The organism is Methanobacterium alkalithermotolerans, from assembly GCF_018141185.1.
GTDB lineage: Archaea > Methanobacteriota > Methanobacteria > Methanobacteriales > Methanobacteriaceae > Methanobacterium_F > Methanobacterium_F alkalithermotolerans.
The window spans coordinates 634385-749727 of the sequence record NZ_CP058560.1; the positions used below are offsets into that span (position 1 = coordinate 634385).

The 115343-nt window shown below is 36.0% G+C and carries 113 protein-coding genes, 6 tRNA genes and 1 pseudogene (1 of these 120 cut by a window edge); 50 read left to right on the forward strand and 70 right to left on the reverse strand.

Annotation, left to right across the window (positions count from 1 at the left end; translation table 11 throughout):
* The first annotated feature begins 216 nt into the window (after positions 1-216).
* Both HYG87_RS02945 and HYG87_RS02950 read left to right on the forward strand, forming a co-directional pair.
* Positions 217-1617: a Mur ligase family protein gene (locus tag HYG87_RS02945; RefSeq protein WP_211533751.1), complete on the forward strand. Its 1401-nt coding sequence runs from the start codon at positions 217-219 to the stop codon at positions 1615-1617.
* Between the two features lie 39 nt (positions 1618-1656).
* Positions 1657-2382 (forward strand): type 1 glutamine amidotransferase, encoded by a 726-nt coding sequence (locus HYG87_RS02950; RefSeq protein WP_211533752.1) that lies wholly within the window; start codon positions 1657-1659, stop codon positions 2380-2382.
* 56 nt (positions 2383-2438) lie between these two features.
* Here HYG87_RS02950 and HYG87_RS02955 read toward each other — a convergent pair whose 3' ends face one another.
* From HYG87_RS02955 to HYG87_RS02985, 7 genes are all read right to left on the reverse strand, one after another.
* The gene (locus tag HYG87_RS02955; RefSeq protein WP_256438708.1) at positions 2439-2792 is read right to left on the reverse strand and encodes a DUF356 domain-containing protein; all 354 of its coding nucleotides are present in this window, start codon (positions 2790-2792) and stop codon (positions 2439-2441) included.
* A gap of 15 nt (positions 2793-2807) precedes the next feature.
* Positions 2808-4013 carry a hypothetical protein gene (locus HYG87_RS02960; protein ID WP_211534190.1) on the reverse strand — a complete coding sequence of 402 codons (1206 nt, stop codon included), beginning with the start codon at positions 4011-4013 and terminating at the stop codon, positions 2808-2810.
* A 47-nt stretch (positions 4014-4060) separates the two neighbouring features.
* Complete coding sequence (locus tag HYG87_RS02965; RefSeq protein ID WP_211533753.1) at positions 4061-4495, reverse strand: hypothetical protein; 435 nt, start codon at positions 4493-4495, stop codon at positions 4061-4063.
* A 365-nt stretch (positions 4496-4860) separates the two neighbouring features.
* The gene (locus HYG87_RS02970) at positions 4861-6063 is read right to left on the reverse strand and encodes a transposase family protein (protein ID WP_211532611.1); all 1203 of its coding nucleotides are present in this window, start codon (positions 6061-6063) and stop codon (positions 4861-4863) included.
* Between the two features lie 197 nt (positions 6064-6260).
* Entirely contained in the window at positions 6261-7712 is a 1452-nt protein-coding gene (locus HYG87_RS02975; protein ID WP_211533754.1) for a Mur ligase family protein, read from the reverse strand.
* Positions 7713-7750: 38 nt separating this feature from the next.
* Positions 7751-8734, reverse strand: coding sequence for a glycosyltransferase family 4 protein (locus HYG87_RS02980; RefSeq protein WP_249164879.1), 984 nt, complete (start codon positions 8732-8734; stop codon positions 7751-7753).
* Positions 8735-8840: 106 nt separating this feature from the next.
* Positions 8841-10010, reverse strand: coding sequence for an ATP-grasp domain-containing protein (locus HYG87_RS02985; RefSeq protein WP_211533756.1), 1170 nt, complete (start codon positions 10008-10010; stop codon positions 8841-8843).
* A 616-nt stretch (positions 10011-10626) separates the two neighbouring features.
* On the opposite strand from HYG87_RS02985, the gene HYG87_RS02990 reads away from it, so the two are divergent.
* Positions 10627-11334: a hypothetical protein gene (locus HYG87_RS02990; RefSeq protein WP_211533757.1), complete on the forward strand. Its 708-nt coding sequence runs from the start codon at positions 10627-10629 to the stop codon at positions 11332-11334.
* Between the two features lie 75 nt (positions 11335-11409).
* On the opposite strand, the gene hycI is transcribed toward HYG87_RS02990, so the two are convergent.
* The 3 genes from hycI to nikR are packed head-to-tail and all read right to left on the reverse strand — an operon-like array spanning position 11410 to position 13073.
* The gene (gene hycI, locus HYG87_RS02995) at positions 11410-11850 is read right to left on the reverse strand and encodes a hydrogenase maturation peptidase HycI (protein WP_256438697.1); all 441 of its coding nucleotides are present in this window, start codon (positions 11848-11850) and stop codon (positions 11410-11412) included.
* 13 nt (positions 11851-11863) lie between these two features.
* Positions 11864-12640, reverse strand: a complete 777-nt coding sequence (locus HYG87_RS03000; protein WP_211533758.1) for a methyltransferase domain-containing protein — start codon at positions 12638-12640, stop codon at positions 11864-11866.
* 13 nt (positions 12641-12653) lie between these two features.
* A complete protein-coding gene (gene nikR, locus HYG87_RS03005) occupies positions 12654-13073 on the reverse strand; it encodes a nickel-responsive transcriptional regulator NikR (RefSeq protein ID WP_211533759.1) in 420 nt (139 codons plus the stop codon).
* Between the two features lie 313 nt (positions 13074-13386).
* Between nikR and HYG87_RS03010 the strand changes: the two genes are divergently transcribed.
* Together HYG87_RS03010 and HYG87_RS03015 are read left to right on the forward strand one after the other, a co-directional pair.
* Positions 13387-13788: a CBS domain-containing protein gene (locus tag HYG87_RS03010; protein WP_211533760.1), complete on the forward strand. Its 402-nt coding sequence runs from the start codon at positions 13387-13389 to the stop codon at positions 13786-13788.
* 105 nt (positions 13789-13893) lie between these two features.
* Positions 13894-14367, forward strand: a complete 474-nt coding sequence (locus HYG87_RS03015) for a hypothetical protein (protein WP_211533761.1) — start codon at positions 13894-13896, stop codon at positions 14365-14367.
* Between the two features lie 26 nt (positions 14368-14393).
* Here the strand turns inward: HYG87_RS03015 and pheS are convergent, their stop codons facing one another.
* The 6 genes from pheS to HYG87_RS03045 form a co-directional block, all read right to left on the reverse strand.
* Positions 14394-15944: a phenylalanine--tRNA ligase subunit alpha gene (gene pheS / locus HYG87_RS03020; protein WP_211533762.1), complete on the reverse strand. Its 1551-nt coding sequence runs from the start codon at positions 15942-15944 to the stop codon at positions 14394-14396.
* Between the two features lie 30 nt (positions 15945-15974).
* Positions 15975-16898 carry a triphosphoribosyl-dephospho-CoA synthase gene (locus HYG87_RS03025; protein WP_211533763.1) on the reverse strand — a complete coding sequence of 308 codons (924 nt, stop codon included), beginning with the start codon at positions 16896-16898 and terminating at the stop codon, positions 15975-15977.
* Positions 16899-16908: 10 nt separating this feature from the next.
* The gene (gene hemB / locus HYG87_RS03030; protein ID WP_211533764.1) at positions 16909-17880 is read right to left on the reverse strand and encodes a porphobilinogen synthase; all 972 of its coding nucleotides are present in this window, start codon (positions 17878-17880) and stop codon (positions 16909-16911) included.
* A 166-nt stretch (positions 17881-18046) separates the two neighbouring features.
* Positions 18047-18904, reverse strand: a complete 858-nt coding sequence (locus tag HYG87_RS03035) for a 4Fe-4S binding protein (RefSeq protein WP_249164881.1) — start codon at positions 18902-18904, stop codon at positions 18047-18049.
* 101 nt (positions 18905-19005) lie between these two features.
* Positions 19006-19722, reverse strand: a complete 717-nt coding sequence (locus HYG87_RS03040) for an endonuclease III domain-containing protein (RefSeq protein ID WP_394357449.1) — start codon at positions 19720-19722, stop codon at positions 19006-19008.
* 20 nt (positions 19723-19742) lie between these two features.
* Positions 19743-20948, reverse strand: coding sequence for a cation:proton antiporter (locus HYG87_RS03045; RefSeq protein WP_211533766.1), 1206 nt, complete (start codon positions 20946-20948; stop codon positions 19743-19745).
* Between the two features lie 142 nt (positions 20949-21090).
* Between HYG87_RS03045 and aroC the strand changes: the two genes are divergently transcribed.
* The 5 genes and pseudogenes from aroC to HYG87_RS03075 all read left to right on the forward strand — a co-directional run bounded on the left by aroC (position 21091) and on the right by HYG87_RS03075 (position 24613).
* Entirely contained in the window at positions 21091-22191 is a 1101-nt protein-coding gene (gene aroC, locus HYG87_RS03050; RefSeq protein WP_211533767.1) for a chorismate synthase, read from the forward strand.
* Positions 22192-22444: 253 nt separating this feature from the next.
* Positions 22445-23040: pseudogene (locus HYG87_RS03060) on the forward strand (DUF1538 domain-containing protein).
* Positions 23040-23753: a DUF1538 domain-containing protein gene (locus HYG87_RS03065; RefSeq protein WP_211533770.1), complete on the forward strand. Its 714-nt coding sequence runs from the start codon at positions 23040-23042 to the stop codon at positions 23751-23753. Before HYG87_RS03060 ends, HYG87_RS03065 begins: the two are co-directional and overlap by 1 nt.
* Before the next feature lie 24 nt (positions 23754-23777).
* Positions 23778-24107 (forward strand): P-II family nitrogen regulator, encoded by a 330-nt coding sequence (locus tag HYG87_RS03070; RefSeq protein ID WP_211533771.1) that lies wholly within the window; start codon positions 23778-23780, stop codon positions 24105-24107.
* Between the two features lie 35 nt (positions 24108-24142).
* Positions 24143-24613, forward strand: a complete 471-nt coding sequence (locus tag HYG87_RS03075; RefSeq protein WP_211533772.1) for a hypothetical protein — start codon at positions 24143-24145, stop codon at positions 24611-24613.
* Between the two features lie 5 nt (positions 24614-24618).
* Here the strand turns inward: HYG87_RS03075 and HYG87_RS03080 are convergent, their stop codons facing one another.
* Positions 24619-24822: a YwbE family protein gene (locus HYG87_RS03080; protein ID WP_211533773.1), complete on the reverse strand. Its 204-nt coding sequence runs from the start codon at positions 24820-24822 to the stop codon at positions 24619-24621.
* 198 nt (positions 24823-25020) lie between these two features.
* Between HYG87_RS03080 and HYG87_RS03085 the strand changes: the two genes are divergently transcribed.
* Complete coding sequence (locus HYG87_RS03085; RefSeq protein WP_211533774.1) at positions 25021-25827, forward strand: metallophosphoesterase; 807 nt, start codon at positions 25021-25023, stop codon at positions 25825-25827.
* A 6-nt stretch (positions 25828-25833) separates the two neighbouring features.
* On the opposite strand, the gene HYG87_RS03090 is transcribed toward HYG87_RS03085, so the two are convergent.
* The 3 genes from HYG87_RS03090 to HYG87_RS03100 form a co-directional block, all read right to left on the reverse strand.
* A tRNA-Thr gene (locus tag HYG87_RS03090) sits at positions 25834-25906 on the reverse strand.
* 9 nt (positions 25907-25915) lie between these two features.
* A complete protein-coding gene (locus tag HYG87_RS03095) occupies positions 25916-26692 on the reverse strand; it encodes an MBL fold metallo-hydrolase (RefSeq protein WP_211533775.1) in 777 nt (258 codons plus the stop codon).
* Positions 26693-26766: 74 nt separating this feature from the next.
* Positions 26767-27693 (reverse strand): DUF2121 family protein, encoded by a 927-nt coding sequence (locus HYG87_RS03100; RefSeq protein ID WP_211533776.1) that lies wholly within the window; start codon positions 27691-27693, stop codon positions 26767-26769.
* A 380-nt stretch (positions 27694-28073) separates the two neighbouring features.
* Between HYG87_RS03100 and HYG87_RS03105 the strand changes: the two genes are divergently transcribed.
* From HYG87_RS03105 to HYG87_RS03130, 6 genes are all read left to right on the forward strand, one after another.
* Positions 28074-30185 (forward strand): thioredoxin domain-containing protein, encoded by a 2112-nt coding sequence (locus tag HYG87_RS03105; protein ID WP_211533777.1) that lies wholly within the window; start codon positions 28074-28076, stop codon positions 30183-30185.
* Between the two features lie 42 nt (positions 30186-30227).
* Positions 30228-32375, forward strand: a complete 2148-nt coding sequence (locus HYG87_RS03110; RefSeq protein ID WP_211533778.1) for a heavy metal translocating P-type ATPase — start codon at positions 30228-30230, stop codon at positions 32373-32375.
* 215 nt (positions 32376-32590) lie between these two features.
* Entirely contained in the window at positions 32591-33175 is a 585-nt protein-coding gene (rbr, locus tag HYG87_RS03115; protein WP_211533779.1) for a rubrerythrin, read from the forward strand.
* Between the two features lie 25 nt (positions 33176-33200).
* Positions 33201-33584, forward strand: a complete 384-nt coding sequence (locus HYG87_RS03120; RefSeq protein WP_211533780.1) for a desulfoferrodoxin — start codon at positions 33201-33203, stop codon at positions 33582-33584.
* A 287-nt stretch (positions 33585-33871) separates the two neighbouring features.
* Entirely contained in the window at positions 33872-34366 is a 495-nt protein-coding gene (locus tag HYG87_RS03125; RefSeq protein WP_211533781.1) for a hypothetical protein, read from the forward strand.
* Between the two features lie 79 nt (positions 34367-34445).
* Entirely contained in the window at positions 34446-36632 is a 2187-nt protein-coding gene (locus tag HYG87_RS03130; RefSeq protein ID WP_211533782.1) for a DHH family phosphoesterase, read from the forward strand.
* A gap of 116 nt (positions 36633-36748) precedes the next feature.
* Here HYG87_RS03130 and HYG87_RS03135 read toward each other — a convergent pair whose 3' ends face one another.
* The 4 genes from HYG87_RS03135 to HYG87_RS03150 form a co-directional block, all read right to left on the reverse strand.
* Positions 36749-37384 carry an endonuclease III domain-containing protein gene (locus HYG87_RS03135; protein ID WP_211534193.1) on the reverse strand — a complete coding sequence of 212 codons (636 nt, stop codon included), beginning with the start codon at positions 37382-37384 and terminating at the stop codon, positions 36749-36751.
* A 78-nt stretch (positions 37385-37462) separates the two neighbouring features.
* On the reverse strand, positions 37463-37921 hold the full coding sequence (locus HYG87_RS03140; protein WP_211533783.1) for a GTP-binding protein: 459 nt from the start codon (positions 37919-37921) through the stop codon (positions 37463-37465).
* Positions 37922-38111: 190 nt separating this feature from the next.
* Positions 38112-39386: a 3-phosphoshikimate 1-carboxyvinyltransferase gene (gene aroA / locus HYG87_RS03145; protein WP_211533784.1), complete on the reverse strand. Its 1275-nt coding sequence runs from the start codon at positions 39384-39386 to the stop codon at positions 38112-38114.
* Positions 39387-39476: 90 nt separating this feature from the next.
* Positions 39477-42131 (reverse strand): valine--tRNA ligase, encoded by a 2655-nt coding sequence (locus HYG87_RS03150; RefSeq protein WP_211533785.1) that lies wholly within the window; start codon positions 42129-42131, stop codon positions 39477-39479.
* A gap of 382 nt (positions 42132-42513) precedes the next feature.
* Here HYG87_RS03150 and HYG87_RS03155 point away from each other — a divergent pair, with 382 nt between their 5' ends.
* Positions 42514-42873: a hypothetical protein gene (locus HYG87_RS03155; RefSeq protein ID WP_320055114.1), complete on the forward strand. Its 360-nt coding sequence runs from the start codon at positions 42514-42516 to the stop codon at positions 42871-42873.
* A 30-nt stretch (positions 42874-42903) separates the two neighbouring features.
* Positions 42904-44559: a phenylalanine--tRNA ligase subunit beta gene (pheT, locus tag HYG87_RS03160; RefSeq protein WP_211533786.1), complete on the forward strand. Its 1656-nt coding sequence runs from the start codon at positions 42904-42906 to the stop codon at positions 44557-44559.
* A 91-nt stretch (positions 44560-44650) separates the two neighbouring features.
* Here the strand turns inward: pheT and HYG87_RS03165 are convergent, their stop codons facing one another.
* Positions 44651-45061 carry a secondary thiamine-phosphate synthase enzyme YjbQ gene (locus tag HYG87_RS03165; protein WP_211533787.1) on the reverse strand — a complete coding sequence of 137 codons (411 nt, stop codon included), beginning with the start codon at positions 45059-45061 and terminating at the stop codon, positions 44651-44653.
* 262 nt (positions 45062-45323) lie between these two features.
* Here HYG87_RS03165 and HYG87_RS03170 point away from each other — a divergent pair, with 262 nt between their 5' ends.
* From HYG87_RS03170 to HYG87_RS03180, 3 genes are read left to right on the forward strand one after another with little or no spacing between them, the layout of a single operon-like run.
* Entirely contained in the window at positions 45324-45533 is a 210-nt protein-coding gene (locus HYG87_RS03170) for a hypothetical protein (RefSeq protein ID WP_211533788.1), read from the forward strand.
* Positions 45534-45578: 45 nt separating this feature from the next.
* Positions 45579-46181 (forward strand): DUF998 domain-containing protein, encoded by a 603-nt coding sequence (locus tag HYG87_RS03175; protein WP_211533789.1) that lies wholly within the window; start codon positions 45579-45581, stop codon positions 46179-46181.
* A gap of 2 nt (positions 46182-46183) precedes the next feature.
* Positions 46184-46738 (forward strand): methyltransferase family protein, encoded by a 555-nt coding sequence (locus HYG87_RS03180; protein WP_211533790.1) that lies wholly within the window; start codon positions 46184-46186, stop codon positions 46736-46738.
* A gap of 35 nt (positions 46739-46773) precedes the next feature.
* Here HYG87_RS03180 and HYG87_RS03185 read toward each other — a convergent pair whose 3' ends face one another.
* The gene (locus HYG87_RS03185; RefSeq protein ID WP_211533791.1) at positions 46774-47916 is read right to left on the reverse strand and encodes a DUF362 domain-containing protein; all 1143 of its coding nucleotides are present in this window, start codon (positions 47914-47916) and stop codon (positions 46774-46776) included.
* A gap of 196 nt (positions 47917-48112) precedes the next feature.
* Between HYG87_RS03185 and HYG87_RS03190 the strand changes: the two genes are divergently transcribed.
* Complete coding sequence (locus HYG87_RS03190) at positions 48113-48829, forward strand: head GIN domain-containing protein (protein ID WP_211533792.1); 717 nt, start codon at positions 48113-48115, stop codon at positions 48827-48829.
* 166 nt (positions 48830-48995) lie between these two features.
* Here HYG87_RS03190 and mch read toward each other — a convergent pair whose 3' ends face one another.
* The 7 genes from mch to HYG87_RS03225 form a co-directional block, all read right to left on the reverse strand.
* On the reverse strand, positions 48996-49958 hold the full coding sequence (gene mch / locus HYG87_RS03195) for a methenyltetrahydromethanopterin cyclohydrolase (RefSeq protein WP_211533793.1): 963 nt from the start codon (positions 49956-49958) through the stop codon (positions 48996-48998).
* Between the two features lie 50 nt (positions 49959-50008).
* On the reverse strand, positions 50009-50689 hold the full coding sequence (locus tag HYG87_RS03200; RefSeq protein ID WP_211533794.1) for a thymidylate synthase: 681 nt from the start codon (positions 50687-50689) through the stop codon (positions 50009-50011).
* Positions 50677-51636, reverse strand: coding sequence for a methionine synthase (locus HYG87_RS03205; RefSeq protein ID WP_211533795.1), 960 nt, complete (start codon positions 51634-51636; stop codon positions 50677-50679). The genes HYG87_RS03200 and HYG87_RS03205 overlap by 13 nt, the downstream gene beginning before the upstream one ends.
* Before the next feature lie 268 nt (positions 51637-51904).
* Complete coding sequence (locus HYG87_RS03210; protein WP_211533796.1) at positions 51905-52210, reverse strand: DUF1894 domain-containing protein; 306 nt, start codon at positions 52208-52210, stop codon at positions 51905-51907.
* A complete protein-coding gene (locus HYG87_RS03215; protein WP_211533797.1) occupies positions 52210-52671 on the reverse strand; it encodes a DUF1890 domain-containing protein in 462 nt (153 codons plus the stop codon). Before HYG87_RS03215 ends, HYG87_RS03210 begins: the two co-directional genes overlap by 1 nt.
* Positions 52672-52739: 68 nt before the next feature.
* The gene (locus HYG87_RS03220) at positions 52740-53816 is read right to left on the reverse strand and encodes a hypothetical protein (protein ID WP_211533798.1); all 1077 of its coding nucleotides are present in this window, start codon (positions 53814-53816) and stop codon (positions 52740-52742) included.
* 203 nt (positions 53817-54019) lie between these two features.
* Positions 54020-54526 (reverse strand): GNAT family N-acetyltransferase, encoded by a 507-nt coding sequence (locus HYG87_RS03225; RefSeq protein ID WP_211533799.1) that lies wholly within the window; start codon positions 54524-54526, stop codon positions 54020-54022.
* A gap of 113 nt (positions 54527-54639) precedes the next feature.
* Between HYG87_RS03225 and HYG87_RS03230 the strand changes: the two genes are divergently transcribed.
* Positions 54640-54712 (forward strand) — tRNA-Ala (locus HYG87_RS03230).
* A gap of 212 nt (positions 54713-54924) precedes the next feature.
* On the opposite strand, the gene HYG87_RS03235 is transcribed toward HYG87_RS03230, so the two are convergent.
* From HYG87_RS03235 to hypA, 3 genes are read right to left on the reverse strand one after another with little or no spacing between them, the layout of a single operon-like run.
* On the reverse strand, positions 54925-55995 hold the full coding sequence (locus tag HYG87_RS03235) for a DUF354 domain-containing protein (protein WP_211533800.1): 1071 nt from the start codon (positions 55993-55995) through the stop codon (positions 54925-54927).
* Positions 55996-56046: 51 nt separating this feature from the next.
* Positions 56047-56700 carry a hydrogenase nickel incorporation protein HypB gene (hypB, locus tag HYG87_RS03240; protein ID WP_211533801.1) on the reverse strand — a complete coding sequence of 218 codons (654 nt, stop codon included), beginning with the start codon at positions 56698-56700 and terminating at the stop codon, positions 56047-56049.
* Complete coding sequence (gene hypA, locus HYG87_RS03245; RefSeq protein WP_211533802.1) at positions 56684-57073, reverse strand: hydrogenase maturation nickel metallochaperone HypA; 390 nt, start codon at positions 57071-57073, stop codon at positions 56684-56686. The genes hypB and hypA overlap by 17 nt, the downstream gene beginning before the upstream one ends.
* Positions 57074-57331: 258 nt before the next feature.
* Here hypA and HYG87_RS03250 point away from each other — a divergent pair, with 258 nt between their 5' ends.
* Positions 57332-58189, forward strand: coding sequence for a ribose-phosphate diphosphokinase (locus HYG87_RS03250; protein WP_211533803.1), 858 nt, complete (start codon positions 57332-57334; stop codon positions 58187-58189).
* A gap of 150 nt (positions 58190-58339) precedes the next feature.
* On the opposite strand, the gene lonB is transcribed toward HYG87_RS03250, so the two are convergent.
* Both lonB and HYG87_RS03260 read right to left on the reverse strand, forming a co-directional pair.
* Positions 58340-60238, reverse strand: coding sequence for an ATP-dependent protease LonB (gene lonB / locus HYG87_RS03255; RefSeq protein ID WP_211533804.1), 1899 nt, complete (start codon positions 60236-60238; stop codon positions 58340-58342).
* A gap of 398 nt (positions 60239-60636) precedes the next feature.
* Positions 60637-61833 (reverse strand): PAS domain-containing protein, encoded by a 1197-nt coding sequence (locus HYG87_RS03260; protein ID WP_211533805.1) that lies wholly within the window; start codon positions 61831-61833, stop codon positions 60637-60639.
* Positions 61834-62037: 204 nt separating this feature from the next.
* On the opposite strand from HYG87_RS03260, the gene cobQ reads away from it, so the two are divergent.
* Complete coding sequence (cobQ, locus tag HYG87_RS03265; protein WP_211533806.1) at positions 62038-63576, forward strand: cobyric acid synthase CobQ; 1539 nt, start codon at positions 62038-62040, stop codon at positions 63574-63576.
* Between the two features lie 90 nt (positions 63577-63666).
* On the opposite strand, the gene HYG87_RS03270 is transcribed toward cobQ, so the two are convergent.
* Positions 63667-65040 carry a DASS family sodium-coupled anion symporter gene (locus HYG87_RS03270; protein WP_211533807.1) on the reverse strand — a complete coding sequence of 458 codons (1374 nt, stop codon included), beginning with the start codon at positions 65038-65040 and terminating at the stop codon, positions 63667-63669.
* 236 nt (positions 65041-65276) lie between these two features.
* Between HYG87_RS03270 and HYG87_RS03275 the strand changes: the two genes are divergently transcribed.
* The 4 genes from HYG87_RS03275 to HYG87_RS03290 all read left to right on the forward strand — a co-directional run bounded on the left by HYG87_RS03275 (position 65277) and on the right by HYG87_RS03290 (position 67929).
* Positions 65277-65350: transfer RNA gene (locus HYG87_RS03275), tRNA-Gly, on the forward strand.
* Between the two features lie 2 nt (positions 65351-65352).
* Positions 65353-65426, forward strand: a tRNA-Gly gene (locus HYG87_RS03280).
* A gap of 299 nt (positions 65427-65725) precedes the next feature.
* On the forward strand, positions 65726-66766 hold the full coding sequence (locus tag HYG87_RS03285; RefSeq protein WP_211533808.1) for a hydroxymethylglutaryl-CoA synthase: 1041 nt from the start codon (positions 65726-65728) through the stop codon (positions 66764-66766).
* An 11-nt stretch (positions 66767-66777) separates the two neighbouring features.
* A complete protein-coding gene (locus HYG87_RS03290; protein WP_211533809.1) occupies positions 66778-67929 on the forward strand; it encodes a thiolase domain-containing protein in 1152 nt (383 codons plus the stop codon).
* A gap of 120 nt (positions 67930-68049) precedes the next feature.
* Here HYG87_RS03290 and HYG87_RS03295 read toward each other — a convergent pair whose 3' ends face one another.
* From HYG87_RS03295 to thsA, 4 genes are all read right to left on the reverse strand, one after another.
* Positions 68050-68817 (reverse strand): hypothetical protein, encoded by a 768-nt coding sequence (locus HYG87_RS03295; RefSeq protein WP_211533810.1) that lies wholly within the window; start codon positions 68815-68817, stop codon positions 68050-68052.
* Between the two features lie 39 nt (positions 68818-68856).
* Positions 68857-69213 carry a rhodanese-like domain-containing protein gene (locus tag HYG87_RS03300; RefSeq protein WP_211533811.1) on the reverse strand — a complete coding sequence of 119 codons (357 nt, stop codon included), beginning with the start codon at positions 69211-69213 and terminating at the stop codon, positions 68857-68859.
* Between the two features lie 95 nt (positions 69214-69308).
* Positions 69309-71123, reverse strand: coding sequence for a pseudomurein-binding repeat-containing protein (locus tag HYG87_RS10975; protein WP_249164882.1), 1815 nt, complete (start codon positions 71121-71123; stop codon positions 69309-69311).
* Positions 71124-71551: 428 nt separating this feature from the next.
* On the reverse strand, positions 71552-73186 hold the full coding sequence (gene thsA, locus HYG87_RS03310; RefSeq protein ID WP_211533812.1) for a thermosome subunit alpha: 1635 nt from the start codon (positions 73184-73186) through the stop codon (positions 71552-71554).
* Positions 73187-73440: 254 nt separating this feature from the next.
* On the opposite strand from thsA, the gene HYG87_RS03315 reads away from it, so the two are divergent.
* Positions 73441-74046, forward strand: a complete 606-nt coding sequence (locus tag HYG87_RS03315) for a cyclase family protein (RefSeq protein ID WP_211533813.1) — start codon at positions 73441-73443, stop codon at positions 74044-74046.
* A 31-nt stretch (positions 74047-74077) separates the two neighbouring features.
* Here HYG87_RS03315 and HYG87_RS03320 read toward each other — a convergent pair whose 3' ends face one another.
* From HYG87_RS03320 to HYG87_RS03360, 9 genes are all read right to left on the reverse strand, one after another.
* Positions 74078-74599, reverse strand: coding sequence for a hypothetical protein (locus HYG87_RS03320; RefSeq protein WP_211533814.1), 522 nt, complete (start codon positions 74597-74599; stop codon positions 74078-74080).
* An 18-nt stretch (positions 74600-74617) separates the two neighbouring features.
* Positions 74618-75187, reverse strand: coding sequence for a phosphatase PAP2 family protein (locus tag HYG87_RS03325; RefSeq protein ID WP_249164883.1), 570 nt, complete (start codon positions 75185-75187; stop codon positions 74618-74620).
* 21 nt (positions 75188-75208) lie between these two features.
* On the reverse strand, positions 75209-76252 hold the full coding sequence (asd, locus tag HYG87_RS03330) for an aspartate-semialdehyde dehydrogenase (RefSeq protein ID WP_211533815.1): 1044 nt from the start codon (positions 76250-76252) through the stop codon (positions 75209-75211).
* Between the two features lie 62 nt (positions 76253-76314).
* A complete protein-coding gene (gene dapB, locus HYG87_RS03335) occupies positions 76315-77139 on the reverse strand; it encodes a 4-hydroxy-tetrahydrodipicolinate reductase (protein WP_211533816.1) in 825 nt (274 codons plus the stop codon).
* 98 nt (positions 77140-77237) lie between these two features.
* Positions 77238-78131 (reverse strand): 4-hydroxy-tetrahydrodipicolinate synthase, encoded by an 894-nt coding sequence (dapA, locus tag HYG87_RS03340; protein ID WP_211533817.1) that lies wholly within the window; start codon positions 78129-78131, stop codon positions 77238-77240.
* Complete coding sequence (locus tag HYG87_RS03345; protein WP_211534197.1) at positions 78128-79348, reverse strand: aspartate kinase; 1221 nt, start codon at positions 79346-79348, stop codon at positions 78128-78130. Before HYG87_RS03345 ends, dapA begins: the two co-directional genes overlap by 4 nt.
* A 104-nt stretch (positions 79349-79452) precedes the next feature.
* Positions 79453-79647: a 30S ribosomal protein S17e gene (locus HYG87_RS03350; protein ID WP_211533818.1), complete on the reverse strand. Its 195-nt coding sequence runs from the start codon at positions 79645-79647 to the stop codon at positions 79453-79455.
* Complete coding sequence (locus HYG87_RS03355) at positions 79634-79945, reverse strand: chorismate mutase (RefSeq protein WP_211533819.1); 312 nt, start codon at positions 79943-79945, stop codon at positions 79634-79636. The genes HYG87_RS03350 and HYG87_RS03355 overlap by 14 nt, the downstream gene beginning before the upstream one ends.
* Entirely contained in the window at positions 79945-80802 is an 858-nt protein-coding gene (locus HYG87_RS03360; protein ID WP_211533820.1) for a shikimate kinase, read from the reverse strand. The genes HYG87_RS03355 and HYG87_RS03360 overlap by 1 nt, the downstream gene beginning before the upstream one ends.
* A gap of 306 nt (positions 80803-81108) precedes the next feature.
* Here HYG87_RS03360 and sppA point away from each other — a divergent pair, with 306 nt between their 5' ends.
* The 7 genes from sppA (at position 81109) to HYG87_RS03395 (ending at position 88101) form a co-directional block, all read left to right on the forward strand.
* A complete protein-coding gene (gene sppA / locus HYG87_RS03365; RefSeq protein ID WP_211533821.1) occupies positions 81109-82020 on the forward strand; it encodes a signal peptide peptidase SppA in 912 nt (303 codons plus the stop codon).
* Between the two features lie 285 nt (positions 82021-82305).
* Positions 82306-82566: an MJ0307 family thioredoxin gene (locus HYG87_RS03370; RefSeq protein WP_211533822.1), complete on the forward strand. Its 261-nt coding sequence runs from the start codon at positions 82306-82308 to the stop codon at positions 82564-82566.
* A gap of 32 nt (positions 82567-82598) precedes the next feature.
* Entirely contained in the window at positions 82599-83672 is a 1074-nt protein-coding gene (gene cbiD, locus HYG87_RS03375; protein ID WP_211533823.1) for a cobalt-precorrin-5B (C(1))-methyltransferase CbiD, read from the forward strand.
* A gap of 27 nt (positions 83673-83699) precedes the next feature.
* Positions 83700-84767, forward strand: a complete 1068-nt coding sequence (locus tag HYG87_RS03380; protein WP_211533824.1) for a glycosyltransferase family 4 protein — start codon at positions 83700-83702, stop codon at positions 84765-84767.
* A gap of 111 nt (positions 84768-84878) precedes the next feature.
* Positions 84879-85358 carry a cyclic pyranopterin monophosphate synthase MoaC gene (gene moaC, locus HYG87_RS03385; protein ID WP_211533825.1) on the forward strand — a complete coding sequence of 160 codons (480 nt, stop codon included), beginning with the start codon at positions 84879-84881 and terminating at the stop codon, positions 85356-85358.
* An 82-nt stretch (positions 85359-85440) separates the two neighbouring features.
* On the forward strand, positions 85441-87519 hold the full coding sequence (locus tag HYG87_RS03390; RefSeq protein WP_211534198.1) for a DEAD/DEAH box helicase: 2079 nt from the start codon (positions 85441-85443) through the stop codon (positions 87517-87519).
* Between the two features lie 30 nt (positions 87520-87549).
* Positions 87550-88101 (forward strand): DUF2115 domain-containing protein, encoded by a 552-nt coding sequence (locus HYG87_RS03395; RefSeq protein ID WP_211533826.1) that lies wholly within the window; start codon positions 87550-87552, stop codon positions 88099-88101.
* Between the two features lie 48 nt (positions 88102-88149).
* Here HYG87_RS03395 and HYG87_RS03400 read toward each other — a convergent pair whose 3' ends face one another.
* Positions 88150-88992, reverse strand: a complete 843-nt coding sequence (locus HYG87_RS03400) for a UbiA family prenyltransferase (RefSeq protein ID WP_211533827.1) — start codon at positions 88990-88992, stop codon at positions 88150-88152.
* A gap of 166 nt (positions 88993-89158) precedes the next feature.
* Entirely contained in the window at positions 89159-89755 is a 597-nt protein-coding gene (locus HYG87_RS03405; protein WP_249164885.1) for a DUF998 domain-containing protein, read from the reverse strand.
* Between the two features lie 208 nt (positions 89756-89963).
* Between HYG87_RS03405 and HYG87_RS03410 the strand changes: the two genes are divergently transcribed.
* Complete coding sequence (locus HYG87_RS03410; protein ID WP_211533828.1) at positions 89964-90398, forward strand: type II toxin-antitoxin system RelE family toxin; 435 nt, start codon at positions 89964-89966, stop codon at positions 90396-90398.
* 223 nt (positions 90399-90621) lie between these two features.
* Here the strand turns inward: HYG87_RS03410 and HYG87_RS03415 are convergent, their stop codons facing one another.
* From HYG87_RS03415 to HYG87_RS03425, 3 genes are all read right to left on the reverse strand, one after another.
* Entirely contained in the window at positions 90622-91131 is a 510-nt protein-coding gene (locus tag HYG87_RS03415; protein ID WP_211533829.1) for a DUF308 domain-containing protein, read from the reverse strand.
* Between the two features lie 417 nt (positions 91132-91548).
* Positions 91549-91851, reverse strand: coding sequence for a DUF2098 domain-containing protein (locus tag HYG87_RS03420; protein ID WP_211533830.1), 303 nt, complete (start codon positions 91849-91851; stop codon positions 91549-91551).
* Between the two features lie 12 nt (positions 91852-91863).
* Entirely contained in the window at positions 91864-92148 is a 285-nt protein-coding gene (locus tag HYG87_RS03425) for a PRC-barrel domain-containing protein (protein WP_211533831.1), read from the reverse strand.
* 191 nt (positions 92149-92339) lie between these two features.
* Between HYG87_RS03425 and HYG87_RS03430 the strand changes: the two genes are divergently transcribed.
* The 4 genes from HYG87_RS03430 to HYG87_RS03445 all read left to right on the forward strand — a co-directional run bounded on the left by HYG87_RS03430 (position 92340) and on the right by HYG87_RS03445 (position 96192).
* Positions 92340-93383 carry a site-2 protease family protein gene (locus HYG87_RS03430; protein ID WP_211533832.1) on the forward strand — a complete coding sequence of 348 codons (1044 nt, stop codon included), beginning with the start codon at positions 92340-92342 and terminating at the stop codon, positions 93381-93383.
* 41 nt (positions 93384-93424) lie between these two features.
* The gene (locus HYG87_RS03435) at positions 93425-95068 is read left to right on the forward strand and encodes a tRNA uridine(34) 5-carboxymethylaminomethyl modification radical SAM/GNAT enzyme Elp3 (RefSeq protein ID WP_211533833.1); all 1644 of its coding nucleotides are present in this window, start codon (positions 93425-93427) and stop codon (positions 95066-95068) included.
* A gap of 64 nt (positions 95069-95132) precedes the next feature.
* Positions 95133-95825, forward strand: a complete 693-nt coding sequence (deoC, locus tag HYG87_RS03440; RefSeq protein ID WP_211533834.1) for a deoxyribose-phosphate aldolase — start codon at positions 95133-95135, stop codon at positions 95823-95825.
* Positions 95826-95838: 13 nt separating this feature from the next.
* Entirely contained in the window at positions 95839-96192 is a 354-nt protein-coding gene (locus HYG87_RS03445; RefSeq protein WP_211533835.1) for a cyclophilin-like fold protein, read from the forward strand.
* A gap of 74 nt (positions 96193-96266) precedes the next feature.
* Here the strand turns inward: HYG87_RS03445 and cofH are convergent, their stop codons facing one another.
* Positions 96267-97388 carry a 5-amino-6-(D-ribitylamino)uracil--L-tyrosine 4-hydroxyphenyl transferase CofH gene (gene cofH / locus HYG87_RS03450; RefSeq protein ID WP_211533836.1) on the reverse strand — a complete coding sequence of 374 codons (1122 nt, stop codon included), beginning with the start codon at positions 97386-97388 and terminating at the stop codon, positions 96267-96269.
* Positions 97389-97541: 153 nt separating this feature from the next.
* Between cofH and hmtA1 the strand changes: the two genes are divergently transcribed.
* The 4 genes from hmtA1 (at position 97542) to HYG87_RS03470 (ending at position 99101) form a co-directional block, all read left to right on the forward strand.
* The gene (hmtA1, locus tag HYG87_RS03455; protein WP_211533837.1) at positions 97542-97745 is read left to right on the forward strand and encodes a histone HmtA1; all 204 of its coding nucleotides are present in this window, start codon (positions 97542-97544) and stop codon (positions 97743-97745) included.
* Between the two features lie 262 nt (positions 97746-98007).
* Positions 98008-98499, forward strand: coding sequence for a rubrerythrin family protein (locus HYG87_RS03460; protein ID WP_211533838.1), 492 nt, complete (start codon positions 98008-98010; stop codon positions 98497-98499).
* 455 nt (positions 98500-98954) lie between these two features.
* Positions 98955-99026, forward strand: a tRNA-Val gene (locus HYG87_RS03465).
* Between the two features lie 2 nt (positions 99027-99028).
* Positions 99029-99101 (forward strand) — tRNA-Phe (locus HYG87_RS03470).
* A 144-nt stretch (positions 99102-99245) separates the two neighbouring features.
* Here HYG87_RS03470 and HYG87_RS03475 read toward each other — a convergent pair.
* The 6 genes from HYG87_RS03475 to tes form a co-directional block, all read right to left on the reverse strand.
* A complete protein-coding gene (locus tag HYG87_RS03475) occupies positions 99246-100523 on the reverse strand; it encodes a tRNA (N(6)-L-threonylcarbamoyladenosine(37)-C(2))-methylthiotransferase (protein ID WP_211533839.1) in 1278 nt (425 codons plus the stop codon).
* A 205-nt stretch (positions 100524-100728) separates the two neighbouring features.
* The gene (locus HYG87_RS03480; RefSeq protein ID WP_211533840.1) at positions 100729-101388 is read right to left on the reverse strand and encodes a protein-L-isoaspartate(D-aspartate) O-methyltransferase; all 660 of its coding nucleotides are present in this window, start codon (positions 101386-101388) and stop codon (positions 100729-100731) included.
* Positions 101389-101418: 30 nt separating this feature from the next.
* Positions 101419-102051, reverse strand: a complete 633-nt coding sequence (locus HYG87_RS03485) for an HVO_0476 family zinc finger protein (protein ID WP_211533841.1) — start codon at positions 102049-102051, stop codon at positions 101419-101421.
* 95 nt (positions 102052-102146) lie between these two features.
* The gene (gene hacB / locus HYG87_RS03490) at positions 102147-102632 is read right to left on the reverse strand and encodes a homoaconitase small subunit (protein WP_211534200.1); all 486 of its coding nucleotides are present in this window, start codon (positions 102630-102632) and stop codon (positions 102147-102149) included.
* A gap of 241 nt (positions 102633-102873) precedes the next feature.
* Positions 102874-103863 carry a beta-ribofuranosylaminobenzene 5'-phosphate synthase gene (locus HYG87_RS03495; protein ID WP_211533842.1) on the reverse strand — a complete coding sequence of 330 codons (990 nt, stop codon included), beginning with the start codon at positions 103861-103863 and terminating at the stop codon, positions 102874-102876.
* 18 nt (positions 103864-103881) lie between these two features.
* Complete coding sequence (gene tes / locus HYG87_RS03500; RefSeq protein WP_211533843.1) at positions 103882-105360, reverse strand: tetraether lipid synthase Tes; 1479 nt, start codon at positions 105358-105360, stop codon at positions 103882-103884.
* Between the two features lie 112 nt (positions 105361-105472).
* On the opposite strand from tes, the gene HYG87_RS03505 reads away from it, so the two are divergent.
* Positions 105473-105991: a CDP-2,3-bis-(O-geranylgeranyl)-sn-glycerol synthase gene (locus HYG87_RS03505; RefSeq protein WP_211533844.1), complete on the forward strand. Its 519-nt coding sequence runs from the start codon at positions 105473-105475 to the stop codon at positions 105989-105991.
* Positions 105992-106121: 130 nt separating this feature from the next.
* On the opposite strand, the gene HYG87_RS03510 is transcribed toward HYG87_RS03505, so the two are convergent.
* The 6 genes from HYG87_RS03510 to truA form a co-directional block, all read right to left on the reverse strand.
* Positions 106122-107162 carry a hydantoinase/oxoprolinase family protein gene (locus HYG87_RS03510; protein ID WP_211533845.1) on the reverse strand — a complete coding sequence of 347 codons (1041 nt, stop codon included), beginning with the start codon at positions 107160-107162 and terminating at the stop codon, positions 106122-106124.
* A 135-nt stretch (positions 107163-107297) separates the two neighbouring features.
* Positions 107298-108332 carry an ATP-grasp domain-containing protein gene (locus HYG87_RS03515; protein WP_211533846.1) on the reverse strand — a complete coding sequence of 345 codons (1035 nt, stop codon included), beginning with the start codon at positions 108330-108332 and terminating at the stop codon, positions 107298-107300.
* Complete coding sequence (locus HYG87_RS03520) at positions 108329-109630, reverse strand: nucleotide sugar dehydrogenase (RefSeq protein WP_211533847.1); 1302 nt, start codon at positions 109628-109630, stop codon at positions 108329-108331. Before HYG87_RS03520 ends, HYG87_RS03515 begins: the two co-directional genes overlap by 4 nt.
* A gap of 193 nt (positions 109631-109823) precedes the next feature.
* Positions 109824-111128, reverse strand: a complete 1305-nt coding sequence (gene wecB, locus HYG87_RS03525; RefSeq protein ID WP_211533848.1) for a non-hydrolyzing UDP-N-acetylglucosamine 2-epimerase — start codon at positions 111126-111128, stop codon at positions 109824-109826.
* 58 nt (positions 111129-111186) lie between these two features.
* A complete protein-coding gene (locus tag HYG87_RS03530) occupies positions 111187-112734 on the reverse strand; it encodes a DUF460 domain-containing protein (RefSeq protein ID WP_211533849.1) in 1548 nt (515 codons plus the stop codon).
* Between the two features lie 220 nt (positions 112735-112954).
* On the reverse strand, positions 112955-113773 hold the full coding sequence (truA, locus tag HYG87_RS03535) for a tRNA pseudouridine(38-40) synthase TruA (RefSeq protein WP_211533850.1): 819 nt from the start codon (positions 113771-113773) through the stop codon (positions 112955-112957).
* 194 nt (positions 113774-113967) lie between these two features.
* Between truA and HYG87_RS03540 the strand changes: the two genes are divergently transcribed.
* Positions 113968-114930 carry a DMT family transporter gene (locus tag HYG87_RS03540; RefSeq protein WP_211533851.1) on the forward strand — a complete coding sequence of 321 codons (963 nt, stop codon included), beginning with the start codon at positions 113968-113970 and terminating at the stop codon, positions 114928-114930.
* Between the two features lie 136 nt (positions 114931-115066).
* Positions 115067-115343, forward strand: partial view of a 1-(5-phosphoribosyl)-5-[(5-phosphoribosylamino)methylideneamino]imidazole-4-carboxamide isomerase gene (hisA, locus tag HYG87_RS03545; protein WP_211533852.1) — the start only. Its footprint extends 458 nt past the window's final position; only the first 277 of its 735 coding nucleotides appear in the window; it begins with the start codon at positions 115067-115069; its stop codon lies off the right edge, out of view.

The window sequence follows — 115343 nt, forward strand, 5'->3', positions numbered from 1 at the left end:
ATAAGAGCCTTATCTATTAAATATCCCTTAAAAAATAAGCAAAGTATAAATTTATTCCCTTAGTCAAAGTTTATGGGATTTTTAAGGGGTTAAAAATATTATTCTGACTTAAAGCATTGCTTTACTCTTGATTATAAACTTATATAAGTTAAAATTATAGAATGAGATTATTAAATTTCCTTAAAAAAAAGGCCCCTGGCTTTTTAGAAATTTGAGGTGGGGATTAAAATAAAAAAACTTAAATTTAAATTATCAATTTTTACTGGAAAATCCATATCATTCATACTTAAAATATTTTTAAAAAGCAGTGCCGGTGCCCTGCCAGGTAAAGTAGCCATGTCTATCTATCCTGATATATTAAAAGAAGTGGACCAGCGTTGTAAGAGAAAGGTACTTATAACTGGAACCAATGGCAAAACCACCACCAACAATCTTTTAGTCCATATAGTTAAAGGGAAATATACCCGGACTTTGTCCAATTTAAGAGGGGCTAATATGCCTCAGGGATTGGTAAGTGCTTTTATAAATGATTTAGAAGAAGTTTATGATTGGGGAATTTTTGAAGTAGATGAGGGTTCATTTAAAAGAGTAGTAAGAGATCTTAAACCTGATTATGTGGTTATCACCAACTTCTTCCGGGATCAGTTAGACCGTTATGGAGAAATAGAAAAAGCATTTCAGGATATTTATGAATCTCTGGAGCCTCTGGACACTACCCTAATACTTAATGCAGATGATCCACTTGTTTCTAACTTTAAAAAATTAGGAAAGAAAAATATATTTTATGGGGTCTTAGAAAACCAGTTTTGTGATAGTAATCAAAATGTGGTTGAAACCAATTTCTGCCCGGGATGTAATGAACATTTAGATTATTCTTATTTTAATTACGGGCAGTTAGGTGGCTATAGTTGTGCCCGTTGTGGCTTTGAAAATCCAGAAAGAAAATATGAAATCACAGATATACAATATCAGGGTGAAAATTACAGATTTGTCTTAAATACTGACCAAAATTTGAAAGATTTTGAATTCAAATATGGTGGTATTTACAATGCTTATAACTGCTGTGCAGCTACCTCTGCAGCTCTGGAAATGGGTATGGATCTGGATACGGTTACCAGGCGAATTGAGAGTTTTGAGTATAAGTTGGGAAGGATGGAAAATTTTGTAATTAATGAGAAAAATGTTAAAGTGGTGCTGGTAAAGAATCCTATTAGTTTAGGAGAAGTATTAAAGATTTTGGCCATGGATGATTCTAAAAAAAGTTTGTTAATGATATTAAATGATAATCCTGCCGATGGTGCGGATGTATCCTGGATATGGGATGCAGAAATAGAAAATGTGCACCAGGCCAAAAATCTAAAAAATATACATTTTACCGGTCGAAGACCCTATGATATGGCATTGCGGTTTAAGTATGCAGGAATATCCACCGAAAACTTCCATATTCATGAAAATATGGACCTGGCTCTGGATGAAATCCTGTATGAAGATGTGGAAACTATTTACATATTGCCTACTTATACTGCCTTATTCCATTTAAGAGAACTTCTTAATGCTCGAATTGAAGGTAAAGGTAGGACTATATCCTATTTTAGAGAGTTTTTAAAGAAAATTTGAAATTACCAAATCTTAAATAAAATTTATTGAGAGGATAATATGGAAATTAACATATTTCAGATGTACCCCGACCTTTTAAATCTATATGGAGATTTAGGTAATGTTACCTGTCTTAAAAAAAGATGTGAATGGTTAGGTATCCAGGCCAATATAGTGAATTTCAGTATAAACCAGGAAGTATCCCTTCAGGAGGGAGATATTTTCTTCATAGGAGGTGGATCTGACCGTGGTCAGAGTTTGATTTATTCCCACCTCCAAAAATATAAAAAGCAACTGGAAGAATTAATAGATGAGAATAAAGTTTTTCTGGCCATTTGTGGCGGATATCAGCTTTTAGGAAATAAATATATTGATGCTGAAGGAAATGAAATGCCTGGTCTGGAAATATTTGATTACGAAACTAAAAGTGAAGAAGGTCGTTTAATTGGTAATATAATCACCGAAAATACCCTGGGATTGAAACCAGATACACTGGTTGGATTTGAAAATCATGGGGGCCGGACTTATCATGACCTGCAGCCTCTGGGAAAAGTCATATCTGGATATGGAAACAATGGAAAAGATGAAAAAGAGGGAATGGTGTATAAAAACTGTATTGGAACCTACTTACACGGGCCACTGTTACCTAAAAATCCACATCTGGCAGACTACCTCATATTGAAGGCACTGGAAAGAAAATATGAAATAAAGTCATTAGATAAGCTTGATGATAAAATCGAATATTCAGCCCATGAAAAGGTTATAAAACTCTATTCACCAAGATGATTCACAGTAAATTTCACGAGGAAAAATATTAGTCCCAAAAAAAGATTTTTTAATTTTTAATTCTTTTTGTGAGAATAGTATCCTTTAAAATCAGGTGCATTATGCATCTTTAATTTTAAAGTTTCATATTCTTCGTATTCATCACTTACCACCACTACATGAGCCGGGGGGTGGATGCTTTTTATTTTCATTATACTCAAAGTGGTATCCTGTTCCAACCTGGCCATTACTGCTACCTGAGAACGGTTCCTCAACCTGGTTTTTAATATGCTTTCCACCATTTTATCTGCATAATTATGATCCAGTATCTTAGGTTTTCCCTGGACTTTCAACCCGGCATGGCGTTCGATATCTGCCAGTGCATTTAGCAATTTTTGATTAGCATCCGCCCTTATTATGATTAAAGAAATTTTAAATACCCCCGGTTATCTCTTTTTAAAGGAGGTCAAAAGCGTGCTTCTAAAGAGTACCAGCAATACCAGTACAAACCCAATAGCAGTTTGAACATTGCCCACCACATCCAGTACATTAGCACCTACCGGAAGTTCCCATGGTGGTGAAGTTCTACCACCAGGTAGGGGATTATAATAAATACCCACCGCTCTGGAAGATTCAACTGCATTGATATCTTTAGGTTCCACGTAATTTACTCCTACAATGTATCCACTTTTAATAGCCCGATTTAAAGATTCGGCAATGGCATTGGCATTGTATCCATTTCTTTTAACCGAGGCCCTTACAATTTCTTTGGTGGTCTCACTAACACCCACCTCATCACTACCATATACTGATACATAAACACTGTCCTGAGTTACGGTAATAGCATTGGCCAGGGCATCATAAGCATAAATGGTCTCCAGGGGAGTGCCATCTACCGGGCAGAGGGTATAACTTTCTGCAGTAGGATAGCCTGCACTCCATCCACATACAGGACATACCTTGGTATAGGGCTCATTCATAGGATAACCTGTTTGATTAAGGTCTGCGGGAGTGAACATGTCCCCGGTGGTAAGTCCGGAGTTTAAATTCACCGCACCACCCCCATATTTTTCTCCAGCATCCTTGGATACCTCTTCAAATACTTTACCCATTATGGTTGTGGCTGAATAGCCATCTCGTATCATTTTTCCAATATTAACCGCGGTTTCTCGCCTGACCCTTTCTGCAGTTCCATATTGGGGATTGCCAGCTGTGTTTCTTAAGTGAATTATGGCCCCTCTTTGACCAGGAGCTAAAGAAGCCACCCCTCCTGATTGGGGAGTAACTCTAATGGTTCCATCATCTTCTACTAACACCAGATAGGCCGTAAAGGTTCCACCTACTGCCGCCCCAATTTTAGGGCCACCAGTCATGACCCTTATTCCTGGAAAGCCGCTTGCTGCTGCAGCTGCCTCAGAAGCAGTGGCACCATTATCTAAACGACTAATAGTTTCCACAATAGCACCTAAACGATTAATAGCATCCCCTTCCCCACCAGAGAGAACCACAAATTGTTTTTCTTTGGACATGAGAAAAGTGGATTGGAACATGTTTTGTGCAAAGGACATACTGCCCCCAGCAGCCCCATTAGGATCTTTACCAGTGGGGTCAGTGATTATAATAACGTTCATGGTGGCCGAAACAGTATTCATGGCCAGGAGTAAAACCAGAAAGAAAACTACAATTCTAAAATTTTTTTTCAAGGTCTAATCCCCCTAACATCCACTGTGGAAAAGTCTTCTATAACATTAACAGTGACAATTCCTGTTTTAACATCAACTTTTACATCAGCAGCCACAATTGGTGTAACCCGGGTTCCCGGAATAGTACTGAGAGTAACAAATTCTTCAGCCATACTTATGGCCTCATTCAAAGGGAGTTCCCTTCTAGATGTAACCAGTACATCACCCTTAATATAACTTCCCGTCCTGAAGCCAGCTCCGGCCATATTGCTCCTGATAGTTTCCAGTGGAACAATATCACTTCCCTTTATAATTATTCCAGATATGGGAACCCCGTCTGCTTCTTCAGTAGATGATGCAAACGCCATATAGGTCATTAATCTACCAGAAACAATTAGCATAAATGCCAGTAATAATATAATTAGAGTGTCTCTTCTAATTTTAAGGAACATTCATTTTCACCTAATCATTGATATGTGTATGGAAATTTAATTATTTTAAGTTATAAACTTGATTATTATTTTAATCTGATATTAATTTATAAATTAATTTGTTTTTTTAGTTAATTATAAAAAGTTAATAAACAAGCCCTAAAAAAATAAATTGACCAAATTTAAAAACTTCTTCAGGTAATCTACTTTAGTATTGTTGATTAATAATATAAAAAACTATTTTTATTGGGTTCCATCATTGACAGGGCCCAGGGGATATTATAAAGAATAATGATAAATAAATATAACAGGAATTAGCAGACTATATTTTTATTAAACTATAAAAATCTTTCGCAAATATGGGTTTGTAAAGTTTGTGGGTGTTGTTATTTTTTTATGTGCTTTTTTGTCCAATTTTTCATTTTGTAGTGTAGATAAGTGAGTATTCCTTTTTTGGTTTTGTATTTCTTTTTTATTTGTTCTGGTTCTGTTTGTCTGTAGTAATTTTCCACAGTATTAGATGTTCGTGGTATTTTATTGTTTTCCATGAACGTGGTGAGTCTTTTATAGTCTGGAATGATTTTTTGTTTAATAAAACGCTGTAATAAACGTGGAATTCTATTGAAATCGTTTAATAGTTTTTCTAGTCTTTTTTGACTGGTTTTTGAGTTGTATGTGCGGAATATGTTTTTGATATCGGTGAAATATAGGCATAAACTGATTTTTTCACGTTCTGTGACTTTTTTACTGCGTAATTTTTTGTATAATTTGTCACCAATCATTTTAAACAAGTGAAATACGCATAATTGGTGTTTAACACCAATATAATCCATTATATTTTTATAAAGTGGCATATGGTCGGTGGTGACTGATATTAATGGTTGATTAATAGTTGATTCTTCTATAAACTGTGTAATGGCTTGTGGTGTTCTTTTAGGGACTATTTGTTCGGCTATTGGAATGTTGCGTATTTGATCGTATAATGTTAATCTGTACATTCTATGGCCATTAATTCGTAAAAATTGCTCATCATAAGTGTAATATCCTGAATAAAAGCGTTCAGTGTTTTTGATCATGTTTTTATTGTTTATGGTAAGCCAATTTCTGATGGTTTGGTGTGATGGTGAATTTTCCAGGAAGTTCTGCAGATCTTTCTGAGTTTTTCGAAGCGAACGGTAACCTGTCTCCAAAAAACATTCTAATTTATCTTTAAATAAGTTAATATATCGTTTATAAGGTTTTATAATCGATTTAATGTTTGTGGTGAATTTTCGCCCACAAGTTTTACACAGATATCTTCTTAAATAAACATTTAAAGGTTCTTTATCGTCAATTAACAGTTTTCTTTGACGATATTCTTGTTTAATAACATTTTTTGAACCACAATATGGGCAAAGTAGGTTAATATATTCGAAATGATTATTTTCATGGAGATAAAGTTTCTGATTAATATTTTGAGTGTTTTTAACCGGTTTTAATCTATCATTGAGAATTGTTTCAAAATCATTTTTTCCTGTGAAAAAATCGGAAAGTTTAAGTTGTATGGAGTCAATATTACAATTGAGAGTAGTTAATATTTGATTTCGCATGATAATATATCTACTCTCACTTAATACTTATATTTAACCTCTTTAATTTTGAATTATGGGGTCAGAGGATCTAGAAAATAAGATTTTAAAATTTTTTTCCGCAAACCCTCAACACCCATAAACTTTACAGTCTCGCAAATATAATATTTTAGCTAATGTACCTTATTTAATTTAATAATTAACGATTTTTCAAGAAATCATAATAATTTATCCAAAATTTCTGAAGCAGGATCCATTCCCTGCGCTCCCATAAGCAGAATAGTGTCATCTTTATGGGCAGCCCTTAAAATTTCATTTAATGATTCTTCCAGATTCTCAAAGAACTTAAAATTTAAATCATGATCATTCAGGGTCTGGAAAAAGATTTCTTTTTCTTCATACTCCACCTGATTGAGGTGATCTACCACATCATTACTGCTGGTGAGATAGATTTCAAATTCCATCTCCTGTTTTTTATTATTTTTTAGAAGAGATATGGTCTCGGCTAAAGCCCGGGCATTGATTAAATTGATATCCTTACCTCTGGAACCTCTAATAGCACACAGCACCCATAAATTTCCTGAGGTGATTTCCACTGCACTTTTAATGGTGGCTTTAATTCCATCAGGATTATGGGCAAAGTCATCTATGATGATGGGAGATGAATTTAGAATAGAGAATCTTCGTTTAAGCGGTTTATAAGTATAAAGTCCTTTTTTTATAATTTCTAAAGGAATATTTAATGAAATACAAGTAGAAATGGCTGCTAAGGTATTTTGAATAAAGTGGGGGCTGGTAAAAGGCAACCGGGATTTTTCCAGTAGGAGTTCACCCCTATAAAAAATGCCAGAATCCTGAAATTCAAGTTCAGAACCTTCCCCAAAAAAAAAGGATTCAACAGAAAAGTTTAAAAGCTGCTGCATTCTAACCACCATCTCATCTTCGTGATTTAAAACAGCAACCCCTTTATCCAGAGCCTTTATACCCCCAGATATTTCTTCAAACGCTTCATCCAGAGAATTTACCAGGCCGATATGGTCCAGGGCAACATTGGTAATAACCACTACCTGGGGATTTATAGCCCGGGTCATAAGTAGGGCATGATCTTTCATAACTTTGTCAAACCACCCCTGAACTTCAGAAACCTCGATAACCAGATACTCAATTTTTGCACCCTGATGCTCCTGGTAAAAATTTGAGATATTCTTAGCCACCATGGGATCAATTAAGGTGTTGAATTCAGATTTAGAATCAGTATTGGTGAATACACTATATCCTCCTTCTTTTAAGATATGATAAATGAGATGGGTGGTGGTTGATTTTCCATTGGTTCCCGTAATTGCCACCTTCTTAGAGTCCGGGGCAAATTTCTCAATAGTCCATTTTAAAGCAAAGGCATTGGCCAGTTCTATCTTATCCACTATTATTAGATTTAAACCCCGTTTCAGGGCCGTTTCCCGGGCCTTACCCCGGGAGTTTTGGGTAATGAAACAACCCACTTTTTTTTGTGCAGCTATTTTAATTCCATTTTCATCCACCCAGTGCCTTATAACAATATCACCCTCTTTAGCATCACTTAGAAGATTAAAAACTCCTTTTAAGATCTTATTATCTCCAATGAGTTCTCCTTTAATCTCACGTGCCAGATAATAGGTTTCAAGATGGTTCATTTTCTTCCCTTTTAAATGTTATTAAAAAAGTTTGAGATTCAAGAATACAGGGTAAATGTAAGGGCTATTAAACATACTATGGCAGTAATAGACCAGTATAAGATTACAATTTTGGTTTCAGAGAATCCCCGATAATGTAAAGTATGGTGTAATGGTTCTACAGGTAATTTAATAATCTTCAAGCGGTGCAGAAGACTTATCACTACAGAAAGTATAGGTACAAATAGAGAAACCACTGCAAATGGGATAATGTCTCCTAACATAGCTGCCACAGCAAACCCACCACCTAGAGCAAAAGCACCGGTGTCACCCATAAATATAGAAGCCGGTGCGCGGTTATATACCAAAAACCCGAAGCAAAGTCCAGACAAAACAAAGAAAGTTAATGCTACGTCGGCCTTGCCTGTGATTAAGGCAAAAATGGCGCATGAGAAAGAGGAGATTCCCACAATACCTGCAGCCAAACCATCCATTCCATCAATAAGATTTACAGCATTGATTGCACCGACTATACCCAGTACTGCTACTGGAATTACCAGTAAACCAAGATTTATACCAAATATAGTGAAACTAACTGCACCAGAAGCTATTAAAAATATTCCAATTAAGATTTGGGAGAATATTTTTTCACTTTCCTTTATTTCACTTTTAATGGGAATTTCACGAATCAGTTCAAGCTTACTCTGATTTAGGAGATTTTGAACCTCTTTTTTTGCCTGGGGAGTTGCTACTCTTACTTCATCCCCTGGTTTTAGTATTAATCTTCCTAATTTAACTGGTTCATTAACTTTGTTTTTAACCACTTTCTGAAATTCTTTTACTTTAAGGCCAATAAGGTCATCGAAAAGTCCCACAATTCCGGAGACTACCATTAAAATCACAGTTAAAACCAGGATGGGAATTTCATGATAAACATTCAAAACAAATAGAGCACTTAACAGGATAGCTAGTCCACCCATTATGGGGGTTCCTTTCTTATGGCTGTGTTCCGAGATGATAGGCTTGTCTGTGATATCCGCCATCTTCATCACCCGCCGAATGAAGGGTGTGAAAAAAGCAGTTAGTAAAAAAGCGAGTATGAAGGGTATTAAAGTTGTAATTAATCCATTATAATTAATCAAATAATCACTACTCCATTATTTTGAGTTTTTTTGCAATTTTAATTGCTTCATTATTATTTTTAGCCTTTATAGTTATCCTTTGGGCTTTTTCATGCCCATGAACTACCCAGGGCCTTTCCTTTGAAAATAGATCAATCACAGGATGGTTTTTTTGATCTTTTTTAAAAATTTCATTTAATTCTACTTTGCGATGAGGAGGTATAATCATTTCCAGGGCGGCATTGCTTTCCATGTCGGCTTCAACATTTTTGACACTCCACTCACCCAGGGCCATATTTACCAGTTGATGTAAGGGATTAATAGAAGTGGCAGTTAAGGTAAGATAACGGGTGCCGCTGGGGCGAGTATTCACTTCCAGAGCATTTAATTCTCCTTTTAATGGATCAAATATGAAATCAACATCTATGGTTCCACTTGCTCCTAACTTATGCACTATATCCTGGGCCAGCATTCTTACTTGTTCATTATCCTGATTTTCAAGTTGGGCTGGTGCTCTCCTCATTTTAGTTAAAGGATGTTTACCTTCCATGGTAGTTTCTCCTTTATCTACCGGTGTAAGGGCTATGTACTTACCATTCCAGCTTAAAACTTCTATGGATATTTCAGTACCTTTAATAAATCGCTCCACCATTGCACTTTGATATTCCTTAAAGTAGTTATCAACATCCTTCTGGGAAAGAGCTATCTTAATGCCCAAACCGCCCTGGCCAGTGGCTTGTTTTAAAACTGCAGGATATTCCAGTTTAGAGGATATCCCTGTTTGAACATTATTATTTTGATAATACTGTTTCTGAGATATTTCTCTATATTCTGGAGTTTTTATGTTATGTTCTGCTAAAAATTTCTTTGTTTTTAATTTATTGATGGCAATTTCAGTGGCTGATAATCCTGATGCAATTACTGGTAAATTATATTCTTTTTCCAGTTTATCTTTCAACTGTGCCACTTCCAGGAGGGGAGTGTCAATCCCAATAAGAGGTACAACCGCGTCAACATCTTCTTTAATTGCAATTTCCAGAGGATAATCCATTCCTCGAGGAACCAGAAAATATTTATCGGCTAAATTTAAGTTAGGTGAATCCGGACTTGATTCTGATAAAATAGTTTCTATCCCTTTTTCATGGGCATAAAATGCCACTTCGTCAAATAATCTCGCACCAATAAACAATATCTTCATTATATCCTCGGCTAGTATCTTATAAAATGGGTTATCCAAAAATCTATATCACTTTGAAATTATATCTTTCAATAATTAAATTTTATCAAACTAAAATCATACATAAACAATCTGTTACTTAAATTAGAATATGATATCTGATTAAATTAAGTATTAATAGAATAAAAATAATCACAATTCTCTATTTTAATCCCTAGAATTATAGCTATTAATTACTGTGTTTTATTTTTATTAGTAATTAATATAGTTTATAAATCTATTTTTATTAGTAATTAATATAGTTTATAAATCTTCTTTAAAAAAAGTTCCCTGCTTAAATTCAGCGATATCGATATCTCTTGTTGCTAACTTTCTTTTATATTCGTTCTATCCGAAACAAATAATAACTAGTTGAAAATATATTTTATTATGAAAATAGTTTAATAATTTATTTCAGAAGTCATAATATTCTTTTAATCCTTTTAAACTTTATTCTTTAAATATAGAAATAAATAAACGGCAAATTAAAAAAGTGAATTAAATTCTAATAAAATTTTAATATACTAGATGGAAATAAATCCTAAACCCCACCCCTTGCGTGGTAGATTTGGAACTTATCATCCATGAGGATTTTTTTATGAAAGGAAAAATTATACTACTGGTTATAATACTAATATTTGGTTCTTATGTTGCCGTAGCACAGTCTATGAGTGATTTTGAGCCTGCTGGAAGAGCAGCATTTGTAAAACTTAAAAACCCAGACATGTACAAAGGCAATCCCCATTCAAAATTTGTGGCCAGCTACACTGAAAAAAAAGGATCCAATACTGCGCTGGTGGTACATGTTGCAGGGCATACCACAGGTTATCCCAATTATCATGAAGATGATGTTTACATACTTGAACTGGGAGTTATAGATAAAAAAAGAGGATATCAGCCAGATATGGACTGGGGAGATGTTATAGATGGATTTATATTCGGTGTATCTGATGAAAGATATAATTATGTGTCTGATGGAATAGTCTTCGAACATCTGGATGATGCATTAGCATATTTAGATAAGAAAGCTAAAGAAAATGGACAGAATGGTAAAAAAATCCTCTTTTATCATGGTTCAGTACGTAGTGGAAGTCCTATTATAAATCAGGGATGTGGTTTTGCACTTTACTATCTAATCTTGATACATGAATATGGTAGGCTGCCTGCTTATTATCATGTTATTACTGGAGCCATATTCCCTTATTTGAATAGTCCTTATGCTAATTATGAATTATCCCATATTTCAGAATTGCAGTACTATTACAATAACAATCAGCTAAATTACCTGGATAACCAATTTGATTAGTATTTCATCTTATTACTTAATTTTTTTGCTAAAAGATTACTTTCTAAAATGATTTCGATTGAATATCCCCAACAATCAATTCACCAAATAGTTAGATTTAAAAAAATTAATTATATTATCTATACTTTTTTTAACTTCTTTAGATATTTTAGAACCAATTTCCATCTTACCTGGTTGTAGACCCAGTATAACAACTTCCACGTCCATATCAGATTGCATATATTTTATTAAAAAGGAAAGGGGCATGGCATGGGTTGATATATTGTAGTTGGCAATTTCTTCTGTTTTAATGATTCGAATATGTCCAGGCAACTCTCCCATATCCACCGCATCAATTATAAGTATATGGCTGGGTTTTTCTTTTCTGATGGCCCCGGTGAAGTTTTCTGGTACAGCTCCTCCATCTATTACCACCGTAGAGGGACTATCACCAATTAGGGGAGATAGTTTTTGGGCAATACAAGGCCCCAGCCCATCATCACCCCTTAATTCATTTCCCATAGTTAAAATTATCAATTTATTGCTGCTTTTAAGAAATGTTTTTAATTTTTGTTTGAATGCTATCTAAACCACCCCCCATGGTGTAAGCGAGATTTACAGTAACTTTATCTCCTTTATTTGCATATAATTCATCCAGTGGTATAAAAAGCGGAGGATTCAACATGGGAGTAGGACCGCATATTAAATCTTCACTAAGTAAGGTGAAAGTGGTGAGTTTTAGTGCATTTATTTTTCCTGATTTTTTAAGATGAAAAACAATATCCTCCTCCACTTCTTCAATAATTTTCTCCTTAAAAAGTAGGGAATCATAAATTACCATAGAACCCAGCACCCTGTAATTGATTTTAGCTTGATCTTCATAAACCAGTCCAGGGTTTTCCATGCTGACTAGTTCCGCGCCATTTAAGACTCCGGCAGGGATAACAACACCACCAGAATTAAGGTATTTTAAGGCATGATTCAATACCGGGACCTGTTCTTCGTCAATTAAAGCAGTATCAAGCATTTCACATATAATTACATCCGCTTTGCAGGTGAAATTAAAACCATTGACATCAGAATTTATAACTTCAATGTTTTTCCAGCCCTTTAAGTTTTCTGCAGCATATGCTGCAGACCGGGTATGGATCTCTATAGAATAAATAAAATCAGAATAAGGGGCTGCGAAGCAGGACATTATCCCACTTCCTGACCCTAAATCAAAAACTACACCCCTGGATTTGGTTTTTATTGCTTCATAAAAAGCAGATAACCTCTCCTGATCTTTCAGGAGATTATAATGATAGGGTGTAGCCCAGAATTTCATGAATAAATTTTTATTAATCGTGGTCTATATGCTCTCCAGTAGCAGTACTGGTTAGTCTTACATGTTCGACCCCTTTTAGTCTCATCATTTTTTCGGTGAGGTTGCGTATTTTATCCACATCTTCCCGGACCACAATTACTTCCAGGCAGTATTTATCCGTCATGTGTACATGCATCACCGAATTGATGGCTTCTCGATAGTCATGCTGAATATCAGCCAGGTCTTCCATTACACCGGTGTAGTGGTGATCAAATATTACTGCAATCACACCAATCCTTTCACCTTCCATTTCATTCATCCATTGATAACGGACAATGTAATCTTTAAGTGCATCGCGTATTCCTTTAGATCGGGATTGATATCCTCTATCTTTTAAAACTTCATCAAATTCATGCAACAATTTTTTAGGTAAGGACATGCTTATTCTCATCATAATGTTCCCCCGTGGGTTATTATATTAATACTAATACATCATATTTATACTTTTTTACCAGAGCAATATTGTCTGCCATGAACAACCAAATAATATAAATTATCAAATTATGGCACACTAATAAAATTATGATAGGAATGAAGTAATAAATATTGTGGTAAAAATATATCAATGCAAAAAGTACAACCTTTATCATAAAAAGTTCATAACCCTATATAAAATTTGCCTTAACTACAAAGAAGGATTAAATTAAATTATAATATAAAAATATAAAGGTACTGGATTCTAAATTAATTAAATACGAGGGAATAATATGAAGGTTAAAGAAGCCATGAATCACGAAGTTATAACTATAAGTCCTTATACCCTGCCTTTAGAGGCTTTTGAAAAAATGTACAAGCACGGGGTAAGAAGGTTATTTGTTCTAGATGAAAATGACCAGGCCCTGGGAGTGGTATCATACACTGATTTAATTGGAGTATTAGGAACCATTAAACCAGGCCCCCAGGAAACAGAAGAAATAACCATAGCCGAAATCATGGTAGAAGATGTTATTACCATTTCTGCTAACGATGGTATCGAGGATGCAGCCAACTTAATGTTAAGAGCAGACATATCTGGTTTGCTGGTAATGGAAGATAATAAGCCAGTGGGTGTTATAACTAAAACAGATATTTGCAGAATGGTAGCTGCTGAATTATTGATACCCTCCTGAATATAATAAATATTTATTTTTTTTTGGGTTCTAGGACTTCTACTGCCTAAGGTAAATATTTTTTTTAGAATAATTTGAATTAATAAAATAATATTCAGGCAAACCATGATTACCATTACCAAGAAAGAAAAAAGTGTGTTTAACCAACTTAAATATCTTCAGATGGACTATTCTGGTGGCCTCTCAGTAAACATACTGAAGATGGATCTTGATTTATCTGAACACGAAATAAAAGAGATTTTAGATAATCTAGAAAAAAAAGGTCTGGTTTCAAGAGTAGATAAGGGGAAAATTAAGGCCAATTATCTGGATGATGAAATAGAAGTGGTTAATACTCAAAAAGATGTTAAAACCGCTGAATTGAATCAATTAGAACTGGAAGCTTTGGAAATAATAAGGAAATTAGCTAACTCCCAGGGAATTATTTCCAGATATATTTTAGAGGGTAATCTGTTATATGGTCCTTTGAAGGTAAGTAATTTCAGGATGTATCATATAATCATTTCCTTAGAAAATAAAAATATCTTAAGAAAATTAAAAAAAGATGATGGAGAATATTACCAGGTAACTATTAAATAAAATCAGATAAATCCCATAATATTGGATTAATCAAGATTTATACCTTTTTTAAGGGGTAATTTTCTTAGCCAACCTATATCACTTTTATAAAGCATCCTTATATCTTTTATTCCTAATTCTATCATGGCTAATCTTTCTATACCCAGTCCAAAAGCCGCTACAGGTGTTGTTACACCTAATGGTTCTAGAACCTCCGGACGGAACATTCCCGCACCTCCCAGTTCTATCCAGCTTTCTTTTTCTTCCAGATAAATTTCACACTCAGTAGAAAGATAGGTATAGGGGAAGTAGGCCGGGCGGAATCTCACTTCAAAGCCCAGTTTTTTATAAAATTCTTTTAATATGCCCAGTAAATTTCTGAAGTTAACTTCATCTGCAGCCACAATCCCTTCTACCTGATTAAACTCAGGTAAATGCTTGTAAGTAATGGTTTCCCTTCTGAAAACCCGACCTATAGAAAACATCTTTAAAGGAGGAGGGTTTTCTTTTAAAAATCTTGCCGAAACACAGGTGGTATGGGTACGCAGCACTGATTGACGGGCCACATCTTTATCCCAATTGTAACACCAGCCTTCAGATCCAGTCTGGGCACCATCTTCATGAACCTTTTTCACCTTATCTACCAGCTCCTCACCTGGCAGCCAGGAAGTAGATGGATTTTTAATATAAAAAGTGTCCTGCATTTCCCGGGCAGCATGGTCTTGAGGCTGGAAAAGGCAATCAAAATTCCAGAAAGCTGATTCTAAAATTGGCCCCCGGGATTCAGTAAAACCCATATTCAAAAATATATTCCTTATCTCATCCATTATCCGTCTTAAAGGATGCATTTTACCAGGGTGAAACTCAGGGTACTCCGCCTGTACATCATAACCCCGGTAAGTAAGGTTTTTCCATTTCCTCGTTTTTAAATGGTGATGAGTAAGCTGGGTGGCCTCTTCCTGAATTATTATGCCTTCATCTAATAGTTCCTGACCTTTTTTAGTTATAGAAATAGTATGATTGGTGATTTTATCAAAATTAATTAAGCCTTTGCGACTTTTTAGAAGTTTAAGACCATTTTGTAATTCTTCCTCCAGGTTAATAGATGATATTTCGCCCTGTTCTAAAATCATATGGAGAAGTTTTTCATCTATTTGAGGAGTTTTATGTGATTCCTCACCCAATATGGTGATTTTTACCATGCCCTGATCTATTTTAGCCCATTTTTTCCTTACTAACCAGCCCACTCCTATTTTTACATCCTTGGGATTTAATCCGGTCTCCTGTCCTATATCCTTCATAGGGATATTTTTCTGTAAATATAAAATTTCCAGTAGTTTTCTCTCAGGCAGACCATCCCGGGCGAATGCCTCTCCATCAGGAGATAAACTTAAGATTTCTTCCATATCCTTTTGAACTTTAACCAGTCCTTTGGAAGCCAGGGACCCGGCTGCACTCATAACCGATTTAATATCCAGGTTCTGGGATTGGACTATATCCTCTGGTGTAATTGATTGCCTGGATTTTTCCAGGGCTTTTAGAACTTTTTTTTCGTAAATATGTAATTCATTGATAATCCTAGTATTTTCTTTACTCAATAGAGTCACTTCCCATAATAAAGTGTTTTGTTAATCTTTAGTCCAGATTTTATAATCATAATTTTCTAATAATGCCACCATTATAGATGAAGCTGTTAAATCCGCGGTGGTACCGGGATTGTATCTATTCTGGAATAATTTCTCATCAAAAATTTCCAGTTCCTGAGCGCCCTCTCTGGTTAATATTCCTCCCTTATCTAATATATTCTTAGCCTCACAGGAAACCTCCCGGGATATATCCTTTCCATATTTACGGGAGATAAGGGTATCTGGAAAACGGGACAAAATAGTTAAAAAGGTCTGTACCGTAGCAGAGTTGGTATTATGATACTTTTTTATTTTTTTAAAAACTTTAAATCCATGTTCAAAGGTAACCGGCATTCTGGTGGTTAGTTCCCTGGCCAGTAAATCCCATCGGGCAGAAATCTCCAGTATCTGGAACATGTTAATATTTTTATCCAACAGTTCTTCATGGGAATCTTCCTGATTAACATCCAGATCATCTCTTTTACCCATTCCCCCTGCATCAGCCAGCTGAATAGCTTTATATAAATTTACAGCATCTTGAGAAGTGGTGTTAATAAGTAAAAGGTCGATATTCTCTCTTAGTTGGAAAAAACTATCACTCATGGCAGCTGCAGCAGAAATAGGAGTAAGTAGCATTACAATGCCCAGATTGGTATTATTCAAAACCCATTTATTTGTTTCCTGAACGGCTTCAAAAATTAATTTTCCCAGTCCCAGGGATGATAGATCCGAGCTGGAGCTGAGTTTTTCACCTTTTTTTGCTGCTTTTCTAATGGTATCCCCAATAACCACTCCGCTTATCAAGAAATCCTCAAATACCATATCATGAAAATCACGATTACGGTGAACATTTCCAGGCTTTGGATGACCACTTACTTCTAAAACCGATGCTATCTGGGCCGCTTTGACAATATAATCCCGATCCATTATTAAACCTCTATTCTAATATTTCCAAAAATTCAGGGGCAAAATGAGATATAATCAAATCGGCCCCGGCACGTTTAATAGAAAGTAAGGCCTCATATATTGATTCTTCTGTGAGATATCCTGCTTCTATTCCTGCTTTGAGCATTGAATATTCCCCACTTACATTGTAAGCAGCAGTGGGTACTTTGAATTCATCTTTAATCATTTTGATAATGTCCAGGTATGCCAGTGCCGGTTTAATCATTAATATATCCGCACCTTCCATTAAATCCAGTTCCGCCTCTCTTAGGGCTTCTAGTGTGTTGGAAGGATTCATCTGATAGGTTTTTCTATCCCCAAAACAAGGACCAGAGCATACTGCGTCCCTAAATGGAGCATAAAATGCAGAAGCATATTTAGCTGCATATGACATGATTAATGTATCTTCAAATCCATTAAGATCCAGCATTTCCCTTATGGCATCTACCCTCCCATCCATCATATCAGAGGGGGCCACCACATCTGCCCCTGCTTCCGCATGGCTTAAAGCAATCTGAGCTAAATGTTCCAGGGTTTCATCATTAAGTATTTTTCCATCCTCCACAATCCCACAGTGGCCCTGGGTGGTGTACTGGCAAAGACAAACATCGGTCATTACCACCAGATCGGTTTCTTCTTTTAGAAGTTTTATGGATTTTTGTACGATTCCCTGGGGATCATGGGCTGAAGAACCAAAATCGTCCTTTGTAGCGGGCAAGCCAAATAATATTATTGATTTTAATCCTTTTTCTTCCAGAATTTTTGCCTCATCCACCATATCCTCCAGGGCATAACGTTTTTGTCCCGGCATAGTATCAATTAATTCTACCTGGCCTTTTTTAAGCTCTTCTTTAACAAAAACTGGATAGATGAAGTTTTCAGGCACCAGCCGAGTTTCCTGTAAAATATCCCTTATTTGGGAATTTTTTCTAAGTCGGCGCATCCTGGTTATTGGAAATTCCATTTAATCACCTTATACTTTAATTTTAATGATTTACTTCTACTAAAATTTAATAATAAATATTTAATCCTATTTAATATTTGAAAATTGATTAAATAAGTGGATTATTATCAAATATTATTAAGATTAGTCCTTAAATTTTTATATATCTTTTTTTAATCTTTTGATCTTAATCTGACTCCACATCTACCAGTGAATTTACATGTTCAATTGAATTTTTAACTGCATCTGGTTTTATTTCAACCCTAAAAGCTCCCCTGTTACAAATTTCAGCACATCTACCGCACCCCTTGCATTTTTCAGAGTCTCTTATGGCCTTATCATTTTTTAAAGTAATTGCTTCTACAAAACATATTGAAGAGGAGCACTGTCCGCAGCCATTGCAAAGTTCTTCCTGGAACTTAATTTTCATGCCTATCATAGGTGCTATACTTTTAGCAATATTATCTGGAAGTTCAGGAGCCATCTTCCACAAACAACAGCAAGAACAGCAATTACAAATGGATAAAAGATCCTCTTTAGGCCCAGTATTTAACCAAACACTGTCTATTTTATTTCTGCCAATAATATGGACCAGTCCTGCCTTTTGACATTTTTCCACGTGATTTATAGCTTGTTTAGTGGAAACCCTTTTCCCTAATTTGGGAGAAATCTTTGAAGCTCCCCGTCCTAAAAATAAACAACCCAGTTCATGGGGATAATTTTCACATCCATTGGATACACGGCAAATGCATTTATCCATAATAACATGGTAGCGGGATTTTAGTATTATTTCCTTTAATACATGACTGGGTAGTATGGTTTCTTCTTGGGGGATGAGAATATCCTGATTGATTTCCACCGAGGTGTAGTTTTTATTAATGGTATTATCCCGGGGGATTACCAGAATATCGTCTCCCTGGAAAAATAAAATGTCAGCTGCCCTGGCCAGAGGAGGTATTTTTTTGCAGAGCCTTGATAGTTTAAAGCGAGATTTAAAGGTTAGTTTAATAATAAAAACACTGATATCGGAAAAATTAAAGGGCATTAACATTCTCCTTTTAGATAGCTTTTTAAAGAATTTAAATTTTAGCACTGATTTTTATTAATTTATTGCATTTAAACTAATTTTCATTGTGATTTTCAGTTCTATCCTATTTTGAACTCCTGAAGGGTTTCATCTTTATATGGTTTTTTAATGAAGTGTCTTTTAGCATGTTCAACAATAAGGGCGTGATATTCCTGAAAAAGAGGTACATCTTCAGGTAAATTTAATTCAAATAGTTCTTTGACTTGTTTATATTTTGCTTTTTCATTAATAAAATCCAGATAATTAAATATGCGCCGGGTATATGCGTCCACCACGAATTCAGGTTTATGGTAAGCATATAATAAAATGGAATCAGCAGTTTCCTCCCCCACCCCCTTTATAGCTAAGATTTCTTTTCTTTGTGGAGTGCTTCCTTCTAGTTTTATAAAAAAATCAGTTATATTTATGATATAATTTGCCTTCTGATTATAAAATCCAGCACATCTTATAGTCTCTTTCAAATCATTGATGTTTAATTGAAGTATTTTTTCAGGATCCAAACCTGTTTTATAATTTAATCTTAATAAAGCCTGTTCAGCTAATTTCCAGTTAGTATTCTGAACCAGTATGGCTCCTAACATAATCTCGTAAATCTGTTTATTATTTTCCGGAAGATCATAATTACCGGGATGATATCCCTGTATAGAACCGGTTTTGGTGGGTGGGGAACCGGCATAATTTATCAATGGCCACCATCCCTGGGGTCCATATAAAGAAAGTAGTCTCTCATAGATGTCCATCAAAATAGAAGAATTGGCAATTTTAAAAGCTTTCATAAGTCATCACTGTCTTAAATTCAAGTATTCTGGTTATTTTTAATCCAGCGTGCATATAAATTGGATAAGGTATTGGCACTGATGCCATGAGCAAATACGCTAATTAAAACTGTGCATAATACCGTAACCAGCATGGTATTTTCTCCAGGAAAAGCAGGTTGTTCCTCCAGAGCAATTAATATCAATACAATGGATGCCAGACCCCTGGGGCCAAACCAACCCATGAAGAATTTGCTACGCCAGTTAGTCCCAATACCAGTAAGTGAAAGTGCCACTGGAACTATTCTAATCAGGGTTAAACTTAAAATAGCATAAATTATCACATTTAAGGTGATATAGGGATAATATTGAATTAGCAGTATTCCCAGTAAAAAGAACATGGCCATTACCAGAATGTTACCTTCGGTGGCAGTTAAATCAGTATAATAATTGGCCATGTCTTTAAGCAGGTAGCCCGCAGATAAACCTCCGACAAATGCAGCAATAAAACCACTCCCCCCTATTTGATCTGTTAATAACCAGGAAGCTACTGCCAGGGTTAAAAGACCAATTTTTAGATATTTGCTGGTAATCCAATTTTTTTGCCGGGATTTTAATAACAGCCATCCTCCCCAAAGGCCAAATATTAAACCTACAATCACCGAAAAAAGTATCTGTTGCAGGGCCGTTATTACAAAAAATGTTACTGGTTGGAATGTTTCCTCAGCCACCGACCAGGCAATGAATAAAACCAGAAAGGGAACTGCCAACCCATCATTTAGACCACTCTCAATTTCAAGAGCTTTTTTTAATTTAGAAGGTAGTTTTTTATTATCAAAAACACTCTCTCCCAGAGCTGCATCAGTAGGAACTAAAACCACTCCCAGTATGGCTGCTTCCCATATACTAAGTTCTGTAAAAAGAAATATGGCTAAAAAAACCCCTGCAAATATACTAAGGGGCATCCCTACTCCCAGTAGCCTTAAAGTCAATTCATGTTCTTTTATAGTATAAGAAAGTCCTATTCGAGAGGCATCAGAAAATAAAACCAGCACCAGGGCCAGTTCAGCCACAATAAGTATGTAAGGGAATGAATCCTGAAAATCAAATCTGGTAAAAAATAATAATCCTGCTATTAAGCCGGTAAACACTAAAAACATCTGGGAAGTAATAGAATTATTTTCCAGTTTTCTAGAAAATAGAGCAAAGATAAAAATTACCATTAAGAAAAATATAATCTCCAGCATGGGAATCAGACTTTATAATTTTAATAATAATGATGGATATATAAGAATTAAGGATTATTTGAATTTATAATCAAATAAAGTTAATTGATTTACCTTAAACTAATTAAAATGGACTATAAGATTAAGTGGGGAGTAATTAAAAATGGCAGGAAACACTACAGGTAAAATGTTCGCCGTAACCACCTTTGGATCCAGCCACGGTCGAGCTTTAGGTGCTGTGGTTGATGGATGTCCAGCTGGACTGGAATTAAGTAAAGAAGATATACAATTAGAATTAGATAAAAGAAGGCCAGGTAGCAGTCATTTAACCACTCCGAGGGCAGAAAAGGATCAATTAGAAATTTTATCAGGAGTATTTAAAGGCCGGACCGATGGAACTCCTATTGCTGCTGTGGTATATAATAAGGATGCTGATTCATCTGCCTATGAAAATCTAAAAAACAAGCCCCGTCCCGGGCATGGTGATTACTGCTGGATAAGTCGCTATGGCCATTATGACTACCGGGGAGGAGGAAGGGGTAGCGGCCGTAATACTATCGGTCATGTTATAGGGGGAAGTATAGCCAAAAAACTGCTGGATAAATTGAGTATTAAGGTGGTGGCCCATGTAACACAGGTAGGGAATGTTAAAGGGCGTACCGTTAATTTAAATTTAATTGAGGAATATTCTGAAAAGAACCCAATTAGATGTGCTGATCCCCAGGCAGCCCTTAAAATGGAAAAGGCTATACTGGATGCTAAATCAAAAGGAGATTCCCTGGGAGGGGTGGTAGAAATCATTGCCCAGGGAGTTCCTGCCGGTTTAGGGGAGCCGGTTTTTGAAAAACTGGATGGTGATTTATCCCGGGCATTAATGAATATCGGATCAGTCAAAGGTGTGGAAATAGGATTCGGATTTAAAGTAGCGGAATATACTGCTTCTGCCATTAATGATGAATTTTACATGGAAGGGGATGAAGTTAAAACCACCACCAATACTTCCGGAGGTATCCTGGGAGGTATGTCCAGTGGAATGCCTATTATTATGCGCATGGCAGTTAAACCCACTCCTTCCATATCCATGGTGCAGAAAACAGTAAATCTGGATAAAAAAGAAGAAACTGAAATTGAAATTAAAGGAAGGCATGATCCCTGCATCTGCCCCCGTATGGTTCCTGTAGCTGAATCTGCAGTGGCCATGGTTTTAACTGATCATTTAATAAGAAGTGGATATATACATCCTACCCGTTTAAAAACAATTTAATAATTATATTCTTTTTTCAAATGCTAAAAAAACCCATAAACTCTACTTTCTCTTATAAAAATAAAATTAGGAAAAGTAATTATATTCTGCTGAAATAGTATCAATAAAAATATATTTATAGAAAATATTATAAAAGGGAGGAAAAATGTATCTGGAAGATTTAAAAAGAGAATTTAAAGCAACATTGCGCTCCCTTTCACCGGCAATAATCTTGATTTTAATTTTTCAGGTGTTCTTAATTAAGATGCCCTGGATGGAATTTTTGCAGGTGGGTATGGGACTTTTATCAACCATTTTAGGATTTACTCTTTTTGTACAGGGAGCTAAAAGAGGCTTACTTCCTTTAGGAGAAAATATGGGGTCTTCTTTTATAGAAAAAGAGCATTTATTATGATAATGTTGTTTGGTTTTTTATTAGGCCTGACTCTCACCCTGGCTGAACCAGATGTAAGGCTGGTAGCCTTTCAAATAACCCAGATAACCCTTTTGAATATAAGTCAAAATGAATTAATCTATGCCACTGCTCTGGGTCTGGGTTTTTTTACCACCCTGGCTATCCTAAGGAGCATGGTAGATTTTCCCATAATATACATTCTGATTCCAGGTTACGGTGCAGCTATAGTACTCTCCCTATTAACCGCTGATGAATTCATAGCCAAAGCATATGATCTGGGGGCTGTAACCACCGGACCCATGACAGTGCCCTTCCTTATTGCTATAGGTGTAGGTATTGCTTCAGTATTAGGTGGAAGGGACAGGTTAGAATCTGGTTTTGGAATTATGGCCATTGGTTCAATTGGCCCGATAGTGGCTATATTACTCTGGAGTTTAATTAGAGGAGGGATTTAATGGATTCCATGAGTGCTCTGGAAATTTTTAAAGAAGTGGTAGAGGCCATTTTGCCTGTTTTGATATTGTTTTTTATTTTCCAGGTTTTAATTTTAAGGAAAATCCCCCAAAATATAATGGAACTACTATCCGGAGTCTTTATGACCATAATTGGGTTTTTCTTTTTCTTCTGGGGAGCAAAGCTCAGTTTGATACCCATGGGTAACCTGATTGGAAGTTATCTATCCGGGGTCAATTATTTCTGGGTAATTATATTTGCTTTTATCGTGGGAATATTTGCCATTTTGGCCGAACCAGCAGTTAATGTATTTGTTTACGAAGTAGAGAAAGTTTCATCAGGATATCTTAAAAGAAATCTGATGATAATAAGTATTGCTCTGGGTGTAGGTTTTGCCCTGTTTTTTTCAGCCTTAAGGATTTATCTGGAGATTCCTCTGGCCTTGATTCTCATCCCCGGCTATGTGCTGATATTGTGCCTGGTTATTTTTACACCTAAAGACTTCATCCCTATTGCCTTTGATTCAGGTGCAGTGGCCACTGGACCCATGGTAGTTACCTTTGCCCTACCAATTATGACCAGTATTGCCATTGGATTGAAGGGAGATGACGCCGGACTACTGGGTCTGGGTACAGTGGGTCTGGTGGCCATGTTTCCCATAATATTCATTCTGGTTTTAGGAATTATCTTAAAAAAGAGGGAAAAAGATGAATAAAACTATTTTAAAGGAGAAAAAACTATGAGTACCTGTTCTGGATTTAAACTAATATATACTATTGTGGAAGCCGGACGTGGAAGTTACATCATGAATATTGCCCGTAAAGCAGGAGCAGAAGGAGGTACCATCTATTTTGGTCGTGGTACCAGCATTCATGAACATGGAAAATTTTTAGGAATGCCCATTGAGCCGGAAAAAGAAGTGGTGATGATACTGATTAAAGATGAACTGGTTAATATGGTATTTGAAGCCGTGGTGGAAGAGGGTGAACTGGAAACACCAGGAAAGGGAATAGCATTTATACTGGATGTTTCTCGAGTGGCAGGAATCTGTCATCTCCTGGAGGAATAACTGATTTTAATTAATACACATGGGGGGAAGTTTAATTGCCCGAATCAGCAGATAGAAATGTAGAAAATTTCTTTAAAAATATATTTAAAGATAAGAAAGAGAAAAAAACAGATTTTGTAGTGGCCATTGTGGTGAATATAATCATCTGGTATATTGCCAACAATATACTAAACTGGAATATTTCATTCATTACCCCTGAATTTAGTCAGGTGCTGGGTATTCTGAATGTTTTAATCCTGAGTACCATTGGGGCCAATATAATATTTCTGGCCTACTATCGTGGCTGGCTACATAATCTTTTAAAAATAATATTGAATGTTTTAGGATTGCTGGTGGCCAGTGCTTTTTATCAGGTGTTCCCCTTCTCATTTAGTCAGGAAATATATACCTGGGGAGTTTTACTGGCATTAATCCTGGCCATGGTAGTATATATCCTGATGATTTTTATAGAGATTATAAAATTCATTTTAAACCAGGTATTTAAAAGGGATTATCAATGCGTTTAAATATACTAATTTGAATCATTTATAACTTCTTTAACCCTTCCCACCTGTCCATCTTCCAGCCGAACCTTAATGCCATGAGGGTGGAATGCAGAACGTGTTAATAAATCTTTAACAACACCTCTGGTAGTTTTACCAGATCTTTGATCTTTTTTAAGTACGATGTCCACCAGAGAGCCTTTTTTTATGTCTTTTCTATAATTTCCTTTCATTTTTTTACCCTTATTAAAAATATGTAAGAAGCATGGTTATTTAAGAGTCCATGTTAATAAAATAATTTCTAATCTACAAAAGTATAATATTTATTAAAAAATTGATTGAAAAGTTAGTTAGATAGCCTAATAACTAAGCAACAGATTAATATACTCCATCTATAATTATAGAGGTATAAAATTAAATCAGGAAAAAAAATGAAATTTGGTAAATTTATTTTAGCTCTATTATTTTTAATGGTTCTATTTTCTTACCTGTACACTGAGACCTACTGGGTGGAAACTAAAGAGGTGGTTATTGAATCCCCGGACATTCCACCTGAATTTGATGGTAAAAGAATAGTATTTATAACAGATATCCATGCTGGCCCCTATTTCCCTCCAGAAAGAGTAGATGGAGTAGTAAAAAAAGTGAATAGTCTGGAACCAGATCTCATTTTGCTGGGAGGAGATTATATTGACCGGGACTATGAATATGTTCCTCCTGTTTTTGAGTCTATGGAAAAGTTAAGTGCTCCCATGGGGGTTTATGGAGTCTTAGGTAATAATGATCCTCAGTATTTGACTCTAAAAACATTTGAAGAATCAACCTTAAATTATATTGGTAATACAGGTGAATGGATCCAGATAAATGATTCGCGTATCAGGGTGGCAGGAGTAGGTGACTTTAATAATGGACAGCAATTAATAGACCGGGCCCTGGGTGATGCTACTGCAGAAGACTTTGTTATTTTATTAAGCCATAATCCTGACTATTTTCCAGAGCTGGATCACTCCATGGTGGATCTGGTTCTTGCCGGGCATACCCACGGAGGGCAGGTCACCTTTTTTGGTTTATGGGCACCTGTTATGCGCACCATATATGGACAAAAATATATTACCGGATTAATTGAAGAAAATGGCAGCACCATGATAGTCAGTAATGGTTTAGGTACTGTAATATTACCTGTAAGATTTTTTGCAAAACCACAGATACATGTGATAGAATTGAAGTCCGTCAATTAAAAAAAAAGCCTCGAGCGGGAATTGAACCCGCGACCTCGGGATTACGAATCCCGCGCTATACCGGCTAAGCTATCGAGGCAAGAATTTATCAATAATAGTCCAGTGACTGCTGATTACTCATAATTTCTTCTAAATTAAGTTTCATTCCATCCCGGGCTGCTAAAACCGGGATGCCTGTTTGTTTTTTAATTCTTAGGGCTTCCCCTTCAGGATCATTTAAAATCATCTTCATTCCCAGGTGAGTCATAATACCCAAACGAGGGGATACTTCCTCTATTAAAGAGGCAAAATCATCACTGCACATATGCCCGGGTATATGTTCATTATCTGGTCTTATAACACTTGCTATTAATATATCTGCTCCCTGATGAGATTTTGATAATTTATCAAAGTACTCTGTATCAGAAGTATATGATATGGTTATATCTTCATGCTGGAATTGAAATCCCAGAGTTGTAGGATCACCATGGATGGTTGGAGTTGCTTTAATATTAATTTTATCAAGTTTAGTTACATTGTAGGGTTCCATGGTTATTACTTTAGATTTTCCAAGATGATAGCTAGAGATACAGGGACCCCAGTGTTTATATCCCTGTATAACACTTTTACTTCCAATAACCACGCCCCGGTTACGGGTCATGCCTTTGGTTAAAGCTTCAATCATGACCTCCCCATCACCATAATGATCGGTGTGGGAGTGAGATATTAGAATCCCATCTAATTTTAAAGGATTCAAACCAAATTGATAGCTTCTAACCAGTGCACCAGGACCAGGATCCACATGTAAGTTTTTCCCAGAAATTCCATCGATTCTAAATCCGCCTGTCATTCTCTTCTGAGTAATGGTGGCGAAACCGTCCACCACCACTTCCTAAAAAAGTTAGGTCCATATTATCACCTGATTTTTTATAAATAAATTATGGATTTAAATCATATTAATTAATCGGATTTACATAATATTATATCACAACGCAGAGGGGATTGGTTACGCTTCAAGCACAGCCTTTCATTATCAATCACCACCAGGTCCCCTTCTATAATATCCCCCTCTCCATTGAAGAACATCATAACCTTATCCCCTGGACTGGCCAGCTGTTTCCAGTTGACATCAAATGCCTGAACATCCTTTCCTAATACTATTTCCAATCTATCTTCATCTACATTAACCACCCGTCCAACTTCTCCTTGAGTAAGTATCCGGGAAGCCATGTTAATTGCTTCTGCTTTTTCCAGAAGGTCTTTTTTTAGTTTCTGCCTCCATTTCTGCAGTAGTTTTACATCCCGTACCACGGTTTCACGGAGTATTTTTTGTGACTCTTTCTTATCTAAAGCCGGCGTTTTTATGAATAAATCACAGGAACTGCCTACCGAGGGTGTTTTTTCAGAAACTTCATGGAGTACTTTTTGGAAAATAGTTTCAATTTCCTTTAAAGTAGTTTTGGATTTCCAGTATTTTTTAAGAATCTTAGATGCTGTTTTTTTGGTGAATTTATTGCCAAATACAATTATGGAACTTTCTCCCTTATCCATTTTAGTGATATTAGAACCAGTTAATTCGATTATCTGAAAACCATTGGTAGTGGCATATATTCGTCGCCTTTTGGTTTCAAAGGAACTTTTTGAACTTACTTCCCCCACCACCACTTTTCCCAGACTGCGTAATTTTACCGCGTCATCAGTAATTTTAAGGGTTATTTCCAGTTCACTGGCTCTTTTTTTTAATTGAGATTCATTTTCAATTTTGCCAGAATATAATTCCTCTTCTAATATTTCACGATTGGATTTATCTCCAAAAAAAGCTATCCTGCGTTTATCTCCAGCCATTACACAGCCCTGGGCACCAATATAAGTTATTATAAGACTCATAGCTACACCTTTTATATCATTAAATGTATTTTATAAGGGAATAAATATGTTCATTACAGTATTCATTTTATACTATAAATCCACCCATTATATCTCTACTAACCCCTTTTATAAACACATTCTTTGATTTTATTATTTTTTAAATAAAAATTTATGCAATTAATTTTAAGTTGATCTTTTTTGAAAACTAATTAAGAACCCTTTTAATGAATAACCGATTTATTAAGGTTTAAATTAGAAAATGCAACCTGATTCAGTTTGTCTTACTAAAGAAAAATTTACTTTATATTAACTCCATAATTAATATCAATTTAAATAAATTCTGCTTAAAGGGATTGTCTAATCCCTGGAAGTGAATATTTATTAAATGAGGAATTTTAATGGTCTCCCGGGAAAAGGAAAAAAAATTTGAAAACCATCTGATTAATGAAAAAAGTCCCTATTTACTCCAGCATGCCCATAATCCTGTAGACTGGCATCCCTGGACCGAAGATACGTTTTCGAAAGCTAAAAATGAAAATAAACCTGTTTTTTTATCTATTGGTTATTCCACCTGCCACTGGTGTCATGTAATGGCCCATGAATCCTTCGAAGATCCAGAAATAGGCGAATTACTAAACCGGGTATTTGTACCGGTGAAAGTAGATCGTGAAGAAAGACCAGATATTGATAGTACCTACATGAATGTTTGTCAGATGATGACGGGTAGTGGAGGATGGCCTTTAACTATTATAATGACCCCGGATAAGAAGCCATTTTTTTCAGGAACTTATTTTCCTAAAGAAAGTCGTTACGGTAATTTAGGGCTAAAAGACATTATTTTAAAAGTGGAAGATTTATGGAAAAATAAGCCCCAGGAAGCACTAATATCTGCAGATAAGATAGTGAATTTGCTTGAAAAGATATCGGTGGTTGAAAATAAAGAAGATTTAAATAATGACCTTTTAGATAACGCATATACTGCCTTAAAAGAATCTTTTGATAACGTCCATGGAGGTTTCGGGATGATACAAAAGTTCCCCACCCCCCATAATCTTTACTTTTTAATGAGATACTGGAAGAGAAACTCCAGTGACACATCCTGGAAGATGGTGAAAAAAACTCTGGACCGGATGCAGCAGGGAGGTATTTATGACCAGGTGGGATTTGGTTTCCACCGTTATGCAGTAGATCCAGAATGGCTGGTACCTCACTTTGAGAAAATGCTTTATGATCAGGCTTTAATTTCCATGGCCTACCTGGAATCTTTTCAAATTAGTGGGGAGGAGAAATATGCTAAAACTGCAAAGGAAATATTTGAATATGTTTTAAGAGATTTAAAATCTCCAGAGGGTGGTTTTTACTCCGCTGAAGACGCAGATAGTGAAGGAGTTGAGGGTAAATTTTATATGTGGAGTAAAGAAGAAATTGATGTTATTTTAGGGGATAGTTCGGAGCTTATATGTGATATTTTTCAGGTGCAAAAAGAAGGAAACTTTAAAGAAGAATCCACCGGGAAAAAAACAGGGAAAAATATTTTATTTTTGAAAAAATCTTTAGAAGAGATTTCTAAAGAAAAACAAATTAGCCTCAAAAAACTGGAATCCATAATAGAAGAGTCACGCAGTAAATTATTCCAGGTTAGGGAAAAAAGAATACACCCCCATAAAGACGATAAAATACTCACCGACTGGAATGGTCTTATGATAGCGGCCCTTTCCCGGGGAGCACAGGTATTTAAGGAAGAAAGATACCTGAAAGCTGCTGAAAAAGCAGTGGATTTTATTTTTAAGAACCTTTATTCTAATAAAAGATTACTGCATCGCTATCGAGAAGGTGAAGGAGCTATAAATGGATACCTTGATGACTACGCCTTCCTTATATGGGGACTTCTAGAACTGTATCAGGCCAGTTTCAAAGTTAAATATCTTTCTAAAGCCTTTGAATTAAATCAGTCATTGCTGGATCAATTTTTAGATAAAAGTGAAGGTGGTTTTTATTTTACACCTGCAGATGGAGAAACAGTCCTATTACGAAAAAAAGAAAGTTATGATAGTGCCATACCCTCTGGAAACTCAGTTCAAGTACTTAACCTGTTAAAAATGAGTCTTTTAAGTGAAGATGCCCGGTTGAAGGAAACCGCCCATAAATGTCTGAATTATTTTTCATCTAAAATAAAAAGATCTCCCCTGGGGCATACCCACTTTTTAAATGCCCTGGATTTTGAATGGGGGCCTTACTGGAAATTGGTAATTGCCTGTCCTCCAGGTAAGAAGAACTCTAAAAAAGTAAGCCAGTTACTGAGTACTTATTTTTTGCCTAACCTTGTTATGGTTTTAAAAGAAGATGGTTTAGAAGAAAAATGGCCTTTTGAAGTTCAAGACTCTTTTTCGGCAAAAAAGTCCATTGAAAATCAATGTACTGCTTATCTATGTTCAGATAAAGATTGTAAAAATCCAACTACTCACATGGATAAATTATTAAGTTTTATAGATTTGAAAAAGGTATCCTGATTATTGGCGATGAAAATCCAAGAAAAAAATAAGGAGATTTAAATGAAATCTGAAAAAAATGAACCTGAAAAACCTCCTGAAAAGCATCATACTCCCCACCCGAATGAAAAGGACCATACTCATCATTCTATAAAAGAAAAAAAGCATAAAGAGTCCCACCATAACCATAGCGTTAATCATGTTTCCTCACAAGAACCTGTATCACCACACAGCTCTCATCACGGACATATGATGGAGGATTATAAGAAAAGATTCGTGGTATCGGTGATACTGACATTTCCTGTATTTTTATTATCCCCCATGATCCAAGAAGCAATAGGTATAGGGGATTTTATTAGTTTTCCTGGCGATGAATATGTTTTTTTCATTTTAGCCTCTTTAGTATTTGTTTACGGTGGTTATCCTTTTATCAAAGGTTTTATTAAAGAATCAAAAAACAAAAGACCAGGGATGATGACCCTGATTGCCGTGGCAATAATTGTCTCCTATACTTACAGTACCGCGGTTATTTTTGGACTTCAGGGGATGGATCTGTTTCCAGAACTGGTAATATTAATAGATATCATGCTTCTGGGTCACTGGATTGAGATGAGATCTATCCAGGGTGCATCAAAAGCTCTTGAAAAATTAGCGAAACTATTGCCCAAAAAAGCCCACCTCATTACAGAAGAGGGAAAAATAAAGAACGTTCCTCTAGAATCTCTCCAGATTAATGATAAAATAGTGGTTAAACCTGGTGAAAAAATCCCGGCTGATGGAAAAATTATAGCCGGTAAAAGTTTCGTAAATGAGGCTTTACTTACTGGAGAATCCACTCCTTTAGATAAAACAGTTGGTGATGAAGTTATTGGTGGATCCATAAATGGTGAAGGTTCTATTGACATTCAAATAGAAAAAACTGGTAAAGATTCTTTTTTGTCTCAGGTTATTGATCTGGTTAATCAGGCCCAGGAAAGAAAATCGCATACTCAAGATTTAACTGATCGGGCGGGTTTATGGCTTACCATTATTGCCTTAGGATCAGGAGCCATTACTATAATGGTCTGGTTTGGTATTTTCAATATGAACCTGGCCTTTTCTTTAGAAAGAACGGTGACCGTAATGGTAACTGCCTGTCCGCATGCCCTGGGATTAGCCATACCTCTGGTAATAGCTGTTTCTACATCAATATCTGCCAAAAATGGATTTTTGATTAAAAATAGAAGTAATTTTGAAGATTCAAAGGATATTGATGCGGTCATATTTGATAAAACTGGTACTCTAACCAGGGGAGAACTGGGAGTAAGTGATATTTATTCACTTAACAGCGAATATGATGAAGGAGACCTTTTAAAGTATGCTGCTTCTCTAGAATCTAAATCAGAACATCCCATAGCCCAGGGTATTGTATCAGCTGTGGAAGAGACTTTTAAGGTAGAAGAATTTGAATCCCATCCCGGAAAAGGAATTTCAGGGATAGTGGATTCAAAAAAAATAGAAGTAGTTAGTCCTGGCTTTATTAAAGAAAGAGGAATAGATCCAGAAGATGAAAAAGTCTTAAATCTTTTTTCTCAGGGAAAAACTGTGGTTTTCATATTGATTGATGAAGAACTGGCAGGTTGCATTGCCCTGGCAGATGTTATTAGAGAAGAATCCCCAGAGACCATAAAGCAACTTCAAAATAAAGGAATAAAATGTATAATGCTTACTGGTGATACCGAAGGTGTGGCTCGATGGGTTAGTGATGAATTAAAATTAGATGAATACTTCTTCCAGGTTCTTCCTAAAGAAAAAGCAGAAAAGGTAAAAGAAATTCAAGATAGGGGATTTAAAGTGGCTATGACTGGAGATGGGGTTAACGATGCCCCTGCACTGGCCCAGGCAGATGTGGGAATAGCCATTGGAGCAGGTACAGATGTGGCCATGGAAACGGCAGATATTATTCTGGTAAGGAGTAATCCCCTGGATGTGGTGGCCCTATTAGAACTTTCCTCTGCCACCTATCGTAAGATGTGGGAAAATCTCTTGTGGGCCAGTGGCTACAATGCCTTTGCCATACCCCTGGCAGCAGGAGTGCTTTATTATCAGGGTATAATCCTTAGCCCGGCCATGGGCGCCATTTTAATGTCTCTGAGTACGGTTATTGTTGCCTTAAATGCCCAGTTATTCAAATTCAATCCCCCGCAGTTACGAAAAGGAAATAAGAAATAATGGTATTTATTAAAAATAAAAATTTTAATATTTTTTAGTAAAAAAATAATGAAAATTAAAACTTTAATAAATAAAAAAGGTCATATTAATTATTATATATTAAAAAAGGTTATTATTTATTTTCTTATTAGGATATTAGTTCCATAAAACCATAAATTAAATATATTAATATGGTCCATAGAATTAGTATTGTTAAAATATTTGTAGGTGTTAATATGGAAAAAACTCTGGAAAATTTAACCAAAGCCTTTATTGGAGAAAGCCAAGCTAGAAACAGGTATACTTTTTATTCTAAAATTGCTAAAAAAGAAGGATTTCCTCAAATTTCGGAGCTATTTCTTAAGACTGCAGATAATGAAAGAGAACATGCCAAATGGTTGTTACGTTTAATTAACGAGCTTAAAAAAGAATCAGGAAAACCTATAGATTCTATTATTGTGGAAGCAGAAGCACCAACCACTTTAGGCACTACTACTGATAACCTTAAAGCTGCCATTGAAGGGGAACATTATGAAAATACCGAGATGTATCCCGAATTTGCAGAAGTTGCAGAAGAAGAAGGATATAAAGAAATTGCAAAACGTTTAAGAGCCATTTCTAAAGCAGAAGAACACCACGAAGATAGATATATAAAATTACTGGAAATAGTGGAATCAGGTACTGCTTTTGAAAAAACAGAAGAAGTAACCTGGATATGTCAAAAATGTGCTTATACTCACCAGGGAACAACTCCCCCAGAAGAATGTCCTTCCTGTGATCATCCTACCAAATACTTTGAAATTCTTTGTGAAGAATATTAATTAAAAAAAGTTAGAAGGATAGCAAATGACCAAAATAAATGAAATATATCGTTGTAATGTATGCGGCAATATAGTAGAAATGGTCCATGCAGGTGTGGGTGAACTAATATGCTGTGGGCAGCCTATGGAACTATTAATTGAAAGGCAAACTGATGTGGGTCCTGAAAAACACATACCTATCATTGAAAATACCAAAAAAGGGATTAAAGTTAAGGTAGGAGAAGTGCCACACCCTATGGAAGAAAATCATTATATTGAGTGGGTAGAATTAATTATAGATGGTAAAACCTACCGTGAATTCTTAGAACCTGGAGATGATCCGGAAGTAGAATTCAATTTGAATATTTCGGAAGATTCAGACCTGAAAGTCAGAGAATACTGTAATATTCATGGATTGTGGCATTCTTAAAAAAAATAAATTAATGAAAATCCCCAATATATTTTTTTATTTTTTTAATACTATCTGCACAACTAAAAAAATATAATAACCTCTTTTTTTATTGTTTTTTAATTTTTTATTAAATTTTTATTATTAGTTTTGAGAGTGTCAGCTCACCATTTATATATCTTAATAGAAATTAATAGTGTATATATGGTAAATAGAAAATGTTCAGATTGTTGGGAGAAAATAAAAAAAGTAAATTTTTACTTCTAATAAATAGTCATTAGAAACTAGAACATAACTTAAGTGGGAAAATGAAAAGCAAATTAACTGTCTTTATAACTCTTATATTGATTACTTTCATTTTTGGTTGCATACAATCAGATGTAAGTAGTATTGAGGAGTTAATACCCCAGATTAATGACCATTTAAAAAAGGGTGATGAGCATTATAATCAGGCAGCCCAGGATTTGAATAACTTCAATATAGATAATGCTATAGCCAATTCAAATCAAGCCACCAATGAATTTAATATGGCCCGATCTTCAGCTTCAGAAGCACTGATTTATGCCCAGAATTCAGAGGACAATGTATTCATCCAGTACATAGAACTGGCAGTTTTGGAAATTGACGCCAAATTAAATGCGACTTCTGAACTTAGAAGTGCCGCCCAGTCTTTCCAGAGTGGTAGAAATCAAACTGGAAACACTAATTTGAAAATGGCCAATGGTTTGATGCAGGATGCATTGAAGTATCAAAAAGAAAGGGAAGCCCTGGTAAGTCAAAACCCTGCAAAATTTAAGGCCTAATAAAAAAATCAGCTTTTTTATAATTTTTACAGAAATATGAATAATAGATTAATTAATTTCACCATTAAAGAGGGAAAAAATGAATAAAGCTTGTATAAGTTGCAAAGGAAAAGGTTATAAAATTATAGATCATAAAACATGTGATGCATGTGATGGTACTGGATTAAAGGACACTATGGATGTAAAAGGTCATTTTAAAGGAGTTAATACTCAAGCCCGGCAAAAATTTGATTTAGATCAGGACCAGGATGTTCCCTGTGATAAATGTAAAGGTAAGGGGGAAATTGAAATCAAAGAAAGTTGCCCATCCTGTGACGGAAAAGGAGAAATAAATGTCTGCCGTGAATGTGGTAAGGTGCTTAAGGATAGATCAGATTATTGTTCCCAGTGCCAGAAAAAAGAGATAATCTATGTTCTGCACCCCGCCTGTGAGATGAGTGATCTGGAGGTAGGATCCACTTACAAGGGCCGAATAACCCGGGTAGAAAAATACGGAGTTTTTGTAAGTTTAAATAATCAGGTCTGGGGTTTAATGCGTACGGGAATGCCCGGACATAAGGTGGGGGATAATATTTTCGTGAAAGTGGCTGAATTGAAACCACAAAGAGGGGAAGTAGATTTAGGACCTGCCACCTTTAAAGGAGAATATGAACTGGTGAACTTAAAAAAGAACCTGGCCCGAACTAAAATTGATGATATTACCAGTAAAACCATGGGCAAAACAGTGCGTATTGTGGGTGAAGTTATTCAAATCCAGCAAACTTCTGGACCCACCATCTTCACCATCTCCGATGAAACCGGAACCACATGGTGTGCGGCCTTTGATGAACCCGGAGTAAGGGTTTACCCCCATATAAATGTGGAAGACATAGTGGAAGTGATGGGTGAAGTGAATATGCACAGTGGTAAGATTCAAATTGAATCAGAGTCCATTGATTTACTTGAAGGTGAAGAAGCATTAAAAGCCCGTGAACTAATTGACCAGGCCATTGATGAGAGAGCTGAACCAGAAAAAACCAATTTTTTAATTGAGAGTGATACTTTAAACAGGTTGAAGCCTACTATGAGGAATGCTGCTAAAGCCATCCGCAGAGCTGTTCTGGATGGGCGATCTATCCTGGTAAGACACCATGCTGATGCGGATGGTATCTGCGCAGGAGTAGCTATGGAAAAAGCTGTGATTCCCCTTTTAAAAGAAATTAACGCTGATAGTGATGCCGAATGGCATTATTTCAAAAGAGCCCCCAGTAAAGCTCCTTTCTATGAATTAGAAGATGTGGTAAAGGATTTATCATATGCCTTAGAAGACCTGGAACGTCATGGCCAAAAATTGCCCCTGATAGTTCTACTGGATAATGGATCCACCGAGGAAGACATCCTGGCATTGATGAAAGCCAAAATTTATGACATTGAAATCGTGGTTATTGATCACCACTTCCCGGGAGAAGTTAAAGAGGGGAAAGTAGAGGTGGATGAATACGTGGATGTCCATGTGAATCCATATCTGGTAGGTGGAGATTCACAGATTACCGCCGGAGCATTATCTGTGGAAGTAGCCTGTATGGTGAACCCTGAAGTTCGGGATAAAATCCAGCATTTGCCTGGAATTGCGGCAGTGGGAGATCATGCCCATTCTAAAGAAGCAGAGCAGTACATTAAGCTGGCAGAAGAAAAGGGATATGATCTTGAAAATCTAGATCGGATAGCATCCTGTATTGATTTTGAGGCCTATTTCCTCCGTTTTATGCATGGAAGGGGCATCATGGACACCATACTGGATTTAGAAAATCAGGAGAAGCATCCGGCCCTGATAAATGCACTGCACAATGAGTACCAGAAAAGAGTTAAAAATCAATTAAAAGCCGCTCTACCAAATCTTAAGTCTCAGGATCTTCCTAATGGAGTACTATTCAATGTGCTTGATGTTGAAAAATACTCCCATCGATTTACCTTCCCTGCCCCAGGTAAGACCTGTGGTTTTGTCCATGACCATATGGTACAGCAAAATGCAGAAGGTAAACCCATAATAACCCTGGCTTATGGTCCTGATTTTGGAGTTATACGTGCCACAGACGAAGTAAATGAGATATATGGATTTAATCTTAATGAAATAGTCTGGAAACTGGCAGATAAAATTCCGGAAGCAGGTATAGATGGTGGAGGCCATGAATGTGCCGGCTCACTCAAATTCCTGGAAGGACTCTCCACTGAAGTTTTAAGTGCATTTGCACAGGAAGTGTCCATTTTAGGGTCTGATGAAGAATAAAAACTTATTATTCCTTTTTTAAAGATAAACCCGGCTCTCATCTTTTTTTATTTAAAAATAATTAACTAATTTTTAGCAATTTATCCCCTGCATCAAATTAATTAAAAATAGGTAATTTATTCTTTTTTATCCAGAATATCCTGATAATAAGCACAGTATTCACTAATAGGGCAAACCTCATGTTTAGGACTTATGGGTCGACAAATATCCTGACCAAACTGCACCAAAAGATCATTTAGTTCAATCCAGTATTTTTCAGGAAATATTTCTTCCAGCTTTTTTTCTGTTTCATCTGGATTTTTAGTATCCACCCACCCTATACGATTGGATATACGATGAACATGGGTATCTACCGGGATGGCGGGTTTATGAAAAGCAAAAACCAGAACACAATTGGCTGTTTTGCGCCCCACCCCTGGTAACTTAAGCAGTTCTTCCATTTTATCTGGAACCACTCCCTGATATTCATCTAAAAGTATTTGAGATACTTCTTTAATTCTTCGGGATTTAACCCGATAGAATCCGGCAGGCTTGATGAGTTTTTCCAGATTATCCAGCCGAGCATGGGCAATATCCTCCATAGAGGGAAATCTGGAAAAAAGCTGAGCACTGGCATTATCTGTATTTTCATCTCGGGTTCTCTGGGAGAGAATAGTTCTAATCAAGACCCGATAAGGATCTCCTTCTTCAAAAATCCTTAATTTATAGAGTTCTTTTAATCGATTTAAAATTAAATCTATCCTTTCGGGTATTTTATAACCTCCATTACCCTAATCCTGATAAAAATAGTATGTTGATGTTTAAACCATCAACTTGAATTGATATTAAATTTATATCATGTCCAGCAGCCGTTCCAGGCCTTCCTGTAATCCTTGTCCCTGCAGGGCAATGGTAGGAATTATAGTTATATCAGAATCTAAATCCAGATTAGCCGAACCTGTATCCTGTTTATTGGCAAAGATCACATAAGGTACATTTTCTGAATCCAGCTGATGGATAATTTCCCTTTCCATACTACTTACACCCCTGGAAATATCCACCACCACTATTGCCGCATCTATACCATTGTAGAGTATCTCTCTCATGAAACGAAATCTTTCCTGACCAGGAGATGCAAAAAGATGTATTTTTTCTCCATTAACCCGAGTATTGCCATAGTCCATAGAAATGGTGGTGCCCCTGTATTCCACTTTAACTTTTTTCTGGCATAAATTATCCAGAGTAGTGGTTTTTCCCGAATTATAATCCCCAAAGATTACAATTTTAGTTTCTTTCTTTTTTCCGTTCATACTCCCATCCTCAGGGTTTTTGAGAAATAAAATCAATAAAATTTTTTTACATGATAACCAGAATTCTAATTTTAATCTGGTTAATTTAATATGATGAAGTTCGGGGATTATATAATTTTTGCTTTAGCTCTGCTTAATTTATTAAACCTTTAAGTGGGTTTAGTTTCTAGTTACCACTGTGGCTGTAAAATTAGCCCTCTAATTTCATGCTGGTCCCTAAACGGGACATGGTTTGGGGAAAATCAGGAAAGGAAACATCGTATACCCCGGCATTTTCAATTGTTATTCCTACTTTAAGCCCCACTAAACTCAAAGCCATGACCAGGCGATGGTCCCCATGAGATTTAACCACTCCCGGATGAACTCCACCTTTAATAACCATTCCATCCTTTTTCTCCTGGACTTCCACTCCCAATCGAGATAGTTCTTGTGTACAGGTACTTATGCGATCTGTTTCCTTTAAGCGGGCATGTTCAACCCCACTAATAGTGGTTCTTCCTCTGGCCACAGCTCCCAGTGCAGCCACAGTAGGTAAAAGATCCGGGGCGTGGTTAAGATTCACATCAATGCCCTGGAGTTCACCACTGCCTTCCACCTTTACTTCATCATTTCTAACCTTGATAGATGCTCCCATTTCCTGGGCTATATCCAGTATCAATTTATCGCCCTGTTTAGACTCTTTAAACAAGTTTTGAATGGTTAAATCGCCTTCTAAAATAGACGCAGCAGCTATAAGATAAGAAGCAGAAGAATAGTCTCCTTCTATGGTATAATCTGTGCCCTGGTAGGTCTGAGGATCCACCTGGAAGTAGTTATCATTTTCATCGTATTCCACTTTAACCCCGAATTTATTCATTACATCTCGAGTCATATCCACATAGGGCCGGGATATGAAATCTCCTTCTACTTTAAGTGAGATTCCCTCTTGGGATAGGGCTCCGGCGATTAGTAGTGATGAAATAAATTGAGAGCTAACATTTCCCCTGATGGACGTTGAACCACCGTTAAAACCTCCTCCCACTACAATAGGAGGTTTTCCATTACTTCTGGTAGAATAAGCATCCACTCCCAAGCCTTGCAGGGCATCTAAAAGATCCTGCATGGGTCTGTTTCTCAAAGAATCATCCCCGGTGAAAACCGTGTAATTCGGTGCCAAAGCAGCAACAGAGGTCATCATACGCAGGGTGGTACCTGAATTTTTAACATCCAGGACATCAGAAGGGGTTTTTAATTTTCCAGAACTACCCTCCACCAGCCAGTGTTTACCATGTTCCCTTATAGAACACCCCATTAAACGGCAGGATTCCAGAGATGCCACAGTATCCTCTGATTTTAAAGGATATTTTAAAATAGAATTTCCTGTTGCTAATGCAGATATGATTATGGCACGATGAGTATAACTCTTGGAAGGTGGTGCCTTAATTTTTCCGGCTATATTTTGAGATTTTCCAACTATAAGTTTCATGAAATCACCTGAATCAAATTTTTTTATGATTATAAAGTAAATTACGGGGCAAGAAGGAGTTTTAGTATCAACTAAAATATTTGAAGCTGATTAAATAATTATTTCAATCACAATACCCTGGTTGAGATGTAATATATCCACCTTCTCCCCACTTTTACCTACGGCTTCTTTTTTCATGGAAATGTATTCTTCACTAATCTCATGACCCTCAATGGTTATTTTGCCCTCTTTTTCCAGAGCCGATGATATATCCTGCGGATCCTGAGACTGTAAATAAGATAAAATTTTAGGGGCATCACCTTTAAATTCAGGCCCGATTTTATTCATTAAGGGAGTGATTTCAACCACTTTTTCCTGAATATCCAGCTTACCACTATCCAGATTCAAGTTGGAAATACGTATGGTGCCTTTAATATCATCAATAAGTGGTTTTATAGTGGAAATCATAGCAGAAGACGAGGTGTAGATATTTGTTTCTTTTATGGTGGCATTCAAAGGCATTCCTTTAGATGATTTAAATCTTCTTAGATCTCCTATTATTTCCACCCCTAGATTTCCAGTATCTTCCGCCATTGAGTCGATTAAGTCTACCTTGACTGCTGGCCATTCCATTTGATGAATGCTTTTATCAGAACTAAGGTGTTGATATACTTCATCAGAAAAGTGAGGTGTTATTGGTGCTAATAATTTAAGAGAGGTTTCAATCACTGTTTTTAAAGTATACTGGGCGGCTTCTTTAGATTTTAGATCATTATCATCGTTGTAAAGCCGGTATTTAACTGCCTCTATATACTCATCACAGAAATCATGCCAGATGAAGCGTTGAATAGGGTTTATTATCTGGGCAAAATTGTACTGTGCCATGGAAGAGCTTACGTCTTCTACCAGTCTATTTAATTTGGAAAGAATCCAGCGATCCATGGGTTTTAAATTAGTGAGGTCCATGTCTGGAGTTTTGAATTCAAAAATATGCATGCTGATAAACCGGAAGGCGTTCCAGAATTTTCTTAAGAATTTGTAACCATATTTAACATCTTTCCAGGCAAAGGGAACATCTGAGCCGGGTACACTATTGGAAGCCCATAGCCGGAGTGCATCTGCACCATAATCTTCCAGTACTGATTCAGGTGATATGACATTGCCCCGGGATTTACTCATCTTATGTCCATCCTCCCCAAAGACCATTCCATTTATGACTATCTGATGGAATGGTTCCATACCAGTAAGGGCTTTGCTCCGTAGGGTGGTATAAAAAGCCCATGTACGGATAATATCATGACCCTGAGGGCGTAAGTCTGCTGGAAAATAATTTTTGAATTGTTCATCTGGCCAGCCTGCTATTACCAGAGGGGATATGGAACTATCCATCCAGGTATCCAGAACATCCTCTTCTGCCTGGAATGTGCTTCCTCCACACTGGCATTTCCAGGGAGGATTTACCTGGGTAGGGTCCACCGGTATCATTTCCGGGGTGGCCACATGGACTTCACCACAATCTTCACAGTACCATACGGGGATGGGTGTAGCAAATATCCTCTGACGGGAAATGCACCAGTCCCAATCCATGGATCCCGTCCAGTTAAGTAATCTGGTTTTCATATGCTCGGGTATCCAATCCATGGCATCTGCAGCTTCTTCAACCTGATGAACCAGTTTTTTTACTGCTACAAACCATTGTTTTTTAACCAGGATTTCAATTGGTGATTTACATCTCCAGCACTGACCTACGTTCTGCTCCACCTTTTCCTTTTTAATCAGACATCCCTGTTTTTCCAGGTCTTTTATTGTTTTTTCCTTGCACTGGGAAAGAGTTAATCCCTCATATTTTCCAGCAGCAGAAGTCATGATACCCTGTTCATCAATGGCTTCGATGATGTCCAGATCATATCTATTAACCCATGAAACATCAGTTTTATCCCCAAAAGTACAGATCATAACAGCACCTGTACCGAATTCTGGATCAACCTCACTATCCGTGATGATCTCAACTTTCTGTCCAAAAATCGGGACCTGGACTTTTTTACCTTTTAATTCATGGTAACGATCATCTTCAGGATGTACTACCACTGCCACACAGGCAGATAGTAGTTCTGGACGGGTGGTGGCAATCATAACCCCTTTATCTGCATCTTCTGAGGGAAATTCCAGAAAATTTAAGAAAGTTTCATTTTCATTATATTCCACTTCTGCAAAGGCAATAGCAGTTTCACAGCGAGGACACCAGTTTACCGGATGTATTCCCTGGTAAATCAAACCCTGTTCTTTCATCTTTAAAAAAGAAAGCTGGGTTTTTTGCATGTATTCTGGAGTCATGGTGATGTATTCCCGGTTCCAATCCTGGGAAAATCCCATACTCTGCATCTGGTTTTTCATGGTGGCGATGTTATCACGGGTAAGATCAACACACATCTTTCTAAAATCTTCCCGGGAAACATCATTTTTCTTAATGGAATGGGTTTCTTCAACTTTAACCTCGGTAGGAAGACCATGACAATCCCAACCCTGGGGAAACAAAACATCAAAGCCATTCATACGTTTGTAACGGGCAATTATGTCCATGAATACCCAGTTAAGTACATGACCAATATGTATGGATCCGGTGGGATAAGGAGGAGGAGTGTCAATTATGTAACGAGGTCGGGTACCATCACCAATAAAACGGTGCAGTTGATTTTCCTGCCATTTTTCCTGCCAAATTGATTCTTTTTTATGATCATAATCTTTTGGAATGTTATCTGCTGTCATATGTCTCTCCTATTATGTTTTAGGTAATTTATTTTGAATAATAACCTCATCAAGGGATTTAAGCTCCCGGGATAAATTTTCAGGTGAAAATTTAGAAACCTGTTGATTGAAGCATAACAACGATTTATTTAATTATTTTAAATGCATGTCTAAAATTAATACACGAAAATCTTTAGAAACACAATATTTCCTGGGCCGGTTTTTTAGTTCATCAAGCAATTAAAATAATATATAGGTTTTATTAAGTAAGTGATATATGTACTTGTATAAAAGCCCATATTAATAATAATGGATAATGCCCTTTACCCCGGATATATCCAGATTAGTGTAAGTGAATTAAAATATTATTAAAAAATTAAGCTTAAATTTGACCTGGTGAAAAATGATGGAAATGATGTGGTTTTATATAGCAGTGGCTCTGGCCATAAGTGATGAAATCCATACCAGAGTAATGTGGAATGTGTTTTTTGATTTTTATGTCCTCCTGGCAGGACTCATACAAAAAACAGTTTCTTCAAACATTGGTTTGTGGTTAATACACGAATTTCTGGAATCAGTTTTCCATTTTATAGTATTGTCTGTGGTATTTTTATCAGTGGAAATAGGCTTTTTAGGAGCCTTAATTCATATGCTGGTGGATATATACCATGAAATTTCTGGTGTAAATAAAAGCCATATTTATCACCGGGCCTTACATTTTACAGTAGAATCAATATTCTTTATAATGATTTTAGGATTATAAAAATAATTTTTAAAAATATGGAGATGAATAATGCCAGTTATAACTTTTGGATATCAGGACCTGCAGGACTCAGGCGTAGATATAAATCCTGAAAAGCTCATTGAAATTCTTCCAATGATAGGGAGTGATATTGAAGACTTTGATGAAGAAACTGTTAAGGTAGAATTCTTTCCTAATAGGCCAGACCAGCTATCAGTAGAAGGTGTTGCCCGTACTTTAAAAGGTTTTTTAGGGATTGAAAAGGGTTTACCTGCCTATGATGTGGAAAAAACATCTATGAAGGTATATGTAGATGAAAATTTAGCCGAAATCCGCCCTTATATCAGTTTCGCCATTGTGGAAAATATAAAAATGGATGAACAAAAGTTAAAGCAAATTATGGAGTTCCAGGAGGACCTGCACTGGGTAATTGGCCGGGACCGTAAAAAAGTAGCAATAGGGATACATAATCTGGAAGTTATTGAAGCACCTTTCTATTACAAAGCCATAGATCCAGATTCCATAACATTTACACCCCTGGATTCTCTTAATGAAATGACACCCCGGGAAATTCTACAGGAACATGAAAAAGGAGTTAAGTACGCTTCTTTAATTAATGGATTTGAAAAATATCCTCTAATAATGGATAAAAACCATCAGGTTCTATCTTTGCCCCCCATTATTAATGGTGAATTAACCAAACTAACTACTCATACCCGGAATGTTTTAATTGATGTTACTGGAACTGATTTAAAAGCAGTTAACCAGGCCCTGAATATAATTGTAACTTCACTATCAGAATCCGGTGGTAAAATAAAGAGTCTGGAAGTAGTTTATCCAGATAAAAACCAGGTTACACCGGATCTTAAACCAAAAGAAAAGGTAGTGCATCTAAAAAAAGCCCGGGAAATCACAGGACTGGATTTGAATCTGCAGGATATGAAAGATTTATTGGGTCGATCCCGGATGGATGCTGAGATAATTTCACCGGAAAAATTAAAGGTTGCTATTCCGGCTTACCGGGTGGATATACTCCATGAAGTAGACCTGATTGAAAGCATCGCGATTAGTTATTGTTTTAACAATATAGAATCTTATTTGCCGGATATAGCAACTATTGCCCGGGAAAATCAGTGGTATAAAGTAGATAAGCTCCTGAGAGATGTAATGGTTGGTCTGGGTTATCAGGAAGTAATGAGCCTCATGCTAACCAATGAAAACAATCATTATCAATGCATGAAACAGGAAGAAGATGAAAGGGTGGAAGTAGCTCAGCCCATATCCCGGGATAGGACCATGATCCGTAAGAGTCTCCTTAATGGTTTAATGGAATTTTTAGAAGATAATAAACATGAAGACCTGCCTCAAAAAATATTTGAAGTGGGAGATGTGATATACATCGATCCGGACCAGGAAACACAAACTAAGGTTCTTAAGAAAATAGCAGCCGTGGTTACCCATTCTAATGCAAATTTTACTGAAATAAAATCCACAGTAGCTGCTTTTTTGGAAAATTTAGGATATGAAATGGAAATAGAACCCGTGGATAATCCTTCATTTATTAAGGGACGTTGTGCAGGAATAAAAGCTATTTTGGATGAATCCACCCCAATAAATGGATTTTTTGGAGAAATGGATCCAGAAGTAATAAGCAATTTCCAGCTGGAATATCCGGTGGTGGGTTTTGAATTAACCTTTGATAATTAGAGTTAATACTCTAATTCTTTTTTAGTTATTTATTAACTCCGTAACTTTATGTTTTTATCACCAGGGCATCTAACTTATTTAATTAAAGGTTCTATTCTCCCATAATTGTTATTTTTATTTTACGGGTCCGTGGCCCATCCAATTCTACAAAAAATAAACTCTGCCAGGTACCTAAATCCAGTTTACCATTTTCAAATGGTAGTGCTTGGCTTCCTCCCAGCAATATAGCCCTAACATGAGCATCAGCATTGTTATCAATGGTATTGTGACCATATCCTTCGTTTTCCGGGACCAGTGCCTCCAGGGTATCTTCCAGGTCACGGAGTAAATTGGTCTCATGTTCATTGATTATGATGGCTGAAGTGGAGTGTCTGGAAAAAATATTGATTATTCCCTGGCTTAGTGTTACTGTCTTTAATATTTTTTCTACATCTCCAGTGATATCTCTCATTTGCACTCTTTTAGATGTGTTTATATTTACAGTCTTACTAACTATTTGCATAAGATAGGCCCCCTGTTGAATTTAACCATAGTAAGTTTGTAAGAAAAATTATCATAATGGTTAGTTAGACAAATTATCTGTTATTTTGAAATTTTATATTTTATGCAAAATCAAAAAAAAAGATGCAAAATAATATTTCAAGTACTTAATGCTACAGACGAGTCCCCAGGGCCATAATAAAAAATCATTAAATATCCTCAAATTTGATTAACTACAACTCCCATATTGGATAACAGGTATATGCACAAGGAGGATATTGATAATGATGAATATTATTGATAAATTTAGTAAACAAAGCTCATGGGTAATATTTACCATTACTTTTGCCAAATTTTTATTTGGAATAGGTCTGGGTATATTGCTGGTGGCTTATCTGCCTGATTATAACTGGGAATTTTATGGATGGGGGATAATCATATTATCTGTGCTATTGCAAATTCCCGGAGTTTATAAGCTTTTAATTAAAAAATAAGTGAAGGTTAAGGAAATTTATTTTTAGAAAAATGCGGATAAAACAATGTCAATTAAAGAAGCACGGTTTTTATTACCGGTTTTTATAATCCTGTTAATGTTAATGTTCATTCTACCATTTTACAGTTTCCCTGGTTATTCCCTGCTAAATCACACCACCAGCCATTTAGGAGCACAAAATGCCCCTAATGCATGGATTATGAATCTGACCTTTATTATTCTGGGATTGGCCTGTGCAGGGGAATCATTTTTACACTTAAAAAGATATCCCCTGAACCAGATCTTATTAATTATTTTTGGGGTGGGGCTTTTTATGGTGGGAATTTTTCATCACGCCCCGGTTATAGGGAATGATAACTACAGTATTATGGAAGATAATCTGCATTCTATATTCGCCAGTCTGGTGGGAATATCATTCACCTTGTTTGCGTTTTCTGCGGTTTTTATTGAAAATAATAATTTGAGAAGGATTATAGCTTTAGTGGTGGCTATCATGGCCATAATCTTATCCATCCTTATGTTCAGGGTGGTTGATTATATGGGAATTTGGCAAAGAATAATGTTCATCGCGGCTTTTAGCTGGTTAATCTTCTTTTTGGAGGGTATCAGAAGTAGTAATAAAAAGCTTATTAAATCATCGGAGGTTTGAAAATGCTAAAATGGGTGATGTTGTATGGTTTTCTGGCTTCTATTATTTTTATTTTCACCTCATGGCAGATTATAAAATCAGGAAAACAGGAAAGAATTTTATTTAGATTGATGATTATAATTACCGGAATATTTTTTTTGGGAGGTATGGTCCTGGTACTCCCTTTTATTCCCCAGCCCAGGATTGAAAATATTTTTTTACAGTACCTGTTGGGTATTCCTCTGGCAGCTGCCGGTATAATTTTAAGAATTTATCCCCTGCTCTATTTTAAAAAAAAGGGTACCCGTTCTGATCTGGTAAAGCCGGGTAAGCTGGTAACTGACGGACCTTATAGTATTATACGACATCCCCAGTATGTAGCGGGTGTTATTTTTATAATTGGCTGGTTTTTGATTTGGGGAGGATTATATAGTTTTTATCTTATTCCAGTGATTGCCATAGCCATATTCCTGCAGGCACTTATTGAAGAAAAATATATCCTGGAAGTAGAATTTGGTATAGAATATCAGGAATACCAAAAAAAGGTAGGCATGTTTTTACCTAAGATAAGAAAATAGCCCAAATTCAGGTATAAATAATCCCCGCTGAAATATTAATCCGAACTGGAAAACCGGGAAGTTAAATTATATAGCTTACTTTTATCCTGATAAAAGGCCCTATGGGGGCAAACCTCCATACAGCACAGGCAGTTAATACAATCACTGTAATTAAATTCTGGTACCAGCACTCCATGTTGCATGGCCTGTACCGGACAGCTTTCCACACAAATATTGCAATTTTTACATTTATCTGGATTTATGGCCGGTCGGGCCCACCAGAATTTCATTATGGCCCGGGAAAGAGAGGAGGGAATCATCTCTACCGAGTAGGCAATATTGGATGGCCATTTAAAATCATCCACCACTGGAGGATTCCATCCCCGAATATCCATATTTTCCAGTTTTCCTTCACCTAACCCCTGTTTTATGGCAATACGGGTGGAAGGAACTTTATGAGGGGGCATTTTCAAAAGATGACAGATATAAGTATCCAGGGCCACACCATCAGTACTGGCCAAAATCATGCCCAGTTTACGAGGATCTCCTCCAGAAGGTCCAGGGCCTTCCATCCCCCAAACTCCATCCACCAGGTTAAGGGTAGGCCTGCTCAAGGCATACACATCCACCACACTTTCTGCAAATTCTGAAGGTTTAGGGTTTTTTCTGTGAATATCTGCTTTAGTAAACCCGGGTACTGTTCCATACATATTCTTAATAGCACAGGTAAAAAGAGTCAGGCTATGGGTTTTTATTTTAGGAAGGTTGATGATTACATCTGCATCTAAAACAGCCCGGGAGAGGGGATATTTTTTCCCTGATCTTTTAGAGATATATGACCCCGCAGATTCAAAATTCACCAGTTCAATCCCTAATTTTTTACTGATATCCTGATAACCGGTGGATTTCCAGAATTTTTCTATATCCCGGAAAAAACCACCGGGACTATCCCCTATAACAGGGATGGCTCCCTCCTCCAGAACCATCCCGGCCAAAGATTCCACCAGCTGAGGATGGGTGGTGACCTGCTCATCTGGTTGGGCTGCCCGTAACATGTTGGGTTTCAATAAGACCCTGTCTTTTTTATTTATAAAAGATTTTAATCCACCTAGATGGTTTAAGCATTCATTTAAGGATTCTTGAATTTCAAGAGGAGCATAAGAATTACACTTTGCTATAGAAATTGGTGTTTTTTCCATGGAATTACCTTTTAAGTATAGATTAAGTCTATGTTGTTTTTATAGTTGCTAATAAATTTATTTAACTAATTTTTAATAATTTTTTTTAATTATTTAAAACTACAACCCTCATTAATTAAAGAAGTAAGAGGAGTATTAAATCATTTAATAAATATTTAAAGATAGATATAATAAAAAAATTGTCAGGAGGTTGCTCATGAAAAAGTATATGAGTATAGTTCTCATCCTGTGTGCCCTGGTAATTGTATGTGGTTGCACTGGTTTGGGAGGTGTAGGTTCAGGTAATGTGATTAATGAAACCCGGAGTGTTAGCGGATTTTCAGAAGTTTCTTTAAGTGGTATAGGAACCTTGATAATCACACAAGGAAATGAAGAGTCCCTTATAATAGAAGCAGATGATAATGTGTTGCCTTTTATAAAAACTCAGGTCAATAACAATAAACTGGAGATTAGTTATGATACCGGGATGCCTGCCCCCACTGAAGAAATAAAAATGTATCTTACTCTTAAAGATATCAGTTCAGTGGAGATTCAGGGAACCGGAAAAGTAGAGTCCAGCCAGTTAAACACTGATAAACTGAATATCAACATTGAAGGTGCCGGTAAGGCAGATATAGAAAATTTAACTGTGAATGAATTGGTAAGCAATATTTCCGGAGCAGGGCAGATATTTTTAAGTGGAAGCGCCAGTAGCCAAAAAGTAACCATAAATGGTGCAGGAAACTATCAGGCAGAAAATCTCCAAAGCATGACTGCTGAGGTAAATATAAATGGAGCAGGAAATGTTATACTTGATGTCTCTGAATTCTTAAAAGCAATTATAAGTGGAACCGGAAAGGTAGAATATACTGGAAATCCTGAGTTGGACCAGCAAATAAATGGTGCGGGAACCATAGCTAAAAAGGCGGGCTAGAGAATAATTCGTCCCTTATTTTTTTTTTAAAAATTCAGATTTGATATTATTCTTTTAAAGGACAGTATTATCTAAAAATTATTAATATCCCTTAGTAAAAAATCTGCTAAAAAAGATAAATGTAAAATATTAAAAAAAGAAATGAATTTTATTAAAATTCATCACCTTATAATCCAAAAGATTTCTTTAACAGTTCTACATTAACATATCCTGCCCGGAAGAGTTCTCCTGTTCTTAGATCATTAATTACTACTTCAGCAGGGGCGAACATTCCTTTATCGATTTTATAGAAATCATATTCCGCTTCTTTAAATACATCATAGAAAGGTTTTCCATATCCTTCAGAACTGGATGCAGGTAATTTATCTGCTAATTCTTTTAAATCGTCTCCTTCTTCAGATTGGATGTAGTAGTAAGTTCTTCCACCAAATAATACTGCATCATTGGTTTTTCCCATGGCTTTTAGTCCATCAGGATCAACTGGAGCAATAGGAGCAATTCCTGCTGCGTATTTAACTTTGGTTACATCAAAGTGCAGTGCTTCCAGCATCTTGTAGGTACCATTTTCCACCACTCTTCCGGCAATCTGGATGGATCCCACCAGGGAAGAGGTAGGGGCCACCAGTATGTATACGTTTTCAGCAGTTACTCCACAATCTTCTGCAATTTTATCAGTTACATCACTACCCGGCAGGTTGTCTGCTTCCAGAGTTAGAATGGCAATATCAGCGTCATCTTCGTAATTAATTTCTTCATAAGTTTCAGCAGGTTTTTTAGCAAGAGCACGGGCTGGTCCAGAACCTAAAGCGAAGAAATCCCCTACACTAACCGACCATCCTGCTTTTTGAGCACCCAGAGTAGATATGGCAGGAGAATCTGTTTTAATTTTTACTGAAGGTAGGGCAAAGCTTTCTGAAAGGTCTCCAGGAATGGAAATTCCCACTTCAGCCAGTCCTCCCAGACAAACCTTAGTGTAGAGTTCACCGGCTTTCAAACTACCATCAACATTAACACCACAGTCAATTAAAGTGGAACCATTATCCAGTTTTTCCACCTTAATATTCAGCTCATCTGCTTTTTCAATCATTTCATCTACTGTTTTTTTTGCTTCTAAATTGACACTAACCATAAATTCACCTCAATAATTTTTTTTTAAATTAAATATTTAATAAAAATCAACTAAACTTTTCTAGCTTCATTAAAATCAACTTCATAGATATGGGCACTGATGGAGTGAATAGTAACTGAACCTGTAGACAACTCTACCTCTCCAGCAACATACTGGGCCAGGTAGGTTAAACCAACAGCATTGGGAAACCAGGCACCGTAAATATCATGAGAACGCCACAGAGCAGTGGTGTGAAGTTTATTGTCCCTTATTTTAAAATCCACCAGGATCATACAGGGAACTTCATCTGTTTTACTATCCTGGATGGGATCCCAGGTAATTGAAATGGCTCTTCGAGATTCATTACAATTTTTCAGGCGATTTATGGCTTCCTGAATTTGATCAATCCCTGCAAAGTGCGCCCGTAAGCGGTTTCCATAGGTGTATACAAATCCCTGCTTATCATTACTAATAAATTGCTGGGAATACTTTTCCAGTTTTTCTCCACTCCAGAAGTATCCTTCTGGAACCATTATATTTTTTATGCCCATCAGTTTGTCCTGTAAATTATTCAGATAAAAATTATCAGAAGGGGTCTTTCCCAGTGGTTTTTCAATGGTTACCATGACATTCAATAATTCTCTGGTAAGTGAGCCTCTCTCATCCTTTATTTCAACACCATCTTCCATTATTTTTTTTACCAGGGTTTCCCATCCATCGGCGATTTCTGAAACCCTAATTAATTCTGCCATTTAGCTGCCTCCACCATGTTTTTTAGTTTAGAAAACGCAGAGTGGCGAGATAGCATTCTCATTCCACAGTCAGGATCGATAATCATGTTTTCATTGCCCATTATATCCTGGCCCTGTTTAATAAGATTTCTTATAGAATCTACACCTTCTACATCTTCTTTTTTGGTATCAATGCACCCAAAACCTATTTTTTTACCCTTAAAATCACTTACACTTTGGAGTAGTTGAATGTTTTTATTGATACCTGCAAATTCGCAATCAATAATATCAACTTTGAATTTTAATAGTTGATGGAATACCCCTCCCACATCTCCACATACATGTAGGGCCACCGGAACTTTTAAATCTTTGGAAATGATTTCTACACCTTTACGGGCAGTGGAAACATCCACCAATCCTGTGGAGATAAATGGTTCATCAATCTGGATAATATTAGCTCCTGCATTTTCCAGGAATTCCGCCTCTTTTTTTAGGGCCTGGGCCATATCCATAATGGCCTCCTCTTTTTCATGAGGATTATAAAATCCTTCTATCCGTGAAGAGTAGACCATGGTACTAGGACCAGTTACAAGTCCTTTTATTCCTTTTTTATACAAATCTTCTTCAGGAAGATTTAATTTCCTTAAATTCTTATTTAAAATATTCTTAGCATATTTCAAATCATCTGCACCTATAGAAGATAAGGGAATGCTAATTTTATTTTTTATTTTAGATAAGTGGCCTTCCACCACCATTCCCGGTATCTTGCTTGCAAATAATGGAACCATCTCCCCCCTGAGCTGTCCATCAGAAACTATATCTATCCCTGCATTAAGCTGATCAGAAACCGCCAGATTAATGGCGGCCTTATATGGGTCCTGAAGGCCTAAAAAGTCAGATATTTTTTCTATTGGTGATGATGGATTCTTTAAAATCACTGGATAGCTTCCAACAACAGTAGTTAGCATAGTATTTACCTTTTTTATGAAATTGCGTACATTTTATCTTTAATGCAAATTTTGATAGATTAGAAAATAGGTTCTATTCTATTATTCTGATTATACCTGACCCTATAAAAATTTAATTTAATAAATAAATCCTGACCCTGGCACAATTTAATAAGGGAACATTTAAAAAAAAATCTATTCACTTAGAAATTTAATCAAACAAATTTAACTGATTTATTGGATTTCAATAGTTAGCTTACATAATTAAAAAAAATTAGTAAAAGATTATTTATTGGTGGGAAACTGCTTTTATCTTTTCAATTTCTTCTAATTCCACAGGAAGTTCCACTGCTGCGGTACCATAACATGGTTTGGTATAAGGGATAATAATGGTACCTTTTTCTTCATTTATTCCAATAGGAATAGGAGGGATGCCAATTATTCGTGCACCCAGTATTTTTTCTCCAGGTTTTATAAAAACAATTTCTCTGGCATTCTCCTGTATAATTTTAGCACAATCCTTAAATCCTGCCCGGGATAAAAGAATCTGATAGTCATCTGATTGTTGTAGATAAGTTTCAAGACAAAATGACATTAAATCACCATTTCTTCAATAGCCCTATCCAGTTTAACCCTGAGAGGGGTGGGATTGTGATAAGCTCGTGCCGAAACTATTTTTGCCCCGGTACTTTCTTCCACCTGATTTTCAAATTCTTCCAGTAATTGAGGATCTTTTTCAAATACCATAGCAATGGACGGGACCTGGAGTATATGATAAAAGGTTACAAAATAAGATACTGCTGCGTCTTTATGAGCAAAACCTAAAAGAAAATCATATGATCCTTCATCCAGGGCAACTAAACAGGAATCAATATCTATTTTACAGGTAAGGTAATGTTCTTCTGGATCTGAAATTTCCATTAGCTTCATTGCAGATGGAGTTCCAGCAATAGTAACTTCAAAACCTTTTTTCTTAAGTTGATATGCAGCATAAACTGCTAAAGGAGTCTGAGATGGTGATTCAGGACAACCCAGTAATATTAAGGCTTTTTTCATTAATTACTCCTCCTTATTATCTGAATAATTTTTAAATCTGACCATTAAATTGAAATTCATCCTCCACATCAATCCTTCTTTAAGAGAACTATATGGGATGCTACCATTGCTGAGAGGAAAATAAAGGTAAGCAGTGCGGTTCCATTCATAGAACGATTTATTAAAAATAGTCCTATTAATGCCTGGGCAGTAAATGCACCCAGAGATCCTATTAATAGTGCTTCCCGCCCCAAATATTTCTTATCGCCATTTTCTCTTCGTTCCCGGTAGATGTGGAGCATCTTTAGTCCAATAAAGATTATGCTTGCACACCAAATTAAGAGCATAATCAAAGTAAGATAACCGAAATCATAAGACCATCCAAATATTCCCGGTAACATGTAATCTATGGTATCCTTCCTATTAACCAGTATTCCAAAAAACACTGGAAACGGCAGGCCAAATAACAGCAGAAGAGACATGGGAAGGGATATATATCCATCTGCAAATCCGGTAGATGTGGCCCAGTATGCTGATTCGGGTTCATGGCCCAGCAAGGTAGTATTGTTAATAACCATATTTAAACTGGGTGTGGCAAATGTTTCCAGCCGCAATATTCTCAATAATGGACTAAAAATGGGCATTTGCAACGCTTGAGAAAGAAGTTCCAGTCCCCCAAAACCAGCCACCCCTGCTGCAACCATTAAAATTATTCTTTTAATGGTGAAAATAGATTTCTGGCGAAATGATTTTGAAATAAGGAAAACCCCGATTAATAGACCAAGTAACCAAAGTAAGAGAAAAGATCGGTGCATTAATCCCCCGAAGATGGTAATGGCCACTATGATAAGATAAATAAATCCTTTTAATTTACCAATTTCTACTCCAGAGTCTTTCATCATAGGTAGAGCAGCAAGCGCCGTTATGACCGCTAAAAGTGCGATAGGTCCAAAAGGGTGTGTAAATTCATTTTGCCCGAATGCCAGGAATAGATAAAGTGCATCAATACCAAATAGTACCGTAAATCCTATTCCTAATCCCAGAGCAACGAAAAGTACTGCACTTAAAGTCATAGGAAATAAATTCAACAGGAAAATTATCCCTAAATAAAGGATGATTCCTATTTCAATTATAAATTGCAGATGATTTTGAGCTATTAAAGCCAAGTTATTCCTCCGTAAAAATAATCTAATTCTTGCCTGATTAAAATGGCAATTGAATTAAAGATTCTATATATTCATGATTTAATTAATCTGGTTATTAATAATATCTTTAATTTTATAAATAAGCAGCTTGAAAAAATATTTGATTTTATATTACAAATTCATTGCTTAATTTAATAAACTATAATCATGGTCATTAAGGAGCTTCAATCAGAAATAATCTTCTGAAAAACAATCATATCTTCCCCTTTACCATTATAGTCTTTTATTACCTCTTCCCCGCCAATAATGTTGGTTTTATAACCATGATTCTTTTTAAATCCCATTTTAGTATAAAAATCTATGGCGGTTTTATTGACTGGTTTGGTAATTAAATAGACTCTTTTACAACCCATTTTAATCACCACCTTTAAAAACTTTTTGATTAAATCGGTACCCAGGCCCATTCCACGACAGGAGGGATGAACACATAAAAGATGAATATAGGCATCTTCTTTATTTTTTTGGGACATGAATCCAATTAAAAATCCAGCTAACTCCTTAACTTGCTTTTCATCTTCTATTTCAGCTAAAAAGACTGTATTTTGAAAAAATCTGGTGAATATGTGGTAAATTGAATTTCTCTCAGTAATCATTGGGCTGCAATTTAGAGCCAGATTGGCAATGGCCTGGAAATCATCTTCAACCGCATTTCTTATAATTATATTATCCATTTATATCACCATAATACCCTGATAATTTTTTTAGTAATATCTCTTGATCCATCAATGTTAAAAGCATTAACTATAAATAGAAAGAAATTAAAGTCTTTATGTTAATTGTAAATGGGGTGGTAGCTCAGATGGTAGAGCGTCGCCTTGGCATGGCGGAGGCCCCGGGTTCAAATCCCGGCCATTCCACTTTTTTATTTTGAATTAAAAATTATTTAATTAAATCTGGGGAAAGTAGTCTAGTTATTTGATTAAATATTAAGTAGTCTATAAGAATGCATATGAATTTTTTTAAATTTTAAATAGATTATTTAAAAATATTTGTCTCATGAATCAAAAACATAGATATTTAAAATAAATTATTTAAAAATATTTGTCTCATGAATCAAAAACATAGATTACTATTTTAAAAGGAGTTTAGGGCTATTAATCGCAGTATATTTCCTTGGTTGGCCTGATGCCTCGTAAATATTATCTATAATAACTTCAAAAAGATCATCAGTGACTAATTTTTTATCACGATCATCATTCACCAGTAATCGCAGGGCAATATTTACAATTTCATCCACATCCAGAGAACGGTACATCAAACCTCGCTGTATATAAAATTTATCCACAGATAGAAGGTCTCCCGGGTAGCATGAAATTACAGGAGTGCCGGATATAGCTGCCTCACGGTTCATGGTACCCCCTGCACCAATCATAAGGTCACATTTTCTCATCAAGCTGAAAGTATCCACTGGAGGCTTGATAATGGTAACATTTTCATAATCCTGAAATATTTCTGATTGTTCTTTAAAACGAGGAATAACCAGTATGTTGGCATATTCCTTTAAAATTTCCACTATAGGAGATAATACTGATTCTCTGCAATTTGCATCAAGGTAAGAAGCTAAAGAAGGTTCAGGCCTCATTAAGATGGTTTTTGATTTTTTTAGATCAAGTCCCATATCCTGGAAAATATTTTCATTGTACTGGAAGTTTTTAAAGTGAATAATCTCTGAAGTTCCCTGATAGCGCTGTATTTTATTAGGATCCGCGCCAAGTCTTACAATATCCCATACATCAATAGCATGAGGCATTATGATCCTATCACATAGAGGAAGGGTTAATTTATTAGCCGCCAGGGCATGTTCATTGTCCAGGATATATACACTGGGAATGCCCAGACCAAAGGTGACTCGGGGAAGTTCTATGGAATGTTTAGATACTGCAACATCTGGTTTTTCTTTAATAATTAGTTTAGAAAGTTCATATGATCTTCTGGTGTTTTCTTCAAGTTTTTCAGCCAGGGTAACTCCATGTTTACCAATAGATTCAAATTCAAATCCGAATAGATCCATCAGGCGATGGATATCTCCAAATTTACGGGCAGTTACTATTAATTCCTCCCCTTCTTCCTGAAAATATTCTATAATATTTTTAAAAAATCGTACATGAGGAGCATTGGTAATATCTATCCAGATTTTCATTTAAATCACACCCGCATTGAAAAAGTTTTTAAACTCATACCATAGGTTCTTCTATTCTGACATAAATTTTTCCAGAGATTCAATGATTTGAGAGAGTCCTTTATTTTCTTTCAGACTGGTTTTAATAACCTGAACATCCGGATTAATTTTTTTAACATCTCCCACCATTTTATCCTCATCAGCCCCCACAGCAGCGGCAATATCAACTTTATTTATAACCACCAGATCTGCATCTTTAAAGATTAATGGATGTTTTTCAACAGTATCATCTCCTTCGCTGACACTGATAACCACCACCCGGATATGGGACCCTAAATCAAAGTCAACCGGACAAATTAAGTTTCCCACATTTTCTATAAATAAAATATCCACTTCTTCCAGGGGCAGGTCGTGCAGGGCATGTTCCACCAGATGAGAGTCCAAATGGCATTCTTTACCAGTATTAAGACCAATAACCGGTACATCATATTTTTCAAATCGTCCGGCATCAAATTTGCTTATTACATCTCCGGCGATAACTGCCACCGGGTAGTCCATTTCCTGGATTAACTTCTCTATAAGTGAAGTTTTTCCTGATCCAATGGCTCCTAAAAAATCTACTGCAAAAACATTAGCCTTATCCAAAATTTTCTGATTTTTCTTGGCCAGTTTTCTATTGGCCAGCATAATATCGTGCTGTATTTCTATATCAGCTATCTTGTGCATCTTCATCACTCTTTTCAATTTTGATGTTTTTCACATTACATTCTCGCCCGGCAGTAATGTTAAGATTTCTTTCCTCACATTCGGGGCAATTTATAACAGGTACATAATGATCCAGTTCGTCAGTATTTGCTTTTCCTTTAAAACCGCATGAAAAACATTCTATTTCTATTGGAATCTCTTCCATATTAAATTTAGCCCCATTTACAATAGTATCTTCACTTAAAACCTCGAGCATAAATTTTAATTGCTCCGGATTAAGCAAGGTCATTTGGCCAAGTTCTACTGTTACCTCCAGTACTTCAATGGCTTCATTTTTTTCGGCTGCCTCGATTACGGTCTTAACAATAGCATCAGCCATAGATAATTCATGCATTAATCCACCTCTAATTATAATCTATCAAATTCATTTTTTAAAATTTAAAAAAATATTTAAAAAAGTATTTTTGTAGAATAGTAATATTCCATTTTTATACATCTAATTATTATAAGAAGCTTATTAATAAAGTTAACAAATAATAAAATTATAATTCATGATTATATAATATTCCTAAAATAAAGTATATGGATAATAGCCAATTAATTCTAAAAAAAGAAGGGATTTATGGCTTATTACAGCACCGGGTGATTATAAATGATAATAGGTGGTTCTTCTTCTCAAAAATTAGCAGCCAAAGTAGCAAAAGAATTAAATGATCAGTTGTGTCCCATTGAAACTCGTAAGTTCCCTGATGGTGAGCGTTATATTAGAATAAAGGGTGAAATTGAAAAAGAAGTGGTGGTAATACAATCAACCGGTTTTCCCCAGGACGAAAATATAATGGAACTTTTATTTATCCTTAAAAATCTCAAAAGTCTTGGTGCAGAAAAAATAAAAGTTGTTATTCCTTATTTTGGATATGGAAGGCAGGAAAAGAGATTTAAAAGAGGGGAATCTGTTTCGGCTGCGGCAGTTGCCAGTTTGATTGAGGATTGCGGTGCCAGCGAGCTTATATGTATAAATCTGCATGAAAAACAGATGTGTGATTTTTTCAATATACCGGTACATGAATTATCTGCTATACCTCTCATAGCCCGGCATATCCAGGAACAGCTGGAAAATCCCGTGATAATAGCTCCGGATAAAGGCGCCCTGCTACATGCCCAGGAAATATCTCGCATACTGGATTGTCCCTGTGATCATATGGAAAAGACCAGATTATCACCGGATAAAGTGGAAACCAGGGTTAAAAATCTGGATGTGAAAGGATTACAGGCAGTAATAATTGATGATATTATCAGTACCGGTGGAACCATTGTGAATGCCACAGAAATCCTGATGCAGCATGGTGCAGAAAGTGTCACTGTGGGGTGCGTGCATCCTGTGCTGGTGGAAGATGCTCTTTTGAAGATATTTGCTACCGGAGTAGAAGATGTGCTGGCCACCGATACCCTTACTTCCCAGGTTAGTTCCATCAGTGTTGCTCCTCTTATTGCAGAAGCATTGAAATAAAATATTATTTTTTTAGTAAAATAGTAAAATATATTTTTATAAAATACATTTAAGACATAAGAAATTAGGTAAAAATTGTTTTAAATGTAAAATGAAGATTAAATTTAATTATAAAAAAAAAGGAGTTAAAAATAATTTTAACTCAATAATTTAAGACTTGTTGGTAGAAGGGTTAGGAATTATTCCCCGGGGGACCATTTCACTGATTTTTTGCATTTGATCCACCAGTCCTTTTTTCCCCTTGCCTATTAAAGCATGTTTTAAAACATCGCTTAGAGTTTCCACAGGGATAATTTCAATTTTATCCTTGTAACGGCTTTCAATCATAACATCCTGCATATTGGATTTAGGTATAAGAACCTTTTTAATGCCTGCTTCTGCAGCAGCTTCGATTTTGCCTGTTACACCACCCACCGGCAATACATATCCCCTGATACTTAGAGAACCAGTTAAGGCCACGGATTGATCAACGGGTATTTCTTCTAAGGCAGATACTACTGCTGTAGCCACTGATACACTGGCACTATCTCCTTCCACACCTTCATAGGCCTGTAAAAACTGGATGTGAATATCATAGTTGGATATATCGGTTCCGGTGTGTTTTTTAATCAGGGCAGAAACATTTTGTACTGCTTCTTTAGCTATTTCTCCCAGTTTACCGGTGGCTATTATTCTTCCTTCTTGTTTACTCTGGGCAGGTGCAGCCTCAGCAGCTATAGGTAGTAGGATACCACTTCTATCTCCTATTATAGCTAAACCATTAACACTGCCTATTTGACCACCCTCAGATTGGAATACCCTGTATTTTTTCTTTTGTACAATGTAACGGTCCGCAATTTGCTGTTCCAGTGTCCTTGCTAGTTTCTTTGCCTTCACCACATGATCCATGGTTACATAATCTGCAGCTTCTCCTTTAGCAATATCCCCTGCAGCACGGACTAACCCTCCAAGGTCTCTTAATTTAAGGGTTAGAGAATCTTTTTTACCGGCTCTTCTTTGTGCTTCCAGCATTATTTCGTCCATGGCTTCTTTTGAAAAGTGAGGTATTCTTCCATCTTTCTTGACTTCCTGGGCCACGAACTGAGCCAGTTTCTGTCTGTTTTCTGGAGTATCCTGCATGCTGTCTTTCATGTAAACTTCGTAACCATAACCCCTAATCCTGGATCTAAGGGCAATGTGCATGCCTTCCAGGACCTGAATATTTCCAGATGCAACCAGTACAAAATCACAGGGTACAGCCTGAGATCTCACCATAGCACCACTGCTGGTTTCACTCTGTCCGGTTATGGAGTACATTCCTTCCTGCATGGCAGTTAATAATTCTTGCTGGGTTCTCATTTTCATGGTTCCAATTTCATCTATATAGAGAACTCCATTATGAGAGCGATGAATCATTCCAGACTCCACTCTTTCATGGGCAGGGGTTCCCAGTCCTCCAGATTGATAAGGATCATGTCTTACATCACCCAGTAAAGCACCGGCATGAGCTCCAGTAGCATCTATAAAAGGAGCTATTTTTTTATTTTCATTATTTACCAGTAATTTAGGAACCATGACCGTAGTTTTAGGCCTCATTTGATTTAGGGCCAAAAATACTATCCCTGCTGCAATAATTGCCACAAAATACTGCTGAAGCATAAAACCAATTACCAGGATTAATCCAATAATCAGGATCATAAACATATTTTTCTTTTCTTCCTGACCTTTGGATTTGGCCTTATGGTTCATGACAATTTGTTTTCCTTCCCCGGCAGGTAGTGCTCCTATTAAAGGATTATTAGAATCTTCTAAATTAGGATAAACCAGTATATCTTGTAATTCTTCAGGAGGAAGTAATTCCGCCATAGATTGTGCTAACATAGATTTACCAACACCAGGCTCACCAATAAGCAGTACATTTCTGCGCTGCCTGGCCGCCTTTTTAATGGTTTCCACAGCTTCTTCCTGACCAATAATCTGGTCTACAAGCCTATCAGGTACCTCGATATCTTCTGAAGTTTCATAAGCAACTGAATCTTCTGAATTAGATGCTTTGATGGTAGTTTTCATAAATTTTCGAGTGCCTCCATAAATTGATACTCATATTAAGGTTTTTTATAATCAATAAATTTTAAATAATTTTTAGTTAGAAAAAATGTTTTACTAACATAAACTTATTTTAATATTATACTATATATACCTGATTATATTACTCCTACAGTTAATCTTTTTTTTATTAATATAATTCTCTTAAAAGGGTAAAAAGGCATTATTATACGCTTTTATATTGATTCCTTAGTTTATTATTCTAATTAAAGAATAATAGAGAATTAAAGATATATTAATAAAGTAAATGATGAAATTTGTTTTTTTAGAAATAATATGGTTATAATGAATATAATTATATAGATAATTTTTGTTCGTGGTTATTAATAAGGATTGCTACAATTTATGTATTTTATAAAAAATCACTCCTTATTTATTTCACCAATTAAAGCCAGGGCATTTTGTATAAATTTTTCTACAATTCTTCGGTATTTCTCTTCACTATCTTTTAGTGCTTTTTGGGCTTTTTTACTCCCTGTTATATCCCTGGCAATGGTAGAAATCCCTATAATCTCACCTTGAGAATTTTTTATAGGAGATAAAGATATGGAAGCATCGAAGGTGGATCCATCCTTTCTAAAGCGGGTAGTCTCAAAATGGGAAACCACGCCTCCTTCTTTAATTTTTTCAATATTTTTTAAATTTTCTTCCCATTTTTCTTTTTTCATTAGTAATGAAACATTTTTACCTATAATTTCATCATAGGAGTATCCATATATTTTTTCTGCACCGGGATTCCAGTTAAAAATGGTTCCATCCATCTCATAGCCCACTATAGCATCACCAGAAGACTCTACGATACTGGCCAATCTTTGAATTTCCATCTCATAATGTTTTCTTTCGGTAACATCCCTGAAAATTGCTCGAGTATAAACTACTTTTCCATTATCATCTATTTTAGGATTTATATTACCTTCAAGTACGACTTCCTGACCATTTTTAGTTTTAAATCCAGTTTCAATTTCATCAATCTTATGACCATTAAAAACCTTCTCAAAAGTATCCCTGCACTGTTCTAAGTGTTCTGGATGAATAACATCAAATATATTCAAATTTTGAATTTCATCATCCCTATAGCCTAAAACGTCTTTCCATGCCTCATTAACATATAAAAAAGTCCCATCAGAATTTACCATTTGAATAAGATCCGTAGCATTATCAAAAAAATCTTTAAGTCGTTCTTCACTTTCTTGGCGATCACTTATATCTCTGGCCACAGATAATGCTGCTTTTTTATTTTTTAAATTAATAATATGGGAATTAATCTCCACCGGGATGGTTTTGCCATCTTTAGTAAAATAATTCCTCTGGAAATAAACTCTTCCCTGGGTGATAAGTTCCCTTATCTTTTTTTTATTTTCAAGGGGAGTAGAACCAATATCTCTAGGACTCATCTGTGAAAATTCTTCAGGAGAATAACCTAATTTTTTTACTGCCACATCATTTACTTTTATAAAATTGCCTGCCCGGCCATCATCTTTAATTTCAATTATGGTGATAATATCATTCACTTTATTGAATGCTATTTTTAATAATTCGTCCTGATCCATGGTATCCATAATACTGCCACCTTTCATTTCCAATGATATATAAAGTCAGATAAATAACAATTATTATAAAATTAAATATCTCTTTATTTTTATTAAAGATTATCCCTTCTACAGGGATAAATAAAAATATAAGCAAATCCATCTTAATACCACTAAAAATAAATGAATTTTTTGTTAAAAGTTTTTTATAATTTTATAATAAAGAGGTTTTCAATGTCTCAATTAAATTCCAAGTGCATTATGGTCCAGGGAACATCCTCCAATGCAGGTAAGAGCATCATGGTGGCAGCTTTATGCCGTATCTACTCCCGCAGGGGTTACAGGGTTGCTCCCTTCAAGTCACAAAACATGTCTTTGAATTCTTATACCACAAAAGAAAATGCAGAAATAGCCATAGCCCAGGTTTTTCAGGCAGAAGCAGCTGGTCTGGAACCTTCCCATCATATGAACCCTGTCCTTCTTAAGCCTAAAGAAGATTTCATATCCCAGGTAATTGTACATGGTAAGCCTGCAGGAGATATGAATTTCTACGAATATCAACAAAATTTCAGAGACCAGGCCCTGGAGGCTATTTCAGAGTCTTTAGAATATTTGAAGAATGAATATGATTTAATATTCATAGAAGGTGCTGGTTCTCCCGCAGAAATTAATATGCGAGATAGAGATCTTGCCAACATGGAAATTGCTCATCTGGCTGATGCCGATGTAATACTTGTGGCAGATATTGATCGCGGCGGTGTTTTTGCATCAATAGCAGGGACATTTTCACTTTTAGATGAAAAAGACCGATCTAGAATTAAAGCAGTGGTAATTAATAAATTCAGAGGTAATCTGGATATTTTAATGCCGGGGATTCAGCAGATTGAAAAAATTATAGGGGTTCCTGTCCTGGGAGTTTTACCCTATGATCATAGCCTTAAAATACCTGAAGAAGATTCAGCGTCACTTTCTGAGAGAAAATATAGGGGAAATGGAGATATAACTATAGGAGTTATGCGTTTACCTCGAATATCTAACTTTACTGACCTGGATCCACTGGAATATGAACCAGATATTGGATTGAAGCTAATTGAAATAGGAGATAGAATAGGGAATATAGATGCACTTATAATTCCCGGCACCAGGAATACAGTTAATGATATGATAGCACTAAATGAAGGGGGTTTTTCGGATGAAATACGAGAATTATCTAAAAAAATCCCTATTATGGGTATTTGCGGTGGTTATCAAATGCTGGGAAACGAAATAGTTGATGAAAATTTGAAAGAATCTAAATATGGGTCGGTAAAAGGTTTGGGCCTTTTAGATAGCGTCACATATTTTGGAAAGGTTCCCAAAATCATAAGCCGTAGCCAGGGCCTTTTAATAAATAAGGGTTTCCTGAAAGATATTCCCCTTGAAACTATAACGGGATATGAATTGCATGAGGGTATTACTGAAATAAACACTACTAAGCCCTTATTAAAGATTATTAAAGGGTGTGGTAATACTCTTGAATCTGATTATGATGGTGCAATTGAAGGTAATATTATGGGCACTTATTTCCATGGAATATTCCACAACTATTATTTCAGAAGGGCCTTTACTGATTACCTGCGAGAAAAAAAAGGATTGAAAAAATTAGGATTTTCAGAAGACCCCTTTAAAAATAGTAAGCAGTTTTCACTTGATAGATTAGCAGAAATAGTAGAAAATAACATGGATATGGAATTTGTGGATAAAATGGTCTTAGAGAATATAAAAAAGAATTGATGAAATTTCTCTTTTTTAGGTTATAAGATTTAATAGGCAGGAACCTGAAAAAAATGAGTATTTTATTTACCCTTCACCCTCCATCCGCGTTTAAGCAGCTAAAAATGGTTGAGCCAGGGTGAATATTACCAGAACGGTTAATATTATCCCAATTATAACCAGGGGTACTCCTGCTTTTGCAATTTCTTTTAATTTAACATATCCAGTTCCATAGGCCATTGCAACGGTGGGATCAGCCATAGGAAGCATGAATGACAGGGAACATGCTATGGCCACGGGAACAGCATAGGTTCCAACAGCCAGGCCTTGAGAATTCGCCAGAGTGACTGAAAGAGGTATTAAAATAGCTGATAGTGCTATATTGGACATTACCTGAGTTATGATAACAGCCACCAGCATTAAAACTATAGTAATAAGTAGCACTGATGGGTCCGAACCCATCAAGGAAACAATATCCTTAATTAACCATTCAGCTGCACCAGTATTAAGTAAAGCTGCCCCTAGAGATAGTGCTCCTCCAAAGAATATTATTAGTCCCCAGTCCACATTTTTCTGGGCATCTCTCCAGTTCACTATTCCCGAGAAGAAAAATAAAACTGCCCCAATAAGGGCCACGGAGTAGCTATCAATTCCCGTTAAACCAGTGGTAATCCATAATGAAATGGTAAATAATAAAATAACGATACTTATTTTTTCATCCCGTGATAGAACTCCCAGTTTGTCCAGCTTATCGGTTATAGTAGTATCCCCTCCCACAATACCCTTAACTTCTGAGGGGAAAATCACACCCAATAATTTCCAGATAATAATCATTAATGTAATGGCCAGGGGAAATCCAAATACCATCCAGTTCACAAAAGGAATGCCGGTATAGGCTGCTGCCATCAAGTTGGGAGCAGTTCCAATTTCAGTTCCAAACCCTCCTGCCAGGGATCCAAATGATGCCCCCAGGACCATGGCCTTGGCATAGTTACTTTTACCTTTTTGGGGTTCTTCACATCCCATTAAAATGACTATTTCTTTAATTATGGGTAAGAGCATGGCAAAAGCAACCACATTTTCAATCCAGGCCGAAAGAATCCCTGAAGAAAACACACTGACAAATAAACCTCTGCTGGAAGAAGTCCCTAATTTAGAAAGCATGAGATAGGTTAAACGCTGGGCCAGACCACTTTTTCGAATGGCCTCAGCAATAATAAAACCACCAATCATTAAAAATAGTATGGGGTTGGCAAATCCAATTACTGCGTCAGGAAAACTGGCCACGCCGATAATTGGTTGAATAAATAGTATAATTAAAGAGGTTACTGCCAGGTGAGCAGCTTCAGTAGCCCACATTATCACGGCAAAAGTTAGTAATGCAATAGCAGCATGGCCAGAAAAGCTTAAACCCGGCAAAGGAAAAATCATAACCAGTATGGCTACTATTATAGCCAGGGGTAAACCAATTTTTTTTATATTCATTCTTTGCTCCTTGAAATTTAAAACCAAATGATTATTATAACTTCATTTAAAATAATAATATTTAAAATTAGTATATAAATTTATACGATAATTAGTATTCTAATAATAAACTGGACCAACTATTGCTTTTTTCATTAAATCAAATTTGGATTGATTGTTAACTCTTATTACTAAATTTGGCAGATTTTACCTAAAACTTTATATATGATGAACTCAAATCATGGTATGCACTACATGCGGCGTTAGTCCAGTCTGGTTAAGACTCTGGCCTGCCACGCCAGTGACCCGGGTTCAAATCCCGGACGCCGCATTGCGGCTGTAGTATAGTCTGGTTAGTACTTGGGCCTTCCAAGCCTACAGCCCGGGTTCAAATCCCGGCAGCCGCATTATTAGTATTTTAATTGTAGAAATTAGGCCAATAAATTGTTAATTGATTTTAAATAATAATCTATTGCTGATGATTATAATATAATAAATTTTACCATAATCTTTAATTTTCAGATATTAGATTTATTACAAAATTATGAAATTATATTAGTATCATGAACTTTTATTTTTTTAAGGGAAAACTTATTAAAGTGATACCAGAAAAATGGAATTAATTACAAAAGGGAAATTAAATTAAATTTTTTAAAAAAATTAACTTAAAAAATAATCAATTAAATTATACCATGGTGTGATGTTAATGGCAGGAATTGTTGGATATGGAGTTTACGTACCTTCATATAGAATAAAAGTAGAAGAAATAGCACGTGTATGGGGTGACGATCCTCAAGCAATCTCCAGAGGTTTAGTTGTACAGGAAAAATCCGTACCTGCTTCTGACGAGGATACTGCTACCATATCAGTAGAAGCATCCAGATATGCTTTAGAAAGAGCGGTTATTGACTCTAAGAAGATAGGAGCAGTTTATGTAGGGTCTGAATCTCATCCTTATGCTGTAAAACCTACAGCTACAATTGTAGCTGAAGCAGTAGATGCTGCACCCCATTTAACCGCAGCTGACATGGAATTTGCATGTAAAGCCGGTACTGCGGGTATGCAAGCATGTATGGGTTTAGTAGATTCAAATATAGTAGAATATGGCCTGGCAGTAGGAGCAGACACTGCCCAAGGAGCTCCAGGAGATGCTTTAGAATATACTGCTTCTGCAGGAGGGGCCGCTTACATTATTGGTAAAAAAGACACCATTGCAGATATTGATTTCACCTGCAGCTATACCACCGATACTCCTGATTTTTACCGACGGGAAGGAATGCCCTATCCAAGACATGGAGGTAGATTTACCGGAGTTCCTGCCTACTTTAAACATGTTATTGCCGCATCAAATGAAATGTTTGATAAGATGGGTACTGATGCATCCAGTTACGATTACGCTGTTTTCCACCAGCCCAATGGCAAGTTTTATCTAAAAGCAGCTAAAAAACTGGGTTTTAAGAAAGAACAGGTTCAACATGGTCTTTTAACTCCAGTCATTGGAAATACTTATTCTGGTGCCACACCTCTGGGACTTGCCGCTATTCTGGATGTAGCACAGGCCGGTGATAAAATATTGGCTGTATCCTATGGATCAGGGGCCGGTAGTGATGCATTTAGCATTACAGTTACTGATAAAATTGAAGAAAAACGGGATCTGGCCCCTAAAGTCCAAGATATGATACAAAATAAGTGCTATGTGGACTATGCACTTTATGCTAAATTTAAAGATAAATTGAAAATGGCTTAAGGGGGATTATCATGAGAGATGTAGCAATAATTGGAGTTTCACAAACAAAATTTGGAGAACTTTGGGATGTTTCCTTCCGGGACATGATTACTGACGCTGGTTTAGGTGCAATTAAAGACGCCAATATAGAGGGCGGGGACCTGGAAGCGATGTATGTGGGAAATATGTCAGCAGGTCTTTTTGTTAATCAGGAACATATAGCTTCGCTTATAGCAGATCATGCCGGTTTAACTCCTATACCCTGCGCTCGTGTAGAAGCAGCGTGTGCATCAGGAGGCCTGGCATTAAGAAACGGTATAATGGCCGTGGCTTCGGGATATCATGACATTGTTATTTCTGCAGGTGTAGAAAAGATGACTGATGTGGTTGATCCCACCCCTGCTATTGCCACTGCTTCTGATCAGGAATGGGAAGCTCAGCAAGGTGTGACTTTCCCTTCACTTTATGCCATGATGGCCCGCAGGCATATGCATGAATATGGAACCACCAGAGAACAGTTAGCCATGGTTTCGGTGATAAACCACGAAAATGCTGCTAAAAACCCACGGGCTCAATTTCCTATGGAAATAAATGTGGATCAGGTAATGAATTCCACCATGGTTGCAGATCCTTTAAGGTTACTGGATTGTTCCCCTATTTCTGATGGTGCTGCAGCGGCCATAGTATGTCCTGCAGAAGATGCTAAAAAGTACACGGACACTCCTATTTATGTGAAAGCATCTACACAGGCTTCAGGTTCACTGGCACTGCATGATCGTAAGAGTATCACCACCATTGATGCCACCGTCCACGCAGCTAAAAAGGCATTTAAAATAGCTAAACTCACACCTGAAGATATTGACACCATAGAAGTCCACGATTGCTTTAGTATAAATGGTATTTTAGCCATAGAAGATATAGGATTTGTGGAGAAAGGAAAAGGAGGACTGGCTGTTGAAGAGGGTATGACCCGTCTTGATGGTGAAATACCAGTAAATCCTTCCGGAGGCTTAAAAGCTAGAGGCCACCCCTTAGGTGCAACTGGTATTGCGCAAGCAGCTGAAATTGTATGGCAGCTAAGAGGCGAAGCAGGTAAGCGCCAGGTGGAAGGTGCCGAAGTAGGTATGACCCACAATATTGGTGGAACTGGTGGAACTGCCGCTATACACATATTATCCCGGTAAAATCAAAAAAAAAAAGGTTTTACCTCAAATATTTATTTTTATTTTCATTAATAGCCGATTATTTTTTTATAAAGATCATTTAAAGAGAATGATATTTCAAAATATTAATCTCTAGCTAAATTATAATCTAAAAATATCTTCTGCAGATATCGTTTTCATGATTTCTTCAGTTAATTTAACTTGTTTTTTGTTTCCACTAACAGCAAGATATATGCTCCCTTCAGCTCCTGCTACTCCACCGGCAGCTACAGGAAATGCATCTGCACCAGATAGCATCTTAATAGCATCTATTTCAGTAATGATTTCCCCTGGAACTGGAAGCATTCTTGGTCCCTTGGCGCCGGGTTGATTTAATTTTAAGGCAATTTCATTAATATCCTCTGGAATTCTTTTTTCCAGCCCCACCGGTAAAATGAGTTTTACTCTACGGCCCACATGGGCTTTTAGTGCAGCCAGTATCGTTCCCCCCTGGGGATTGCCAATATATATCCCCACCTGTTTCAAGGATAGGTTAAGAGTATTAGCTCCTTTTAAGATAACGTCTCCTTCTTGAAGATCATCTACTACATCAAATATGGTAAGTCCCCTTTTCCACTGGCCATCAATTATCACCACATCTCCCTTAAACACATTTTCATCGACAAGTCTACCTTCCGGGGTTCTTTGTATATTAAATGGTACAGTAATACCTCTAAAAAATCTATCCCTGGAGAATTGATTCTGTTGTTTAATTTTGGTTAAAATTTCCTCGGCTATATAGCCGTTGGTGGTTCCAGCTACTATAACTAATTTGCCCTTATTTAAGGTTTTTTGAATGGAAGGGTGTTTAAGCATTGCTTTAGCAATTAGTTTTTTCCCCATAGAAGGAGTAATTAAAAACTGTTTCATGTGAAAACATCCGAAAGGGTATTTTAATATTTGATAAGTTTAATGGGGTAATCCACTTTTATTCCAGCGGGTTATGCCACCCGAGAGATTATATACTTCCTTAAAGCCTGCTTTTTCCATTAATTTCATTGTTTTAGAACTTCTAACTCCGGTACGACAGTATATCAAATATTTTTTAGATTTATCCAGTTCCATTATTTCTTTAGTAAAATTATTGGCATAAAAATCAATTAGTTTTGCCCCATTAAGGTGAGATTGCTGGAATTCCTCTGGTGTTCTTACATCCAGAAGCAGAAAAGATGGTTTATCTTTATTATTTTGTATTAAGTCCTGAGCTTCAGAGGGACTTATATCTTTAACCTTGCTTTTAATGGTACTTCTCTTTCTTTTAAACATTAGTAATTCCCCGGGGATTTTTTATTTCTAAGATTAAATAATGTTGATTATTATTTAATATTTTGCCCCAGTATCCTCCAGGAAATTGAAAAAAATTACAGTATGTTATAATATTTTAGAAGGGCAAGCATTTGTTGATAGGAAATATTTATGGTGTTTGAGTCTGCATATCCATGAGGAGACATTACCTCTCCAATTATAGACGGAATTCCTGCTTTACTTCCCTCATCTTCTAAACCCCCGGGATAAACCACCCCGGCAGTATTATGATTAATCAGTTGGGATCCTGTTTGCTGACTGATGTAAGAGGCCAGGTTATAACTCTGGTAGGTTGGTACCTGGGTACATATTATAGAAGTTTTACCTGGTACTCCTCCTGGTTGAGTAGAGTGAAAATCACCCATCCCTGCTACATCTAATTCTTTGGCTTTATTTAAGATGATATTAGAGGGAGTTCCCGGAATATTGGCAATCCGGTTAGGGTCCTGTCCCTGCCATAGCCGGTTATTAATGGAGGTGGTGTAAGGAATGGCAAAGGGTATGATATGTACAGTTCCCTTCAACTTTCTTCCATCTAAATAATTAATAAGGCGCATTGCGGCTATGGTGGCAGGTATTTCATTGCCATGTAATCCTGCAACAATCATTACCTGCGGTTCTCCCGTTCCAAAACTCACCATGGGAGTTCCCTGATTGGCTTTAGAGACTATTTCTTGACTCAGTTGAGTTTGGGGAAGATATTTATTTACATAGGGATTCAAGGTTACATTTCCACCAGTGGCGGTGTTAATAATTTTTACATCACCATTAGGCTCCTGAGGAATTTCACCTGCAGGTGGATCTGGCAATTTAGGGCCATTCCAGGGACTCAGGGAGGCATGGTTGGGGAGTCTATTTTGTGTTCCATAAAAAGCAACTATTCTAGAGAAAAGATAAACTTGAGACTCAAAACCAACACTACCACGGGAAGAACTGATGGATGATGGAGCACGACCAGTAGACTCCACCACCGAATTAACATCCCGGGCCAAACCCACATACTCCCCTTGCAAAACATTACCCGTACTAATCTTATCCCGACTATAAACCGGAGAACCCACACGATAATGCACCACCGACGAAGTAACACCACCATCCAAATTAACAACAACCCTACTCAACAAATAAAGAAAATCAGACATAGGAACACTCTGACCAGCAATGGTTACCTGATCAGGCAGCCGGTTATTAGTGGAAACAAAGTCCCTGACTCTTCTACTTGCATCGACTATTTGTGTAATAGAATACGTATTGCCAGTTGAAACTAACTGGTCCGGTTGAGGTTTTTCTTCAGGAGGCTCAATGACTGGAGGATCAGGTAACTTAGGCCCCGTCCAGGGACTAACACCCGCAAAATTAGGAAGCCTATTCTGAGACCCATAAAAAGCCACAATACGAGAAAAAAGATAAACCTGAGACTCAAAACCAATATTACCACGGGAAGAACTAATTGACGATGATGAAACACCAGTAGACAGTACCACCGAATTAACATCCCGGGCCAAACCCACATACTCCCCTCGCAAAACATTACCCGTACTAATCACATCCCGACTATAAACCGGAGAACCCACACGATAATGCACCACCGACGAAGTAACACCACCATCCAAATTAACAACAGCCCTACTCAACAAATAAAGAAAATCAGACATAGGCACACTCTGACCAGCAATGGTTACTGAACCAGGTAAACGTCGGTTAATCTCTATAAATTGATTAACCCGAATGCTAGCATCACATAATTGTGTTATAGAATAGGATTTACCGGTGGAAATTAAATTAACATTCTGACTAGCACTTACCTGGTTTAAAGGTGGATTAGAATTTGAATTAATATTTTCCATTGATGGATGATCTTTAATAGGCATTATAGATTCATCGACGTTTATTATTAATGCAATGATAATAATTAACAACATTGCAAAAATTAATTTTCTTGTTGTTAAATCCAGCATATTAGCACTTAAAAGCCTTAATGGTAAAATAAGGCATGATTTAGTTAATTATATATTCTATTTTAGAAACTATATAAAACTTTTTTTTAAATAATATCCCATTAAAGAGCCTTTTTTAAGTAAAAAGGATTTAATATGAGTATTAATCTAGCCCATTATTAAATAAGTACTTAATTTCTAATTAGAATAAAAAAATCCAATGAAAAATTCGATAATACACAACACTGCATTAAAGTTTTTTTAGAAAAATAGCTGTTTTTTTAAGTTGCGTTTAAAAAAAAAATCCATGAAAAATATTTTATATCCCAAAAAATAAAAAATAAAAAGGCTTTCGCCTTAAATTACATCATAGGAGGCATACCGCCAGGCATACCGCCCATTCCTTCCATTCCTTCCATATCAGGGGCTCCTGAACCGCTAGATGCAATTACATCGTCGATTCTGAGAATCATTTCAGCAGCTTCAGCAGCAGATTGGATGGCTTGTTTTTTAACCCGGTGAGGTTCAATAACGCCTGCTTTATACATGTCAGTTACTTCGCCTTCAAATACATCCAGTCCCATGTAAGGTGAGGTTTCATGAGCAGCTCTTAAATCAACCAGAGAGTCTATACTGTCCAGACCAGCGTTTTCAGCTAGAGTTTTAGGTACAACTTCTAGGGCTTCTGCAAAAGCAGCTACTGCAAGTTGTTCTCTTCCACTAATAGCATCAGCATAGTCTTTTAATCTTTTGGCCAGTTCTATTTCTGGAGCTCCTCCACCAGCAACTACTTTTCCATCTTCCACAGTAGCAGCTACTACACCTATAGCATCATCAAGGGCTCTTTCAATTTCAGATACTACGTGATCGGTGGATCCTCTAACCAGTAGGGTTACTGCTTTAGCTTCTTTGCAGTCTTCTACAAAGATCATTTCTTCACCAGAAATTCTCTTTTCAGATACAAGTCCGGCTAGTCCCAGGTCAGTTTCAGATAGATCTTCGATGTTGGTTACCACATTAGCTGCAGTGGCTTTGGATAATTTTTCCATATCGGATTTTTTAACCCTTCTAACAGCCAGTATACCGGCTTTAGCCAGATAGTGCTGGGCCAGGTCATCTATTCCTTTCTGGGAGAATACAACTTTAGCACCAGTGTCCACTATGGAGTAAACCATATCTCGGATCATCTGTTCTTCCTGATCAATGAAGGCCTGCATTTGAGCAGGGTCAGTGATTCTGATTTCAGCATCTACTTCGGTTTCTTTGACTTCAATAGCGCAGTTTAGTAGAGCTATTTTAGCATCTTCCACCTTTTTAGGCATACCAGGGTGTACTCTTTCTTTGTCGATAATTACTCCCTGTACCAGAGTAGATTCATCCACAATAGCACCGTCTTTCTTCTCTATTTTGATGTGGTCAATTTCCACTTCGCCGTCTTCTTCTACCTGTTTGACTGCATCTACTACCAGTTTAGCTAAAGGTTCCCTTGCTTTTTCGGTTCCTTTACCAGTCATGGCAGTCATGGCTACTTTTACCAGAGTATCTCTGTCGTCAGCATCAATAGATATAACATTTAATATTTCCTGGGCTTTTTCAGCAGCTTGTCGGTATCCCATGGCTACGATGGTTGGGTGTATGTCCATGTCCAATAAGTTTTCTGCTTTTTTGAGTAATTCACCAGCAATAATTACTGCGGTGGTGGTACCGTCTCCAACTTCGTCTTCCTGAGTTTTTGCTACTTCTACCAACATTTTAGCTGCAGGGTGCTCGATGTCCATCTCTTTGAGAATAGTTACACCATCGTTAGTGACTACAATATCTCCTAACGAATCCACTAACATTTTGTCCATACCTTTAGGACCTAGGGTGGTTCTTACTGTCTCTGCTAAAACTTTTCCTGCTAAAATGTTCATTCTCTGAGCGTCTCTTCCTATAAACCTGTTAGTACCTTCCGGTAAAACTAAAATTGGTTGGCCTTGTCCACTATATTGTGCCATAAATAATCACCTCAAATTCTTTCAAATATACAATTAATCGATGGGTTAGAGGTTCTATAAATAGTTTTTGATAAGCCAAAAAGAGTAATGCCTTAAATAATAAAACTTTATTTAAGACTGTATTTAAAGTGGGAGGGAGATATATTAAATTTCCCCAATCTGAATATTATATACAAAGTTAGATTTTATAATCAATTGTAAGTTCAATTATTATCGATGATTTAATAAAAATATCTATAATTAGTGGTGTTTAATTGCAAATATTAGATTTAAGCCATGTTCTTACCAATGGGATGCCTGTTTATCCCCAGGATCCACCTTTTATTCTGGAAGAAATAGTAAATTTTGAAAATCATTCGTATTCTCTTTCTATCTTAAAAACTGGTTTGCATGCCGGTACTCATATTGATGCACCTTACCATTTCCATTCATCCGGGCTAAAAATTAATCAGATAAACTTAAAGGACTTAATGGGAACTGCCAGGATAATCGATGTTGAAAAAGAGGTAAAAGCTGAGGATTTGCCATCCTTAGAAAATATGGATATACTAATTATTAGAACCAGCTGGAGTAATAAATGGGGGAAAAAAGAATATTTTAAAGATAATCCCTATTTAAGCCTGGAAGCTGCTGAAATCATTTCCAAAAGTCAAATAAAGGGTGTGGGAATAGATGGTCCCAGTGTAGATCCACCTGGTGAAATCACCATACATCAAAAATTACTTTCTAATGGTCGGTGGATAGTGGAAAATTTAAAAAATCTGGATTTGATTAAATCACCTCTTGTGGAAATTTATTTCATCCCCTTAGCTCTGGAAGGGGAGGCGTCACCAGTAAGGGCTTTTGCTAAAATTAAATAATAAAGTAAACAAAATAAGTTTAAATATAAAATTATTTTTCGATTTTTTTCCATATGATTACGTCATTTACTCTTTCTGAAGAGAAATAACCTTTCCGTTCTAAGTTACGAAGTATATGAAACATATTATCAATAGAAAGTTCTTTAAAACCAATTTTTTTAATTATATTATGCATTTTCTCCGTGTTGGCCTTTTCAGAGGGTAGTAACATGTATACTTGAGATTGGAATGAAGTGAGATCTCTTTTTGGTTTAGCAGTTAAAGCTTCAAAATAAGTTTTTATTTCTTCCAGATCATTGATACGATTATCCTGATTTTTAAGAGATTGTTTTAATTCTAGAATAGTTTTATCTTTTTCTTTTAATGATATTTCAAGTTCTTCAACCCTATCTGAATTAATTTCTATTTCAGAATTTGATTGCTGAACATCTGGAACATTATTATTATGTTCCCGGCACTTTTTTAAATCCATTTTAAGTTTGCTGATTTCTAACATGCATGCCTTTACCAGGCGTTTTAACTGTTCTTTTTCTGTGTCTTTTATAAACCGCATGTTACCACTTTAAAGAATTTAATTGATGTATTTATTTATTATTTTATTTTTAGTTCTTATAATTTTTCCTTCCATCCTCAAAACTATTAGTGCAAAGATTATCCCTAAAAGCGACCCCCCAAGGACGTCCAGGGGGTAGTGGACCCCCAGATAAATGCGTGAAAATGCAACTATTCCTGCAAAAAATAGGAAGAGGTAGATATGTTCATATTTGATTCCCAAAATGGTGAAAGCAGAAAAAGCAGCGATTGAATGTCCAGAAGGGAAAGCATATCCACTCATATCTGTTAAAAGAGAAATATCAGATAAAATTTCACCAGGTCGGGGGCGAGCAATCAAAATCTTTAATAATTCCGTGAAAAAATAGCCGGATATTAAAGCTATAAGGCATAAAAAAGCAGCATTTCTTGCTTTTTCCCCTCCAAAAATATATAGTAATCCACAAAATATGAGCCAAAAAAATTGAGTCCCTAATTGAGTAATTAAAGGCATTAAAAAATCAAATAGAGGATTTTTAAGCTGTATGTTTAAAAAGTAAAAAAAAGATATGTCCAGATTAGTCACGTATTCCGCAAACTGGTCCAGCATAAAATCAACTAAAAAAATGAATTAAAGTATTTCATTTATAAGTTCTGCATTGAGTATAGAAGCTCCTGCAGCACCCCTAATCGTATTATGCCCAACCAGAACATATCGAAAACTATTATTAAATGCCACATCTTGTCGTACTCTACCAACAACCACCGACATTCCTCCAGATTCATTACGATCCATTCTAGGCTGGGGTCTGTTTTCTTCACTCCGAACCACCACTGGATTTTTAGGGGCAGAGTAAAGATCTAATTTTTGAGGTAAACCAGTGAAATCAGCCATGGTGCTTTCAATCTCTTCCACATCCGCTGGATCTTCCATTTCAATGAAAACTGCTTCAGTATGGCCATCCACCACAGCCACACGGTGACAGGAAGCACTGACTCCGAAGGAAGCAGGAGTAACTACGCCATCTTCCAGGTCTCCTAAAAGGTGCAGTGTCTCAGTTTCAATTTTTTCTTCTTCTTCTCCAATAAATGGTACCAGATTATCCACAATAGCCATGGAAGGAACCCCATTGTAACCTGCACCTGATACAGCCTGCATGGTGGAAACATAAACTCTTTTTATATCAAAGCGGTCATAGAGAGGTTTCAGAGTAAGGGTAAGGGCAATGGTAGAACAGTTAGGATTAGTTACAATAAATCCATCCCAACCCCTATTTTTTTGTTGAACTTCAATTAGGTCCAGATATTCTGGGTTTACTTCGGGGATAACCAGAGGTACATCATCTTCCATTCTCATAGCACTGGCATTAGATGCCACGATATGAGACCTGGCAAATTCAGGTTCAACTTTCGCCGCAGTATCAGAAGGTAGAGCAGAAAAAACAATATCCAGATCATCTACCTGAGAAGGGTCTGTATCCACCACCACAATATCTCTAACAGACTCCGGCATCTTATTATCTAAATACCAGGTAGTAGCATCTTCATATCTTTTTCCAGCCGACCTTTGAGAAGCAGTAAGGGCGGTTATATTAAAATTTGGATGCTGGTCCAGTAATTCTATGAATCTCTGGCCCACCATTCCGGTTGCTCCAAGAATACCCACATTTACCATTTTATCACCTGTAATACCTATTACTAATTAGAATTATATTAATTGATCTAAAATAATTAAATTTATCTATTAATTCCCAGTACATCAGCCATGTCATTAATTTTCCCACTATCAGCAGTTTTAATAAATCTCAGGGCTTTTATGACTCCACTTATAAATGCCTGACGATTATGGGCCCGGTGCACAATTTCCAGTCTTTCACCATCCCCGGCAAATAGCACCATATGATCGCCTACAATATCCCCACCACGTACAGCATGCACCCCAATTTCTTCTTTAGTACGTTCACCTATCAAACCATTTCTACCATATATTCCTACTTCTGAAGGTTCACGTTCCAATCCATTAGCTATTATTTCAAAAGCCCGATTGGCAGTACCAGAAGGCGAATCCTTTTTATGTTTATGATGGGCTTCAATTATCTCTACATCGTAATCCGACAAAATAGGAGCCAGTTCCTGAAGTATTTTGAAAAATACATTAACTCCAATAGCCATATTAGGTGATATCACAGCTTTAATGTTATTTTCAACTATGGCTGATTTTATTTCCTTTAATTGTTCCGGTGTGAATCCAGTGGTACCTACAATCAAATTTACTCCGCAGCTTGCTGAAGTTTTGATAGTTTCCAATGCCGCAGTGGCAATGGTGAAGTCCACCAGTACATCTGCATTGGATTTTTGGAGTGTTTGGGCCAGTTTCTCTGCCCCGGTGATTTTTACACCAATTAAACCAATTCCTGTAACTTCACCCACGTCTTTACCTTCCAGAGGAGTGTTAGGGGCTTCAATTGCAGCCACTACTTCCATATCATCCTGTTGAAGAATAGTTTTAATTATTCCGGATCCCATCCTTCCGCCTGCACCAGTCACTGCTACTTTAATCATTATTATACACCGCCTATCAAGATGATTAAAAAAAAATATGTTTATTATTTTCCTGCTAAAAATAAAATAGAAAGATACCCTGGTAATTATTAATGAATTTAAATCAGGGAAAGTTCTTCCAAAACCAGTTTAAGTTTTGCCTTACTTTCATCCTTTAGTGGTGCCAGAGGCATTCTAACATGGCCTGCCGGTCTTCCCATCATATTCAAAGCATCTTTAGCTGGCACCGGATTACTCTCAACAAATAAAATTTTCATCAGATTATATATTTCATAATGAGTCTGGTAAGCACCTTCAAAATCGCCTGACAATGCTTCATTAACCATTCTACTCATACGAGACGGGTCAACATTGGCCAATACAGATATGACCCCTTTGGCCCCTAAAGACATCATGGGTAAAGTCAAGTTGTCATTTCCCGAAAGTATCATAAACTGGTCTTCCAGATCATTGGCCAGAAGTTCTTTCTGAATCATGGAAACCTTATCCATATCCGGGTTAGCCTCTTTAATAGCTACTATGTGGTCCATTTCTGCCACCTGGATTATGGTATTCACATCTATATCTGTACCGGTACGTGATGGTACGTTATAAACGATAATAGGAATATCCGTATTATCCGCCATTAGTTGGTAGTGGTTGACCAGTCCATGGGGCTGGGGTTTATTATAGTAGGGAGTAATAACCAGAGCAAAATCAGCACCTGCATTTTCAGCATATTTTACCAGACTTAAAGCTTCTTTAGAAGAATTACTACCTGCACCAGCAATAGTATTTACTCTGCCATTAACTTCGTCCACTAGAATATCAATCATTTTTCGTTGTTCATCATGAGTAATGGTGGCTGACTCTCCGGTGGTTCCTGCTGTTAGAATACCATCCACACCATTTTCTATTAAATAATTTATATTTTCCCTCATCCCTGGTTCATCTACCTCATCATCAGAGGTAAATGGTGTAACCATAGCCACAGTAGTACCTTCTAAATTCATTTTAAGACACCCCTAACCAATTCATAAGCTTTTTTACCATCTTTCCACTCCAGAAAAATCACCACTGAAGTCTGTGATGATGATATTTCTACGATATTGATATTATTTTTTCTGAGAGGTTCGGTAACATCAGATATTATGCCGGGAGTATCTATGAAATCTGGACTGGTAACTGTAATCATTGCTATTTCCTTTCCTAAAGAAAGTGATGATAAATTTTCATTTTCCACCACCACATCGTGTAATATGCGGTGGGCTTCCTCGGCATCTTTTTTGTTGACAAATACAGTAATTGAAATCTGACCGGTGGAAATACCAAATATGTTCATATTATTTTTAGCCAGAATAGATGTCAGTTCAGCTAAAATACCTGTTTTATTGAGAATACCGTCACCTACTACCGCAATAACCGAAATAGGTTCTCCATGTAAGGTGGTGGTCTTGAGCATTTCCTGTTCTGAAGGTCCAATTATATCTGTACCCACAGCAGAAAGGTCTCCATGTTCAAATCCAATTATCTTTGCATTAATATTAGGATCTTTATATTTCAGGGCATGAGGATGCAGTACCTGGGCGCCGTGGGTGGCCAGGTCTCTCATCTCTTCTACTGAAATTTTATCTAATTTTTTAGCGTCTTCTACCATATTAGGATCAGTGGACATTACCCCCCCTACATCGGTGACAATTATAACTTCATCAGCCATTAAACAATGTCCTAAAAGGAAAGCAGTTATATCGCTTCCTCCCCTTCCTAAAGTTGTTATGTAGCCTTCAGTGTCCCGACCTAAGAATCCGCAAACCACTGGAATTATTCCCTGGTCCATCATTTTCATGATTTCTTTAGATTTATTTTCAGTTGCTTCAAAATCTACTTTTGCACTTAAAAGAGTGCTATCGGTAACAATAGGCCATTTATTGCTAAAAGGATCCACATATTCCGATTTAACTCCCAGTGATTCTATAGCTGATGAGAATATTCTTACGCTGGTCATTTCACCCATGGAAACTATTTCAGCCAGTTGTTTTTCTGTTACCGTATCTTCCATGGATTCATCCACAATATGCAGCAATTCGTCTGTGGTTTTATCAATAGCGGATACTACCACCACTACCTTTTTTCCCTTCATATATTCATTTACCACTGCTTGAGCTGCTTTTCTAATTCTTTTGCCATTGCCTATGGATGTTCCTCCGAATTTGGCCACTATTGTTTCCATCAAGATCCACAACCTTTAGTATAATATATAATAAAAATAATTAATATAAAATATGAATTTAAGTGTATAAGGGTCAATACACTTTTATTTAGTTATTTGAACCCTTAAAGTACTGCATTATTTCGAATTAACCGGGTAACATATCCTGCAATTTTATTTCGTAAATGTTTGGTACTTACGGTAGAATATTGTTCCACCAATTTTTTATTTTCATCAAAATCAGTGGTGAATTTACCCCGGTGAGTTTCAATTAGTTCTCTGGATATTCTTTTAACAAATGATGTTCTAATATTTCCCATTATTTTTCCTCCTCAATATTTCTTCTTGTTCTTTTTTATTTAAATCTGTAAGTATTTTCATTATCTGTCTGAGTCCTTCTTCATCAATATTATTTTTTCTGGCTATATTTTTTGCTTTTTTCTGGATATTTTCTTCCCTTTTAGGGTCATGTATATCCATATCCAGAAATATTTTAGCCTTAATAATATCACGGGATAGAGCTGTCCTTTTACTGATTAAAGATAAGATTTCTTCATCAATACTATCAATTCTTTCCCGGGAATCCTGAAGAAGTTTTAAAGCACGGGATTTATCCATTAAACCACCTTGGTGCCAATATTATTTATTTTAGTAGCAATGATATTACCGGGATATTTTTTCCAGGCTTCCTGGACATTTTCCTGATTTTTTTCATCAACTACCGCCACAAATGAAGGTCCAGTTCCAGACAATCCAGAAGCTATCGCACCAGCATCAAGAGCATCAAGAGCTATATTTGAATCAAATCCCAGTGCTGCACAATATAAAAACCCATTTAAAGTCAAAGCATTGAACACATCTCCCTGGAGAGTTTGCTGAAAGGCCATATCCACCCAGGGTGCCAGAAGCTTCATTCGCTTAACATCAGATTGTGCGGTCAGTGACTTTCTGTCGGGCATGTATATTAATATGTTTTGCTTTTCCAACTTTTCATGGTATATAAGTTCTCTTTTTAAATTGTGGGTTATGGTTAGTCCTCCAAAGAAAGAGGCACTGGCATCGTCAAAAGCCCCCGTAATAGTAACCCCAGCTTCTAAAGAGGCATCAATGGCCATATTAAGTATTTTCATATCCGACATGGGTTTCAATTCATATTCTTCTTCCAGCAACCTTGTAGTGGACATAACCACGGCATTAGAAGTAGCACTACTACTGGAAAGACCAGAAGCCACCGGAAGAGTTGAACTGGTTTTGATTCTAATCCCGGTGTTTAATCCATGATAATCCAGTACCTTCTTTACACATAATTCCATTAAAAGAGGATTAACATCAGGATTAGATGAACATTTTATTCCAGATTGTTTTAAACTAGCTTCTGCCGTTACATGAAGATCTATTCCAAATGCTGATCCACTACCTGTTGATATGGCATTTATTACTGTGGCTGAACCAGGAGCCATTACCTTTTTTTTCAAGATATCACCTTACTTAGCTACCGGAAGATATGAATAGGGAATTAAGTGATTATCAAATTACTATTATATAACTGTAACAAAAATATATTGTGTTAATAATAATTATTCTAAAGAATTTAGTAAAAAGTATTTAAGATAAACTAAATATTTAAGTTTCTGGATAATGGAATTATCTGGAAACAGGGTTAATAAATGTTTTATCGAATTTTTAAGATTGTATTAAATCAGAAAGATTTAAATATTGTTTGTGTAATAAATTTCAATCCAAAAATGCTATAATTTAAGAATATCTAAAAAGATGATATTATGGATAAAAAAAACAAGATGGCTTTGCTGGGCTCCATAGGAGGTCTGGTATTGCTTGCAATAATTTTATTATCCTTAATCTCAGTTATAGGAAACTCGTGGAGTCCATCCGCCAGTGGAAGCATAGCTGTGATTCCCATATATGGACAAATTGCGTATTCACCATCAAGTTTGATGGGTAGCAGTGTAAGTAATCCTGATGTTATTAAAGAACTAATACAAAATGCCAATCAGGATGTAAATGTTAAAGCCATATTATTGGAGGTGAATAGTCCAGGTGGAAGTCCTGTGGCCAGTGAAGAAATTATGGAATCAGTTCAAAATTCTGAAAAACCAGTGGTAGTCTGGATAAGTGATACTGGTGCTTCTGGAGCATATTTAGTTGCATCTGGAGCAGATCGCATCGTGGCCAGCCCCTCATCATGGGTAGGTAGTATTGGAGTACTGGTGGATCTAATTGACCTTTCAAGATTATATGACCGGGAGGGAATCAACAAATACGCCATTAAAGGAGGAGAGTACAAGGACATGGGTGCAGATTACCGGGAATTAACTCCAGAAGAAAAAGAAATGATGCAGAATATGGTTGATGAAGAATATGATTATTTCATAGAACAGGTGGCAAAAAATCGGAACCTGAGTAAAAGTTATGTGGCAGGAATTGCCGAGGGAAAAATATACACCGGAAGACAGGCAAAAAATCTGAAGCTGGTGGATGATTTAGGTGGCAAAGATGAAGCTCTGGATATAGCCGCCCATTTAGCAGGTATTAAAGATTATACTGTCGTTAGCTTTGCTCCCCGTACCACTCTGGAATCCCTTCTTAGCAGCATAGGCACTAAAATTGGCTACGCACTGGGAATGGGTATTGGGGAAAATATGAATCAGGAAACTATTCAGAATATTTATTAATCTGAAAATCCCTTTTTTGTTTTTTTTTGCTTATTTCTTAATTCTTAATTAAATTAGTGGAAAACCCAGTTGAAAAATAAAAGTTTTCATTATTTAATTGAACATTCCCCTCCCTTTTTTAAAATTTCCTTAAGATGGGATAAAAATAAGTATTAAATCCAGAATACAAAAAAAAGAAATTTTACAAAGGGAATAGCTTTTATAAAAAAAGGATAAATAAAATATAACATTAATTTAATAGTTCAGTTAAAGAGAAAAAAGTAATTCTAATATGGAGGTTTAAACATGGTTGTAAAAATCGAAGTATTTACTTCACCCACCTGTCCTTACTGCCCTATGGCAATAGAAGTAGTGGATGAGGCTAAAAAAGATCTAGGAGATGTTCTGGAAGTTGAAACAGTTGACATCATGCAAGATAGAGAAAAAGCCGTGAATTATGGACTAATGGCTGTTCCAGCGATTGCTATGAATGGTGTAGTCAAGTTTGTAGGTGCCCCCTCCAAAGAAGAGTTAATGCAGGCAATTAAAGAAGAATTAAATGAATAAATTTTTTTTATAATTTTTTTTGGGATTTATTAATGACTCCTTTGAATAACAAAGCTCCCTATGGTATCACCACAGGTAGTGCAGCAACTGCAGCTTCAGTGGCAGCATTAATGGCCATTAAAGGAGTAACAGATTTAAAATCAGTTAGAATAAATGTTCCTTTTGGTGAACTGGAAATAGAAGTTCATAATATTGAAAAAAAAGATTCCAATGTTGCCCGGGCCTCGGTGATTAAAAAGCCATATGGTGATCTGGATGTTACTATAAACCTGGAAATCATTGCAGAAGTCACCATAACCACCAATAAAGTAATTTCCATCAGGGGAGGTGAAGGAGTGGGACTGGTTACCAAACCAGGATTGCAAATCCCTGTTGGTGAAGCTGCCATTAACCCTGTACCTAGAAGTATGATTGAGGAAAATGTGAAAAGCTTGTTGGTTGATGGGGAAGGGGCCCTGATAACCATATCCATTCCTGGTGGAAAAGAAGTTGCGTCCCGAACCATGAACCCCCGCCTGGGTATAGAGGGAGGGATATCCATTTTAGGTACCACAGGCATATCACGACCCATGTCCAGTGCTGCTTATAAAGATTCACTGGAGTGTCAGCTGGATGTGGCCCTGGCCATGGGTTATGAGGATTTGATTTATGTTCCAGGTAATATTGGTGAAAAACTAGCCTTAAATTCAATGCAAGTTGAAAAAGACCAGATAATTCAAATGAGTAATTATGTTGGTTTTATGCTGGAAAAGGCAGTGGAAAAAGGAATTAAAAAATTAATTATTTATGGTCATGCAGGTAAACTGGTTAAAATAGCCGGTGGCATATTCAATACCAAACACTCTGTAGCTGATGCCAGAACTGAAATAATAGCCGCCCATGCAGCATTGAAAGGTGCATCACCAACCTTAATTGCAGAAATTTTCTCCAAAAAAACCACAGAGGATATGGTTGATATTTTGAATAAGGAATCTATCCGGGAGGAAGTTTTCCAGAGTATCTCCCAATCTATTAAAGACAAAATACAGGACAGATTTCCGCTTAAAGTAGAAGTTATCATAGTGCGTATGGATGGAACAGTTCTAAATCCATCATATAAAAAATAAATTCGCGCAACCTGGAGATTAAATAATATGAAAGTATGTATGGTGGGTCATTTTCCTCCCCATGTAGGTGGAATTGCATCCTATGTTTATTTATTATCAAATGCTCTCCTGGAAAGGGGGGATGAAGTCTATGTGCTAACCTATCCCCATGAAAAAATAGACGAAACCAATTTATATGTAGAATACGCTCCCACCCCCCCAATACCTGGATTAAGAGGTTTTATATTCACCATTACCGCCACCTGGAAGTTGATTAGAATGGTCCAGAAAAATGACATTGATCTTATCCATGCCCATTATTTACTCCCACCCGGATTGGTGGCTGTTTTAGGAGGGATATTAACCGGTAAAAAGATCTGTATAACTTTACATGGATCTGATGTATTTTTATTATCTTCCCGGAAATTTTTAAAGCCATTATTACGCCTGATTCTAAAAAAGGCAGATGAGGTATTTGTGGTAAGTAAATCCCTGGAAGATAAGATTTTAAAAATGAACATCCCCGGAGTGGATAAAAAACTAAAGGTTACCTGGAATGGGGTGGATGTGGAAAAATTTAATCCGGGAAATGTAAGTGATTTCAAAAAGGAGATAGGTATTGCGGAAGATAAACCCCTTGTACTATTTTTAGGAAATCTGGTTCGTCAAAAAGGTGTTCAGTATCTTTTAAGAGCTAAAAATTTTATGGAACAATCTGCATTTCTGGCCATTGTTGGTGATGGTCCTCTACTGCAGGATTTAAAGGGTATGGTAGAGTATGAAAATATTAAAGATGTCCATTTTACCGGGGCCCGCTATGATATAGATAAAATAATACCTGCTGCAGAATTAGTGGTCCTCCCTTCACTATCAGAAAGTTTTGGAATTGCCCTTTTAGAAGCCATGGCTTCAGGAAAACCAGTAGTGGCAACTTCTGTGGGAGGTATACCTGAACTAGTAACCGAAGATGTGGGAGTACTGGTGGAACCCAGAAATCCTATTGCCTTAGCAGAAGCTATTGATTTAATACTTGAAAATAAAGATTTAAGGGAAAAAATGGGTAAAAAAGCACGAAAAAAGGCTTTGAAATATGCAAATGTTAAGATACCATATTAATCTAAATTACATATTAGAAATATTTAATACTAATATTAATTAAAATAATAGTATCAGATTATGCTATTCAAGAATATTATTAAGATGTAAGTGCTTAGAAGGAGAATAAATATGAAAAATAAGGATTTCACTCATCTAACCACAGATGGGGTTCATATGGTAGAGGTAGGAGATAAACCTTCCCTGAAAAGGAGTGCAGTTGCATCAGGGAAAATTTTTCTAAAAAAGAAAACCATTGATTTAATTGAAAATAGTGCCCTGGAAAAGGGTAATGTTCTCACCACGTCACAGATTGCAGCTATAAATGCCGTCAAATCTACTTCCAGTATTATTCCCCTGTGCCATCCCTTGCCTGTCACCGGTATAGAAGTTAGCTTTAAAGTATTAAATGACCATATAAAAGTAATTGTAAGTGTAAATTCAGCCGGAAAAACAGGAGTGGAGATGGAAGCCCTCACTGGAGTTAGTGTTGGATTATTAACCATATGGGATATGGTTAAGAGTGTGGAAAAAGATGTAGATGGTCAATATCCCTCTACCTCCATTAAAGATATTAGAGTAGTTGAAAAAAATAAAGAAGAAATACTTTGAATAAAAGATTTGTTCGGGATATAATGATACTTTAAATGCAAAAATAAAGGAATTGAAATTTCCACAATCTTACCTAAAAGTGCTGATTATCATGGAAACTCTTGATTACAATCTGAAGGATATAATAAAGGGGTGTTACCCCCATATTGAGAATTTTAATCCTGCCCAAAAAGCAGTTATTGAATCAGGATACCTGGATGCAAAGGATAATTACATTATAGCCATTCCCACCGCCAGCGGAAAAACACTCTTAGGAGTCTTAGCAGCCATAAAGACCCTTTTAAACGGAGGAAAAGTTATTTATGCAGTTCCTCTTCTTTCTATTCAAAATGAAAAATTAAAAGAGTTTAAATTACTGGAAGAATACGGTTTTACAGTAGGAAGGCATCCCCAATCCAGTGATTTATCAGTAATGGTTTTTGAATCTTTTGATAGTATTACCCGTTTTTCATGGAACCATCTACGGGAAGTTGATCTTTTGATTGTGGATGAATTCCATATGATAGGAGAGTACTCCCGGGGACCCACCATTGAATGTGCCCTAACTCGTTCCCATATGGTAAATCCCGGGATGCGTATTGTGGCACTTTCAGCCACTCTGCAAAATATGGAAGAAATTGCAGGGTGGTTAAATGCCCGGGTAGTTGAACATGATTTCCGTCCAGTGCCCCTGCATAAAGAAGTGCTCAATACTGAAATGTTCAGTACCAGAAATAAGAACGATGTTATTGTTAAGATATTAGAAAAGGCATTAGAAGAAAATTCACAGGCACTGGCCTTTGTTTCCACCCGGAGATTTACCGAGTCCCTGGCCAGTTTTGTGGCAGATAAAATTAAAAATAAAGTACCCCCTTCCCGGAAGAAAGCTTTTAGAGAAGTTTCTGAAAAAATTCTACAGGTACCTGAAAAAAAAGGATCCCGACCTACCAGTATCTGTTTAAAATTAGCGGATTCTGCTAAAAACGGGGTGGCATTCCATCACGCGGGCCTTTTCAGTGAACAAAAGGAGATTATTGAAGACGAATTTCGTTCAGGAAATCTACTCATGATTACCGCTACCCCCAGTTTAATGTATGGAGTTAACTTACCTTCACGGAGTGTTGTAATCAGGGATTACACCCGATGGACATCTCAGGGCCCACAAAAGATTCCTGTATTTGATTATGAGCAAATGTCCGGACGTGCCGGCCGTCCACAATATGATGATGTGGGATACTCTTATCTGATTGCAAAAACTCTGGACGAAGCCTATGATTTACAGGAATATTATGTGCAGGGAGAAATCGAACCAACCCATTCCAAACTAATTGAAAATAAAGATGCGATTTACAGGCAAATAATAGCCCAAATAGCTTCTTCTATGGCAAAAAACCCGGTTGAACTTCAGGAATTTTTTTCAAAAACATTTTATGGATATCAAATGGAAAATAGTCCTTATATGAGTACATTTGCTGCCGAGAGTATGGAATATGAAATAAATAATGCAGTGGAATTTTTAATGCATAATGGGATATTACAGGCTACTCCGGAAGGACTAAAAACTACTTCCCTGGGATTATTAATTGCTAAATCTAACTATAGTGTGGAAACCGCAGTTAAATTAAAGGAATTTGCATCTAATATGGATGAACTGGATATTTATAAGCTTATTTATCAGATATGTCACACCCCTGATCTTCCCCTAATATCATTTAAGGGTCGTAAAAGTAAGGATCCTGTCCGGGAGAAATTGTCCAGCGCAGGAATATTTGCGGTTGATATGCAGAATGCAGAAGCAACCGCCGCTTCTTTAATGGAATGGATTGATGAACGAAATGAATATGAAATTGAAAATGCTTTCCATGTATATGCTGCTACCACCCGTCGGGCCGCCTATGAAGCATCACTTATGGTTAAGTTCTTCCGGGATATCTGTCAGGTTTTGGGAATTTACCAACCACTGGGTGATTTAGATATCCTGTCTGCCCGTTTTTACTATGGTGTTAAAGAAGAATTAATACCTCTGGTTCTGGGGGTAAAAAGATTGGGTAGGAAAAGAGCTAGAGCTCTTTTTAAAGCATTTGGTGAAGATTTAAGGCCTTTTACTGAGAAAGAGCTTCAGAAAGTAGAGGGTATAGGTCCTAAATTAGCAGCAGCGGTACATAGATATGCTCAAAGCTAAGAGAATATTAAATTTTTTAAGGGGATATATATGAGGATTCTAAAAAACCCCGGCCCACTTGAAGATTTAAAATTTTCAGAAAAGCTCAGTAAAAAAGAGCTACTGAATATATTAAAAAAAGAAGCATCTCAATTGCATATCAAAGACATTATGGATGCCAGTATCTATCTCCGGGAAGATGCTAAATTCATGCCTCCTAAAGAAAGGGATGATTTCATATCCCGATTTACAAAAGCATTTTTCCTACGTATCAAAGATTTAAAGGAAGACCAGGAAGAATATGAAGGTTTGGTGGATACTGAAAAACTAAAAGAGTTTCTTGGAGTTCTAAATGAACAAAAAAGAAATGTTAAATGCCATGAAGAGCTCTGTTTTAGCCATATTGCCATGATTGTGGCTACTTATACTGCTTTTGTCAGGGAAGAATCCATACATCCTGTAGGAACCCGGTTCCCCGGGGGTTTTATACTCAGATATGAAAAGGGCATTTATTATTGTCCGGTGAAAGAAAAACAGATGAATACTCCCGGGGCCCTGTGCCGCTTTTGTGTGAGTGTGCAGGAAGAAGACCTACCTGACTAATTTAGAATTAGGGAACCCTGAAAATAAGTAAAATTTATAAATTTTAAACTAAATCAATTGACCAATTATGAAAACTAGAAGTCCCAAACTGGCACCCAGATAAATAAAACGTGCGTATTTTCTTTTTTGATCTTTATCTGGAGTTTTTAATATTTTGAAAATAGAAAAAACAATTATGGTATTCATAATTAATATCATGGCCAGATAAGAACGCCCCAGGCCACCAACTATTAGGGGAATAAAGCTTATAAAAACCACCAGGGAAAATAGTATATATGATATTTTAAATGCCTTTTCCTGGCCATATTTTAAAGCTATTGAATGTGAATTTATCTTTTTATCCCCTAACATGTCCAGTGCATCAAAAATAATCTCCTCACCCAGGTCTATAAAAAAGGCTATAGCACTAAAAAGCCAAATAAATATGTTCCAGGGATTTTCCACCACAATGCCTCCAAAAATAAAGGTAATGGCCACTGAAGAACTAACCATCAGATTGCCGGGCAAACCTGTTCTTTTTAGCTTCCAGTTGTATAAAAACCCTGTGGCCCAGAATATTGCTGCAACAAAAAAGGCCAGGTTGCTGATTAAAGATGCGATGATTAAGCCGATTAATGTGGTGATAATAAACAGGACAATTATTTGTGATGGTCTAATCCTCCCTGAAGGCAAAGGACGGTGCGGTGCATTAATTTTATCAGATTCCATATCAAAATAATCATTTAAAATTAAGGATGAACTGGAAATAAAAAAACCTGCTGCAAAGCCCATTATTATTTGGTTAAGGGGAGGTATTTGACCCAGAGCAACTATTTCTCCTACAATAACACATATACCTGCAGCTAATGAGAGATCAAGCCGAAATAATGTAACTACTGGTTTTAATATCATGGAAATTAGTTACCCCTTGAAAATTAGAATAATAAAATATCAGTACCTGGAAGCCTTCGGAACGTGAGCTCGAATGTGCAGCTAATTGGGCACAGGCCACCAGGATTTACCTGAAGTATTGAATTAGTTTTTTTTATATAAATACTTGATTAATTTTTTTGAGATATTAAAAATATCCTTTAGAAAATCTGAGCCTAACCCAATCTTCTCCCCTACTGGTGAGGTAACCTCCCAGCCCAATGAGATACAACATCCCCGGATACATAATGAATCGCTGTAAACCTCCCTTACCCAGAAGTTGTATTAATGGATTTGAAGGCCCTAAACCCCATGAAAATGTTAATATGAGAGTTATAAGTGCAGTAAACCCTACTACCAGGGATAATATTACCATGGGTATATTAAGACCCAGTCGATAGGAGAATATTACGGCCAGAACTCCTGAAATAAAGGCGATTATGGTAAAAAAAGAGTGTATTTCTCCAGCATATAAAGGGAATACTCCAATTCCAATGATTGAAATAGCAAATAGAAGCAGGCAGGCAGAAAATAAGCGACATCCTCCACTTTTTAAAATAAAATAAACTGCAACCATGGTTAAAATTCCCATAATAATCAAGCTCAGGTTAAATATAGTGGAAGAAGGTTCCAATAAAGGAATACTGCCCCCTAATTCACTAATTGTATTTATTGAGGTGCTGTATCCAGGATACTGAGTTTCTACCAGATTGAGAACTGTAAAGAATTGTAAAAGCCCAACCAAAAGGATAATCCCTGCGATTTTGTAGTAATCTTTTTCCGGTTTGAATTTACTCCCTCTTTGAATATTAATACCAATACCTCCTTATCTAAATCAGTTAGAATGTAGATAATATAATATATTATAGGTTTAATAAGATTTATAATTCACTCCTGGCAGTTTAAATACTTAACCTGCTTTATAAATGATATTTTTAAATCATGGTGATATAATGAAAAAGAGTATAAAAAATGGTTTTAACTCAGATAACTCCACTAAAAGCCCTTTTTTAAACTTCACTTATATGGGAGAATTAAATAAAATTAAAGCAGATATCAAAAAAGAAAAGTGTGTGGATTTAAAAGAATGTTTAGAGCTTTTCCAGGAGCTATGGCTGAAAGAAAGAGCAGATTATAATATTTTAATATCTTCTGCTGCCCGTAAGAAATTGGGAAAAGTTGCAGATAAAGACAAAAAGCAATATTCGCAGATAAAGACAAAAATTGAGAAAATTGCAAAAAATCCTGAACATTTTAAACCACTCTCAGGAGATTTCCATGGCAGTAGAAGGGTGCATATAGGAGATTTTGTTTTAATTTACATTATTGATGGAGATAATATAATTTTAGAAGATTATGATCATCACGATCATATTTATATAAGATAGTGTTTAGCCTTAAATTCCTTGGATCTTTTAAGAGCGGTATAACCTATTAATTTTAGAGAATTAAATCTAAATCATCTCCATCCCCCACAGGAGTATCAGGTTCTTCTTAAATTATCTTTTTCTTAGATAAAACATGACTGCATTTGAATATTATAGCCAGAATATATGTATTAAAAAAATAGTAATAATTAAGTATGATAAAAAAGAGGGGCAGTGCAAATTATTAAGATTCTGATTCCATTTTTTCAGATGTATTTACAAAAAATAAAGATATTCCATCTACTATAAGACTCAATCCTATAATTAATGCCAGAAAATATGGATCCCATGCCCATGAACCCAGTAATACATATATGATACCCAAAAGGATTATGATAACATTGGATCCTTTATTGAAGGTTCCTTCTCGAGCAAATAGTCCCATTATACCGGCAATTATAAGGAAAAACCCACCAATGTAGAACCATAAACTGGCTAGAACACTTATGGCAACTATGCTTCCGAATAGTCCTAATCCTAAAATCAATGCCATTATACCAAATAGTAAGTAAAGTATGCTGACCCCTTTGTTTAGGGCCCATGATCCAAAACTTAAAGATAATAACCAGATTGCTATGAAGATTACTCCTAATCCAGCCAGTACACTTACTGTAAATATGCTGAATAAGGGGAAGGTAATTACCAGTAATCCCAGTATTATGGTTAATATACCCAGTAATGTATTATTTTGCATTTTTTCACCTCCAAAACTGCCCCTGCAGATTTATGTTTAGTTAAAGTATTAATTATAATTTTACATGTACTGGAGTAGAATAAAAAAATGATTTAAATTAAGTAGAAGCCCTTATATCCATAATATAATCAAAATTAGTTGATTGATTTTCAATGCGAGAATATATTTTTAAAAGATAATTAAGCTAATTGAAGAACAAATTAAGTTCATAGTAATTAAAGCGAATCTGATTTACCACTTAGTTCAAATTCTTATTAAAGTCTTGATAAACCAGGTTATGAAATCCTGCAAATCATCGCAAATAGTTCAGTACTACTTAGAATCCTCTTTAAAATATTCCTGGTGATTTTATAAGTTTTCTAATGTAGTATGTTTCAAATTTATTGGTGATTAAACTAAAAAATAGGAAAATATGGTTTATCCCCCACCATCACATAATTCGGATCCCATAGCTATTTCTTCCAGGCCCTTTCTCATATTTTTAGACTTTTCCATTGCAGCAGTGGTTTTATCTTGATTATTTCTAGATTTTTTTGTTTCTGATTTAGTAAATACTTCCAAATATTCCGTATTGTACCATAAATCAGAATCATTCATTTTAGCCCAACCCTGCTTTTTCTCTACTTTTACCGCAGATACTTCACCTGATGTTCCGGTTCCAGTATAACGAACCATAGAACCAATTGTTACGACTTTACCCCTTAAATCCCTAACTTCCATAGAAATTACCCCCTAATCCACATCCACATCAATGGATATGGAGGAGGAATCCTCACTTGATTTATCTTCAGATTCCATATCATCCATACTCACAGTCAATATAAGATAATCTCCTAATTTATCCAGTTCATCAACAGAAACCAGGTAATTTTGAGATTTGAATGACATATCCCCTTTGGAAATATTTATAGAATCAATTGAACCTTTTAAAGGATCAATAACCATATCTGAAATTTTACCAATCTCAAATCCATTTTTATCCAGCACTTTCTTACCTAAAAATTCACTAACTTTCATTTAAACACCAGTTTTTACTTGAAGACATGAAAATTTTATGTTTAAAATCATTTATATTATTTTATATTTAATTGTAGAAATTTAAATCCCGCATATATAGAATACAAATGTATTTCCAAAAAAACTGATTTATAATTAAATTAGCCTATTTGAAAATCTTTATTTTAGTGTAGATATAAACTAGTTATTACATGAAAACCTCAATTAGAATACTGAAAGTATTTGGAATACCTATAGAACTGGATATTTCTTTTTTACTTTTAATTATATTTATCTATGTTCTAGCATTTTTCAATATAATACCTCTCCAATTGGCAATTTTAATTACCCTGGTTTTTGCAACGGTGGTCATCCATGAATTATCCCATTCCTATGTTGCGCAAAAATATGGAGTGGAAATTAAAAAGATAGTGTTACTCCCTATTGGTGGAGTAGCACAGATGAGTGAAGTACCCAAAAAGCCCCGTCAGGAATTATTTATATCCCTGGCAGGTCCTTTAACTAATGTGATAATTGCAATAATATTATACCTCACATATCAATTCACTCTGACTTTACTACCGGGATTTATAAGTAATTTTATATTAGAATTCATGCTGGTAAACGTAGTCCTGGCGGTTTTTAATTTAATACCTGCATTTCCAATGGACGGCGGAAGGGTTTTAAGAGCTATTCTTGCAGAAAGAATGGATTATCTTAGAGCTACTGAAATATCTGTAAGTATTGGAAAAATATTTGCAGTTATAATGGCTGTAGCTGGTATTTTTGTAAATTTCTTCCTGATATTGATTGCACTTTTTATTTATATCGGTGCAGACCAGGAATATAAGTCCACCATAGTTTCCTCTCTTTTAAAGGGGATGCTGGTGGAAAATATTATGACCACCGAAGTAAAAACTCTGGACCCTCACATCACCATAGAAGAAGCTTTGAATAAAATATTCGAGTATAAACATATGGGCTACCCTGTTATAGAAGACCAGAAACTGGTAGGCATTGTGACCTTCCAGGATTTATCCCAGTCAAAATATAATAAAAATTCCATGATCCGAGAGGTTATGACTGAAGATATTATAACTGTATCCCCCCATGAAGAGGTTATATCTGCCCTGGAAAAACTTAATAAAAATAATCTGGGGCGTTTGCCTGTAGTGGAGGAAAATCGTTTAACTGGAATCGTGTCTAAAACGGATATATTAAAGGTCTTGAATTTGATGAGAAACAAAGTTCAATAAAGTTTTAATGATTTTTAGAGTTATATTCAGGAGAACATGTCATGGAAGACGCCTGTAGATTAATAATTGATAATATACTTCAAAAAAAAATTGTTTCAAAAGAAGATCTGGAAAAGGCTAAACGTCAACTTTGCCGGGATTTCAACCTGGAAAAGTTCATGAGCAATTCTTTAATCCTGGAACATTCGACTCCAGAAGAAAGAGAAAAAATAATCCCTATTTTGAAGAAAAAACCCACCCGTACTATTTCTGGTGTGGCCATTGTGGCAGTCATGTGCCAGCCACAGAAGTGCCATCATGGTAGATGCCTTTATTGTCCTGAAAGTGAAAAAGCACCGCCTAGTTACACCGGGGAAGAGCCTGCAGCCCTCAGAGCCAGGATGTATAACTTTGACCCTTATCTGCAGGTATATAACCGCTTGAGCCAGCTGCACAGTATCGGACACCCGCTGGATAAAGTGGAACTAATTATTATGGGAGGAACTTTCCCTTCCCACTTTTTATGTTATCAGGAATGGTTTGTATCCAAATGTTTGCAGGCCATGGTTGATTTTGGGGAGAAAATATTCGTGAAAAATGCTGAAAATAAAGATCCCCTCCCTTCAATCAAAATCCCCCATTATGGTGATTATGATTATGTGCTACTAAAAGATGCTCAAGAAGCCAATGAAAATTGTCCCGTCCGTTGCGTGGGAATTACCTTTGAAACCCGACCAGACTATTGCCGGAAGGAAGATGTGGATCGTATGTTATCCCTGGGTGTTACCCGGGTGGAATTAGGAGTGCAAACCCTGTACAATTTTATTTACCAAAGAGTAAAAAGAGGGCACAATATTCAGGATGTTATCGATTCTAATAGAATTTTGAGAGATTCTGGAATAAAAGTAGCCATGCATCTCATGCCCGGGCTTTTTTCTGATTTTGAACGTGACCTGCGTATTTTCAGAAGATTATTTAATGATCCTGATTTTAAGCCAGATATGTTGAAAATTTACCCTTGTCTGGTTACCCAGGGAAGTTTGTTGTATGATATGTGGAAAAAAGGAGATTATGAACCATATACCAGTCAGGAAGCAGTGGATTTAATTGTGGAAATAAAAAAGATTCTTCCTAAATGGGTAAGGACCATGCGTATACAACGGGACATACCATCCAACCTCATAGAAGCAGGAGTAAAAAAGTCTAACCTGGGGGAGCTGGTTTATGATAGATTAAACCAGGAACAAGTACAGTGCCAGTGCATTAGATGCCGTGAAGTGGGACATAAATCATTAAATGGATTAAAATCACTTGAAAAAAAAATGAGACTTACTGAAGAAAGATATGAAGCTGCAGGTGGGCAGGAAATATTTTTGTCATTTGAAGACCCCTCCTGTGATATTTTAGCCGGATTCCTGCGCCTTAGAATACCTTCAAATCATGCCCATCGTAGAGAAATTACAGATAAAACTGCTCTTGTGAGGGAGCTGCATGTTTATGGTCCTTTAATACCTCTGGGGAAAAAGGAAAGTGAAGTGGGTCAGCACAGAGGATATGGAGAAGAACTTTTAGCCCGGGCAGAAGAAATAGCGGTTTCTGAATTTGATAAGGATAAAATTTTGATTACCAGTGGAATAGGGGTGCGTGACTATTACCGCAAATTCGGATATTATAAGGAAGGGCCCTATATGGCTAAAAAATTTTAGTTAAGTCTTTAATATCTGGAAAATTCAGGGCAAATAGTTCAATTAAAAATTAAAGGGGATGAATATGTTGAAAAAATTAAAACCTGTAGAAAAATTGGCTAAAATGATTGATCATACTAATGTGAAGGCTGATGCAACTGAAGAAGATATCAGAAAACTTTGTAGTGAAACCATAGAATATGGTTTTGATTGTGCAGTAGTAACCCCCACTAATGTATCATTAGCTTATGAAATCCTGAAAAATACTCCAGTTAAAGTTTGTTCAGTTATAGGTTTTCCTGCCGGAGTTAATACTCCATCTACTAAGGCTTTTGAAGCTATAGAGGCTATTGAAAATGGTGCAGAAGAAATAGACATGGTGATGAATATAGGGGCTATTAAGTCACATAGAGAAGATAAATTACTGGAAGATATAAAATCTGTGGTGGATGCTGCCCAGGGAAAAGTAGTAAAGGTTATTTTTGAAACAGCATATCTGACTGATGCAGAAAAAATAAGAGCCTGCGTAATTAGCAAAAAAGCAGGAGTCGACTATGTTAAAACCTCAACTGCTTATGGTGGTCTTTCTGGAGCCACCATAGAAGATGTGACTTTGATGAAAAATAATATCAGCCCCCCCATGAAAATAAAAGCAGCTGGAGGTATAAGGAATTTGGAAGCAGCCCAGGCCATGATTGAAGCAGGTGCCAGTAAACTGGGTACATCCAGTGGAGTAAAAATCATAAAAGAAATGATGGAACTCCAAAAAAAATCATAGTTTGGTGATAAAAATGAGAATTCAAATTGAACTGGAAGGTAAGGGAAAGGCAATAGCTCAATTAGATGAAAGAAATCCAGAAACTGCCACTAAAATATTTGAAAGCCTTCCTATGGAAGGAAGAGCACTTCTCTGGCTGGAAGAAATATATTTTGATATTCCCCTTACCCTGGATTATGAAAATCCATCTAAGACTGCAGAACCAGGAGATATTTCTTACTGGCCTCCAGGTTTTGCTTTTTGCATATTTTTTGGTTCTACCCAACCCTATTCTGAAGTTAATCATATAGGGAAAGTGGTTGAAAATCTGGAATTATTATTCGAAGTCCGTGAAGGAGATAGAATAATATTAAAACCCTTAAAATGAGTTAAATCCTAAAATTGAAATATTAATCCACATGTAAATTTAATAAAAGATCACATGATAAATAGATTATTATTTTAATAATCCACCGGATTTATGTGCTGATAGAGGGTGTCTCTTTGAGCAGGTATCCTATCCAAATCTTTAATTATTCGTATTAATTCTTCAGGATCTGTTCTTTCACCATACGAAGCTCCTGCAGATTTAGAAATATTTTCTTCCCCCAGTGTGCCACCCATATCATTGGCCCCAGCCATCAGACATATCTGCGAAAATTTAAATCCCAATTTAACCCATGAAACCTGGATATTTTTTATTGATTCGTGAAACATCAACCGGGCCACAGCATAAAGCTTTAAGTCCTGGGCACCTGTACTTCCTGGTCTGGCTAACCCCTGTTGATAAATAGGGGCTTTTTGATGCATGAAAGTTAGTGGAACAAATTCTGTAAAACCATGGGTTCTGTTTTGAATATCCCTTAATATGCTCAAGTGTTCCACCCGGTGCTCCAGACTTTCCACATGACCATACATCATGGTGGAAGTGGTGGGAACTCCTAACTTATGTGCCGTTTCAATTACTTCTATCCACTCGGATGTATTTAGTTTTCCCGGGCAGATTACTTTTCGTACATCATCATTTAGAATCTCTGCTGCAGTTCCGGGCATTGATCCTAAACCTGCTTCTTTTAATATTTTTAAAGTTTCATCAATACTAAGTCCAGATTTTTGGGAGCCATAATAAATCTCCATAGGAGAAAAGGCATGCAAGTGAACATCTCCCAGTTCATTTTTAACACTTTTTAGAATGTTTTCATAAAAATAAGCATCAACATCAGGATGCAGTCCACCCTGAATGCATATCTCCCTGGCACCTGCTTCAACTGCTTTTTTTGCTCTTTTTACCATATCCGGAACTTTCAAAAAATAAGATTGCTGGTGGTTTTGGTCTGTTTTAAAGGCGCAAAACCCACATGTTCCAGAACATATATTGGTGAAGTTAATATTCCAATTTTTAATAAAAGTTACCTCATCTCCAACCAATTGCTGCCTTATAATATCTGCCGTGATTAATAAAGCATTATAATCATTTCCTGTGACATTTAAAAGGTATAATGCATCTTCTGAAGAAATAGGGCCTTTTAATGCTCGTTCTAAAATTTGCTCAGTACGGGGTTTAATATTCAGCTTACCCAACATGAGAATTGATATCTGGTTCTATATCTTTAAAAGTTTTGGTTTGATGAAGATATCTATTGCCCATACATTAAGTTGAGAATTATGCTTTCAGACTCAATAATTACCGATAAATTTAAATATATTAGAGTCCTAGGTAAATTTGGAGGTGAAATTATGGCCGAATTACCTATTGCACCAGTAGGCAGAATCATAAAAAATGCCGGTGCACAAAGAATCAGCGACGATGCAAAGGAGGCTTTAGCAAAAGCTCTGGAAGAGAAAGGTGAAGAAATCTCCCGGAAAGCTGTCGAACTTGCAAAACACGCTGGAAGAAAAACTGTCAAGGCTAGCGACATTGAAATGGCCGCTAAACAATAATTTTAGCGCCTATTTCAATTTTTTTTAATTTTACTCTTTTTATTTTTTAAAAAAATGTATTTTTATTAATATGATTCTTTGGATTTGTTTTTATACCCCTAAAGAACCCCTTCATTTTCAGATTTTATTTTCATTATATGAATGATGATTTATTTATCCTAAAATCCAAAAATTGAAGTACTTTCCTATTAAATTAAGATTTAATAGACATATTTATTTATATATCTATTTTAAATTAATACGACCTTAAAGGAGAATATTTATGAGCAATATAGAAAATTTAAAAGAAGCATTCTCAGGAGAATCTCAAGCAAACCGAAAGTATCTGGCTTTTGCTAAAAAAGCAGACCAGGAAGGATATCCTCATATCGCACGGCTTTTTAGAGCAGCTGCTGCAGCAGAAACCGTGCATGCCCATAACCATTTAGATGCAATGGGTGGTATTAAAAGCACTGAAGAAAACCTGAAAACTGCAATTGAAGGTGAAATTGCAGAATTTGAAGAAATGTATCCTGATTTTATTGAAGAAGCTAAAGAAGAAGGGAATAAACAGGCTGAGTGGACTTTTGATGTAGCCAACCAGGTGGAAAAAATTCATGCCCAGCTCTATCAAAAAGCTCTGGAAAATATAGAATCAAAGGTAATGGTTGATTACTATGTTTGCAACTGGTGCGGGAATACAGTAGAAGAAAAACCACCGGAAAAATGCCCCATCTGCAATGCCCCTGTTGAAGAATTTTTAAAAGTAGATTAATTCATTAATAATTAAAATTTTTCTTATTTTTTCTTACTGTTTTGTTATTTTTTAGGATTAAGAGAATAATGATATAACCATCAGCAATACTCACCCCCCAACTCCTCATTATAAATCAATAACAATACAACCCTGCATAATATTTATATTACGGATTATTAAATTGTAGAAGTAGTACTATCTATTTATTTTGGTTGCAGTATTCTGTAAATAAAGTTATAGTTAGATTTGATGGAAAATTAGTCATCTTTTTTAATTCATATAAAATTTAAAATAAATTAAATTATATCTAAATAAATATTTTTAAAGAGTCCTGGTTTTCTAGGAAAAAATTTCTAACATTATTAAAGGTATTAATAGATTTAATAATAAATTAGTATAAAATAAAAGATTTAATCCATTTGAGGGAAAAGGTTATATAGGAATACAGCTATAACCTAGATGGACGCCCTTTAGGGCCGGTGGTCTAGGGGTATGATACCTCCCTGACACGGAGGTGATCACGAGTTCGAATCTCGTCCGGCCCATTGCCGTGGTAGTTCAGTTGGGAGAACGCCAGACTGAAGATCTGGATGTCGCTGGTTCAAGTCCGGCCCACGGCATTTAATATAGGTTTTATTTTAAAAATAAATTTAAATTATATAAATTCAATTTTATAATAAGATTAATAGATGCTTTTGTAGTGGTATGTTAAATCATAAGTACTTATTTTAAACTAATCTTAGATATGAATCATTATCTATTTATTATCCATTATTTGAAGCCTTTAAATAGGTACTGGTAGAATCACTGATTTCTAAATGGATAAATTCCCCTATTTTTGCATTTTTCACCACTACAGGCATGTAAGAATTAGTTCTACCGATAAAACCGCCCTTTTTTCCTTTTTCTACTATTAAAACTTCCTGAATGGTTCCAATGTATTTAAGGTTATCCTGATTGGTAATTTCAGTTTTAATTTTTTCAATCATTTTAGAACGTTTTTTAAGTTCTTTGAATTCAATTTCATCTAGATTAGATGATTCAGCTAAATATCTGTGTTTGTATTTAGATAAATGGACGAAATTGGGTTTAATCTCTTTTAAGAAGTCGCAGGTATGTTGAAATGCCTTTTCATCTTCTGTAGGATAAGCCACGATAATATCTGTAGCCAGGGTTATTTCCGGTATTTCCCTTCTAAATTTATTAATAATATCTTTATATTCATTTACTGTGTGGCAACGGTTCATATCTTCCAGAACCTGATTACTACCGCTTTGGATAGGGATGTGAATAAATTTGTAAACCTTGTTCGATTTAAATGAATCTATCAAGCCTTCTACATCATCCATCATGCTTTTAGGATGCATCATGCCAATCCTGAGACGGAAATTACCATCCAGAGCAGTTATTTCATTTATTAAATCTGAAAGTTTTTCACCAGTATCTTTCCCATAAGCTGCTGTATCCTGAGCAGTTAATTGAATCTCCACACATCCTTCCTGGATTGCTTGACGGGCTTCTTCCACAATTAATTTACTGGGATAACTCTGTAATCCTCCCCGGGCAAAACGGGTGCAGCAGTAAGTGCACTTACCCATACATCCTTCACAGATCTGGATAATATGAATCATAGGATTGGAACGAATTTTTGGGAGTCCTGCTTTACATCCAGACGATATTCCAGTAAGATGATCATTTTTACCATCAAGAACTGATTTAACCAGTTGAGTTATTTTTTGAATTTGATGGGGGCCTATCCATCCTGCTTCAGGTGCAATTCGGGATAATTTATCTGGTTCAATTTCCACCATGCACCCCCCTACAATTAACTTTTTTTCTGGAAAATCTTTTTGAATCTTCTTTATGCGGTTTATAACTTTGTGTTCTGTGGGATGTTTCACATAACAGGTGTTTATAATAATCACCTGAGCATCTTCCACATTAGAAACCACATTTATATTTTCTGTAGACAGAATTCCGGCCATGATTTGGGAATCAGCCTGATTAAAAGTACATCCAAATGTTTCAATGTAAACTTTCATTTTATCCTCAATTTGACGTTTATTATCTTAAGTTACCTTCCATACTCTAAATAAGGTAGTAAATTAAATACAATGGTAAAAATACCGATATTTATCATTAATAATAGAGGGTTCTCTAAAAAATTAGATAAAAAGTAACCTGAATCTCTGATTTTTAGAAATTCAGGAAAAAAATGAGAATGATGAAATATCTTATCCGGTTATATTACCAGCCATATTCACCTATGAGTGGTACAAATGCCACTCCACCTAAATTCTTAGATTTAAATTTGTTTTCGCCAATTTTATCAATGATTATTAACTCCTGATTATAGTTAGAGGACCCCACCGGGATTATAAGTTTTCCACCTATCTCTAGCTGATTTTTTAGACTCTCAGGTATATCCGGAGCACCGGCGGTAACATATATCCTGGAAAAGGGAGCATGTGCTGGTAAACCCTTAGTACCATCCCCCACTATAACTGTAACTCTTTTATCATATCCAGTAAGCTTTAAATTTTTTTTAGCTACTTCCGCCAGGGAACTGATCCTTTCTATACTATATAAATGGCCTTCTTCGCCAATTATCTCTGCCACAATAGCGGCATTATATCCAAATCCGGTACCTATCTCCAAAACATTCATTCCCTTCTTTAAATCAAGTTTTTCAGAAATGATGGCTACCATATGAGGGGCAGATATGGTTTGACCCTCACCAATAGGTAAGGGCTGATCTAAATAAGCTCGTGATTGGAATTCCTCTGGTAAAAATTCCTCCCGGGGGACAGTTTCCATGGCTTTTTTGACTGATGGTGAGCGGATAATCCCGTAACTTTCTAATCGAGCCACCAATTCTTTCCTTGGTAAAGACAATTCTGATTTCATATAATCCCTTAAAATGTAAGTGATTGAATCTTAGCTTTCTAAAGTGGAAGATTTGACTATTTTGCTGGTCAAATCCTGATTGAATGTGTTAGATTTAAAAGGTCTCCCATAAATTCTTTTAATTATTCCTGCATTTGCAGAACCTTTTCTCATCTTCCGATCCATGGTTTTTAATGATTTAATTTTAAATATGGTATTTTCTATTTTCACTAGATCTCCTATATTAAATATAAAATCCCGTTCTACTTCCACTTTATAAGATGATATTCTTCCATGAAAATCAACTGAAATTCCAACCCGGGCCAGAGTATCGAGAGAAGATCCCCATATAGTATCTAAATCACTTACAATACTTTTTGAAACTCTTGAACCTTTTTTAGTCTCCAGTGAAGTAATTTCAACCCTGATTTCACCTAAGGGAAGCACATCCCCTACCTTTAATAATTCATCAGGATAAACTTCCACAAAGTCTTTATATGATTTTTCATGTTCACTGACAATAATGCGGAATTTAATAGGTTTATTATGACTTAATTCATTTCTATAAACCGTCTGACACTCTTTGCATTTTAAAAGTAGTTTCTCAATAAATTTGGATTTAGATGTCTCTTTTTTAGATTTTAATACTTCATAAGAATCAGATCCACATATGGGACATTTCATTTTATATTACTCCCTATAAATCAATTGAGTAGTGTATCGTAGATTTATCTATAATAGATATATTTATCTTCAATTTATAAAAATATTTAATAAAATTATGGTTTTTTTTGTAGAAAATGATCCACTAACCCCCCATTTTGAAGAATTTCCAGCATGAATTTTTTAAAGGGTTCTATTTGAAAAGTTTTATTGGTAGTTAAATTTAGAATTTCACCTTTTTCCAGGTCAATTTGTATTTTTTCCCCTTCACGTACTTCAATATCTGCAACAATTACAGGAAGCCCAATATTAATAGCATTCCGGTAGAAAATTCTTGCAAAGGACCGGGCGATTATAGCAGAAACACCTGCATGTTTTAATGCCACTGGAGCCTGTTCCCTGGAAGATCCACATCCGAAATTCCATTCAGCAACTATTATGTCACCTTTATCCACTTTATCTGCAAATTCATCCCTTACTCCTTCCATGACATGTGATGCTAGATCATCCAGACTAAAAGTTCTTAAATAACGGCCAGGGATTATAACATCCGTATCGATGTTATCTCCAAATTTCCATACTTTTCCAGTAATTGGTTCTATCATAAAATTGCTCCTTAAGTAGTGACTAGTAAAAAATTTATAAGTAGAATTAGTATGTGAAAATAGTAACTTACTTCCAATTTTTTTTTAAAGATTGTAATGTTAAGTGGTCAATGATTTTTAATTCTGAAAAGTTAAGAATAAATATGATTTATTTAACTTTACTTAAATAATCTTAGTGCAATAAAAAGATATATAAAATTATCACCGTTTACGGTGATTAGAATTTCTAAAGAGTATATTATACCATGCGCGAACCAGTATTTTGAGGTTGGGTAACTACAATATGGCAATTCATATCCTCAGTAGCATCCTCAATCACTTTAATTATTTCTCCAGGATTATTATCAGTAATAGCATAAGTAGTAGGCCCAAAAGAGCTCATACCAGCACCAGCAGCACCAGCTTCCAGCATAGATTCAATAATTTCACTGATTAAGTTAGGCTGAAGTTTTCTTTCAATCTTTTTAAAGCCAATGTTCTGGATAGCATTTATAGCTTCTCCAAAATCATCCAGATCATGTTCCAAAACAGCAGGCATCATCTTCATCAGGATGATATGGGAAAGAGTTTCAACTTCCCTCAGAGGAATGGGGCAATAATTTTGAAAAATATTGACTTCTTTAGAACCTGAAACCCATTCTTTAGTATCAGGTATGGCCAGAACCAATTTCCAATCTTGGGGAAAATCATAACGTGCAATTAATGGTGGAGGTGATGCATTGGATGCTGAAGAAGGGAGAAAACCTGTTTTTTCTTTTATCTTATGGCCTCCATCCACAATAAACCCCCCATGACTAAAGGCACCAACCCCAATACCGGATGTGCCTCCCCGGCCCACCACCTGACCCATTTTATTAGTTTCCAATTCCAGTTGATGGAGTTCGGTTATTAATTTAGCAGTGGCCAGAGATATTTGGGTACCTGATCCTAGTCCAGAATGGGCCGGATATGTTTTTAATACAGTAAAAACAAAACCACCATCAAGATTAAAGTATTGAATAGTATTTGAGGCAGCTTTTATAATCTTTTGAGTGTATTCCTCCATCAATTTTGAATCCAGATTTTTAGAATCCTCAAAATTTACCTGGATACCCTGATCTATCATTTGAGCTTTGATGACTAATTGGGGGTCTTTGATGGTGATTCCCACCCCACCATCCATTCTACCCCGGGATCCATTTAAATCAATTAGAGTTAAATGTAGTCGGGAATGAGTTTCAATAATCAATTAAACAACCATGATAATTTAATTATCCTTTAAGGGGATAGAAAATTCCTTTTCAACCTCTTGTCGATAAATGGAATTCATTGTGCAGAAGGGTATGATGCGTCCATCAGGTAATGCATAGTGAATAACACATCTTTTTACACGATCTTCATCAAAATTCCAGGGATCCATAAAGTGCATACAAGAAATTAAGAGAGTTTTATGATGGAAATCGCCTAAAGATTTGTAAGATCTGTCTTTAAAAACAGACGTCAGAATGTTTTTAATATCCACTGATTCCGGGGCCTCACTACGATCAATGGTACGGGGTAACTCCAGGGTAGCCCTGGCTACAGATTTTGCTTTACCTGTAATTCCCCCATTTTTAATATCCCCGGTGCTTTTTTCCAGAAGTTCAAAGAACCTGTCCACATCCACAAAACGAGTTATAGGGATTATATCACCATTATCAATGAAAATGTAGGTTGCTGTACCGCAGTGCTGGTGGCAGGTAAAGGTAACCTGGGGTTCATCCTCCAGAACCTGTACAAATTCAGATATGGAATGTACCGAAGAAGCAGGATAGAAATCATCCAGGGCAATTTTAGAGTTAGTCTGTTTTTCAACCATTTTCTGAAAATCAGGTATGGTCACTCTCTGGGCCTCTACCTGATCCGCAGGAGTTCTTCCTGCAAACGAAACAGGCTGGAAATTAACACCACGAATAATATCCAGGTTATCCACTGCAAAACGAATAATATCCCCTATTTGATTATCATTTATCCCTTTTACTATGGTAGGAACTAAAACTATACCTAAATTAGCTTTTCGACAATTTTCAATGGCATCAATTTTAAAAGGCAGTAAATTTTTTCCCCGATTATTTATATAGGGTTCTTCAGTTATTCCATCAAATTGAAGATAAATTGTATTTAATCCTGCTTCTTTTAAATCTTTGGCCAGTTCAGGTCTCTTAGCCAGTCTGATACCATTAGTTGCAATTTGAGTATGGCTGAATCCTTCTTCCTTGGCCAGCTTTATCAAATCCACAATATCCTTTCGTATGGTGGGTTCTCCTCCAGCATACTGAATAGCCGGAGTAGGGACTGGCTTATTACTTCTCAAATTCCGGAGCATCTGCCTTATTTCTTCATAAGTGGGTTCGTATAAATATTTAGAAACCGCTGCATTGGCAAAGCAAACCGGACATTTTAAATTACATCTATTGGTAACATCAATAAGGCCTAAAATAGTATGACTTTCATGATCAGGGCAGATACCACAATCCATCGGACAGTTTTTGTCAATGTCGGTATGAGGATTTTTTAAGCCTTTACCCACATAATCACAATCTTCAGCTTTCCTGTAAATATCACTATCGCTCCAATAAACATTGTTAAAAGAACCATGTTCCGGGCATTCTTTTTTTATCATGACCTTGCCCTGTTCCTCATAAACTTCTGCATCCAGTGGTTTTAAGCATTCAGGACAGAGACTTTTTGTCTTTTTGATAACCATAATTTCACCCAAATATATTTAATATAAAATTATAAATCATATAAATCAATTTTATTCATCGTTGTAACATGGAAATAATTTCATCGATTTCGTCGATTTCCGGAGGTAAATAATGAATCCAGATATAATCAATATTTTGAATATGATTGCCTATGTAATATACTTTATGCTGCCTGCTTATCTAGCAAATGTCAGTGCATTAACCTTTGGCGGTGGGGTTCCCCTTGACTTTGGACATGATTTTAGAGATGGTAGGAGAATATTAGGTGATGGTGTAACCTGGAGAGGAACCATTATAGGTACATTAATTGGAACTTTAATTGGTCTTATACAGGGAATAATTTCAGGAAATATTCTGCAGGGCCTGCTTTTAGGATTTACTTTAGGAGCCGGAGCGTTATTAGGAGATGCAGCAGGTAGTTTTATTAAGCGCCGGTTAAATATTAGTCGCGGAAGGCCCGCTCCGATATTAGATCAGTTAGATTTTGTGGTAGGTGCTTTGTTATTATCTTCTTTAATTGTGCCCCTGGAACCAGTTTTAATACTTTTAGTACTCTTAATTACCATCATACTCCATCTTTCTGCCAATATACTGGCCTATAGTATGGGGATTAAAGAGGTATGGTATTAAAATTTATATTAATTTGAATAATTAAATTTCATTTTAAACAAAAAATCTTTTTAAACATAATTTCTTTTTATTAGGAATGAATCCAGATTTATTGATTTTAAGTGAATAATCATCCCTAGAAAAGCACTAATCAAGAGGAAGTGAAATCCTGATCCTGTAAGAACTCCTCCATCATCAGAGCCGTTCCCACTGCAGGTGCAACCACACATTCCTCTGGAGTTAGAAATTCATCCATGGTTACTACATTCATCCGGGCCATTTGTGCTGCTGGAGATGCCAGAACATCCATTCCCAGGCCCGTGGCAACCACCCTCTCCATAAATTCTATATCGCCTACTTCTTGTATGGCTTCTGCTATATTTGACGTCTGTTTATGGTGTAAATATGCGCATATGGAAATTATATCAGATTTAGACAAAATATCCAGATCTCCACAAAGTATTCGTGCAATACGTCTCATAGAATCTTCACTGGTTTTTCCCGCCCGATCAGGAGTATCACAGATGTAATCTTTGGGATTTATATTCCCCAGCACGTTATGTACATCAGCTGAAATGGCAAAAAGTTCAGAAGAAACCCGAAACCATCCCTCATCCAGAGGTACTTTATCTGTAATTGTTGCCACATTGCTCCGCAGGGTTCCAGTATAAACCAGTTCACCTGTTCCCAGTCTTTCCAGGTCAGATCTACCCTTAGCACATTCTGAACCATTTTTAATAGGTATTATGTCAGTAGTGGTACTTCCTACATCCACCATTATACAATCAGAATCCATTATAGCTGCTATCTGTGAAGTAGCAATCCAATTAGCAGCAGCTACTTTCAAAGGATCTTTAAATACCTGGGAAGGCTTCAGAATACCTTCCAGTCCTACAAAACCCAGAGGTACTGAAAAAGTGTTTTTTACCTTTTTTAATATATCCAGTACTCCCTCACGTTTCGTCTGATAAGCATCCACCAGTTCGGCAGTCATGCAAACTCCCACAGCGTCGATATCATTTAATTCGTCCCCTAGAAGTTTAAGAAGGGAATGACTCAATTCGTCTTTTTTTTCCCACATAGGGAGGTAGCAGTAATCCACATGGATATTTCCCATGTCCCCGTCAGTATCAAAATCTATTATGGCCAGGTCAGTATTGGCTCCACCTATGTCAAATCCTGCAATCTTCATTATTTCACCGATTGTGATATTTAATTATAATATGTTTATTTTAAATCCCAGTTATTGAATTTGTCATGTGAATCACGAAATATCATAATTTTCCTGAATCATCTCTTAATAAAAAGTTAGAAGTTTTACCAAAAATCATTTTTGATTTGTAATAATCAGATTATTGCCACTTTTTTCTAAAAATATCTTTCCTTTACAATTTAAATCTTCAGGGAGTATTCCTTTTACTGCATCAAGTATAGCATGCCCCATATTAACGGAAGATAACTTTCTAATAGCCACAAAAGGAGTAGTTAATCTGGAATTGATTTCCAGTATATGCACCTGATTATTTAAAATCAAATCAACACCCACATATCCTTTAAGGCCATCCACAGACTCAACAGCTTTTTTAGCAACTTCTAAAGCTTCTTTAGCAAGTTCATGGTCCCAGGGAACTTCCGCGCCATGATATTCCATTCCGTTTCCAATGAATTCTATTTTTTGCCGATTTAAAGTCAGAGGAAGTGCTTTATCCCCGGTGGATAATAGACTCACACTGCAGGATTCCCCTTCTACAAAGTCCTGTAATAGAGCATAAGGTAAAAAAGTATTCAATGATTCAACAGCCTTTTTTAAATCTTCAAAGGAGTGAACAATCTTAATTCCCTGGCAGGCCACCCCATCAGCGGGTTTAAAGACCATTTTTTTGTTTTTAATTAGTAGAGCATATTTTTCCTGATTTTCAGGGCATTTAAAGTCTTCCAGGATTATTTTATAAGTATTTATAACTGGAACATGTTTTTTGAGTATAGAATATGTTTTAAGTTTATCAGAACAATTCAAAACTGCCTGGGAAGTTGAACCATAAACCTGAACTCCCCGCTCTTCCATAATTAGGGTTAGTTCATATAATTCCATGTCTTCTTCTGCAGCAACAAAAAGACAGCCATCATATGCACTGATATTTTTGGTTATCCATTGCCTTAAATCTTCTTTTAAGATTATTGGTTGGGCGGATTTCCATTTTTCAAGGTATTCCGGGCTTAAAAATTTTTCAGATATGAGATAATGTATTTTAAAGTCTTGAAAATCTTCTAGCAGACCTTCCAGCATGGCCTGGCCTTCTGCCAAAAGTGAAGGATCATTGAAACCAGAGGCGGTAGCATATTCAAAAATCAATAAATTCAAGGTCTACCTACTCCCTTAAAAATAACTCCATTTTTTTTAAATTCTGCCGGGTCCAGTATAGGGCGTGTGCAGATTAAAATTGAGTTTTTAATCATTTCAGGAGTAATTTGACGGTAGATATCGTGGTCTGTCATTAAAACCACACAATCACAGTTCAAAGCGTCTTCAAAAGCAACACTTACTCCTCCCATATTTTTTATGGTATTCTCTTCAACAAAGGGATCATGTACCAGAACCTCCGCTCCTTTCTGGATTATATCCCTTATAAACGGTTCAGCTGGAGTTTCTCTAGCATCTGCCACATTGCCTTTATAAGCCACCCCCAGCAGACCTACTTTTGAATCTATTAAACGTTTTCCACATGCTTCCAGGGATTCTTTTACCAGTCCCGCCACATGATGAGGCATGAATTCATTTATTTCCCGGGCAGTTTCAATTAGTCGGGCAGGATAACGGCCTTCTTTTGCCATTTCCACAATGAAATAAGGGTCAATAGAAAGACAGTGCCCACCAACCCCCGGACCAGGATTATGTATATTAACCCGGGGGTGATAATTTGCAGCATTTATAGCGTGGATAGCATCAATGCCCAGTGATTCACATACTAGGGCCAGTTCATTGGCCAGTGCAATATTGGTATCCCGGTAAGTATTTTCCATGAGCTTAACCATTTCGGCTGTTACCAGATTTTCAACAGTTATAACCTCTCCCTTAGTAATTTTACCATATAATGCTGCTGCTTTTTTTGCACTCTTCTGATCTACTCCCCCAATAACCCGGGCATTATGAGTCATTTCATATAAAGTGTTTTGAGGTAATGCCCTTTCAGGAGTATAAGCCACCCCAAAATCTTTGGAAGCCTTAAGACCACTTTTTTCTAATAAGGGAATTATGATATTTTGACAGGTATGGGGAGGGATAGTGCTTTCAATAATTACCAGATCATCCTTATTTAAAACTTTAGCTATGCTTTCACAGGCAGAAATAACTGCTGAAAGATCTGAGCATTTATTTTCATCAACAGGGGTAGGAACTACCACTATCATCACATTAGAATCTTTTACTAAGGTAGAAATACCATTATCTGCACTTAAAAGGCCTTTTTTAACTACATTCTCTACCAGTTCATCGAGTCCAGGTTCCATAATTGGTGATTTCCCATCGTTGACCATGGAAACTGTTTCTGAGTTTATATCAATTCCCACCACTTTATATCCGTTATCAGCGAATAATGCAGCAGTTGGTAGTCCCATATGGCCTAAACCAAATAATGCGATTCTGATTTTTTCTTCAGTCATTTTTTCCCCTATTTTTATAAATTAATCACTACTTTAATGATTATACTGAGGGTGGATTAAGTCCACATAGTTTAAATGAAATATTATCAGATTTTTATTCACCTGATGATTATTAAACATCTGAAATTATCTATCTTCTACAGATAAAATCTAAAATCTAATTTTTCTTTCTTAAGTTAAGAGTAACCTTGATTTATAAATATTCATCAAATAAAACCAATTTATTATATAAATTTAACTCCGGGTAAGGAAACTTTGGTTCCCCCTTATCATAAATTAACCTCAAAAGGGCATTTCTGGATTTTTCAAATTCTAAAACCGTTATTTTTTCATTAATAACTTCTGATTTACGGTTAAATGAACCCATTATATCTTCAGGTGGTTTAATAGTAAGGTTACCCTCATGAAATTCCTTTAAAGTAACATCCAATATTTTTTGAGATGATTTTCCATCACCATATGGATTAGGAGCATTTTTCATTTTATTCCGGGCTTCTTTATCTCTATTGATTTTTCGGGCTGCTTTTATAATTTTTTCCTTTTGAGCACCTACCAGGATGTTTCCCCCGGCATGAACTGTCTCCGGACGTTCAGTATTATATCTTAATGTTAAGCAGGGAACATCGAGAGTGATGGCTTCTTCCTGAAGTCCGCCTGAATCTGTAAGAATTATGTGGGACTTACTTAACAATAAAAGGAAATCCAGATAACCTGCTGGTTTAATTAGTTTTATGTGAGGAGTATTCATTAACCGGGAATAAAGGCCGAATTTTTCCAAATTTTTACGGGTTCGAGGATGTATAGGGAAAATAATTGTAAATTCATTCAGTTCTATCAAAGCCTGTACAATACTGTTTAATCTTTCAAAATCATCCACATTTTCTGCCCGGTGCATGGTAAGAGTAAGGACATTTTCTGCTTCAGGAATAAGAGAATCCTTGCTTTTTTTTTCAGCAATTTTTAAGTTACGTAAACAGGCATCAACCACAGTATTGCCGGTTATAAATATTTTTTTGGGATTTATACCCTCTGAAATAAGATTTATAGCAGATTCTTCTGTGGGAACATAATAAATTTCTGAACAAACATCCGCCACCATCCGGTTAATTTCTTCAGGCATAGTTTTATCAAAAGATCTTAAACCTGCTTCCACATGTCCTACTGGAATATGTAGTTTAGATGCCACCAGAGAACCAGAAAGAACCGCGTTTGTATCTCCCTGAACCATTACCAGGTCTGGTTTTTCTTCTTTTAAAACTTTTTCAATACCTTTCATCATTTCAGAAGTCTGTTCTGCATGAGAACCAGATCCTACTCCAATGTTAAAGTGAGGCTCTGGCAATTCCAGATCTAAAAAGAATTGATTTGACATTTCATGATCATAGTGTTGACCGGTATGTATCATGGAGAATTCTATATTTCTTTTTTTAATTTCGTCAATGACCGGAGCCATTTTAATTATTTCTGGCCGGGTCCCAATTATGATGGCGATTTTCATGATAATCAACTTTTTTTGATAAATAAATTATAATAAGTAAATAATAGATTAAAAATTATCAATCCACTGGTTTTCGTTTCCTTTTAGCCCGATACTCATCAATAACTGTCAAGAGCTTTTTTTCTTCCTCTTTTTTTCTTTGCTCTTTTAGTTTACTATTCCATTTTGCAATTTCATTATTTAAAGTTTCAGCTTTAATAATGGCAAATTCATCTACCATTCGTAGTTGCAGTTTATCTGCATTTATAACCGGTATATCTTCTTTTTCAAAAACTTCTCTAGCAGTATGGGACATTTGATCAGTTATTATTATAGCCTTTAGTCCTATATCTACCAGTACCGAAGCAGTATTAGAACCTCCCCCCCGTGAGGTTTTGAGTAAAATTACATCACCTTTTTTGATTTTCCAGTACTCACCAGCTTCTTTTATACCTTCTTTAGTAAATGATTTCACTATTTTAACTGGAACATCATTTTTCGAAATTTCCATGCTTCTGATTTTATGAATGGATTTTAAATTTTCTTCCAATCGTTTACGGTGAGATTTTTCCTCTTTATACTGGTTAATCAATTTTTTTATTAATTCTATCTTAGAAGAAAGCTCTTTATTAAGTAAAATATCCTTAGAATAGTCCTGGTGAACTTTATCTATCCTGGATTTAAGTTGGGATATCTCTTTTTTATTTCTTTGAATTTTATTTCTGGAGATTTTATTTTTATCCCTTAAATTTTTTATAATTCCTTCCTGTTTTTTTATCTGCTTTTCCTGAGTCTTAATTCTCTTTTTCAATTTCAATATGAATTCCGAGCTTTCAGGAAGAGATATATTATTTTCATCTGTTTTTGAAGTAGCATAATCCGGATAAGTATGAGGAGGTAAAATGTCCTCCGGTGATTTTTTAGATAATGGTGATTTTATTTCATTCCTTTGCTTATCCATAGCATTAAAACTATTTTTATCCCCTGAAACTTCGTTTATAGCCTTAGTAATAGGAGTCCCACTTATAAACAGGCTTTTGATTTTATCCATTTCTTCCGGATTTAAATCCATTTCACTGGTCTTCTTTTCAATTTGATTGAGCTTTTTTTCATAATTTTTGTAGGTTTTTATTGCTGCAGCAAGTGCGTCCCTTTGATGGGCATTTTCAATAACCTGACCTGGAGAAAGAGTCTTTATAAAAGAATCAACCAGTTCTTTTTTTGATTCAACACTCATAATCTTAGAGGGAGCGTAAATTTTGGAATTCAATGCGGTTGCTAATTTTTTCACAGATTTAGGAATGGGATAAACATCAGTGGCCACAATTAACGCCCTTCCAAATGATATAATGTTATTAATTACCTCTGCTTTAGATATCTCTTTAAAACTGGAGAGGAATAGAAGATTTCCAGAAAGATCTATTATGGCAATACCTACCGTTAAACCAGGATCGAATCCCACAATTATCCATGGATCTTTACGAAAAAAAGAACTTTTTTCCAGGTTATCCGGCTTATCTTTTAATAAATCATGTGAAACTCCATTATTATCTAAATTAAGAGCTTTATTTTTGTTTAAATCCCTTTTAAAAAAATTATTATAGTATAGCAGGTTAATTTCCTCCATCCCGCAGAATAATTAAATTATCCCGGTAACCTATTATCTATTATTTAAATCATACAGGAAATTATTTATCCTTTTCTAAGAATTAAAATAATTTTTATTAATCACCCATAAAACTTCAGTTTATTTTACTTAATGCCCCCTTAAAACTACATCAACCCATTAAAGCTATTAAGAAAGCTACTGAAATTTTTTTTGTACCCTGCCTAGCTAAAATTAAAGATTATTTTTTTTCCTGAAGTTCTATCATATTCTGGAGCATGGATTGCTCTACCATAGCCTGATTGAATGTTTTTTCAAATTCTTCCTTTAATGTGGATATAAATAAGTCAACAGCATATTTATCATAACGAAATTTAAGGTTTTTATATTCAACGTCCATTAAAATCAGTCCAGAGGACGACATGGGCTTTAAACCAGGCGAATAGTGGGGGTTTAAATACTCTGGAATCCTTTCCGGATCAATTTCACCTTTTCCACATTGATAAAGCACCATTATCATCTTTCGGACCATTTTCCAGAGAAAACTCTGCCCTACCACATCAACAATTATTGTCTGTCCATTTTTAGAAATATTTATACTTTCCACAGTTCTAATGGGATTTCTCTCACTTCTTTTTGAAAAATTAAGAAAATTATGGGTGCCCACCATATACTCTGAAGCTATTTGCATTTTAGTAATATCCAGCCCTTCAAAATCAACCATAATATATCGATAATATCTCCTAAGAGCATATCTGGGTCTGAAACCAAAATGAACCGGTGCTTTTGCAATAAACTGCACTTCGGAAGGTAAGGCCTTGTTGATTTGATTGATTCTTATTTCTTTTTCACTTCTAAAGGCCACCACATTGCCCATAGCATGTACCCCCTTATCTGTTCTTCCTGCTATGGAGAAACCAGATGCATCAGGACTTTCTATAAGTTCTATTTCCTGAAGGGCTTTAATAATTTCCCCTTCCACGGTGGGTACATCAGCCTGTCTTTGGAAACCACTAAAATTAGATCCAATATAGGCAACCTTCAAAGCGACTTTTCTCAATTTAGAACCTCAGGATATTTATAATATTATAATATTTTAAAGTATTTTCAGTAGAATAATAATATTTTAAGTTATCTAAGTGCCATTAATCTAATTAATTATAATCTTATGAGATAAGTATATCCTCATAATAAATCATTAGTAATATTGCTAATAAATATCTTTCATAATACGCTAATTACAGGAGTTTTATAATGAACAGGATCTGGGGTTATATAAGCGGAATTCTGGCCATGTTTTTTTTTGGAATATCCAGTCCTATTAATAAGATAATGCTCTATGAAATGGACCCCCTGGTTATTGCTGCTTTCACCTATTTGATAGCAGGGATATTTCTATTTGCAATACGTTTATCGCCATTAAAAGAAAGAATACTTGATTTTATTAATCACGACTCAAATAGTGAGATTTTTATTTCTAAAAAAGATTATATCATCATCCTGTTAACTGCCATCTTCAGTTCCGTTATTGGCCCTATTGCATTCTTATACGGTTTGAGACAAACCAGTGCCATTGATGCCTCTCTTTTATTAAACACTGAAGTTTTGTTTATTATTTTTATGAGTTTTATCATCTTTAAGGATATCTTAAAGAGAAAAGATGTTTTTGGAATCTTTTTAATTGTATTGGGGGCCATAGTTTTAGCAACTAAAGGAGAATTTGATGAATTATTTGTTAATCAAAATTTCATCGGTAGTTTGCTTATAATAAGCGCTTCCTTTTTCTGGAGCGTGGATACGGTTTTAAGTAAATTTTTAAGTAATAAAAGAGACCTTATTTTAATATCAGCCCTTAAAAGTTCAATTGGAGGATTATTATTATTTTTAATCATCTTAATTATAGGTATTGATATCCTGGTACCTTATGATCTTTTATCCCTGCTCCTATTTACTGCCATTTTCAGTGTGGCTTTAGCCTTTATCGTGCTTTACTTTGCCTTAAGGGAAATCGGATCAAGCAGAGTAGGAGCCATTTTTCCTTTAGCATCTCTTTTTGGATCAGTTTCTGCTTTTCTAATATTAGGAGAATCATTCTCTATTTTAGAAATAATTTTTGGTAGTTTAATGCTTTTAGGAGTTTATATTCTTTACTGGGACCCTAAATTAAAGGGAAATAAAAAACCCCTTGCCCGGGATAATGATAAAAATATTAAATAATTGATGATAATATTCAAATAAACTGATAATCCCTCTAAAAACCCATAGCTTAAATAATCATAATTAAAAGAATTGTGATTGGAATAAGCTAAGAGACAAATTAAAAATATTCAAATCAATATATAAAGGTGTTAAAATGTCATTTTCTGATAATAAAATGTTAATCATGCCGGCAGTGGATATTAAAAATGGTAAGTGTGTACAGTTAGTACAGGGCCAACCCGGTACAGAACAGGTAATTATTGAGAATCCTCAAAAAGTAGCTCGCAAATGGCAAGATCTGGGAGCAGAGATTATTCATGTGATTGATCTGGATGGTGCCCTGGGGAACCGGGACAATATAAATATTGTACAGGATATTCTTAAAGAAGTCTCGGTACCTATACAATTAGGTGGAGGAATCAGAAATCAGG

Bases quoted from the DNA above. Each gene is read 5' to 3' on its own strand.
- tes (WP_211533843.1), bottom strand. From the start codon at position 105,360: ATGGTTATCAAAAAGACAAAAAGTCTCTGTCCTGAATGCTTAAAACCA.
- HYG87_RS03290 (WP_211533809.1), top strand. From the start codon at position 66,778: ATGAGAGATGTAGCAATAATTGGAGTTTCACAAACAAAATTTGGAGAA.
- HYG87_RS03530 (WP_211533849.1), bottom strand. From the start codon at position 112,734: ATGGAGGAAATTAACCTGCTATACTATAATAATTTTTTTAAAAGGGAT.
- HYG87_RS03485 (WP_211533841.1), bottom strand. From the start codon at position 102,051: ATGAAATGTCCCATATGTGGATCTGATTCTTATGAAGTATTAAAATCT.
- HYG87_RS03285 (WP_211533808.1), top strand. From the start codon at position 65,726: ATGGCAGGAATTGTTGGATATGGAGTTTACGTACCTTCATATAGAATA.
- HYG87_RS03035 (WP_249164881.1), bottom strand. From the start codon at position 18,904: ATGCCCTTTAATTTTTCCGATATCAGTGTTTTTATTATTAAACTAACC.
- HYG87_RS03150 (WP_211533785.1), bottom strand. From the start codon at position 42,131: ATGACAGCAGATAACATTCCAAAAGATTATGATCATAAAAAAGAATCA.
- HYG87_RS02970 (WP_211532611.1), bottom strand. From the start codon at position 6,063: ATGCGAAATCAAATATTAACTACTCTCAATTGTAATATTGACTCCATA.
- hypA (WP_211533802.1), bottom strand. From the start codon at position 57,073: ATGCATGAATTATCTATGGCTGATGCTATTGTTAAGACCGTAATCGAG.
- aroC (WP_211533767.1), top strand. From the start codon at position 21,091: ATGGCAGGAAACACTACAGGTAAAATGTTCGCCGTAACCACCTTTGGA.
- HYG87_RS03110 (WP_211533778.1), top strand. From the start codon at position 30,228: ATGAAATCTGAAAAAAATGAACCTGAAAAACCTCCTGAAAAGCATCAT.
- cbiD (WP_211533823.1), top strand. From the start codon at position 82,599: ATGACTCCTTTGAATAACAAAGCTCCCTATGGTATCACCACAGGTAGT.
- HYG87_RS03425 (WP_211533831.1), bottom strand. From the start codon at position 92,148: ATGAAAGTTAGTGAATTTTTAGGTAAGAAAGTGCTGGATAAAAATGGA.
- rbr (WP_211533779.1), top strand. From the start codon at position 32,591: ATGGAAAAAACTCTGGAAAATTTAACCAAAGCCTTTATTGGAGAAAGC.
- HYG87_RS02980 (WP_249164879.1), bottom strand. From the start codon at position 8,734: ATGGCGGATATCACAGACAAGCCTATCATCTCGGAACACAGCCATAAG.
- HYG87_RS03100 (WP_211533776.1), bottom strand. From the start codon at position 27,693: ATGAGTCTTATAATAACTTATATTGGTGCCCAGGGCTGTGTAATGGCT.
- HYG87_RS03435 (WP_211533833.1), top strand. From the start codon at position 93,425: ATGGAAGACGCCTGTAGATTAATAATTGATAATATACTTCAAAAAAAA.
- HYG87_RS03085 (WP_211533774.1), top strand. From the start codon at position 25,021: ATGAAATTTGGTAAATTTATTTTAGCTCTATTATTTTTAATGGTTCTA.
- HYG87_RS03175 (WP_211533789.1), top strand. From the start codon at position 45,579: ATGTCAATTAAAGAAGCACGGTTTTTATTACCGGTTTTTATAATCCTG.
- HYG87_RS02985 (WP_211533756.1), bottom strand. From the start codon at position 10,010: ATGAAGATATTGTTTATTGGTGCGAGATTATTTGACGAAGTGGCATTT.
- HYG87_RS03205 (WP_211533795.1), bottom strand. From the start codon at position 51,636: ATGCTAACTACTGTTGTTGGAAGCTATCCAGTGATTTTAAAGAATCCA.
- HYG87_RS02975 (WP_211533754.1), bottom strand. From the start codon at position 7,712: ATGAACCATCTTGAAACCTATTATCTGGCACGTGAGATTAAAGGAGAA.
- HYG87_RS03040 (WP_394357449.1), bottom strand. From the start codon at position 19,722: ATGAAAGCTTTTAAAATTGCCAATTCTTCTATTTTGATGGACATCTAT.
- HYG87_RS03270 (WP_211533807.1), bottom strand. From the start codon at position 65,040: ATGAATATAAAAAAAATTGGTTTACCCCTGGCTATAATAGTAGCCATA.
- HYG87_RS03475 (WP_211533839.1), bottom strand. From the start codon at position 100,523: ATGAAAGTTTACATTGAAACATTTGGATGTACTTTTAATCAGGCTGAT.
- HYG87_RS03155 (WP_320055114.1), top strand. From the start codon at position 42,514: ATGATGGAAATGATGTGGTTTTATATAGCAGTGGCTCTGGCCATAAGT.
- HYG87_RS03395 (WP_211533826.1), top strand. From the start codon at position 87,550: ATGAGGATTCTAAAAAACCCCGGCCCACTTGAAGATTTAAAATTTTCA.
- HYG87_RS03410 (WP_211533828.1), top strand. From the start codon at position 89,964: ATGAAAAAGAGTATAAAAAATGGTTTTAACTCAGATAACTCCACTAAA.
- aroA (WP_211533784.1), bottom strand. From the start codon at position 39,386: ATGAAACTTATAGTTGGAAAATCTCAAAATATAGCCGGAAAAATTAAG.
- cobQ (WP_211533806.1), top strand. From the start codon at position 62,038: ATGTCTCAATTAAATTCCAAGTGCATTATGGTCCAGGGAACATCCTCC.
- HYG87_RS03345 (WP_211534197.1), bottom strand. From the start codon at position 79,348: ATGGAAACAATAGTGGCCAAATTCGGAGGAACATCCATAGGCAATGGC.
- HYG87_RS03065 (WP_211533770.1), top strand. From the start codon at position 23,040: ATGGATTCCATGAGTGCTCTGGAAATTTTTAAAGAAGTGGTAGAGGCC.
- HYG87_RS03300 (WP_211533811.1), bottom strand. From the start codon at position 69,213: ATGTTTAAAAGAAAGAGAAGTACCATTAAAAGCAAGGTTAAAGATATA.
- nikR (WP_211533759.1), bottom strand. From the start codon at position 13,073: ATGATGAGAATAAGCATGTCCTTACCTAAAAAATTGTTGCATGAATTT.
- HYG87_RS03225 (WP_211533799.1), bottom strand. From the start codon at position 54,526: ATGGATAATATAATTATAAGAAATGCGGTTGAAGATGATTTCCAGGCC.
- HYG87_RS03540 (WP_211533851.1), top strand. From the start codon at position 113,968: ATGAACAGGATCTGGGGTTATATAAGCGGAATTCTGGCCATGTTTTTT.
- HYG87_RS03015 (WP_211533761.1), top strand. From the start codon at position 13,894: ATGATTACCATTACCAAGAAAGAAAAAAGTGTGTTTAACCAACTTAAA.
- hmtA1 (WP_211533837.1), top strand. From the start codon at position 97,542: ATGGCCGAATTACCTATTGCACCAGTAGGCAGAATCATAAAAAATGCC.
- HYG87_RS03170 (WP_211533788.1), top strand. From the start codon at position 45,324: ATGATGAATATTATTGATAAATTTAGTAAACAAAGCTCATGGGTAATA.
- HYG87_RS03025 (WP_211533763.1), bottom strand. From the start codon at position 16,898: ATGGATCGGGATTATATTGTCAAAGCGGCCCAGATAGCATCGGTTTTA.
- HYG87_RS03070 (WP_211533771.1), top strand. From the start codon at position 23,778: ATGAGTACCTGTTCTGGATTTAAACTAATATATACTATTGTGGAAGCC.
- HYG87_RS03250 (WP_211533803.1), top strand. From the start codon at position 57,332: ATGATAATAGGTGGTTCTTCTTCTCAAAAATTAGCAGCCAAAGTAGCA.
- HYG87_RS03120 (WP_211533780.1), top strand. From the start codon at position 33,201: ATGACCAAAATAAATGAAATATATCGTTGTAATGTATGCGGCAATATA.
- hemB (WP_211533764.1), bottom strand. From the start codon at position 17,880: ATGGAATTTCCAATAACCAGGATGCGCCGACTTAGAAAAAATTCCCAA.
- HYG87_RS03180 (WP_211533790.1), top strand. From the start codon at position 46,184: ATGCTAAAATGGGTGATGTTGTATGGTTTTCTGGCTTCTATTATTTTT.
- lonB (WP_211533804.1), bottom strand. From the start codon at position 60,238: ATGAAAACTACCATCAAAGCATCTAATTCAGAAGATTCAGTTGCTTAT.
- HYG87_RS02950 (WP_211533752.1), top strand. From the start codon at position 1,657: ATGGAAATTAACATATTTCAGATGTACCCCGACCTTTTAAATCTATAT.
- asd (WP_211533815.1), bottom strand. From the start codon at position 76,252: ATGGTAAATGTGGGTATTCTTGGAGCAACCGGAATGGTGGGCCAGAGA.
- wecB (WP_211533848.1), bottom strand. From the start codon at position 111,128: ATGAAAATCGCCATCATAATTGGGACCCGGCCAGAAATAATTAAAATG.
- thsA (WP_211533812.1), bottom strand. From the start codon at position 73,186: ATGGCACAATATAGTGGACAAGGCCAACCAATTTTAGTTTTACCGGAA.
- HYG87_RS03480 (WP_211533840.1), bottom strand. From the start codon at position 101,388: ATGAAATCAGAATTGTCTTTACCAAGGAAAGAATTGGTGGCTCGATTA.
- dapA (WP_211533817.1), bottom strand. From the start codon at position 78,131: ATGAATTTAGAAGGTACTACTGTGGCTATGGTTACACCATTTACCTCT.
- HYG87_RS03520 (WP_211533847.1), bottom strand. From the start codon at position 109,630: ATGACTGAAGAAAAAATCAGAATCGCATTATTTGGTTTAGGCCATATG.
- HYG87_RS03460 (WP_211533838.1), top strand. From the start codon at position 98,008: ATGAGCAATATAGAAAATTTAAAAGAAGCATTCTCAGGAGAATCTCAA.
- HYG87_RS03260 (WP_211533805.1), bottom strand. From the start codon at position 61,833: ATGGATACCATGGATCAGGACGAATTATTAAAAATAGCATTCAATAAA.
- HYG87_RS03010 (WP_211533760.1), top strand. From the start codon at position 13,387: ATGAAGGTTAAAGAAGCCATGAATCACGAAGTTATAACTATAAGTCCT.
- HYG87_RS03380 (WP_211533824.1), top strand. From the start codon at position 83,700: ATGAAAGTATGTATGGTGGGTCATTTTCCTCCCCATGTAGGTGGAATT.
- HYG87_RS03105 (WP_211533777.1), top strand. From the start codon at position 28,074: ATGGTCTCCCGGGAAAAGGAAAAAAAATTTGAAAACCATCTGATTAAT.
- pheT (WP_211533786.1), top strand. From the start codon at position 42,904: ATGCCAGTTATAACTTTTGGATATCAGGACCTGCAGGACTCAGGCGTA.
- deoC (WP_211533834.1), top strand. From the start codon at position 95,133: ATGTTGAAAAAATTAAAACCTGTAGAAAAATTGGCTAAAATGATTGAT.
- HYG87_RS03045 (WP_211533766.1), bottom strand. From the start codon at position 20,948: ATGCTGGAGATTATATTTTTCTTAATGGTAATTTTTATCTTTGCTCTA.
- HYG87_RS02965 (WP_211533753.1), bottom strand. From the start codon at position 4,495: ATGTTCCTTAAAATTAGAAGAGACACTCTAATTATATTATTACTGGCA.
- HYG87_RS03140 (WP_211533783.1), bottom strand. From the start codon at position 37,921: ATGAACGGAAAAAAGAAAGAAACTAAAATTGTAATCTTTGGGGATTAT.
- HYG87_RS03215 (WP_211533797.1), bottom strand. From the start codon at position 52,671: ATGAAAAAAGCCTTAATATTACTGGGTTGTCCTGAATCACCATCTCAG.
- HYG87_RS03510 (WP_211533845.1), bottom strand. From the start codon at position 107,162: ATGAAGATTGCAGGATTTGACATAGGTGGAGCCAATACTGACCTGGCC.
- dapB (WP_211533816.1), bottom strand. From the start codon at position 77,139: ATGATTAAAGTAGCAGTGACTGGTGCAGGCGGAAGGATGGGATCCGGA.
- HYG87_RS03295 (WP_211533810.1), bottom strand. From the start codon at position 68,817: ATGAAACAGTTTTTAATTACTCCTTCTATGGGGAAAAAACTAATTGCT.
- HYG87_RS03355 (WP_211533819.1), bottom strand. From the start codon at position 79,945: ATGGATAAATCCCGTGCTTTAAAACTTCTTCAGGATTCCCGGGAAAGA.
- HYG87_RS03000 (WP_211533758.1), bottom strand. From the start codon at position 12,640: ATGAAATTCTGGGCTACACCCTATCATTATAATCTCCTGAAAGATCAG.
- HYG87_RS03320 (WP_211533814.1), bottom strand. From the start codon at position 74,599: ATGCGGTTTATAAAAGACACAGAAAAAGAACAGTTAAAACGCCTGGTA.
- cofH (WP_211533836.1), bottom strand. From the start codon at position 97,388: ATGTTGGGTAAGCTGAATATTAAACCCCGTACTGAGCAAATTTTAGAA.
- HYG87_RS03190 (WP_211533792.1), top strand. From the start codon at position 48,113: ATGAAAAAGTATATGAGTATAGTTCTCATCCTGTGTGCCCTGGTAATT.
- HYG87_RS03200 (WP_211533794.1), bottom strand. From the start codon at position 50,689: ATGGCAGAATTAATTAGGGTTTCAGAAATCGCCGATGGATGGGAAACC.
- mch (WP_211533793.1), bottom strand. From the start codon at position 49,958: ATGGTTAGTGTCAATTTAGAAGCAAAAAAAACAGTAGATGAAATGATT.
- HYG87_RS03430 (WP_211533832.1), top strand. From the start codon at position 92,340: ATGAAAACCTCAATTAGAATACTGAAAGTATTTGGAATACCTATAGAA.
- HYG87_RS10975 (WP_249164882.1), bottom strand. From the start codon at position 71,123: ATGCCTATTAAAGATCATCCATCAATGGAAAATATTAATTCAAATTCT.
- HYG87_RS03445 (WP_211533835.1), top strand. From the start codon at position 95,839: ATGAGAATTCAAATTGAACTGGAAGGTAAGGGAAAGGCAATAGCTCAA.
- HYG87_RS03125 (WP_211533781.1), top strand. From the start codon at position 33,872: ATGAAAAGCAAATTAACTGTCTTTATAACTCTTATATTGATTACTTTC.
- HYG87_RS03235 (WP_211533800.1), bottom strand. From the start codon at position 55,995: ATGAAAATCTGGATAGATATTACCAATGCTCCTCATGTACGATTTTTT.
- moaC (WP_211533825.1), top strand. From the start codon at position 84,879: ATGAAAAATAAGGATTTCACTCATCTAACCACAGATGGGGTTCATATG.
- HYG87_RS03210 (WP_211533796.1), bottom strand. From the start codon at position 52,210: ATGTCATTTTGTCTTGAAACTTATCTACAACAATCAGATGACTATCAG.
- HYG87_RS03370 (WP_211533822.1), top strand. From the start codon at position 82,306: ATGGTTGTAAAAATCGAAGTATTTACTTCACCCACCTGTCCTTACTGC.
- HYG87_RS02990 (WP_211533757.1), top strand. From the start codon at position 10,627: ATGAAAGGAAAAATTATACTACTGGTTATAATACTAATATTTGGTTCT.
- sppA (WP_211533821.1), top strand. From the start codon at position 81,109: ATGGATAAAAAAAACAAGATGGCTTTGCTGGGCTCCATAGGAGGTCTG.
- HYG87_RS03130 (WP_211533782.1), top strand. From the start codon at position 34,446: ATGAATAAAGCTTGTATAAGTTGCAAAGGAAAAGGTTATAAAATTATA.
- HYG87_RS03080 (WP_211533773.1), bottom strand. From the start codon at position 24,822: ATGAAAGGAAATTATAGAAAAGACATAAAAAAAGGCTCTCTGGTGGAC.
- HYG87_RS03505 (WP_211533844.1), top strand. From the start codon at position 105,473: ATGAATCCAGATATAATCAATATTTTGAATATGATTGCCTATGTAATA.
- HYG87_RS03165 (WP_211533787.1), bottom strand. From the start codon at position 45,061: ATGCAAATAGTTAGTAAGACTGTAAATATAAACACATCTAAAAGAGTG.
- HYG87_RS02960 (WP_211534190.1), bottom strand. From the start codon at position 4,013: ATGAATACTGTTTCGGCCACCATGAACGTTATTATAATCACTGACCCC.
- HYG87_RS03400 (WP_211533827.1), bottom strand. From the start codon at position 88,992: ATGATATTAAAACCAGTAGTTACATTATTTCGGCTTGATCTCTCATTA.
- hypB (WP_211533801.1), bottom strand. From the start codon at position 56,700: ATGCACAAGATAGCTGATATAGAAATACAGCACGATATTATGCTGGCC.
- HYG87_RS03325 (WP_249164883.1), bottom strand. From the start codon at position 75,187: ATGCTGGACCAGTTTGCGGAATACGTGACTAATCTGGACATATCTTTT.
- HYG87_RS03420 (WP_211533830.1), bottom strand. From the start codon at position 91,851: ATGGAAGTTAGGGATTTAAGGGGTAAAGTCGTAACAATTGGTTCTATG.
- HYG87_RS03185 (WP_211533791.1), bottom strand. From the start codon at position 47,916: ATGGAAAAAACACCAATTTCTATAGCAAAGTGTAATTCTTATGCTCCT.
- HYG87_RS03415 (WP_211533829.1), bottom strand. From the start codon at position 91,131: ATGCAAAATAATACATTACTGGGTATATTAACCATAATACTGGGATTA.
- HYG87_RS03350 (WP_211533818.1), bottom strand. From the start codon at position 79,647: ATGGGAAATATTAGAACATCATTTGTTAAAAGAATATCCAGAGAACTA.